Annotated in this window: 99 protein-coding genes and 1 pseudogene (2 of these 100 cut by a window edge); 63 read left to right on the top strand and 37 right to left on the bottom strand. The window is 66.7% G+C overall.

Annotated elements, in window-relative coordinates:
• The 3 genes in view from AC5Y49_RS01920 to AC5Y49_RS01910 are tightly spaced (at most 35 nt apart) and all read left to right on the top strand, a layout consistent with a single transcriptional unit that may run on beyond the window.
• Positions 1 to 909, top strand: the 3' portion of a protein-coding gene (locus AC5Y49_RS01920; RefSeq protein WP_499884129.1) for a M20/M25/M40 family metallo-hydrolase. It extends 438 nt beyond the left edge of the window; only the last 909 of its 1,347 coding nucleotides appear in the window; its start codon lies beyond the left edge, outside the window; it ends in the stop codon at positions 907 to 909.
• A 35-nt stretch (positions 910 to 944) separates the two neighbouring features.
• Positions 945 to 1,475, top strand: a complete 531-nt coding sequence (locus tag AC5Y49_RS01915) for a YbhB/YbcL family Raf kinase inhibitor-like protein (protein WP_499884128.1) — start codon at positions 945 to 947, stop codon at positions 1,473 to 1,475.
• 17 nt (positions 1,476 to 1,492) lie between these two features.
• Positions 1,493 to 2,098 carry an alpha/beta hydrolase family protein gene (locus AC5Y49_RS01910; protein ID WP_499884127.1) on the top strand — a complete coding sequence of 202 codons (606 nt, stop codon included), beginning with the start codon at positions 1,493 to 1,495 and terminating at the stop codon, positions 2,096 to 2,098.
• A 17-nt stretch (positions 2,099 to 2,115) separates the two neighbouring features.
• Here the strand turns inward: AC5Y49_RS01910 and AC5Y49_RS01905 are convergent, their stop codons facing one another.
• Genes AC5Y49_RS01905 through AC5Y49_RS01895 form a run of 3 tightly spaced genes read right to left on the bottom strand, consistent with a single transcriptional unit; the run spans position 2,116 to position 4,504 of the window.
• Positions 2,116 to 3,207 (bottom strand): quinone-dependent dihydroorotate dehydrogenase, encoded by a 1,092-nt coding sequence (locus AC5Y49_RS01905; protein ID WP_499884126.1) that lies wholly within the window; start codon positions 3,205 to 3,207, stop codon positions 2,116 to 2,118.
• Entirely contained in the window at positions 3,204 to 3,416 is a 213-nt protein-coding gene (locus AC5Y49_RS01900; protein WP_499884617.1) for a DUF5703 family protein, read from the bottom strand. Before AC5Y49_RS01900 ends, AC5Y49_RS01905 begins: the two co-directional genes overlap by 4 nt.
• A 44-nt stretch (positions 3,417 to 3,460) precedes the next feature.
• On the bottom strand, positions 3,461 to 4,504 hold the full coding sequence (locus AC5Y49_RS01895; protein ID WP_499884125.1) for an NHL repeat-containing protein: 1,044 nt from the start codon (positions 4,502 to 4,504) through the stop codon (positions 3,461 to 3,463).
• 130 nt (positions 4,505 to 4,634) lie between these two features.
• Between AC5Y49_RS01895 and AC5Y49_RS01890 the strand changes: the two genes are divergently transcribed.
• The 8 genes from AC5Y49_RS01890 (at position 4,635) to mshC (ending at position 10,665) form a co-directional block, all read left to right on the top strand.
• On the top strand, positions 4,635 to 4,952 hold the full coding sequence (locus tag AC5Y49_RS01890) for a hypothetical protein (protein WP_499884124.1): 318 nt from the start codon (positions 4,635 to 4,637) through the stop codon (positions 4,950 to 4,952).
• Positions 4,953 to 5,026: 74 nt separating this feature from the next.
• Positions 5,027 to 5,857 carry an undecaprenyl-diphosphate phosphatase gene (locus AC5Y49_RS01885; RefSeq protein WP_499884616.1) on the top strand — a complete coding sequence of 277 codons (831 nt, stop codon included), beginning with the start codon at positions 5,027 to 5,029 and terminating at the stop codon, positions 5,855 to 5,857.
• A complete protein-coding gene (locus AC5Y49_RS01880) occupies positions 5,854 to 6,546 on the top strand; it encodes a histidine phosphatase family protein (protein WP_499884123.1) in 693 nt (230 codons plus the stop codon). Before AC5Y49_RS01885 ends, AC5Y49_RS01880 begins: the two co-directional genes overlap by 4 nt.
• 68 nt (positions 6,547 to 6,614) lie before the next feature.
• A complete protein-coding gene (locus AC5Y49_RS01875) occupies positions 6,615 to 7,202 on the top strand; it encodes a DUF3090 domain-containing protein (protein ID WP_499884122.1) in 588 nt (195 codons plus the stop codon).
• Positions 7,186 to 8,001, top strand: coding sequence for an SCO1664 family protein (locus tag AC5Y49_RS01870; protein WP_499884121.1), 816 nt, complete (start codon positions 7,186 to 7,188; stop codon positions 7,999 to 8,001). The genes AC5Y49_RS01875 and AC5Y49_RS01870 overlap by 17 nt, the downstream gene beginning before the upstream one ends.
• 19 nt (positions 8,002 to 8,020) lie before the next feature.
• Positions 8,021 to 8,527, top strand: a complete 507-nt coding sequence (locus tag AC5Y49_RS01865; protein WP_499884120.1) for a DUF2505 domain-containing protein — start codon at positions 8,021 to 8,023, stop codon at positions 8,525 to 8,527.
• A gap of 20 nt (positions 8,528 to 8,547) precedes the next feature.
• Positions 8,548 to 9,315: a 3'(2'),5'-bisphosphate nucleotidase CysQ gene (locus tag AC5Y49_RS01860; RefSeq protein ID WP_499884119.1), complete on the top strand. Its 768-nt coding sequence runs from the start codon at positions 8,548 to 8,550 to the stop codon at positions 9,313 to 9,315.
• Positions 9,316 to 9,426: 111 nt separating this feature from the next.
• Positions 9,427 to 10,665 carry a cysteine--1-D-myo-inosityl 2-amino-2-deoxy-alpha-D-glucopyranoside ligase gene (gene mshC / locus AC5Y49_RS01855; RefSeq protein ID WP_499884118.1) on the top strand — a complete coding sequence of 413 codons (1,239 nt, stop codon included), beginning with the start codon at positions 9,427 to 9,429 and terminating at the stop codon, positions 10,663 to 10,665.
• 14 nt (positions 10,666 to 10,679) lie between these two features.
• Here mshC and AC5Y49_RS01850 read toward each other — a convergent pair whose 3' ends face one another.
• Positions 10,680 to 11,600, bottom strand: coding sequence for a PAC2 family protein (locus tag AC5Y49_RS01850; protein WP_499884117.1), 921 nt, complete (start codon positions 11,598 to 11,600; stop codon positions 10,680 to 10,682).
• A gap of 182 nt (positions 11,601 to 11,782) precedes the next feature.
• Here AC5Y49_RS01850 and metH point away from each other — a divergent pair, with 182 nt between their 5' ends.
• Positions 11,783 to 15,541: a methionine synthase gene (gene metH / locus AC5Y49_RS01845; RefSeq protein ID WP_499884116.1), complete on the top strand. Its 3,759-nt coding sequence runs from the start codon at positions 11,783 to 11,785 to the stop codon at positions 15,539 to 15,541.
• A gap of 99 nt (positions 15,542 to 15,640) precedes the next feature.
• On the opposite strand, the gene AC5Y49_RS01840 is transcribed toward metH, so the two are convergent.
• From AC5Y49_RS01840 to AC5Y49_RS01795, 10 genes are read right to left on the bottom strand one after another with little or no spacing between them, the layout of a single operon-like run.
• Entirely contained in the window at positions 15,641 to 16,405 is a 765-nt protein-coding gene (locus tag AC5Y49_RS01840) for a mannan-binding lectin (protein ID WP_499884115.1), read from the bottom strand.
• A complete protein-coding gene (locus AC5Y49_RS01835; protein WP_499884114.1) occupies positions 16,405 to 17,073 on the bottom strand; it encodes an Rv1363c family protein in 669 nt (222 codons plus the stop codon). The genes AC5Y49_RS01840 and AC5Y49_RS01835 overlap by 1 nt, the downstream gene beginning before the upstream one ends.
• Before the next feature lie 27 nt (positions 17,074 to 17,100).
• Positions 17,101 to 18,351, bottom strand: coding sequence for an MlaD family protein (locus AC5Y49_RS01830; protein ID WP_499884113.1), 1,251 nt, complete (start codon positions 18,349 to 18,351; stop codon positions 17,101 to 17,103).
• A complete protein-coding gene (locus AC5Y49_RS01825) occupies positions 18,348 to 19,562 on the bottom strand; it encodes an MlaD family protein (RefSeq protein WP_499884112.1) in 1,215 nt (404 codons plus the stop codon). The genes AC5Y49_RS01830 and AC5Y49_RS01825 overlap by 4 nt, the downstream gene beginning before the upstream one ends.
• 11 nt (positions 19,563 to 19,573) lie before the next feature.
• Positions 19,574 to 20,713, bottom strand: a complete 1,140-nt coding sequence (locus AC5Y49_RS01820; protein WP_499884111.1) for an MCE family protein — start codon at positions 20,711 to 20,713, stop codon at positions 19,574 to 19,576.
• Positions 20,710 to 21,765, bottom strand: a complete 1,056-nt coding sequence (locus AC5Y49_RS01815) for an MlaD family protein (protein ID WP_499884110.1) — start codon at positions 21,763 to 21,765, stop codon at positions 20,710 to 20,712. The genes AC5Y49_RS01820 and AC5Y49_RS01815 overlap by 4 nt, the downstream gene beginning before the upstream one ends.
• The gene (locus AC5Y49_RS01810; protein WP_499884109.1) at positions 21,758 to 22,813 is read right to left on the bottom strand and encodes an MlaD family protein; all 1,056 of its coding nucleotides are present in this window, start codon (positions 22,811 to 22,813) and stop codon (positions 21,758 to 21,760) included. Before AC5Y49_RS01810 ends, AC5Y49_RS01815 begins: the two co-directional genes overlap by 8 nt.
• Positions 22,810 to 24,381 carry an MlaD family protein gene (locus AC5Y49_RS01805; protein ID WP_499884108.1) on the bottom strand — a complete coding sequence of 524 codons (1,572 nt, stop codon included), beginning with the start codon at positions 24,379 to 24,381 and terminating at the stop codon, positions 22,810 to 22,812. Before AC5Y49_RS01805 ends, AC5Y49_RS01810 begins: the two co-directional genes overlap by 4 nt.
• 11 nt (positions 24,382 to 24,392) lie before the next feature.
• A complete protein-coding gene (locus tag AC5Y49_RS01800) occupies positions 24,393 to 25,256 on the bottom strand; it encodes an ABC transporter permease (protein ID WP_499884107.1) in 864 nt (287 codons plus the stop codon).
• 1 nt (position 25,257) lies between these two features.
• Positions 25,258 to 26,097 (bottom strand): MlaE family ABC transporter permease, encoded by an 840-nt coding sequence (locus tag AC5Y49_RS01795; protein WP_499884106.1) that lies wholly within the window; start codon positions 26,095 to 26,097, stop codon positions 25,258 to 25,260.
• A gap of 244 nt (positions 26,098 to 26,341) precedes the next feature.
• On the opposite strand from AC5Y49_RS01795, the gene AC5Y49_RS01790 reads away from it, so the two are divergent.
• From AC5Y49_RS01790 to AC5Y49_RS01765, 6 genes are all read left to right on the top strand, one after another.
• The gene (locus AC5Y49_RS01790) at positions 26,342 to 26,968 is read left to right on the top strand and encodes a TetR family transcriptional regulator (RefSeq protein WP_499884104.1); all 627 of its coding nucleotides are present in this window, start codon (positions 26,342 to 26,344) and stop codon (positions 26,966 to 26,968) included.
• 46 nt (positions 26,969 to 27,014) lie between these two features.
• The gene (locus AC5Y49_RS01785; RefSeq protein WP_499884103.1) at positions 27,015 to 28,493 is read left to right on the top strand and encodes a sugar porter family MFS transporter; all 1,479 of its coding nucleotides are present in this window, start codon (positions 27,015 to 27,017) and stop codon (positions 28,491 to 28,493) included.
• A gap of 16 nt (positions 28,494 to 28,509) precedes the next feature.
• On the top strand, positions 28,510 to 28,791 hold the full coding sequence (locus tag AC5Y49_RS01780; protein ID WP_499884102.1) for a phosphoribosyl-ATP diphosphatase: 282 nt from the start codon (positions 28,510 to 28,512) through the stop codon (positions 28,789 to 28,791).
• The gene (gene hisG, locus AC5Y49_RS01775) at positions 28,791 to 29,639 is read left to right on the top strand and encodes an ATP phosphoribosyltransferase (RefSeq protein ID WP_499884101.1); all 849 of its coding nucleotides are present in this window, start codon (positions 28,791 to 28,793) and stop codon (positions 29,637 to 29,639) included. Before AC5Y49_RS01780 ends, hisG begins: the two co-directional genes overlap by 1 nt.
• Before the next feature lie 68 nt (positions 29,640 to 29,707).
• On the top strand, positions 29,708 to 30,187 hold the full coding sequence (locus AC5Y49_RS01770; RefSeq protein ID WP_499884100.1) for a DUF4126 family protein: 480 nt from the start codon (positions 29,708 to 29,710) through the stop codon (positions 30,185 to 30,187).
• The gene (locus tag AC5Y49_RS01765) at positions 30,184 to 31,554 is read left to right on the top strand and encodes an FAD-containing oxidoreductase (protein WP_499884099.1); all 1,371 of its coding nucleotides are present in this window, start codon (positions 30,184 to 30,186) and stop codon (positions 31,552 to 31,554) included. The genes AC5Y49_RS01770 and AC5Y49_RS01765 overlap by 4 nt, the downstream gene beginning before the upstream one ends.
• Before the next feature lie 7 nt (positions 31,555 to 31,561).
• Here the strand turns inward: AC5Y49_RS01765 and AC5Y49_RS01760 are convergent, their stop codons facing one another.
• Positions 31,562 to 32,341 carry a thioesterase family protein gene (locus AC5Y49_RS01760; RefSeq protein WP_499884098.1) on the bottom strand — a complete coding sequence of 260 codons (780 nt, stop codon included), beginning with the start codon at positions 32,339 to 32,341 and terminating at the stop codon, positions 31,562 to 31,564.
• Positions 32,338 to 33,216: a RecB family exonuclease gene (locus AC5Y49_RS01755; RefSeq protein ID WP_499884097.1), complete on the bottom strand. Its 879-nt coding sequence runs from the start codon at positions 33,214 to 33,216 to the stop codon at positions 32,338 to 32,340. The genes AC5Y49_RS01760 and AC5Y49_RS01755 overlap by 4 nt, the downstream gene beginning before the upstream one ends.
• 74 nt (positions 33,217 to 33,290) lie before the next feature.
• Here AC5Y49_RS01755 and trmI point away from each other — a divergent pair, with 74 nt between their 5' ends.
• A complete protein-coding gene (gene trmI / locus AC5Y49_RS01750; RefSeq protein ID WP_499884096.1) occupies positions 33,291 to 34,118 on the top strand; it encodes a tRNA (adenine(58)-N(1))-methyltransferase TrmI in 828 nt (275 codons plus the stop codon).
• A gap of 6 nt (positions 34,119 to 34,124) precedes the next feature.
• Here the strand turns inward: trmI and AC5Y49_RS01745 are convergent, their stop codons facing one another.
• The 3 genes from AC5Y49_RS01745 to AC5Y49_RS01735 are packed head-to-tail and all read right to left on the bottom strand — an operon-like array spanning position 34,125 to position 35,499.
• The gene (locus AC5Y49_RS01745) at positions 34,125 to 34,418 is read right to left on the bottom strand and encodes a DUF503 domain-containing protein (RefSeq protein WP_499884095.1); all 294 of its coding nucleotides are present in this window, start codon (positions 34,416 to 34,418) and stop codon (positions 34,125 to 34,127) included.
• 7 nt (positions 34,419 to 34,425) lie between these two features.
• Positions 34,426 to 34,980 carry a lipoprotein LppK gene (lppK, locus tag AC5Y49_RS01740; protein ID WP_499884094.1) on the bottom strand — a complete coding sequence of 185 codons (555 nt, stop codon included), beginning with the start codon at positions 34,978 to 34,980 and terminating at the stop codon, positions 34,426 to 34,428.
• Positions 34,981 to 34,995: 15 nt separating this feature from the next.
• Positions 34,996 to 35,499, bottom strand: a complete 504-nt coding sequence (locus AC5Y49_RS01735; protein ID WP_499884615.1) for an MTB12 family secreted protein — start codon at positions 35,497 to 35,499, stop codon at positions 34,996 to 34,998.
• A gap of 143 nt (positions 35,500 to 35,642) precedes the next feature.
• Here AC5Y49_RS01735 and arc point away from each other — a divergent pair, with 143 nt between their 5' ends.
• From arc to AC5Y49_RS01675, 12 genes are all read left to right on the top strand, one after another.
• Positions 35,643 to 37,469 (top strand): proteasome ATPase, encoded by a 1,827-nt coding sequence (gene arc, locus AC5Y49_RS01730; RefSeq protein WP_499884093.1) that lies wholly within the window; start codon positions 35,643 to 35,645, stop codon positions 37,467 to 37,469.
• Positions 37,470 to 37,583: 114 nt separating this feature from the next.
• Positions 37,584 to 39,092, top strand: coding sequence for a pup deamidase/depupylase (gene dop / locus AC5Y49_RS01725; RefSeq protein ID WP_499884092.1), 1,509 nt, complete (start codon positions 37,584 to 37,586; stop codon positions 39,090 to 39,092).
• Between the two features lie 106 nt (positions 39,093 to 39,198).
• Positions 39,199 to 39,393, top strand: coding sequence for a ubiquitin-like protein Pup (locus tag AC5Y49_RS01720; RefSeq protein ID WP_062540654.1), 195 nt, complete (start codon positions 39,199 to 39,201; stop codon positions 39,391 to 39,393).
• Complete coding sequence (gene prcB, locus AC5Y49_RS01715) at positions 39,390 to 40,268, top strand: proteasome subunit beta (RefSeq protein WP_499884091.1); 879 nt, start codon at positions 39,390 to 39,392, stop codon at positions 40,266 to 40,268. The genes AC5Y49_RS01720 and prcB overlap by 4 nt, the downstream gene beginning before the upstream one ends.
• Positions 40,265 to 41,011, top strand: coding sequence for a proteasome subunit alpha (gene prcA, locus AC5Y49_RS01710; RefSeq protein WP_499884090.1), 747 nt, complete (start codon positions 40,265 to 40,267; stop codon positions 41,009 to 41,011). Before prcB ends, prcA begins: the two co-directional genes overlap by 4 nt.
• Before the next feature lie 197 nt (positions 41,012 to 41,208).
• Entirely contained in the window at positions 41,209 to 42,567 is a 1,359-nt protein-coding gene (pafA, locus tag AC5Y49_RS01705; protein WP_499884089.1) for a Pup--protein ligase, read from the top strand.
• Between the two features lie 18 nt (positions 42,568 to 42,585).
• Positions 42,586 to 43,563 (top strand): helix-turn-helix transcriptional regulator, encoded by a 978-nt coding sequence (locus AC5Y49_RS01700; protein WP_499884088.1) that lies wholly within the window; start codon positions 42,586 to 42,588, stop codon positions 43,561 to 43,563.
• Positions 43,560 to 44,522, top strand: a complete 963-nt coding sequence (locus AC5Y49_RS01695) for a helix-turn-helix transcriptional regulator (protein ID WP_499884087.1) — start codon at positions 43,560 to 43,562, stop codon at positions 44,520 to 44,522. The genes AC5Y49_RS01700 and AC5Y49_RS01695 overlap by 4 nt, the downstream gene beginning before the upstream one ends.
• 29 nt (positions 44,523 to 44,551) lie before the next feature.
• On the top strand, positions 44,552 to 44,791 hold the full coding sequence (tatA, locus tag AC5Y49_RS01690) for a Sec-independent protein translocase subunit TatA (RefSeq protein WP_499884086.1): 240 nt from the start codon (positions 44,552 to 44,554) through the stop codon (positions 44,789 to 44,791).
• Positions 44,792 to 44,836: 45 nt separating this feature from the next.
• On the top strand, positions 44,837 to 45,772 hold the full coding sequence (tatC, locus tag AC5Y49_RS01685) for a twin-arginine translocase subunit TatC (RefSeq protein WP_499884614.1): 936 nt from the start codon (positions 44,837 to 44,839) through the stop codon (positions 45,770 to 45,772).
• Positions 45,756 to 48,527 carry a DEAD/DEAH box helicase gene (locus tag AC5Y49_RS01680; protein WP_499884085.1) on the top strand — a complete coding sequence of 924 codons (2,772 nt, stop codon included), beginning with the start codon at positions 45,756 to 45,758 and terminating at the stop codon, positions 48,525 to 48,527. The genes tatC and AC5Y49_RS01680 overlap by 17 nt, the downstream gene beginning before the upstream one ends.
• Before the next feature lie 59 nt (positions 48,528 to 48,586).
• Positions 48,587 to 49,375 carry a DUF4333 domain-containing protein gene (locus tag AC5Y49_RS01675; RefSeq protein WP_499884084.1) on the top strand — a complete coding sequence of 263 codons (789 nt, stop codon included), beginning with the start codon at positions 48,587 to 48,589 and terminating at the stop codon, positions 49,373 to 49,375.
• A gap of 7 nt (positions 49,376 to 49,382) precedes the next feature.
• Here AC5Y49_RS01675 and AC5Y49_RS01670 read toward each other — a convergent pair whose 3' ends face one another.
• Positions 49,383 to 50,339, bottom strand: a complete 957-nt coding sequence (locus AC5Y49_RS01670) for a 5'-3' exonuclease (RefSeq protein WP_499884083.1) — start codon at positions 50,337 to 50,339, stop codon at positions 49,383 to 49,385.
• Between the two features lie 111 nt (positions 50,340 to 50,450).
• Between AC5Y49_RS01670 and AC5Y49_RS01665 the strand changes: the two genes are divergently transcribed.
• Together AC5Y49_RS01665 and AC5Y49_RS01660 are read left to right on the top strand one after the other, a co-directional pair.
• Positions 50,451 to 51,575, top strand: a complete 1,125-nt coding sequence (locus tag AC5Y49_RS01665; protein ID WP_499884082.1) for a M24 family metallopeptidase — start codon at positions 50,451 to 50,453, stop codon at positions 51,573 to 51,575.
• Between the two features lie 28 nt (positions 51,576 to 51,603).
• Complete coding sequence (locus AC5Y49_RS01660) at positions 51,604 to 52,278, top strand: GNAT family N-acetyltransferase (RefSeq protein ID WP_499884081.1); 675 nt, start codon at positions 51,604 to 51,606, stop codon at positions 52,276 to 52,278.
• Here AC5Y49_RS01660 and AC5Y49_RS01655 read toward each other — a convergent pair.
• On the bottom strand, positions 52,275 to 53,144 hold the full coding sequence (locus tag AC5Y49_RS01655) for an NYN domain-containing protein (RefSeq protein ID WP_499884080.1): 870 nt from the start codon (positions 53,142 to 53,144) through the stop codon (positions 52,275 to 52,277). The two genes, AC5Y49_RS01660 and AC5Y49_RS01655, sit on opposite strands and share 4 nt — an antisense overlap.
• A 1-nt stretch (position 53,145) precedes the next feature.
• Positions 53,146 to 53,559, bottom strand: a complete 414-nt coding sequence (locus tag AC5Y49_RS01650; RefSeq protein WP_499884079.1) for a F420-dependent biliverdin reductase — start codon at positions 53,557 to 53,559, stop codon at positions 53,146 to 53,148.
• 35 nt (positions 53,560 to 53,594) lie between these two features.
• On the opposite strand from AC5Y49_RS01650, the gene dprE2 reads away from it, so the two are divergent.
• From dprE2 to AC5Y49_RS01630, 4 genes are read left to right on the top strand one after another with little or no spacing between them, the layout of a single operon-like run.
• Positions 53,595 to 54,344 carry a decaprenylphospho-beta-D-erythro-pentofuranosid-2-ulose 2-reductase gene (gene dprE2 / locus AC5Y49_RS01645; protein ID WP_499884078.1) on the top strand — a complete coding sequence of 250 codons (750 nt, stop codon included), beginning with the start codon at positions 53,595 to 53,597 and terminating at the stop codon, positions 54,342 to 54,344.
• Positions 54,341 to 55,516, top strand: coding sequence for a precorrin-6y C5,15-methyltransferase (decarboxylating) subunit CbiE (gene cbiE / locus AC5Y49_RS01640; protein WP_499884077.1), 1,176 nt, complete (start codon positions 54,341 to 54,343; stop codon positions 55,514 to 55,516). The genes dprE2 and cbiE overlap by 4 nt, the downstream gene beginning before the upstream one ends.
• The gene (gene cobM / locus AC5Y49_RS01635; protein WP_499884076.1) at positions 55,513 to 56,268 is read left to right on the top strand and encodes a precorrin-4 C(11)-methyltransferase; all 756 of its coding nucleotides are present in this window, start codon (positions 55,513 to 55,515) and stop codon (positions 56,266 to 56,268) included. The genes cbiE and cobM overlap by 4 nt, the downstream gene beginning before the upstream one ends.
• Entirely contained in the window at positions 56,268 to 57,002 is a 735-nt protein-coding gene (locus AC5Y49_RS01630; RefSeq protein ID WP_499884075.1) for a cobalt-precorrin-6A reductase, read from the top strand. Before cobM ends, AC5Y49_RS01630 begins: the two co-directional genes overlap by 1 nt.
• Positions 57,003 to 57,061: 59 nt before the next feature.
• Here the strand turns inward: AC5Y49_RS01630 and AC5Y49_RS01625 are convergent, their stop codons facing one another.
• Entirely contained in the window at positions 57,062 to 58,453 is a 1,392-nt protein-coding gene (locus AC5Y49_RS01625; protein ID WP_499884074.1) for an FAD-dependent oxidoreductase, read from the bottom strand.
• A 163-nt stretch (positions 58,454 to 58,616) separates the two neighbouring features.
• On the opposite strand from AC5Y49_RS01625, the gene AC5Y49_RS01620 reads away from it, so the two are divergent.
• Complete coding sequence (locus AC5Y49_RS01620) at positions 58,617 to 61,235, top strand: helix-turn-helix transcriptional regulator (protein ID WP_499884073.1); 2,619 nt, start codon at positions 58,617 to 58,619, stop codon at positions 61,233 to 61,235.
• Positions 61,236 to 61,239: 4 nt separating this feature from the next.
• On the opposite strand, the gene AC5Y49_RS01615 is transcribed toward AC5Y49_RS01620, so the two are convergent.
• The 3 genes from AC5Y49_RS01615 to cobG are packed head-to-tail and all read right to left on the bottom strand — an operon-like array spanning position 61,240 to position 64,436.
• Entirely contained in the window at positions 61,240 to 62,700 is a 1,461-nt protein-coding gene (locus AC5Y49_RS01615) for a precorrin-2 C(20)-methyltransferase (RefSeq protein ID WP_499884072.1), read from the bottom strand.
• On the bottom strand, positions 62,697 to 63,320 hold the full coding sequence (locus AC5Y49_RS01610) for a precorrin-8X methylmutase (RefSeq protein ID WP_499884071.1): 624 nt from the start codon (positions 63,318 to 63,320) through the stop codon (positions 62,697 to 62,699). Before AC5Y49_RS01610 ends, AC5Y49_RS01615 begins: the two co-directional genes overlap by 4 nt.
• Positions 63,321 to 63,329: 9 nt before the next feature.
• Positions 63,330 to 64,436: a precorrin-3B synthase gene (gene cobG, locus AC5Y49_RS01605; protein ID WP_499884070.1), complete on the bottom strand. Its 1,107-nt coding sequence runs from the start codon at positions 64,434 to 64,436 to the stop codon at positions 63,330 to 63,332.
• A gap of 413 nt (positions 64,437 to 64,849) precedes the next feature.
• Here cobG and AC5Y49_RS01600 point away from each other — a divergent pair, with 413 nt between their 5' ends.
• The 3 genes from AC5Y49_RS01600 to AC5Y49_RS01590 all read left to right on the top strand — a co-directional run bounded on the left by AC5Y49_RS01600 (position 64,850) and on the right by AC5Y49_RS01590 (position 69,573).
• Positions 64,850 to 67,501, top strand: coding sequence for a LuxR C-terminal-related transcriptional regulator (locus tag AC5Y49_RS01600; RefSeq protein ID WP_499884613.1), 2,652 nt, complete (start codon positions 64,850 to 64,852; stop codon positions 67,499 to 67,501).
• Between the two features lie 154 nt (positions 67,502 to 67,655).
• On the top strand, positions 67,656 to 68,042 hold the full coding sequence (locus tag AC5Y49_RS01595) for a nuclear transport factor 2 family protein (protein WP_499884069.1): 387 nt from the start codon (positions 67,656 to 67,658) through the stop codon (positions 68,040 to 68,042).
• A 70-nt stretch (positions 68,043 to 68,112) separates the two neighbouring features.
• Positions 68,113 to 69,573 carry a flavin-containing monooxygenase gene (locus AC5Y49_RS01590; protein ID WP_499884068.1) on the top strand — a complete coding sequence of 487 codons (1,461 nt, stop codon included), beginning with the start codon at positions 68,113 to 68,115 and terminating at the stop codon, positions 69,571 to 69,573.
• A gap of 9 nt (positions 69,574 to 69,582) precedes the next feature.
• Here AC5Y49_RS01590 and AC5Y49_RS01585 read toward each other — a convergent pair whose 3' ends face one another.
• On the bottom strand, positions 69,583 to 70,680 hold the full coding sequence (locus tag AC5Y49_RS01585; protein WP_499884067.1) for a helix-turn-helix transcriptional regulator: 1,098 nt from the start codon (positions 70,678 to 70,680) through the stop codon (positions 69,583 to 69,585).
• A gap of 159 nt (positions 70,681 to 70,839) precedes the next feature.
• Here AC5Y49_RS01585 and AC5Y49_RS01580 point away from each other — a divergent pair, with 159 nt between their 5' ends.
• Complete coding sequence (locus AC5Y49_RS01580) at positions 70,840 to 71,142, top strand: hypothetical protein (protein ID WP_499884066.1); 303 nt, start codon at positions 70,840 to 70,842, stop codon at positions 71,140 to 71,142.
• Between the two features lie 128 nt (positions 71,143 to 71,270).
• Here the strand turns inward: AC5Y49_RS01580 and AC5Y49_RS01575 are convergent, their stop codons facing one another.
• A complete protein-coding gene (locus AC5Y49_RS01575; protein ID WP_499884065.1) occupies positions 71,271 to 72,092 on the bottom strand; it encodes an SDR family oxidoreductase in 822 nt (273 codons plus the stop codon).
• A gap of 64 nt (positions 72,093 to 72,156) precedes the next feature.
• Between AC5Y49_RS01575 and cobN the strand changes: the two genes are divergently transcribed.
• Together cobN and AC5Y49_RS01565 are read left to right on the top strand one after the other, a co-directional pair.
• A complete protein-coding gene (cobN, locus tag AC5Y49_RS01570; protein WP_499884064.1) occupies positions 72,157 to 75,729 on the top strand; it encodes a cobaltochelatase subunit CobN in 3,573 nt (1,190 codons plus the stop codon).
• A 116-nt stretch (positions 75,730 to 75,845) separates the two neighbouring features.
• A complete protein-coding gene (locus tag AC5Y49_RS01565) occupies positions 75,846 to 76,229 on the top strand; it encodes a PPOX class F420-dependent oxidoreductase (protein WP_499884063.1) in 384 nt (127 codons plus the stop codon).
• A 5-nt stretch (positions 76,230 to 76,234) separates the two neighbouring features.
• Here AC5Y49_RS01565 and AC5Y49_RS01560 read toward each other — a convergent pair whose 3' ends face one another.
• The gene (locus AC5Y49_RS01560) at positions 76,235 to 76,942 is read right to left on the bottom strand and encodes a dienelactone hydrolase family protein (protein ID WP_499884612.1); all 708 of its coding nucleotides are present in this window, start codon (positions 76,940 to 76,942) and stop codon (positions 76,235 to 76,237) included.
• Positions 76,943 to 77,009: 67 nt separating this feature from the next.
• Here AC5Y49_RS01560 and AC5Y49_RS01555 point away from each other — a divergent pair, with 67 nt between their 5' ends.
• The 3 genes and pseudogenes from AC5Y49_RS01555 (at position 77,010) to lnt (ending at position 81,853) form a co-directional block, all read left to right on the top strand.
• Entirely contained in the window at positions 77,010 to 77,483 is a 474-nt protein-coding gene (locus AC5Y49_RS01555; RefSeq protein WP_499884062.1) for an FxsA family protein, read from the top strand.
• Between the two features lie 80 nt (positions 77,484 to 77,563).
• Positions 77,564 to 79,096, top strand: coding sequence for an amidohydrolase (locus AC5Y49_RS01550; RefSeq protein WP_499884611.1), 1,533 nt, complete (start codon positions 77,564 to 77,566; stop codon positions 79,094 to 79,096).
• Positions 79,097 to 79,289: 193 nt separating this feature from the next.
• Positions 79,290 to 81,853: pseudogene (lnt, locus tag AC5Y49_RS01545) on the top strand (apolipoprotein N-acyltransferase).
• Between the two features lie 37 nt (positions 81,854 to 81,890).
• Here lnt and AC5Y49_RS01540 read toward each other — a convergent pair.
• Positions 81,891 to 82,229 carry an RNA polymerase-binding protein RbpA gene (locus tag AC5Y49_RS01540; RefSeq protein ID WP_065016459.1) on the bottom strand — a complete coding sequence of 113 codons (339 nt, stop codon included), beginning with the start codon at positions 82,227 to 82,229 and terminating at the stop codon, positions 81,891 to 81,893.
• Positions 82,230 to 82,389: 160 nt separating this feature from the next.
• Here AC5Y49_RS01540 and AC5Y49_RS01535 point away from each other — a divergent pair, with 160 nt between their 5' ends.
• From AC5Y49_RS01535 to AC5Y49_RS01525, 3 genes are all read left to right on the top strand, one after another.
• On the top strand, positions 82,390 to 82,728 hold the full coding sequence (locus AC5Y49_RS01535) for a hypothetical protein (protein ID WP_499884061.1): 339 nt from the start codon (positions 82,390 to 82,392) through the stop codon (positions 82,726 to 82,728).
• 171 nt (positions 82,729 to 82,899) lie between these two features.
• On the top strand, positions 82,900 to 95,298 hold the full coding sequence (locus AC5Y49_RS01530; protein ID WP_499884060.1) for a type I polyketide synthase: 12,399 nt from the start codon (positions 82,900 to 82,902) through the stop codon (positions 95,296 to 95,298).
• A 24-nt stretch (positions 95,299 to 95,322) separates the two neighbouring features.
• Positions 95,323 to 97,938: an NAD-dependent epimerase/dehydratase family protein gene (locus tag AC5Y49_RS01525; RefSeq protein ID WP_499884059.1), complete on the top strand. Its 2,616-nt coding sequence runs from the start codon at positions 95,323 to 95,325 to the stop codon at positions 97,936 to 97,938.
• A gap of 81 nt (positions 97,939 to 98,019) precedes the next feature.
• On the opposite strand, the gene AC5Y49_RS01520 is transcribed toward AC5Y49_RS01525, so the two are convergent.
• Positions 98,020 to 98,694 carry a hypothetical protein gene (locus AC5Y49_RS01520; protein ID WP_499884058.1) on the bottom strand — a complete coding sequence of 225 codons (675 nt, stop codon included), beginning with the start codon at positions 98,692 to 98,694 and terminating at the stop codon, positions 98,020 to 98,022.
• Between the two features lie 77 nt (positions 98,695 to 98,771).
• Between AC5Y49_RS01520 and AC5Y49_RS01515 the strand changes: the two genes are divergently transcribed.
• Genes AC5Y49_RS01515 through AC5Y49_RS01500 form a run of 4 tightly spaced genes read left to right on the top strand, consistent with a single transcriptional unit; the run spans position 98,772 to position 103,223 of the window.
• Positions 98,772 to 100,277, top strand: a complete 1,506-nt coding sequence (locus AC5Y49_RS01515) for a carboxylesterase/lipase family protein (RefSeq protein ID WP_499884057.1) — start codon at positions 98,772 to 98,774, stop codon at positions 100,275 to 100,277.
• 4 nt (positions 100,278 to 100,281) lie between these two features.
• Positions 100,282 to 102,303 (top strand): DUF7064 domain-containing protein, encoded by a 2,022-nt coding sequence (locus AC5Y49_RS01510; RefSeq protein WP_499884056.1) that lies wholly within the window; start codon positions 100,282 to 100,284, stop codon positions 102,301 to 102,303.
• Positions 102,304 to 102,329: 26 nt separating this feature from the next.
• A complete protein-coding gene (locus AC5Y49_RS01505) occupies positions 102,330 to 102,809 on the top strand; it encodes a gluconokinase (protein WP_499884610.1) in 480 nt (159 codons plus the stop codon).
• Between the two features lie 27 nt (positions 102,810 to 102,836).
• Positions 102,837 to 103,223, top strand: coding sequence for a DUF2784 domain-containing protein (locus tag AC5Y49_RS01500; protein WP_499884055.1), 387 nt, complete (start codon positions 102,837 to 102,839; stop codon positions 103,221 to 103,223).
• Here AC5Y49_RS01500 and AC5Y49_RS01495 read toward each other — a convergent pair.
• Entirely contained in the window at positions 103,220 to 104,203 is a 984-nt protein-coding gene (locus AC5Y49_RS01495; RefSeq protein ID WP_499884054.1) for a DoxX family protein, read from the bottom strand. The genes AC5Y49_RS01500 and AC5Y49_RS01495 overlap by 4 nt on opposite strands.
• A 148-nt stretch (positions 104,204 to 104,351) precedes the next feature.
• Positions 104,352 to 104,924, bottom strand: a complete 573-nt coding sequence (locus tag AC5Y49_RS01490) for a TetR/AcrR family transcriptional regulator (protein ID WP_499884609.1) — start codon at positions 104,922 to 104,924, stop codon at positions 104,352 to 104,354.
• A gap of 75 nt (positions 104,925 to 104,999) precedes the next feature.
• On the opposite strand from AC5Y49_RS01490, the gene AC5Y49_RS01485 reads away from it, so the two are divergent.
• Positions 105,000 to 105,656 carry a class I SAM-dependent methyltransferase gene (locus tag AC5Y49_RS01485; RefSeq protein WP_499884053.1) on the top strand — a complete coding sequence of 219 codons (657 nt, stop codon included), beginning with the start codon at positions 105,000 to 105,002 and terminating at the stop codon, positions 105,654 to 105,656.
• Here the strand turns inward: AC5Y49_RS01485 and mmpH are convergent.
• Genes mmpH through manT form a run of 3 tightly spaced genes read right to left on the bottom strand, consistent with a single transcriptional unit; the run spans position 105,653 to position 108,712 of the window.
• Positions 105,653 to 106,702: an MMP endo-(1,4)-3-O-methyl-alpha-D-mannosidase gene (gene mmpH, locus AC5Y49_RS01480; RefSeq protein WP_499884052.1), complete on the bottom strand. Its 1,050-nt coding sequence runs from the start codon at positions 106,700 to 106,702 to the stop codon at positions 105,653 to 105,655. The genes AC5Y49_RS01485 and mmpH overlap by 4 nt on opposite strands.
• 13 nt (positions 106,703 to 106,715) lie before the next feature.
• Positions 106,716 to 107,447, bottom strand: coding sequence for a class I SAM-dependent methyltransferase (locus AC5Y49_RS01475; RefSeq protein WP_499884051.1), 732 nt, complete (start codon positions 107,445 to 107,447; stop codon positions 106,716 to 106,718).
• Entirely contained in the window at positions 107,441 to 108,712 is a 1,272-nt protein-coding gene (manT, locus tag AC5Y49_RS01470) for an MMP alpha-(1->4)-mannosyltransferase (protein WP_499884050.1), read from the bottom strand. Before manT ends, AC5Y49_RS01475 begins: the two co-directional genes overlap by 7 nt.
• 262 nt (positions 108,713 to 108,974) lie before the next feature.
• On the opposite strand from manT, the gene AC5Y49_RS01465 reads away from it, so the two are divergent.
• From AC5Y49_RS01465 to AC5Y49_RS01455, 3 genes are all read left to right on the top strand, one after another.
• Complete coding sequence (locus AC5Y49_RS01465; protein WP_499884049.1) at positions 108,975 to 109,217, top strand: DUF6400 family protein; 243 nt, start codon at positions 108,975 to 108,977, stop codon at positions 109,215 to 109,217.
• A gap of 257 nt (positions 109,218 to 109,474) precedes the next feature.
• Positions 109,475 to 110,038 (top strand): pyrazinamidase PncA, encoded by a 564-nt coding sequence (gene pncA, locus AC5Y49_RS01460; protein ID WP_499884048.1) that lies wholly within the window; start codon positions 109,475 to 109,477, stop codon positions 110,036 to 110,038.
• Positions 110,035 to 110,829 (top strand): ketosteroid isomerase family protein, encoded by a 795-nt coding sequence (locus AC5Y49_RS01455; protein ID WP_499884047.1) that lies wholly within the window; start codon positions 110,035 to 110,037, stop codon positions 110,827 to 110,829. The genes pncA and AC5Y49_RS01455 overlap by 4 nt, the downstream gene beginning before the upstream one ends.
• Positions 110,830 to 110,842: 13 nt before the next feature.
• Here the strand turns inward: AC5Y49_RS01455 and AC5Y49_RS01450 are convergent, their stop codons facing one another.
• Complete coding sequence (locus tag AC5Y49_RS01450; protein WP_499884046.1) at positions 110,843 to 111,190, bottom strand: DoxX family protein; 348 nt, start codon at positions 111,188 to 111,190, stop codon at positions 110,843 to 110,845.
• Positions 111,191 to 111,268: 78 nt separating this feature from the next.
• Between AC5Y49_RS01450 and AC5Y49_RS01445 the strand changes: the two genes are divergently transcribed.
• The 5 genes in view from AC5Y49_RS01445 to AC5Y49_RS01425 are tightly spaced (at most 3 nt apart) and all read left to right on the top strand, a layout consistent with a single transcriptional unit that may run on beyond the window.
• Complete coding sequence (locus tag AC5Y49_RS01445; RefSeq protein WP_499884045.1) at positions 111,269 to 112,171, top strand: sigma-70 family RNA polymerase sigma factor; 903 nt, start codon at positions 111,269 to 111,271, stop codon at positions 112,169 to 112,171.
• The gene (locus AC5Y49_RS01440; RefSeq protein WP_499884044.1) at positions 112,161 to 113,480 is read left to right on the top strand and encodes an ABC transporter substrate-binding protein; all 1,320 of its coding nucleotides are present in this window, start codon (positions 112,161 to 112,163) and stop codon (positions 113,478 to 113,480) included. Before AC5Y49_RS01445 ends, AC5Y49_RS01440 begins: the two co-directional genes overlap by 11 nt.
• Positions 113,477 to 114,391 (top strand): carbohydrate ABC transporter permease, encoded by a 915-nt coding sequence (locus AC5Y49_RS01435; RefSeq protein ID WP_499884043.1) that lies wholly within the window; start codon positions 113,477 to 113,479, stop codon positions 114,389 to 114,391. Before AC5Y49_RS01440 ends, AC5Y49_RS01435 begins: the two co-directional genes overlap by 4 nt.
• A 2-nt stretch (positions 114,392 to 114,393) precedes the next feature.
• The gene (locus tag AC5Y49_RS01430) at positions 114,394 to 115,227 is read left to right on the top strand and encodes a carbohydrate ABC transporter permease (RefSeq protein ID WP_499884042.1); all 834 of its coding nucleotides are present in this window, start codon (positions 114,394 to 114,396) and stop codon (positions 115,225 to 115,227) included.
• Positions 115,228 to 115,230: 3 nt separating this feature from the next.
• Positions 115,231 to 115,343 carry the 5' portion of an ABC transporter ATP-binding protein gene (locus AC5Y49_RS01425; protein ID WP_499884041.1) on the top strand. It continues 967 nt past the right edge of the window, so 113 of the gene's 1,080 nt are visible here — the first part of the coding sequence; the start codon lies at positions 115,231 to 115,233; its stop codon lies off the right edge, out of view.

Raw genomic sequence — 115,343 nt, 5'->3', positions numbered from 1 at the left:
CTGGTGTTCGCGTTCGTCGCCGACGAGGAGCATGGCGGCAAATACGGCGCGCACTGGCTGGTTGACAACCGCCCGGATCTGTTCGACGGCGTCACCGAGGCGATCGGCGAGGTCGGCGGCTTCTCGTTGACGGTGCCGCGCCGCGACGGCGGGGAGCGCCGGCTCTACCTGATCGAGACAGCCGAAAAGGGCTTGCAGTGGATGCGATTGACGGCTCGGGGCCGGGCGGGTCACGGCTCGATGGTGCACGACCACAACGCGGTGACCATCCTCGCCGACGCGGTCGCGCGGCTGGGCCGTCACCAGTTCCCGCTGGTGCTGACTGATGCCGTCGTGCAGTTTTTGGACGCGGTCGGCGAGGAGACCGGGCACAGCTTCGACACCGATTCCCCCGACTTGGAGGGCGCGATCGACAAGTTGGGGCCGATTGCGCGCATCGTGAAGGCCACGCTGCGCGATACCGCCAACCCGACCATGCTCGACGCCGGCTACAAGGCCAACGTCGTGCCGGCGACGGCCGAAGCCGTCGTGGACTGCCGGGTACTGCCCGGGCGACAAGCGGCGTTCGAAGCCGAGGTCGACGAGCTGATCGGTCCGGACGTGGCCCGGGAATGGGTCGTTAGCCTGCCATCCTACGAAACCGGCTTCGACGGTGATCTGGTCGACGCGATGAATTCGGCGCTGCTGGCGGTGGATCCCGAAGCCCGGACCGTTCCCTACATGCTGTCCGGCGGAACGGACGCGAAAGCCTTCGCGCGGTTGGGGATTCGCTGTTTTGGCTTCGCTCCGCTGCGCTTGCCGCCGGAATTGGATTTCACCGCGCTGTTCCACGGCGTGGATGAACGGGTACCCATCGACGCGCTGAGGTTCGGTACCGACGTGATGTCGCGCTTTTTGACAAACTGCTAGCCGGAAATCAAGCCGAAGAGACGAGAGGACTGACCATGATCGCACCGCCCGACCCCTATGCCACGCTGCCCAAGCTGCCGTCATTTCACTTGCAATCGGCGTCGATCACCGACGGTCAACCGATGGCCAGCGCCCAAATCAGCGGCATCATGGGCGCCGGCGGCGAGGACGTCAGCCCCCAATTGAGCTGGTCGGGCTTCCCGGACGAGACTCGCAGTTTTGCGGTCACGGTGTATGACCCGGACGCGCCGACCCTGTCGGGGTTTTGGCACTGGGCGGTGGCCAACCTTCCCGCCGATGTCACCGAGTTGCCCGACGGCGTGGGGGACGGTCGTGAGTTGCCGGGAGGCGCGCTGACACTGGTCAACGATGCGGGCATGCGCCGCTATGTCGGTGCGGCCCCGCCGCCGGGGCATGGCCAGCACCGGTACTACGTCACGGTGCATGCGGTGAAGGTGGCGAAACTCGACCTCAACGAGGACGCCAGCCCGGCGTTTCTCGGGTTCAACCTCTTCCAGAACGCCATCGCGCGCGCCGTCATCTACGGCACCTACGAGCAGCGCTAGCCGCCGAAGCACCGCCAGTGGTCACCGACAACGCGATGCGCGCGTGCGTGTTGGTGCTGCCCGGCGGTGAGGTCCGCAGCGAGCGGGCGTTCAAGCCCTGGCGATTGGCCAGCCTGCGGATGATGTTCGTGACACGGGCATTACGGCGCCGGTTGGGGCGGCAGGTCGAGGTGCGCCAGGTGGCCTATCGCGTCTGCGGATGGAACAGCCCGCGCCTGGATCCGGTGCAGGATGCCAAGAAGGTGCTTGCCGACGTCCAGGCCCGGTTCCAGCCGCAACGAATTGCGCTGGTGGGCCACTCCATGGGCGGGCGGGTTGCGGCCCACTTGGCCGCCGGCGGGGGAGTCGGCGCAGTGGTGGCGCTTGCGCCGTGGTGGGCAGGGCAGGACGGTGACCTGATCCCGGCATCCACCCGGCTGCTGGTCGTGCACGGCACCGCCGACACCACGACCGACCCGGCCGATTCACACGCGCAAACCAGGCGGGCCTGCCGGCGCGGGCTGGATGCTCATTGGGTGGCTCTGGACGGAGTCGGCCACCACATGGTGCGCCGATGGCGCGAATGGCATCGGCTGACTACCGGGTTCGTCGCCGATCATTTGGCTGCCACAGCCAAGAGCTAGCAGATGAGGTGGTCGGGTTAGGGACGCGTCGCCGACCCGACCGCGTCGCTCAGCGACGCGAAGCCTTCGTGGTGGAGGCGGCGGGCGATGCCGTCGTGAATGTGTTTGGCCCACAGCCCGCCCCCGTAAATGAACCCGGTATAGCCCTGCAACAGCGAGGCACCGGCGGTGATCCGGTCCCAGGCGTCCTCGGCGGTTTCGATGCCGCCCACGCTGATGAGCACCAGACGGTCACCGACCCGGTGATGCAGCCGGCGCAGCACCTCGGTGGCCCGGCGTGCCAGCGGCGGCCCCGAAATGCCGCCGGGGCCGAGGCCGGCCACGCCGGGTGTGGCCAGGCCGTCGCGCGACACCGTGGTGTTGGTGGCGACGATGCCGGCCAGGCCGAGTTCGACGGCAAGGTCGGCGATGTCGTCGATGTCGGTGTCGGTCAGATCCGGCGCGATCTTCACCAGCACCGGGGCCGACGTCTCGGCGAGCACCGCGGCCAGAATCGGTCGCAGCGACTCGACCGCCTGCAAGTCGCGCAGCCCGGGCGTGTTCGGTGAGCTGACGTTGACCACCAGATACGACGACAGTGGGCCGACCAACCGTGCGCTGGCCCGGTAGTCCTCGACGGCATGCTCGGGCGGGGTGGTCTTGGTCTTGCCGATGTTGACACCGATCGGCACCTCGGCGCGGTGGCGCGCCAGCCGCGCGGCGAGTTCGGCAGCGCCGTGGTTGTTGAAACCCATCCGGTTGAGCAGCGCGCGGTCGGCGGGCAGCCGAAACATCCTCGGGGCGGCGTTGCCGGGTTGGGGGTGCGCGGTGACGGTGCCGATTTCGGCGTAGCCGAAACCCAGCGCCCCCCAGGTCTTCAGACCCGCGCCGTCCTTGTCGAAGCCGGCGGCCAGCCCGAGCGGTCCGGGGAAGCGCACGCCGAACACGGTGCTGGCCAGTACCGGGTCGGTCGGCCCCAGTGCCCGCCGAAGTCCTCGTCGCGCCCCCGCGCCGAGGGTGGCGGTCCGCAATGCGGCGAACGCCAACGTGTGAATGCGTTCGGGAGGCACCAGGAACAGGATTCGGCGAAGCGCACCGTAGAGCCGATGATCGTCGCCGCTTGCCGTCACAGTTCCGGCTGGCCCACGGTGTCAACTGTGGTGTCAACGCGAGATTTCTTGCGGCGCAACAACACTCGCCTACTGCCGTCGGTGTAGAGCCGTACCCGGGTCAGCTCCCAGCCGCGATATTCGGCCTCGATGGACAGCCGGGTGGATGCACTGACCCGGGTCACATCCGCAGGCAGCCGCAGCGGCGCCCACTCGTATTCGTCGGACATCTCGGCGTCCCAGCCCGCAGGCAACCGGCTGCGCTGTGCCGTGCTCAACGCGGGCCTGCCGCATGCTCGATGACCTGAACTCCGCCGCCAGACCCCGACACCACATACAACGTGCCTGAGGCGTCGGCGAAGGCGAGGGAGTTGGGCTGCTGCACGGTCGGGTAACGCACCTTTTCGACGGGTATTCCGGTGGACAGATCGTAACCAATAACCGTATTCGCCGCGGTCTGCGTCACCCAGGTCAATCCGCGCGATCCGGCCAGGCCGTACGGGGCTTGCCGCACCGGATAGGCCTGACGCAGGATCAGCGGGTCGACACCGAAGACCAGCAACTGGCCGCCGCGGGTATCGGCGACCAGTATCCGGCCCAGCGGATCAGCCGCGATGGTGGTGGCGCCCTGACCGGCCCGCAACGCCTGCCCAAGTGTGCCGTCGGCCTCGATCGTGGTGACCAAGGTCTGGGCTCGATCCAGAACCGCCACGGTATTGCCTTGCGCGGCAAGGGAATCGATTCGACCGACAATCTTGGTCCGGTTGCCGACGGCAGCTCTGGCCGTTTCGGGTTCCGCAGTGGCCAGCCGGTAGACGGCACCGTCGGCGGTTCCCAACACTAGCGCGCTGTCCGCGCGGCGGGCGATCGCCGTGAAGTCGGTGTCTTCCGCGTCGGCAACGGCCACCCGGGCAACCCGGCCGGCGGCCAGATCGACGACGAAGTAGCCGCCGCGGGTGGCCACATAGGCGTTGCCGGCGCGGTCGCCGGTCAATGCGCTCGCCGGCCCGGGCAAGTCGATGACTCGAGCAGGCTGGGGTCCGCTGTCGAATATCGCAATGGCCGGTGCCGCCGGTTGGCCGGCTGCGATCAATACCGCCAGCGCAGCGGTGCGGTCATCGAAGATCGCCGCCGCAGCACGGCCCGGCAGCGGCCGCACGACGCCGGCCGGTGCGGCAGTGACCGGCGGAGAGTCAGCCGGCGCCGCGGGCGAGATCGTCGGTGGTGAGGCGTCGAATGACTCCGCCGAGCACCCGGCCACCAGCGTCAGGAAAAACAGCAGGCCAGCGGCTCGCCGGTGAACCGCCGGTTTACACATTGAGGCCAAGGGGTAACTTTCAGGTTATGCAGCGGGACGTGCCATCCGGGTCAGAGTCTAAGGAAGATTGTCGGGTTCAACCCGGCCTCGTCGCCTCGGGCGGGCGGGTCCCGGAGGGTATGGTCGCCGGATGACTGTCGCCGAAGACCGTCAGTTCGCCGATTCCGAGTTCGGCATCGAAGACATGTGGACCGGGGTCTTTTCGACCAAAGTCTTGGCGAGTGGCTTCGGTCACGTCGGGGATGGACGCAGTTTCGCATTCCGTATCGAACGCCAGTCGCTGCTCGTCGAAATTTACCGGCCACGACTCAATGGCCCCGTCCCGCAGCCCGAGGACGTAGTGGCGACGGCGCGGCGGAGCGTGGTCGATATCGACGTCGCAGACGAACGCAGTTTGGCCGCGGCGGTGCGTGACACGGTTGCGGCGGCCGCACCGCTACCGCACTAGTCCGGCTTACGCGTCCCGCACGGTGAGCAGCGGGCATACCAGGTACGGTCGTCGTCGTGACTGCGGCCCCGGCGATGTCTTGGTGGCAAGTCGTGGATTTGGCCGTGGTGCAGGGTCTCACCGAATTCCTTCCGGTGTCGTCGTCGGGGCATTTGGCGATCGTGTCGCGGCTGTTGTTCGGCGGGGACGCGGGTGCCTCGTTCACGGCCGTCACCCAACTGGGCACGGAGGCAGCCGTGCTGGTCTACTTCGCCCGCGACATCGTGCGCATCATCAAAGCGTGGCTTAACGGCCTGGTCGTCACCGCACACCGCAACGCTGACTACCGGCTGGGCTGGTATGTGATCATCGGCACGATCCCAATCTGTGTGCTGGGCCTGGTGTTCACCGACCAGATCCGCTCGGGGGCGCGCAATCTCTGGGTGGTGGCGACGGCGCTGGTGGTGTTTTCGGCGGTGATCGCGGCCGCCGAGTATCTCGGCCGGCAGGTCCGCCACGTCGAACAGTTGACCTGGCGCGACGCGGTCGTGGTCGGTTGTGCGCAGACGCTGGCGCTGATTCCCGGGGTCTCGCGGTCCGGCGCGACCATCAGCGCAGGGCTGTTTATGGGACTCGACCGCGAGTTAGCCGCACGGTTCGGCTTCCTGCTGGCGATCCCGGCGGTCTTCGCCTCCGGGTTGTTCTCGCTGCCGGACGCCTTCCATCCGGTACACGAGGGGATGAGCGCCACCGGCGCGCAACTGTTGGTCGCCACCCTGATCGCGTTTGCCGTCGGGTTCGCCGCAGTGGCGTGGTTCCTCCGATTTTTGGTGCGGCACAGCATGTATTGGTTTGTCGGCTACCGGGTGATCGCCGGGAGCACTGTTCTGGCCCTGCTGGCGACGGGTGTGGTGAGTGCGATATGACCGTCATCCTGTTGCGGCACGGGCGGTCCACGTCCAACACCGCGCACATCCTGGCCGGCCGATCCGAGGGCGTCGACCTCGACGACAAGGGCCGCGAACAGTCTGCGGACCTGGTCGCGCGGATCGGCGACCTTCCGGTCCGGGCGGTGGTGTGCTCGCCGCTGCTGCGGTGCCTGCGCACCGTTGAACCACTTGCTGACGCACTGGATCTGGCGCCAGTCGTCGACGAACGGCTGTCCGAGGTCGACTACGGCGACTGGACCGGTCGCAAAATCGCCGACTTGACCAAAGAATCGCTGTGGACAGTGGTGCAGGCCCAGCCAAGCGCCGCGGTGTTTCCCGGTGGTGAGGGACTGGCGCAGGTCCAGGCGCGTGCGGTAGCCGCCATCCGCGGGTATGACCGGCAACTGGCCGATCAGCACGATGGCGATGCGCTGTGGCTGGCCTGCACTCACGGCGACGTCATCAAGGCGGTCGTCGCTGATGCGCTGGGCCTGCACTTGGACAGCTTCCAGCGGATCACCGCGGACCCGGCGTCGATGAGCGTGATCCGCTACACCGCGCTGCGCCCATTCGTGATACACGTCAACCACACCGGTCCGCGGCTGACGTCCGCGCTGGTGACGCCTGCATCCTCGGATGCGCAAACGCCGCACGGTGATGCGGTGGTGGGTGGCTCCACCGAGTGAATCTCGCCGCAGCGGGTACTGCTGAGGCATTACGACGGTGCGGCAACAGCCGCTATTTTGGAGATGCCATGTCTCGCGCAATCCACGTTTTCCGGACTCCCGACCGGTTCGTCGCCGGGACCGTCGGCCAGCCCGGAAACCGTACCTTCTACCTGCAAGCCGTTCATGACGCCCGGGTGGTCTCGGTAGTGCTCGAGAAGCAACAGGTCGCGGTGCTCGCCGAGCGCATTGGCGCGCTGCTGCTCGAGGTCAACCGCAGATTCGGGACACCGGTGCCGCCGGAGACCACCGACGTCGAGGACCTCAGCCCGCTGATCACGCCGGTCGACGCCGAGTTCCGAGTCGGCACCATGGGTTTGGGCTGGGACTCCGAAGCGCAGACCGTGGTGGTCGAATTGCTGGCGGTCACCGACACCGAGTTCGACGCGTCAGTGGTGCTCGATGACACCGATGAGGGCCCTGACGCGGTGCGGGTGTTCCTGACGCCGGAGTCGGCGCGCCAATTCGCGACCCGCTCCAACCGTGTCATCTCCGCGGGGCGTCCACCCTGCCCGCTGTGTGATGAACCGCTGGACCCTGAGGGACATATCTGTGCGCGCACCAACGGGTACCGGCGCAGCGCGTTGCTCGGGTCTGACGATGACGCCGAGGACTGATGACCGTGAGGTGTTGCGCCGCGGCGAGCTGACGGTCCTCGGACGCATTCGCTCGGCGAGCAACGCCACCTTTCTGTGCGAGTCGACACTGGGTGAGCGCAGCGTGCACTGCGTCTACAAGCCGGTCGCCGGTGAACAGCCGCTGTGGGACTTTCCGGACGGCACCCTGGCCGGCCGAGAAGTCGGCGCGTACCTGATTTCCGAGCAGCTGGGTTGGAACATCGTGCCCTACACCATCATCCGGCTCGGGCCGGCGGGTCGCGGCATGCTGCAACTTTGGGTGGACCAACCCGGTGACACACCAGACACCGACCGCGAGCCTCGACCGGATCTGGTCGACCTGTTTCCGGCCGGCAAGCCGCCGGCGGGCTATCTGCCGGTGCTGCGGGCCTACGACTACGCCGGTGACGAGGTGGTGTTGATGCATGCCGACGACATCCGGCTGTGGCGGATGGCGGTGTTCGACGTGCTCGTCAACAACGCCGACCGCAAAGGCGGCCACGTCCTGCGTGACGTCGACGGGTACGTGTACGGCGTTGACCACGGGGTCTGCCTGCACGTCGAGGACAAACTGCGCACGGTGCTGTGGGGCTGGGCCGGCAAGCCCGTCGACGACGACACCCTCGATGCGCTGACCGGGTTGGTCGACGCGCTGGACGACGGGCTTGGTGACGCGTTGGCCGCCCACATCACTGCTGCCGAAATCACCGCGCTACGCCGCCGCGCCCGAATGCTGCTGGACAACCCGGTGATGCCCAGTCCGGACCGGCACCGCCCGATTCCGTGGCCGGCTTTCTGAGCCAGTAGCGTGGTTCGACATGCCGCGTTCTTTCGAGTCGTCAGTAGATTTCCCCGACAGCGTCGACCAGATCTTTTCGACCTTCTGCGACGAGGAGTACTGGCAGGCGAGGATAGTCGCCACCGGCAACCCCAATGCCAAGCTCGACTCGCTGATCATCGACGCAGACAACACCGTCGCGGCGAACGTCAGTATCAGTTTCTTGGGCGACAAGCTGCCCAAGGCGATCACCAAGTTTTCGGGTGGGGAGCTCAAGTTTTCCCAAAGCCAGCGGTGGGCTCGGATCGACGGCGACCGGGTGCGCGGCGAGATCGACGTGGCCGTTTCCCGGGTACCGGCGTCTGGCCTCGGGAAGGCGTTGCTGGTGCCGGTGGGCAATGGCGCGCGGTTGGACGTCACGACCACCGTCGAGGTCAAGATTCCGCTCGTCGGCGGCAAGTTCGAACGCTACGTCGGGGGCCTGCTCGACGACGACCTCAAGAACTTTCAGCGCTTCACCACCGAGTGGATTGCGGAACACCGCTGACCCTCGGCGATACTGGCCGGGTGAGCCCAGAGCAGACTGATGCAGCGCTGGCCGCCGACTTGGCCGCCGACGCCGGACAGCTGTTGCTGGCGGTGCGCGAGCAGGTCGGGTTCGACTATCCGTGGATGCTTGGCGATGCCGGTGACACCGGTGCCAACGCCCTGCTGCTGCGGCGACTGCACGCCGAGCGCCCCGGCGACGCGGTGCTGTCCGAGGAAGCCCACGACGACCTGTCCCGGCTGCGCGCCGATCGGGTGTGGATCGTCGACCCGCTCGACGGCACCCGCGAGTTCTCTACGCCCGGCCGGGACGACTGGGCCGTGCATGTTGCGTTGTGGCGACGCGACGGCGGCCCGCATGGTGCGATCACCGACGCGGCGGTCGCGCTGCCCGCGATGGGCGAGCTGTATGGCAGCGACACGGTCAGCGTCGACACCTCGACACGGTCGGGCCCGATCCGGGTCACCGCCAGCTCCAACCGGCCACCGGCGGTGCTGTACCGGCTGGCCGAGCGGCTCGACATCGAACTGGTGCGGATCGGCTCGGCCGGCGCCAAAGCGATGTCGCTGGTGCGCGGCGACGCCGACGCCTACATCCATGCCGGCGGCCAGTGGGAGTGGGATTCGGCGGCACCGGCGGGCGTGGTGCTGGCGGCGGGCATGCACGCGTCGCGGCTCGACGGCTCCGAGCTGATCTACAACCGGCCCGATCCATACCTGCCGGACTTCCTGATGTGCCGGCCCGAGCTGGCCGACGTGCTGCTGGCGGCGATCGCAAGCGCGGCCTAGGGCGTCGGGGGTACCGCCCGCTTGCGGGGGACGGGTCGCTGCCATCCAACCTGGGCGCCATCCGGCTGGCCGGCCGACCCAACGCCGCAGTGTCGCTTTACAGTCGAGGGTATGCAGTCATGGTCCTGTCCACCGCCGCCGGCCTTGCCGGGCCGTGGTCCGGAACTGCGGCTGTATGACACCTCCGATCGGCAGGTGCGTCCGGTGGCAGCCGGGCGCACCGCCACCATGTACGTCTGCGGCATCACGCCATACGACGCCACCCATCTCGGGCATGCGGCCACCTACCTGACGTTCGACCTGATTTATCGGCTGTGGCTGGACCTTGGGCACGACGTCCATTACGTGCAGAACGTGACCGATGTCGACGATCCGCTGTTTGAACGGGCCAACCGCGACGGCGTGGACTGGCGCGCCCTGGCCGCGCGCGAGGTCGGCCTGTTCCGCGACGACATGGCGGCGCTGCGGGTGCTGCCGCCGCGCGAGTATGTCGCCGCCACGGAGACCATCGACGAAGTGGTCGAGCTGGTCGAAAAGATGTTGGCCGCCGGGGCGGCCTACATCGTCGATGACGCCGAGTATCCGGACGTCTACTTCCGCGCCGATGCCGCGCCGCAGTTCGGCTACGAATCTGGTTATGACCGCGGCACCATGCTGAGTCTGTTCGCCGAACGCGGCGGCGACCCGGACCGGCCCGGCAAGGTCGACCAGCTCGACGCGCTGCTGTGGCGTTCCGCGCGGGCCGGAGAGCCCAGTTGGCCCTCGCCGTTCGGCCCGGGCCGGCCGGGATGGCATGTGGAGTGTGCGGCGATCGCACTCAGCCGCATCGGCACCGGCCTGGACATCCAGGGTGGCGGCACCGACCTGATCTTTCCCCATCACGAATTCACCGCCGCGCACGCCGAATGTGTCAGCGGCGAGCGGCGATTCGCCCGCCACTACGTGCACGCGGGGATGATCGGCTGGGACGGGGAGAAGATGTCCAAGAGCCGCGGCAACCTGGTGCTGGTGTCGGTGCTGCGCAACCAAGGCGTCGATCCGTCGGCGATCCGGCTGGGTCTGCTGGCCGGTCACTACCGCGCCGACCGCTACTGGGACACGCAGGTGCTGGACGAGGCCATTGCACGGCTGCACCGGTGGCGCGCCGCTGCCACGTTGCCGGCCGGCCCGGACGCCGCCGACACCATTGCCCGGCTGCGCCGCTACGTGGCCGACGACCTCGACACGCCCAAAGCCCTTGCGGCCCTAGACGGTTGGGTTACCGACGCGCTCGAGTACGGCGGCCACGACGGCGCAGCACCGCGCGCAGTGTCCGCCGCGGTGGATGCGTTGCTGGGAGTGGCCCTCTAGCTTCGCGCCAGCAGTTAGCGCCCGAAGCCGGGCCGGCGGCGGCGCAGATAGCGCTCGAACTCCGCGGCCAGTGCGTCGCCGTCGATCTTGCCCAGCGCCTCGTGCATCTCCACGTCGGCGTCGCCACGCTCCTCCAGCGAGTGCACGTATTCGGCGATCTCTTCGTCCTCGGCGGTCATCTCGGTGACGGCTTGTTCCCACTCCTCGGCCTGCGCCGGCAGATCGCCCAGCGGCACCTCGATGTCGAGCACATCCTCGACGCGACGCAGCAACGCCACCGTGGCCTTCGGGTTGGGTGGCTGCGAGACGTAGTGCGGCACCGCGGCCCAGAACGTCACCGCGGGGATGCCGGCCGCGACGCAGGCATCCTGAAACACGCCCGCGATACCGGTCGGCCCCTCATAACGGGTTTCCTCCAGGCCGAAGTGTCGCGCCGAATCCGCGGAGTAGGCCGCACCCGACACCGGCACCGGCCGGGTGTGCGGGGTGTCGGCCAGCAGCGCCCCGAGGATCAGGACGGTGTCGACGTTGAGCTTGTCGGCGATGGCCAGCAGCTCGGCGCAGAACGTCCGCCAGCGCATATTCGGCTCGACCCCGTGCATCAACACGATGTCGCGGTCGCTGCCGGGCGGGCGGCAATGGGTGATCCGCATCGACGGCCACACCAGTTCCCGGGTGACACCGTCGACCTGGCGGATCACCGGCCGGTTGACCTGGTAGTCGTAGTAGGCCTCGTCGTCGATCTCGACGATGGGGTCGGCTTCCCAGATGGCGTCCAGATGTTCGAGCGCGTCGCTGGCCGCGTCCCCGGCGTCGTTCCAGCCCTCGAACGCCGCCACGACGATGGTGTTGTGCAGTTCGGGGAGCACAGCGCTGGTCACGCCAATCAGCGTAACGACCCGTGGGGGCTGACGCGGTGACGACGAACCGACCATTTTCCATAGTCCGGCTATGCTTGTGAGGATGACCTCCACCGGGTCGAGCTGGGCCGGGCGTCCAGACGTCGGGTGACGACGTAGACTTTTCTGGTCGAGAGGCGTTGCAACGGTTTTCTGGAGGGGGCCTGCCCCCCGTCCGGTATCCGCCACGCTCGGCAGAGTCAAGGACGCCTTCCGCTATGGAAGGGACGTACGTGAACGCCTTTACGCCGAACATCCGGGCTGACTGCACCGAGGAGCTGACGGCCGCGCTGCGCCGGCGGATCGTGGTGATCGACGGCGCGATGGGCACGGCGATTCAGCGAGACCGCCCGGACGAGGCCGGTTACCGCGGCGACCGGTTCACCGAGTGGCCGACCGCACTGCAGGGCAACAACGACCTGCTCACCCTGACGCAGCCGCACATCATCGAGAGCATCCACCACGAGTACCTCGAGGCGGGCGCCGACATCCTGGAGACCAACACGTTCAACGCGAACGCGATCTCGCTTTCCGACTACGACATGGCCGCTCTGGCCTACGAGCTGAACTACGCCGGCGCCGCGCTGGCCCGCAAGGCGGCCGACGAGTACAGCACGCCGGAGAAGCCCCGCTACGTGGCGGGCACCATCGGGCCGACGACGCGGACCGCGTCGATCTCGCCGGACGTCAACGATCCCGGTGCCCGCAACGTCTCCTACGACCAGCTGGTCGCCGCCTACCTCGAAGCCGCCAACGGCCTGGTCGACGGGGGCGCCGACATCATCCTCATCGAGACGATCTTCGACTCGCTGAACGCCAAGGCGGCGGTGTTCGCCGTCGAGACGCTGTTCGAGGACCGCGGACGCCGCTGGCCGGTCATCATCTCCGGCACCATCACCGACGCTTCCGGGCGCACGTTGTCGGGTCAGGTCACCGAGGCGTTCTGGAACTCGATCCGGCACGTGAAGCCGATCGCGGTGGGCCTCAACTGCGCCCTGGGCGCGCCGGAGATGCGGCCCTACATTGCCGAGATGGCGCGGATCGCGGACACCTTCATCTCCTGCTACCCGAACGCCGGCCTGCCCAACGCCTTCGGCGAGTACGACGAGTCCCCGGAGCGCCAGGCCAGCTACATCGCCGACTTCGCCGACGCCGGCTTGGTCAACATCGTCGGGGGTTGCTGCGGAACGGCTCCGCCGCACATCGCCGAGATCGCCAAGGTTATCGAGGGCAAGTCGCCGCGTGAGGTGCCGAAGATCCCGGTGGCGACCCGGCTGTCGGGCCTGGAACCGCTCAACATCACCGACGACTCCCTGTTCGTGAACATCGGTGAACGCACCAACATCACCGGCTCCGCGCGGTTCCGCAACTTGATCAAGGCCGAGGACTACGACACCGCGCTGTCGGTCGCGTTGCAACAGGTCGAGGTCGGTGCGCAGGTCATCGACATCAACATGGATGAGGGCATGATCGACGGCGTCGCAGCGATGGACCGGTTCACCAAACTGGTCGCCGCCGAGCCGGACATCAGCCGCGTCCCGGTGATGATCGACTCCTCCAAGTGGGAGGTCATCGAGGCGGGCCTGAAGAACGTGCAGGGCAAGCCGATCGTCAACTCGATCTCCATGAAGGAGGGCGAGGAGAAGTTCATCCGCGAGGGACAGCTGTGCCGCAAGTACGGCGCCGCCGTCGTCGTGATGGCCTTCGACGAGCAGGGCCAGGCCGACAACCTGGAACGCCGCAAACAGATCTGCGGGCGCGCCTACCGGATCCTGACCGAAGAGGTCGGCTTTCCGCCCGAGGACATCATTTTCGACCCGAACTGCTTCGCGCTGGCGACCGGCATCGAGGAGCACGCGACCTACGGCATTGACTTCATCGAGGCTTGCGCCTGGATCAAGGAGAACCTTCCCGGGGTGCACATCTCCGGCGGCATCTCGAACGTGTCGTTCTCGTTCCGGGGCAACAACCCGGTCCGCGAGGCGATTCACGCGGTGTTCCTGTACCACGCCATCAAGGCCGGCCTGGACATGGGCATCGTCAACGCCGGAGCACTGGTGCCCTACGACTCGATCGACCCCGAGCTGCGGGACCGGATCGAGGACGTCGTCCTGAACCGTCGCGAGGACGCCGCCGAGCGGCTGCTGGAGATCGCCGAGCGGTTCAACTCATCGGAGAAGGCTGAAGATCCCGCGGCGGCCGAGTGGCGCACCCTCCCGGTCCGCGAGCGGATCACGCACGCCCTGGTCAAGGGCATCGACGCCCACGTCGACGACGACACCGAGGAGCTGCGCGCCGAGATCGCCGCCGCGGCCGGTCGCCCGATCGAGGTGATCGAGGGCCCGCTGATGGACGGCATGAACGTCGTCGGTGACCTCTTCGGCTCCGGCAAGATGTTTTTGCCCCAGGTCGTGAAATCGGCTCGGGTGATGAAGAAGGCCGTCGCGTACCTGCTGCCGTTCATCGAGGCGGAGAAGGAGGAGAACGGCACGGCTGATTCCAAGGACACCAATGGCACCATCGTGATGGCGACGGTGAAGGGTGACGTCCACGACATCGGCAAGAATATCGTCGGAGTCGTCCTGCAGTGCAACAACTTCGAAGTGATCGACCTCGGTGTGATGGTGCCCGCCGAGAAGATCCTGGCCGCGGCGAACGAGCACGACGCCGACATCATCGGGCTGTCCGGCCTGATCACCCCGTCGCTGGATGAGATGTCCAACTTCGCCGTCGAGATGGAACGCGAAGGCCTGGAGATCCCCCTGCTGATCGGCGGCGCGACCACCTCGCGCGCCCACACGGCCGTGAAGATATCGCCGCGTCGCAGCGGGCCGGTGGTCTGGGTCAAGGACGCGTCCCGCTCGGTACCGGTCGCTGCCGCGCTGCTCGACGAGAAGCAGCGTCCCGCCCTGCTGGAGGCCACCGAGAAGGACTATGCGGCCCTGCGCGAACGGCACGCCCAGAAGAACGAGCGGCCGATGATGACGCTGGAGAATGCCCGCGCCAACCGGACCCCGATCGAGTGGGACGGCTACACACCGCCGGTGCCTGCTCAGGGCCTCGGCGTACGGGATTTTCATGACTACGACCTCGCCGAGCTGCGCGAATTCATCGACTGGCAGCCATTCTTCAATGCCTGGGAGATGAAGGGACGGTTCCCCGACATCCTCAACAACCCGACTTCGGGGGAGGCCGCCCGCAAGCTGTATGACGACGCCCAGCAGATGCTCGACACCGTGATCAAGGAGAAGTGGCTGAGGGCCAACGCGGTGATCGGCTTCTTTCCCGCTAACGCAGTGGGCTCGGGGGGCGAAGACGTCGAGGTTTACACCGACGAGACCCGCACCGAGGTGCTGACCACGTTGCACCACCTGCGCCAGCAGGGCGAGCACCGGGAAGGCATCCCGAACCGGTCGCTGGGTGACTACATCGCGCCCAAGGACACGGGCCTGGCCGACTACGTCGGCGCCTTCGCCGTCACCGCAGGGCTCGGCAGCCAGGAGAAGATCGCGGAGTTCAAGGCAGCCCTCGACGACTACAGCGCGATCCTGCTGGAGTCGATCGCCGACCGGCTGGCGGAGGCTTTCGCCGAACGGATGCACCAGCGGGTTCGCAAGGAGTTCTGGGGATTTCAGCCTGACGAGCAGTTGGACAACGAGGCCCTCATCGCGGAGAAGTACCAGGGAATCCGGCCTGCCCCGGGCTACCCGGCCTGCCCGGAGCACACCGAGAAGGCGACGCTGTGGAAGTTGATGGACGTCCACGAGCGGACCGGCATCGAGTTAACCGAGTCGATGGCGATGTGGCCCGGCGCCGCCGTCAGCGGCTGGTATTTCTCGCACCCGCAGTCGCAGTACTTCGTGGTCGGCCGGCTAGCCCAGGACCAGGTCGCCGACTACGCGAGGCGCAAGGGCTGGACCCTGCGCGAAGGTGAGCGCTGGCTGTCCTCCAACCTCGCCTACAACCCGGAGGACTGAGCCCGGGGGCGCCCTCCCCTCGCGAGCGTGCGTGTCTGTACGGCGACACGCCGCTTGGGGTGGCATTCTGCGCACCCTCGCGGGCAAGATGACCCGCGCCTAGATGCGTAGCACAGGACTCAAGGCCGACAGCGGGATATGCGCCTGTACCGTGCCGCCGTCCATGAACCACTGCATGACGCCGGGCGTGAAGTTGATCGGGCTGTCGTGACCTACCGGATAGTCCGGCATATAGAGGATCAGCTCGTCGGCCGTCACCGCCCAGGCCTTGTACGCCCCGGAATAGACCTTGTCGGGCGTCCAGCGGTCCACGGTGAACGGGTAGGTACCGGGGTCGTGCGGAGGCGGCGCCTGGTCGAGCGCGGTTTGGATAAACGGTTGAGCCAGTGGGGGAATGGCGGACAGCGGATCCGATGTCGTCAGGTCCGCCAGCTGCACCCGCCTTCCGCTTGCCATGTCGAACGTGAAGGTCCGGTAGGCGTTGTTGGGCTGGGGGCCGTCGGCGTGGTAATCCTCGTGGAACACCGCGCTGAGCAGGTTGGCGTGCCGGAAGACCTCGAAGTTCTCCTCGCCGTAGCTGTCGGCGGCCATGCTGGAGTTGGCGTTTCGCCAATTGTTGACCAAGGTGTGCAGGTAGTCGCGGATCACCGGGCCCGTGGTCGGATTGTCAACGAGGTCCTGGGGCACCGCGACCTTGATGTCACGCACGGCGTTGCGTTCCGAGGTCACCGAGGTGTGGCAATACTGGCCGTCCCAGTTCCCGCCGAGCTCGCCGCAGAACGACGGGGCCGAGGCGTGCGCACGGGCGGTGGTGGGAAGCGTTGCGGCGGCGATCAATACGGATGCCGCGATGAGCCGGCGCATCACAGTAGCTGAACTTTGCTGGCCCGCCAGCGGCCGTCGACCTTCTCCATGGTTATCTTGATCCTGCTGCGATCGATGCGCGTGTCGGGTGCGGCAGTGTTCGTGACGGTCTGGTCGATAAACATCAAGACGACAACGTGGTTCGTGGATTCGGACTGAATGGCCGAGTCCACCACCACCCCATGCGCGGTTGCCTTGTTGTCGATCAGCAGCTGCCGAAGTTTGACGCTGGACTGGGTGTACATGTCTTTGAACTCGCCGGTCGCGCCGTCGAGCACCTGCCTGAAGTTTTCGTCCACGTTGTTCGAGTCAATACTCGTCAGCACCTGTGCATAGGCGATGGCCGCCTGTTGGGCCTGTTCGCCGGCCAGCTTGACCTGATGCTCTTGCCACTGTCGCCATCCGAGTAATCCCGAAACGGCAAGTGAGGCAACGAGTAGCAGCGGCAAAACGCTGCGACGCAGATAGTGCTTCCAGGGCCGCTTGCGGCCCTCGGTTTCAGGACGTTTACGTGTGAGCAACCCACCGTCATCGTCGTCTTCGTCGGCTTGCTCATCGGTCTCGTCGGCGGTCACGTCGTCAACGACTTCCGGGGCTTCGGCGTCCGATTCCGTTTCGGCTTGCGCCTTGGCCTTCGGGTGCTTGTTGGTGCTCACGGTCACGATCATCTCCTAGGGATCGGCTTGGTTCAGGGCCTAGTGCGGCGGTTCGATCGGCAGCTGCGGGCCGCCGTAGGGGGTGGGAATGGTGTAACGGCCCTTGGGGGTCGGATCCGTTCTGCGGCCCAGGTCCGCTCCCATTGGCGGGCCGGCCGTGTCGTCTCCGCCCGGACGCGGCGCGTTCTTGGCTCCGCGAATCGAGACCGCGGGGTCGTCGTCGCGGCAGTAGGTGTACATGAACGGCTCGTAGTAGTCGGCGGCCGAGGGTGGGTGCGAGGGTGTCCCGTAGTCGCACACGTAGCGGGGGTAGAGGTCGGCAATCGCCCAGACTCCGTTGTCGTGAAACGCGCTCGTCACCGCGTCCAAGACCGACCCACGGTAGTCCGGAAACAGTGCGTTGAGTGCCGGGACCCGCAGATACAACAGCTGCGACACGGTGGCCATGCTGCCCAGCAATTGCACCATGGTGTCGGAGTTGTCGGTGAACAGATTGTCGACCGCCGACAGTGTGCGCGGCGTCTGCGCAGTCAATCGGCGATAGCCGGCCTGCATCCTCGCCGTGCCGGACAGCGTCTGGTTGAGTTCTGTTGCGGTGGCGGCTAAGCCGGTGTTCTTGTCACTCGCCAAGGTGAGCACGACTCGGCTGGTCTTGATGATGCTGGTGGTTTGGGGCAGCACCGAATCAAGCGTCGAAAGCAGGAACGTGCCGCCGTCGACGATCGCGGTCAGCTTGGCCGGGCCCTCCTTGCTCAGGCTCAGTTCCTGCTTGATCAGCTCGATCTTGTGGGGATCCACCTGGGCCAGCAGTCCATCGGCGTCGCTGAGCAACTGCGCGAGGCTGACCGGAACACTCGTGTGGTCCAGGTCGATGCGGCTGCCGTCGTGCAAGTATGGCCCGGCATCGGATGCAGCCTCGAAGTTGATGTATTGCTCGCCGGCCGGCGAGAGCGCCGACACGTGAGCGACGCTGTTCGCCGGGATCCGCACGTTGGAGGTGATGCTGGTGACGGCGTTCACCCCGTTGTCGGTGATCTGCAACGACTCGACCCGGCCAATGCGCACTCCCCGCAGCGCGACATCCTGATTGGGCAACAACCCGCCTGATTCGGGCAACTGCACGGTGACTCGGTAGGACGAGGTGAACGGTTTCACCCGCAATGCGCCGATGAGCAGATAGGTGGTGGCGACGACCAAGATAAGCACCAATCCGCCCAACGACAGCCAAACCTGCCGCCGATGGCCGGTACGGACCGCTCGGACAACGATGTTGGCGATGGCGCGGATCATGGTTGCGGCCCCGGCGGTGGTGGTTCGGGTGGGCCAGGTGCCGGTGGGGGAGCAGGGGCGACATCGATCTGGCCCGGGATCATCGGGTCCGGGATGACGGGGACCTGTGGCGAGCCCGGCCCCCGGCCGACCACGCGTTCCTGCAACCGCCACAGGGTGTACTTGAGGGTGCCGACGAGCAGGTTCATGTTGTAGTGGTGGGGCCCATGCAGCCCGATGTCACCCGGGTAGCCGATATCGGGCAGCGATCCGAGCAGGATCTTGTCCACGCTGACGTTTACCGAAATCGAGTTCCCTGCTGTCGATTTGACCAACGGGGGGATCAGCCGGTTCACCGACAGCCAGCTGGTGTCCGGGCTCACCGCGACGTCGTTGGCGGCCCCGGCGATCGTGTTCAGGTCGCGGATCAGGCTGCGGCCGCTGTTGTCGGTTCCGCCGATCGAGGGGAACCTGGCCAGCAATCGGGAGGTGTCGCCCACCTGCACGGCCAGATTCGAAAGCTGGGTGGTGTTGTCGGCCAGGGCCGACATGGCGGGACGCGCGGCCACCATCAGGTCGCTGACCGTGTGATTCTTGGTGTCGAGTTGGTCCGCCAGACGCGACAATTGGGTCAATGCGTCCTTGATCTGATCGGACCGCGAATTCAACGTCCCGAGCAACTGGTTGGACTTGCGGATCATGTCCCCCAACGCCTGGCCCTGCTCACCGGTCGCCTTGCCGAAACCGTTGATGAGGTTCGTGAAATTGCGTACCGCCCCACCGTTTACCAGAATCGCCGCTGAGCTCAGCACCGACTCGACGGTCGCGGCGGCCGCGGTGGAATCCAGGCCGATGGTGTCGCCATTGCGCAACAGTGGTCCGTCCGCATAACCCGTGGCCGGCGGCTTCAGCGCGACGAACACGTCGCCCAGTGGTGTCGCGGTGCGCAATTCGGCGGTGCTGCCCCGGGGCAGTTGCACGCCCTCCCTGATGCGCAGCTTGGTGACCGCGGTGTAGTCGCGCGCGATCATCGATTCGAGCTGCCCCACGTCGGCGCCGGCGAGCTTGACTTTGGCGTTCATCGGCAGGTTGAGTGCGTTGGAGAACACCGCATTCAGCGAGTAGCCGCCCGAACCCAGTCCCGGCGCCGGAAGGGGCAGGCTGGCAAGGCCGTTCGTGGCGCATCCCGCGGTTACCAGCGCCGCGGCCAGCGCCGCCGGCAGTCTCCGCATTACCGTGATCATCATTTCTGCCCCATCGCGGCCATGCCGTCGAGCACATAGGTCAGTCCGAAATCTGGGCCGAAGTCCTGGATGGTCCCGGTGCTGCAGCCCAGTTGCCGCAGGCCCATCAGGTTGCAGAGCTCTTTGGTGTATTGGCTGTCGAAGATCAACCGATCCGTAAGGAAGCGTGCCCGCACGGCGCCGTTGGCCCGGTCGATCATGTTGTAGGCGTTGTCCGCCAGCAGCGGAGCCACATCCAGAAGTTCCGCCAAATCGCGACGCTGGTCGCTCACCGTCTTCAGCGTGGTATTGCCGTTCAGCACGGCCTGCTTGACGTTGTCGCGGTTGGCATCGAGCAGGTCGCCGGCCCGCTGGATCAGGTGGTCGAGTTTGCGTCCGGTGCTGCCACTGCCGAAGTCCTCGTCCGCCATGATCTGGCTGACTTGGTGGATGGTGGAGGCGAATTCGCGCAATTTCGCGTCGTTGGCGTTGACGGCGTCGAACAGTGTGCTGATGTTTTTGACGATCGTAGTGATCTGCTCGCGGGTGGCCGCCCCGCCGTCGCTGGACAGGCGCAGCGCCTTGGACAGCTCACCCAGCGCCGCTTTGATGTTGTCACCGTTCCCGCGGACCACCTCGGTGCCACCGCCCAGCACGTCGGCGATCGGCCCGCTACCGTGGCCGTCGCCCTCGAGCGACTTGGTCACCTTGTCCAGAACGTTGAGGACGCTGCTGAATTCGACGGGCGTCTTGGTCCGGGGCAATCCGATGGTGTCGTGGTTCTGCAGGGTCGGCCCGTCGTGATAGGGCGGCGTGAGTTCGATGTGTCGGTCGGTGAGGATGGAGGTCGACACCGTGACCGCTTGCGCGGTGGCGGGAACTTTGACCTGGCGGTCGACGGTGAAGTCGACTTCGACGTAGCCGCCCTTGGCGTTGATCTTGGTGACCTTGCCCACCGGCATGCCCAGCACCGCCACCACATTGCCCTCGTAAAGACCTGAGGCGCTGTCGAATTGGGCGGTCACGGTGATCGTATCCTCGTCGGAGCGCAGGTACCACCAAGCGGCGCCGGCCATCCCGGCGAGGGCCGCGACGGCGGCTACGACGGCCACCACCTTGACAGCGAGCGAGGCATCGGACTTGTTCGAGTGGGTCTTCACTTGCAGTCCTTGAAGTACTGGATCATGCCGAACTGCTTGGCGCGGCCACTTATCGCGCACATCCACGAGTCGATCAACGGAACGTTGGGGGCGTTGAAGTTGAGGGCGTTGCCCTCGCCCGTGAGGTTGGCCGCCTCGCGGAAGAAGATCGGGCTGATTTGCAGCATGCTGTGCAGCAGGTCGTCGTGCGCAGACATCAAGCTGGTGAAGTCCCGCATGTCGTGGATGAGCGAGTCCAGACCCGCCCGGTCATTGACCACCACCTGGCTCATGGTGTCGACAAGACTTGACAGGGATTGCATCATCGCGTGGAAAACGGCGCGCCGCGCGACGAACTGGCCCAGCAGGTCCTGGCCCTGGTTGACCAGATTGCCGATGCCGGCCTGCTGGCGCCGCAGCGTGTTCGTGACCTGCTCGGTGTCGCGCAGCAGCTCTCCCAGTTGGTCGCGTCGCACCGCGATGATCGACGACAGTGTGTTGATGTTCGTCATCGCCTGCGGTACAACCGCCGGCAGGCCCTCGAGTTGCTGGCCCAGGACCGCCAGCGACTGTGCGAACCGGTCAGAGTCGACCTGCTCGAAAGTGGTGGTGGCGTCCTGAAGCGCGGCCTGCAGGTCGTAGGGCACCTCGGTGTGTGCCAAGTCGAAGGTGTTATTGGGCAGGTGTGCCGGTCCGTTGGGTTCCAGCGCGAGGTAGCGCGAACCCAGGATGGTGGTGACCTTGATCCTGGCACGGGAGTCCTTACCCAGCACGATGTTGTCCCGAACCTTCAGCCCCGCCTCGACATGGTCGCCGACGAGTTTCATGCTCGTGACGTTGCCCACCGGGATGCCCGCGACCACGATCGGGTTGCCGGCCCGCAACGAGGCGGCTTGCAGGAACTCCGCGGTGTAGTGCCGGTATCCGGCGCCGAGCGCATGCACCAGCAGCATGACGCCGATCATCGCCGCGACTACCGTGACCGCGATGAAGCCGAGCCACGTCGTGTTGTAGCTTTCCAGTGGGCGTTGCTTGATTACCGAAAGCCGCTGCCGCACGGTCTTGTCAGCCATCGACGGTGCTCCTGCATCTGGGGGTGTGCCACGCCCGGTTCCCCGGGGTAGCCGCGTTGATGATGATCGGCACGACGTCGTTGAGCCCGGGGAAAAAGCCCAAGAAGTTCACGTCACACACGTAGGCGTTGCCGTAGGCGCCCTGATTGCCGACCCGGATGAGTCCCTTCAGCAGCAGCGGGATGTTGTCGCCGAAGAAGGCGACCTGCGGTTCGACGTCCATGATGTGTCGGGTCACGCCGGGCTGACGATCGATGAATTCGCGCAGCGCGGGGTACACGTCGGAGGCCGAGGTCGACAGTCGGCCGGTCACCCGCGCCAGCGAACCCACCGAGGCGACCAGGTCGGGGCGGCGCCGGTCGAGTTCGCCGACGACGCTGCGGGTCTGTGTGATAACACCGTCGAGATTGTCATTTTGCTCCGCGAGGTTGCCCACCACCTTGTTGAGGTTGGTGATCACACTGCCGAGGGCCTGGTCCCTACCCGCGAAGGTGTCTGTCAGAGTGGAAGTTTGGCCGACAAGCATCGCCAGCGACGACGTGTCGCCTTGCAACGACGCGATGATGCCCTTGGTGAGGTTGTCGGCGTCGTGGGGGTTCAGCAGGCTGAACAACGGTTCGTAGCCGTTGAGTAGCGTGGTGACGTCGAATGAGGGTTCGGTGCGTTCCACCGGGATAGTGCTGCCCGGTGCAAGCAGCGCAGGACTACCCTCCTTGCCCAAAGACAGTCCAAGGTAACGCTGGCCGACGATGTTCTGGTAGGTCACCGAAGCGAGGGTGTTTCCGAACAACCGCTGTTCTTGCTGTACCACGAACGAGACTTTGGCCAGTTTACCGTCGAGCTCGATCTTTTCGACTCGGCCTACGCGTACTCCGGCCATGCGGACGTCGTCACCTTCGCGAAGCCCGTACACGTCGGTGAATACCGCCGAATACCTGGCGGTGTCGCCGGCGACGTCACGCCGCAGGCTCACATATACCAGCCAGGTCAGCGTCAGCGAGACGACCATGAACAGGGTCAACGCGACGAGTGAGCCTCGAAACTTCATTTGGCCTCCCCGGGCGGATGAGCTAACGACACCGTGCTTCCACGGGCGACCGGGCCGAGCAGCAGTTCGGTGGACGGCGTGGCGGGCGCTCCGGTGATCACGCCTAACATGTTTCGTTCGTACTGGCTCCCAACGGGTCCCACGTTCCCTCCGAAAGAAGAGCCACCGAACGAGGCCTGCGGAATCCACGGCGCTTTGGGTGCCACCGGCGCGACCCACGGTTGGTGCGGTTGTGGTGTCGCGGGCGCCCCCGGCGACGGGTTGTCAGGATTCGCGCTCCCGGGCACCGGCGGCGACGGCGTAATCCCGGGCGCCAGTGGGGGATTGGGGTCGGTCAAATTGGGATTCGGGTTGATCAGCGGCGGACCGACGGCGACGAGGTTTCCGTCCGGACCGATCACGGTGCCCGGCGGCGGCGCCAGATCCTTGGGCGGATGATAGTTCTGCGGCAGCAGCACCTCGGGCAGATCGGGCCGCACCGGAATCAGCGGCGCGGTGAAGCAGCTGGGACCCTTCAGCTCGCCGTAATGAGGACAGTCAGCGCGCGTGTAGGTGGAACTCGGCGTGAATGTCAGCATCGCGTGCATGTTGCCCAGATTTTTCTCCGGGTTCCAGACCTGCTCCATGAATTGATTGGCCAGGTTGTCCAATTTCGTCACCGCGGGCACGAAGTTGTTCGACTTCTGCGCCAAGACACCGAGCACCGGCGTGAAATCGGTAGTGATCCGGATGAGTTGGTCGATGTGGTTGTCGAACGACTGGCGCGTCGTGCCGACCGTGTAGTCGGCGCCCGACAGCAGCGAGGCCAGCTGCCCGCGCGTCTCGGCGAAGGTCCGCATCGGCTCGACGGCCTGGTGCAATGCGTCCAGAAGATCGGGGGCCGTCTGCGCAAGCCCACTGGTCGCATCGAGCAGTGCCGACACGGTCGAGGGGCCGGCGTCGGTGCTGACAATCGAATTGAGTTGGTCGAGAAGGCGATTCAATTGTGCGCCGGCGTTCAGCAGGCTGCCTCGGCGGTGGTCGGTGGCGGCACCAAGGGCAGCCAAGATCCCCACGGACCTGTCATCACGGCCGCGCCCCGCGGCGGCGAGCAGGTCGCGCAACTTGCTGACGGTCGTTTGGAACAAAACGGTGGGCAGCCGCCGGTCCTCCACGACATGGGCGCCATCACGGATTGTCGGGCCAGGTCCGTTGCCCACCAGTTGGACCGACGACACAGCGAACACGTTGCTGGGCACAACGCGCGCGGTCACGCTGGCCGGAATCGACGTGGCGTATTCCCGTTTCAGGTCGATGTGGACATAGTTGGGTTTGCCATGCGCTGCGGGGACAACATCGTTGACCATTCCGACGAGTACGCCGTGATATTTGACATCCGATTTCTGCGGAAGGCCATCGCCCACATTGACTAGATCGGCGACTACCCGCACGTAATCGTTGAGCCGGCCAGTAGATTTGACCACCATCGCGGCGGCGACGAGGGCGCTGATCACCACGACCGCAATGCCGATGCCGAACAGCTGCCGGTCGGAGGGGCCGCGTCCGTCCAGCTCAAAGGAATTGGGCATCTTCCACCGACCTAGCCACCAAACCTTGCGCCGGAGTCGACGCCCCACAACGCCATGGTGAGCAGCATGTTCATGATGATCACGGCGGTGATGCTGGCCCGCATGCCGTGCCCCGCGGCGACACCGACGCCCTCGGGCCCACCACTCGCGTAGTAGCCGTAGTAGCACTGGATCGTGGATGCGATCCAGACGAAGATGACGGCCTTGATCAACGAATAGACGATGTCCTGGCCGGCCAGCATGAGCGTGAAATAGTGCAGGTAAGAACCGGTCGAGCCGTCACTGCTGATCCTCACGACCAGTTGCGTGCTCAGGTAGCCGATCGCGAGGCACGCGGCATACAGCGGGATGATCGCCACCACCGAAGCGATTAGCCGGGTGGTGACCAGGTAGGGGATCGGGCGGATCGCGATCGATTCCATCGCATCGATCTCCTCGGCGATACGCATGGATCCCAGCTGCGCGGTGAAGCGGCAGCCGCCTTGCATGGCGAAGGCGAGCGATGCCATCAGCGGAGCCAACTCGCGGGTGTTGACCAACGACGAGACGAACCCGGTGGCGGGCCCAAGACCGAGCAGATCCAGGAAGTTGTAGCCTTCGATACCCACCAGTGCGCCGACCGTCATGCCGAGCACAAGGGCCACACCGGCGGTGCCGCCGCCCACCACGATCGAGCCGTTGCCCCAGGTGATGTTCGACAGCAGCCGCAAAAATTCGTTGCTGTACTGACGCAGGGCGATCGGCACGGCGACCAGGGCCCGAACGAAGAAGACCAGTAGATGGCCGAGCCGACTGATCGGGACTTTGCCGCTGCGGTAGAGCCGGACAAGTGGGTCCGACATTGGTGCGAAAGGCCGGTAAGCAGAGGCGGTCACGTCACAGCCCCGTCCGGGGCGACAACATCACGTAGAGCTGACTGATCGCGACGTTGACGATCATAAGCAGCAGGATCGCTTCGACGACAGCGGCGTTCACCGAGTTCGCGACGCCCGTCGGCCCGCCCTTGGTGGACAAGCCTTTATGACTTGACACGATCGCCACAATGGCGCCGAATACGATCGCCTTCACCAGCGCCAAGATCATGTCGCCAGTCGTTGCGAACGACGCGAACGTCGACACGAAGCTGCCCGGCGCGCCGTTCTGGAAGTACACGTTGAACATGTAGCTCGCGAAAAAACCGGCGAAGCACACAACGCCGGTCAGCGCCACACCGATCGTCACCGCCGCGGCGAAACGGGGCACGATCAGACGGCGGATCACCGAGACGCCCATCACCTCCATCGCGTCGGTCTCTTCGCGCATCGTTCGCGAACCCATGTCGGCGGTGATGGCCGATCCGACAGCCGATGCCATGAGCACCGCTGCCACCAGTGACGCCCCCTGCCGGATGACCGCCAGCCCGCTGGCCGCCCCGGCCAGCGACGTGGCCCCGACCTGGCCGGCCAGCAACGCGAACTGGATGGACAAGGTGACGCTGATCGGCAGTGCCACCAGGATTGTTGGCAACACCGCGGTACCGGCCATGAACGCACCTTGGCGGACGAACTCCTGCCATTGGAATCGCCCGGTCATCAGGTCGAAGAAGAAATATTGCGTGGTGCGCACGCCCAGCACGAACTGTTCGCCAACCGTGGTCAGCGAGGCGACGGGGTGACGTTTGACGTAGCCGACCGACCAGTTCCGAATCGCGGTGACGCCATCGAGTTCTGCTGTCATAGCGACGTGACCTGCAGTCCGCCCAGCCAAACCGTGGCACAGGTCATCGCGTACCAGCTACCCCATTCATCGGCCTCTTGCCACCCCTACATCCTGAGTGCCGAGCAGAAGGACTAGAGCTCATCAGTGCGCTGCATCACACTAGCCGACGTGATAGGGACTTTCAATATTGTAGAGTCACTCATCTCAGTTCGTCGCTGGACGGCGCCGTGGGTTGGAATCTCGGATTGACGAAGGTGATGGCATGGCCTCAGCAAACACCGGCTCGTTGCGGGACCGTCGCCGGGCCGCGTTGCTCTCGCAGATCCAGGAGGCCGCGAACCAGCTATTCGCCGACCGCGGCTTCGAGGCGGTGACAACCGACGACATCGCCGCCGCCGCCGGGATTTCCATCAGTACTTATTTCCGGTACGCGCCCACCAAGGAGGGGCTGCTGGTCGCTCCCGCCCGGGAGGCGGCCGCCGAGGTCGTGGGTTCCTACAGCGCGAGACCGCCACATGAGTCGCCGGTCGAAGCATTGATTCAGCTGTTCGTCACGCACGCCCGGGATGCCGGCGAGGCTGACAACTTCGATACCTGGCGCCATGCCCTGGCAACCGCGCCCCATTTATTGAGCAAAGCCATGCTGATCGGCGAAGCCGATCGCCGCACCCTGATCGAGCAAGTCGCTCACCGGATGGGTGTCGACGGGCTAGACGACATTCGACCCGCGTTGTTGGTCCACACGAGTATGGCCACAGTGCAATTCGTTCTCGATCGGTGGCTGACCTCGGATATCGCCGAGGTCCCGCCCTTTCACGAGCAGCTGGAAGACGCGCTGCGGCTTACCCTCGCCGGATTCGACCAGCCGGCCGGTGAAACGATCGCGTGACTAACCTGGACGCCACTGTCGAGCGACTGCGGGCGAGGGAGGTCTTGTGGCTGATGATGATGGGCTCCTGAATGCGCCGCCGGTGACAGCAAGAAGCCCGTCGAACCGTGCCGCCATTCGTTTTGCCTCAGTCGCCGCGCTGGGCGGGCTGATTTTCGGCTACGACGTCTCGGTGACCAACGGTGCGGTTGGCGCACTGCAGGACACCTTCCAGATCGGCAACGCGCTGCTGGGCTTCGCGTCCGGTGCCGGGTTACTGGGTGCCGCGGTAGGAGCGATCTTCGCCGGACGAACCGCCGACCGGTTGGGCCGGGTGACGATGATGAAGCTGTCCGCGGCGCTGTTTTTCCTCTGTGGCCTCGGCACCGGCCTGGCGACCGATATTTGGCAATTCATCGCCTTCCATATGGCAGGCGGCGTCGGTATCGGTATCGCGTCCGCCGTCGTCCCGGCGTATATCGCCGAGATATCGCCACCGGGTATCCGCGGCCGGCTCGGCTCACTGCAACAACTGGCCATCGTGTTGGGCATCTTCGGAGCCCTGGCGGTGAACTGGCTGCCGTTTCACATCGCAGGCGGTCCGCAGCAAGAACTGTGGCTCGGCCTTGCCGCGTGGCGCTGGACGTTCCTGGCCGAGATGGTCCCTGCGACAATTTACGGCGCGCTGGCCTTCACCCTCCCACCCTCACCGCGCTACCTTGTTGCAGAACAACGTATTCCGGAGGCACGGCGGGTGCTCTCGATGGTGCTGGACGAGCGCGACGTCGACCTCACGGTGGCGCGGATCGCCGAAACGCTGCGTGTCGAAAAGCCGCCGTCGTGGCGCGACCTGCGCGCACCGACCGGCGGCTTGCACGGCATTGTCTGGGTGGGGCTGGGGCTGGCCGTCTTTCAGCAGTTCATCGGTATCACGGTGATCTTCTTCTACGGAAGCGTGCTGTGGCAGGCGGTCGGCTTCGGCGAGCAGTCGTCGTTCACCATCGCCTTGATCACGTCGGTGGTCAACGTGCTCATCACCTTGGTGGCCATCGCACTGATCGACAAGGTGGGCCGCAGGCCGCTGTTGCTGACCGGGTCGGCCGGCATGGCGTTGATGCTGTTGACGCTGACCGTCGTATTCGCCAGCGGCCCAGTCGTCGACGGCACACCACACCTGTCGGCGACGTCGGGACTGGTCGCGCTGATCGCGGCCAACGTCTTCGTGATCGCATTCGGGGTGTCCTGGGGACCGATCCTGTGGGTGGCGCTGGGGGAGATCTTCCCCAACCGTATCCGGGCCGCCGCGGCCGGACTGGCCGCTGCCGGCCAGTGGGTGGCCAACTTCACCATCGCATTCAGCTTCCCCGCGCTGCGGCACGTGCTCGGTCTCGCCTACGGCTTCTACACCCTGTGCGCGGTGCTGTCATTCCTGTTCGTGTGGCGTTGGGTGCGCGAGACCAAAGGTGTGTCCCTGGAAGACATGCACGCCGACCTGTCTTCCGAGCCGGCGGAGCATAACGAGCAGGCCGACGAGAAACTGCCGTGACTTTGCTGGCCCGCACGTGAAACAATCGCTGCCCGTGAAGAGTTTCGAGGATCTGTTCGCCGAGCTCGGTGAGCGTGCCCGAACCCGGCCGCCCGGCAGTGCGACGGTGGCGGCACTGGACGGTGGGGTGCACGCGCTGGGGAAGAAGATCCTGGAAGAGGCCGGCGAAGTCTGGTTGGCCGCGGAACACGAACCCGACGACGCACTCGCCGAGGAGATCAGCCAGTTGCTGTATTGGACGCAGGTGTTGATGATCTCCCGCGGGCTGACGCTGCACGACGTGTACCGGAAGTTGTGATGCTGCGCGTCGCGGTTCCCAACAAGGGAGCATTGAGTGAGCCGGCCACTGAGATCCTCGCCGAGGCCGGATATCGGCGTCGCACCGATCCCAAGGACCTGACGGTCCTCGACCCGGTGAACAACGTGGAGTTCTTTTTCCTGCGGCCCAAAGACATTGCCATCTACGTGGGTTCTGGCGAGCTTGACTTCGGGATCACCGGCCGCGATTTGGCAAACGAATCCCAGGCTCCGGTGCGCGAGCGGCTGGCACTGGGTTTCGGCTCCTCGAGCTTCCGCTACGCGGCCCCGGCCGGCCGGGACTGGACCATCGCCGACCTTGCCGGCCGGCGCATCGCCACCGCCTACCCGAATCTGGTACGAAAGGACTTGGCCGGCAGGGGCATTGATGCCACCGTGATCCGGCTCGATGGGGCGGTGGAGATCTCGGTGCAACTCGGCGTCGCAGACGCCATCGCCGATGTGGTGGGATCAGGGCGGACGCTGAGCTTGCATGATTTGGCGGCCTTCGGTGAACCGCTGTGTGATTCGGAGGCGGTGCTCATCGAGCGAGCCGACGCCGAGGACGACGGCAATGCCCGTGATCAACTGGTGGCGCGCGTGCAGGGGGTCGTTTTCGGACAGCAATATCTGATGCTGGACTACGACTGCCCGCGTTCTGTTCTGGACGACGCCACGGTGATCACGCCGGGACTGGAATCACCGACGATCGCCCCGCTGGCCGACCCGGATTGGGTGGCGGTGCGCGCGCTGGTTCCGCGCCGGGACGTCAACGCCACCATGGACCGGCTGGCCGCCATCGGAGCCAAGGCCATTCTGGCCTCCGACATCAGGTTCTGCCGATTCTGAGGTAGACCGCCGTCGGCGCCGTTGCTGTGTTAGCGTCCGGCTAACTAATCCCGCCCAGGAGGGCTGCCGTGACGCATTCCCTTGTCCTGTTGCTTGCCCTGTTGATCGGAGTCGTCGCCGGTTTGCGTGCCCTGACGGCGCCCGTCGTGGTCGCGTGGGCCGCCGTATTCCAATGGATCAACTTGGACGGCACCTGGGTGTCGTGGCTGGCCCATCCGATCACCGTTGCCGTGCTGACGATTCTCGCACTCATCGAACTGGTCACCGACAAGCTTCCCTCGACACCGAGTCGCACCGCGGTGATGTCGTTTGCTGCCCGAATTATCCTGGGCGCCTTCGCCGGCGCCGTGATCGGCACGGCCTGGGGCTACCGCTGGGGCGGGCTGGGCGCCGGCATCATCGGCGCGGTGCTGGGCACCCTGGGCGGTTATCAGGCACGCACCAGGCTGGCAGCGGCGCACGGCCATGATCTCTCGGTCGCCTTGCTAGAGGACGCGGTAGCGGTGCTGGGTGGATTCGCGATTGCGGCGATGACGGCCGTTCTGTGACAACGCGTTTCGACGCCATAGTGGTAGGTGCGGGTCAGGCCGGCCCGCCGCTGGCCGGGCGGTTGACCGCCGCCGGCCAACGCGTTGCGGTGGTGGAGCGCAAGCTGATCGGCGGCACCTGCGTCAACACCGGCTGCATACCCACCAAGACGTTGGTGGCCAGCGCGCACGCGGCGCAGCTGGCTCGCCGTGGTGGCGACTACGGTTTCGGTGCCGGCACCGTCACGGTGGACATGGCGAAAGTCAAGGCGCGCAAAGACCACATCATGCTCGCCGACCGCCAGGGCGTCGAGGACTGGCTGGACGGGATGGACGGCTGCACCGTTGTCCGCGGCCATGCCCGGTTCGAGGATCCACACACGCTGCGCGTCGATGACGACACCTTGCAGGCCGACCGGATCTTCCTCAACGTCGGCGGTAGGGCGGTGGTGCCGAACATCCCCGGGCTTTCGGATGTCGAGTTCCTCACCAACACGTCGATCCTCGATCTCGACACGCTGCCGGAGCATCTGGTGATCATTGGCGGTGGCTACATTGCACTGGAGTTCGCGCAGATGTACCGCCGCTTCGGCGCCCGGGTGACCGTCGCCTGTAGGGGGCCCCGGGTGGCGTCACGCGAAGACGAAGACATCTCTGCGGCGATTCGGACAATCCTGGAAGCCGACGGAATCGACATCGTCGTCAACGCCGACGATATCCACGTGGTCAAGCGCGGCAACGGTTTCGAGCTGACACCCTACGAGGGTGCGGCACCGATCGCCGGCAGTCATCTGCTGGTGGCGGTGGGCCGGCGACCCAACACCAACGACCTCGGCCTGGAGCATGCCGGTGTGCGCACCGATGACGCCGGATACATCACGGTCGACGATCAGCTGAAAACCAACGTCGAGCACATCTGGGCGATGGGGGACTGTAACGGCAAGGGCGCGTTCACCCACACCTCCTACAACGACTTCGAGATCGTTGCGGCCAACCTGCTCGACGGCGACCCACGCCGGGTCAGCGATCGCATCACCACCTATGCGCTCTATATCGACCCGCCACTGGGACGGGCCGGCATGACCGCCGAGCAAGCGCGCACGTCGGGCCGGCGAGTCCTGGCCGGCCGGCGGCCGATGACCCGCGTCGGACGTGCCGTGGAAAAGGGTGAGACACAAGGGTTTATGAAGGTTGTCGTCGACGCAGACACCGATGAAATCCTGGGCGCCGCCATCCTCGGCGTCGGTGGGGATGAATGCATCCACGCGATCCTGGACGTGATGTCGGCCAAAGCGCCCTACACCACGCTGTCGCGTACGATGCACATCCACCCCACAGTCAGCGAGTTGATACCCACGATGCTGCAGGAGATGTCGCCGCTGCAATAGCTCGGCGTCAGCGTCGCTGCACCAGCAGGGTTTGGGCAGAGGTACCGATGAACCCGCTGCGGTCGAAGATCTCGGCGGTGGTGACCCCGATGCCGTCGGGCCCGATCGAACCGCGGGCGCGCAGCCCGAAGTCCGCTCCGCGCGGGGCCCGGTGCAGATGCACGACGGTGTCGGTGTTCATGAAGACGAACCGCTGCGGGTCCAGGGCCGCGCCGACACCGTTGGCCGAATCGACGACCATGGCGAGGTTCTGCAACGGGGTGGTGTCTTCGGCGTCGACGACATGCACCAGCGGGCGCAGCCACCACACCGCCGCTCCGGCCGCATCGTCGGGTTGTCGGCGCCAGTCCACCGACTTCAGGTAGCCCGCGACGTTCCACCAGTGCGCTGGCAGCGGTTCGGCCGGCCCCTCGGCCAGCGGCGGGTAGCGGTCACGGGCCACGTCGGCGGTGTCACTGGGGGCCAGTGCCCACGCGCTCACTCGTGCCACCGGCCGGTCGCCACCGTCACGCATTTCGGCCGCCACCAAGGAGATTCGCTTTCCCGGCCGATCGATCCAGGCGCGCACCGACACCGGTGCCACTGGGATGGCGCCGAGAATGTCAAGGTTGAGCCGGCCGATCCGCAACGGCGTGTCGACAACTAGCTCTTCGATGGCCTTGGTCAGCAGCGCCAGTGGCGGTGACCCGTGTTGCAGGTCGGGCGCCCAGTTACTGCGGGTGAAGTCGGTGGATTCAAACGTACCGTCGGCTTCGGTTGGGAGCCGACGGTAGTGGCAGCCGATCACGCGGCTGGGTCTGCCCGGTGCAGCACAGCGTCCGCATCACCTTCGTGGGGATGCTCTGGCCAGCCGGGGTAGGGCGGCGGTGTGCCGCCGTAGACCGGGCAGTGCGAGCGGTGTGCACACCAGTCGCACAGCCGCGACGGCCGGGGCCGGAAATCGCCTGTCGCCCCTGCTGATTGGATCGCCCGCCAAATCGCAATCAACGTCTTCTCGAAGCGCAGCAGTTCGTCCTCGTCGGGCGTGTAGTCCAGCAGCTGGCCATCTGCCAGGTAGATCAGTCGCAGCCGGGTGGGCAGCACGCCCCGTGAACGCAGCAGCGCGACCGCGTAGAACTTCATCTGGAACAGTGCCTTGAACTCGGCGAGGGCCCGCGCTTCCGGCGGCGCTTTTCCGGTTTTGTAGTCGACTACCCGCAGCTCGCCCGTAGGCGCGACGTCGATCCGGTCGATGAATCCGCGCAGCAGCGTGCCGTCGGCCAATTCGACCTCGACGCGCTGCTCGCAGCTTTGCGGGTCGAACCGGGTCGGGTCTTCGAGCCGGTAGTAGCCCAACAACAAGGCGCGCGCCTCGTCGAGAAGCTGGCTGCGTTGCTCCGGCTCCACGGTGTCGATCAGGCCGGGCTCCTCGGCGATCACCTGGTCCCAGGCCGGGCCCACCAGCGACTGGGCGGTCTCCGGAACGCGCTGCGGCGCCGGCAGCGCATACAACTGCTCCAGCGCGGCGTGCACGACCGACCCCCGCAGCTGCGCCGAGGACGGCGGCTCGGGCAACCGGTCGATCGCCCGGAACCGATACAGCAGCGGGCACTGTTTGAAATCGGCCGCGCGCGACGGGGACAACGCGGGTCGCGATCGAGGCGCATCCGGATGGCCGGTCATGGCAGCAGCTTAGGAGCCTGCGCCGACAACCCCCGCCACCAAAGACGGCGCGTCTGCTGGCAGGCTAGGCGATTATGTCCGCAACCGGCCCGTTCACCGTCGGTGACCGCGTCCAGCTCACCGACGCCAAGGGCCGGCACTACACGATGGTGCTCAGCCCGGGCAGCGAATTCCACACACACCGCGGGGCGATCGCGCACGACGCGGTGATCGGGCAGCCGGAAGGCAGCGTGGTCAAATCCGCCAATGGCGACCAATTCCTGGTGTTGCGCCCGCTGCTGGTCGACTACGTGATGTCGATGCCCCGCGGGGCGCAGGTGGTCTACCCCAAAGACGCCGCCCAGATCGTGCACGAGGGTGACATCTTTCCGGGCGCCCGAGTGCTCGAGGCCGGTGCCGGGTCGGGCGCACTGACGTGTTCGCTGCTGCGCGCGGTCGGCCCGGGCGGGGAGCTGATCTCCTACGAGGTGCGTGCCGACCACGCCGAACACGCCCGCCGCAATGTGGAGACATTTGCCGGCAGCCCGCCGCACAACTGGCAGCTGATCGTCGACGACCTGGTGGACTGTGATCTGGCGGACGGTTCGATCGACCGGGTGGTCCTCGACATGCTGGCGCCGTGGGATGTGCTCGAGACGGTGTCGCGGGTACTGGTCGCCGGCGGTGTGCTGATGATCTATGTCGCCACCGTCACCCAGCTGTCCAAGACCGTGGAGGCGCTGCGCGAGCAGCAGTGCTGGACCGAACCGCGGGCCTGGGAAACGATGCAGCGCGGCTGGAACGTCGTCGGCCTGGCGGTGCGGCCGCAGCACAACATGCGCGGCCATACCGCGTTCCTGGTTTCGGCCCGCCGGCTGGCGCCCGGGACCGTGACTCCAACACCACTGCGCCGCAAGCGTTAAGCCCGGTTAGTCGTCACTGCGCGAGAAGCCGCGGCGCACCGACAGCAGCTCGAACTCGGAATGGGCGGCCACCAGGCGTTCGGCCGAATCGAGCACCTCGGTGACATGGCTCCGGTCGGCGCCCACCACGGCGACGCCGAGACCCGCCCGCCGGTACAGGTCGTGGGACGCCGTCTCGGCGGCCGACACGCTGAACTTGCGACGCAACTCCGCCACCACCGGACGGATCACCGAGCGCTTCTGCTTGAGTGACCGCACATCACCGAGCAGCAGATCGAACTCGAGCCAGCCGATCCACATTGCCGGCTCAGGGAGTTGGCGGCGACGACGGGGCGGGCGCAGATCCGCTGAAGGTCAACAACATCTGCGCGGTTCGCTGCGACAACTGCCAGCCCCCCTGATAGGGCTTGAACTCCATCGGGAACGAGAATCCGGCCGCACCGGGATTCGGCGTGCCGACATCGACGGTGGCCACCACGTCGGCTGGGTTCCGGTCCGACCACGCGATATCCCTGGCTTCGAACGTCATCGGGGCGTATCCACCGTCCAGTAGCGCGGTGGCGAATTTGTCCAGCGCCGCAGCATCGTCGGGGGTGGCGCCCTCGACCAGGTTCAGCTTGTCCGTACCGGCGACCCCGGGATCTGCAAGGCGGTACAGCACATCGGTGAGGGCCTCCGGCGGCGGCACGGGAGCAACCGCCTTGGCCTCCGAGGTCAGCAGAGCCGACGCCGGCGTCGAGGCAGCCGACGAGGAACTGGACGGACCAGCGTCAGGTTCAGCGCCCGAACACCCCGACAGCCCGAACGCCGCCACAATCGCGGCGGCGCTCAAAGCTGCGACGAAGTACCTGGAGACTGGCAAAGCATCCAGCAGCGGTCAGCCCGCCGCCTGGAATTGCTGCACCAGCGACATGGCGGACGCGCGGGACAGTTTCCAGCCGCCCTGGTTGACGAAGGTGATGTTCTGAGTGGTCGGCGCCAGGTTCGGGCCGGTGGCCGTGACCTCAGCCGAGGCGGCACCCGGACCGGCCGGTGCGATATTCGCCACATTGAATGACAGCGGCAGGGAGCCACGCTGGGCGGCCTTCTGCAATTGGCGGTCAGCGAGACGGCCCTCGACCCCGCCGACGCCGCCCTCGACCAGGTTGCCCTTGCCGGCGAACGGAACACTGGGGTTTTGCAGCTCGTTGAGGACGGTGATCAACTCGCCGGCAGTCGGCACGTCAGCCGCGGGATCCAGCGGGAGCGGCGCGCCGAACACGACCGGTTGCACCTGGGGCGCAGCCTCGGTAAAGGCTGCACTGAAAGTCATACCGGCGGCTGCCGCACCGATTGCGGCGACTGCGGCAACACCCGTGGCTAGGGATTTCACGGTGACGATTGTCCTCTCGATCAGACTGACTCGAACTAAATGTTAACTCCGGCGCCAGTGTGCCCTATTTCGAGATCCCGCATGATTCCGAAATCGCCGGTAGCGTTGAAGTATCCGCCGCGCCTCCTTCCGGGGCGAGAAAGGAGCGCAACATGGGTGAGTCAGAGCGCGAAGCGTTCGAAGCCTCCCGCGAACCCGACTTGTCCAGCGAGGATGCGGCCGAGCTGGAGGAGTTGCGGCGGGAGGCGGCTATTTTGCGCGAACAGTTGGACAACGCTGTCGGGCCGCAAAGCGCCGCGCGCAGCGCCCGCGATGTGCATCAACTCGAGGCGCGCATCGACTCGCTTGCGGCGCGCAATTCCAAATTGATGGAAACCCTCAAGGAAGCTCGCCAACAACTGCTTGCGCTGCGTGAAGAAGTCGACCGGCTGGGGCAGCCGCCCAGCGGCTACGGCGTGCTGTTGGCCACCCACGACGACGAGACCGTCGACGTGTTCACCTCGGGCCGCAAGATGCGCCTGACATGCTCGCCCAACATCGATGTCAAATTGCTGAAGAAGGGCCAGACACTTCGCCTCAATGAAGCGCTGACCGTGGTCGAGGCCGGGACTTATGAATCGGTCGGCGAGATCTCGACCTTGCGGGAAATCCTGGGTGACGGTCACCGGGCCCTGGTCGTCGGCCACGCCGACGAGGAACGCATTGTCTGGCTAGCCGAACCGTTGGTCGCCTCGGATTTGCCGGATGGCGTCCCCGACGCGCTCAACGACGACACCCGTCCGCGCAAATTGCGCCCCGGCGACTCACTGCTGGTCGATACCAAGGCGGGGTATGCGTTCGAACGCATCCCCAAGGCTGAGGTCGAGGACTTGGTGCTCGAAGAGGTGCCCGACGTCAGCTACGAGGACATCGGTGGTCTGACTCGTCAGATCGAGCAGATCCGCGACGCGGTGGAGTTGCCGTTCCTGCACAAAGAGCTCTACAAGGAGTACGCGTTGCGCCCGCCCAAAGGCGTGCTGCTCTACGGCCCGCCCGGTTGCGGTAAAACGCTGATCGCCAAAGCCGTCGCCAATTCGCTGGCCAAGAAGATGGCCGAGGTCCGCGGCGACGACGCGCGCGAAGCCAAGTCCTACTTCCTCAACATCAAGGGTCCCGAACTGCTGAACAAGTTCGTCGGCGAGACCGAGCGTCACATCCGGCTGATCTTCCAGCGGGCCCGGGAGAAGGCGTCCGAAGGCACGCCGGTGATCGTGTTCTTCGACGAGATGGACTCGATCTTCCGTACCCGCGGCACCGGCGTTTCCTCCGATGTCGAAACGACGGTTGTCCCGCAGCTGCTGAGTGAGATCGACGGCGTGGAGGGGCTGGAGAACGTCATCGTGATCGGCGCCTCCAACCGCGAGGACATGATCGACCCGGCGATCCTGCGACCGGGACGCCTTGATGTGAAGATCAAGATCGAGCGCCCGGACGCCGAAGCGGCACAGGACATTTTCTCCAAGTACCTCACCGAGGAACTGCCGGTGCACGCCGACGATCTGGCCGAATTCGGCGGCGACCGCTCGCTGTGCATCAAGGCGATGATCGAGAAGGTGGTCGACCGGATGTACGCCGAGATCGACGACAACCGGTTCTTGGAGGTCACCTACGCCAACGGCGACAAAGAAGTCATGTACTTCAAGGACTTCAACTCCGGAGCGATGATCCAGAACGTCGTCGACCGGGCCAAGAAGAACGCGATCAAGTCGGTGCTGGAGACGGGCCAACCGGGCCTGCGCATCCAGCATCTGCTTGACTCGATCGTCGACGAGTTCGCCGAGAACGAGGACCTGCCCAACACCACCAATCCCGATGACTGGGCACGGATCTCGGGCAAGAAGGGCGAGCGGATCGTCTACATCCGCACCCTGGTCACCGGCAAGAGTTCGAGCGCCAGCCGCGCTATCGACACCGAGTCCAACCTCGGCCAGTACCTGTAGTCACCATTCGCGTCAGCGTGCGTGTCCCCGGTCGACACGCCGCGCGAAAGCCGTAGTTTGCGCACGTTCGCGGCGAAGTCAGCGCCCGCTGAGCCGTCGCCTAGTCTTTAGGGCATGCAACGAATCATCGGGACCGAGGTCGAGTACGGCATATCGTCGCCGTCGGACCCGACTGCGAACCCGATCCTGACCTCCACGCAGGCGGTGCTGGCCTATGCCGCCGCCGCAGGTATCCAGCGGGCCAAACGGACCCGCTGGGATTACGAGGTGGAGTCGCCGCTGCGGGATGCCCGCGGCTTCGATCTGAGTCGCTCGGCCGGGCCGCCGCCGGTCGTCGATGCCGACGAGGTCGGCGCCGCCAACATGATCCTGACCAACGGTGCGCGGCTCTACGTCGACCACGCGCACCCGGAATACTCCGCCCCCGAATGCACCGACCCGCTCGACGCGGTGATCTGGGACAAGGCCGGCGAGCGGGTGATGGAGGCCGCCGCCCGACACGTCGCCAGTGTGCCCGGGGCGGCCAAGCTGCAGCTGTACAAGAACAACGTCGACGGCAAGGGCGCCTCGTACGGATCGCACGAGAACTACCTGATGAGCCGGCAGACACCGTTCTCCGCCGTCATCGCCGGACTGACCCCGTTTCTGGTGTCGCGCCAGGTGGTCACCGGCTCCGGGCGGGTCGGCATCGGGCCCGCCGGCGACGAGCCCGGCTTCCAGCTGTCCCAGCGGGCCGACTACATCGAGGTCGAAGTCGGGCTGGAGACCACGCTCAAACGCGGCATCATCAACACCCGCGACGAGCCGCACGCCGACGCCGACCGCTACCGCCGGCTGCACGTGATCATCGGTGACGCCAACCTCGCCGAGACGTCGACCTACCTGAAGCTGGGTACCACGGCGCTGGTGCTCGACCTCATCGAAGAGGGCCCCCAGCACGGCATCGACCTGACTGACCTGGCGTTGGCGCGGCCGGTACATGCCGTGCACGCCATCAGCCGGGACCCGTCGCTGCGCACCGCGGTGGCCTTGGCCGACGGACGTGAACTGACCGCGCTTGCGCTGCAACGGATTTACTTGGATCGGGTCGCAAAGCTGGTCGATTCCCGTGACCCGGATCCGCGCGCCGCCGACGTCGTGCAAACCTGGGCGGGAGTCCTCGACCAGCTCGAGCGCGACCCGATGGATTGTGCGGACCTGCTCGACTGGCCGGCCAAGCTGCGGTTGCTCGAGGGATTCCGGCACCGGGAAAATCTGAGCTGGTCGGCGCCGCGGTTGCATCTGGTCGATCTGCAGTACTCCGATGTCCGGCTGGACAAGGGGCTGTACAACCGGTTGGTGGCACGCGGCTCGATGCGCCGGCTGGTCACCGAACAGCAGGTGCTGGGCGCGGTGGACAATCCGCCGACCGATACCCGGGCCTACTTCCGCGGTGAGTGTCTGCGGCGGTTCGGGGCCGATATCGCCGCGGCCAGTTGGGACTCGGTGATTTTCGACCTGGGTGGTGACTCGCTGGTGCGTATCCCGACGCTGGAGCCGCTGCGCGGCAGCAAGGCCCACGTCGGTGCGTTGTTGGACTCGGTGGACAGCGCGGCGGAGCTGGTGGAGCAACTGACGACGTGAGCCCGACAGTGAGCATGGTTAGCCGCGGCAAGACCGGGGTCGACCGGTAGGCTGGAGAAACCGGCCGCCGTGTACTGCGCGGCCGATAACGATGCAGGAGGCAGCGATGGCTCAAGAGCAGACCAAGCGCGGTGGTGGCGGCGGAGACGACGACGATCTGACTGCCAGCACGGCCGCGGGCCAAGAGCGTCGCGAGAAGCTGACCGAGGAAACCGACGATCTGCTCGACGAAATCGACGACGTTCTGGAAGAGAACGCCGAAGACTTCGTGCGCGCATACGTCCAAAAGGGCGGCCAGTGACCTGGCCGTTTCGTGATCGCTTGGCCACCAACTCAGCAATTTCCGGAGTCCCCGCTAGCCCTATAGAGCTGTCGTCTTTCGCTGATTTTCTGCGTCGTCAGGCGCCGGAGTTGTTGCCGATGGGCGCTGGTGGGGCTGAGCCCAGCGGGCAATTGCCGCACGGGACGACCATCGTCGCGCTGAAATATCCCGGCGGTGTGCTCATCGCCGGTGACCGGCGCTCGACGCAGGGCAACATGATCGCCGGGCGGGATGTACAAAAGGTCTACATCACCGACGAATACACCGCGACCGGCATCGCCGGCACGGCGGCCATCGCCGTCGAATTCGCCCGGCTCTACGCGGTCGAACTCGAGCACTACGAGAAGCTGGAAGGCGTCCCGCTGACGTTTGCGGGCAAGGTCAACCGGCTCGCGACCATGGTGCGCGGCAACCTGGGGGCCGCCTTGCAGGGTCTGGTGGCGCTGCCGCTGCTGGCCGGCTACGACATCGACGACCCGGCCCCGGAGAAGGCGGGCCGCATCGTGTCCTTCGACGCCGCGGGCGGCTGGAACCTCGAAGAAGAGGGCTACCAGTCAGTGGGTTCCGGATCGATTTTCGCCAAGTCGTCGATGAAGAAGCTCTACTCACAGGTGAGCGACGCCGACTCCGCGTTGCGGGTAGCCGTCGAGGCGCTCTACGACGCCGCCGACGACGATTCGGCGACCGGCGGCCCGGACCTGGTCCGCGGGATCTACCCGACCGCGGTCACCATCGACGCTGACGGAGCGGTCGACGTAGCTGAGCCGCGCATCGCCGAGCTGGCCCGACAGGTTATCGAAAGCCGTTCCCGCGCAGATACTTTCGGTCCTGACGCGCAGCGGGGTGAAGCGTGAGTTTTCCCTACTTCATCTCGCCCGAGCAGGCGATGCGCGAGCGCAGCGAACTCGCCCGCAAGGGCATCGCCCGAGGCCGTAGCGTGGTGGCGCTGGCGTACTCCGGTGGTGTGCTGTTCGTCGCCGAGAACCCGTCGCGGTCACTGCAGAAGATCAGCGAACTCTATGACCGGGTCGCCTTCGCGGCGGCGGGAAAGTTCAACGAATTCGACAACCTGCGCCGCGGTGGAATCCAGTTCGCCGACACCCGCGGCTATGCCTACGATCGCCGCGACGTCACCGGCCGGCAGTTGGCCAATGTCTACGCCCAGACGCTGGGCACGATCTTCACCGAGCAGGCCAAGCCGTACGAGGTCGAGTTGTGTGTGGCCGAGGTCGCGCACTACGGCGAGACCAAAGCGCCCGAGCTGTACCGGATCACCTACGACGGCTCGATCAATGACGAACCGCATTACGTGGTGATGGGCGGCACGACGGAGCCGATCACCACCGCGCTCAAGGACTCCTATGCCGAAAACGCCGACCTGGCCGACGCGGTCCGGATAGCCGTCGACGCGCTGCGGGCCGGCAGCGCCAACGGCGACCAACCCACCCTCGGGGTGTCGACGCTGGAGGTTGCCATCCTCGACGCCAGTCGGCCGCGTCGCGCGTTTCGGCGGATCACCGGCCCGGCGCTGGAACGGCTGCTGCCGAAAGAGGATTCGGCGTCGGACAAGTCGCCGGAGGAGCCGAACGGCGGCTAGCGTGATATCGCAGGTGATATCGCTTTAAAACCTAGGGCATATGGTTTGCGGCCGGTATAGCTGTGGCCCGTGTGGCGCCTGGGTCTTACGGCGCCCCGGCGACGGCATGTCCCACCCACGGCATTCAGACACATATCCACAGCTCCACAGGCGAGGCTTCCCACCGTCCCCGTACGGCAACAAGTACGCTCGATCACGTGCAGCGACGGATTATGGGCATCGAGACCGAATTCGGTGTTACCTGCACATTTCACGGCCACCGCCGCTTGAGTCCCGACGAGGTAGCCCGCTACCTGTTTCGCCGGGTGGTGTCGTGGGGTCGCAGCTCGAACGTGTTCCTGCGCAACGGCGCACGGCTGTATCTGGACGTGGGCAGCCACCCCGAGTACGCCACCGCCGAATGCGACAGCCTGGTGCAACTGGTCACCCATGACCGGGCCGGGGAGCGGGTGCTGGAAGATCTGCTCGTCGACGCCGAACAGCGGCTGGCCGACGAAGGCATCGGTGGCGACATCTACCTGTTCAAGAACAACACCGACTCGGCGGGTAACTCCTACGGCTGCCATGAGAACTACCTGATCGTGCGGGCGGGCGAGTTCTCCCGTATCTCCGATGTGCTGCTGCCGTTCCTGGTGACCCGCCAGCTGATCTGCGGGGCGGGCAAGGTGCTGCAAACGCCCAAGGCCGCCACCTTCTGCCTGTCCCAACGTGCCGAACACATCTGGGAGGGCGTATCGAGCGCAACGACGCGATCACGGCCCATCATCAATACCCGCGATGAGCCGCACGCCGACGCCGAAAAATACCGGCGCCTGCACGTCATCGTCGGCGACTCCAACATGTGCGAGACCACCACCATGCTCAAGATCGGCACGGCCGCGCTGGTGCTGGAGATGATCGAAGCCGGGGTGGCGTTCCGGGACTTTTCACTGGACAACCCCATCCGCGCGATCCGCGAAGTCAGCCACGACGTGACGGGCCGACGCCCGGTGCGACTCGCCGGCGGGCGTCAGGCGAGCGCGCTGGATATCCAACGGGAGTACTACGCGCGGGCCGTCGAGCACTTGCAGACTCGGGAGCCCAATGCCCAGATCGAGCAGGTCGTCGACCTCTGGGGACGCCAGCTCGATGCGGTCGAAACCCAAGACTTCGCCAAGGTCGACACCGAAATCGACTGGGTCATCAAACGCAAGCTGTTCCAGCGTTATCAGGACCGCTACAGCATGGAGCTGGCCGACCCCAAGATCGCCCAACTCGACCTGGCCTACCACGACATCAAACGCGGCCGCGGGGTGTTCGATCTGTTGCAGCGCAAGGGCCTGGCGTCGCGGATCACCACCGATGAGGAAATCGAAGAGGCCGTCGACCAGCCGCCGCAGACCACCCGCGCCCGGTTGCGCGGCGAATTCATCAGCGCTGCGCAGGCCGCCGGCCGCGACTTCACCGTCGACTGGGTGCACCTCAAACTCAACGACCAAGCCCAGCGCACCGTGCTGTGCAAAGACCCATTCCGATCAGTCGACGAGCGGGTCAAGCGGCTGATCGCGAGCATGTAGCCCTCTACCCTGGTGCCCGTGACGACGTCGAAAATCGAACGGCTGATGAACCTCGTCATCGCGCTGTTGTCTACCCGCGGCTACCTGACCGCCGAGAAGATCCGGTCCACCGTCAAGGGCTACGACGACAGCCCCAATGCCGAGGCGTTCTCCCGGATGTTCGAGCGCGACAAGAACGAGTTACGCGACCTCGGCATCCCGTTGGAAACCGGCAAGGTGTCCTCGTTCGATCCGGTCGAGGGCTACCGCATCAACCGCGACGCCTACGCGCTGCCCGATATCAAGCTGACCGGCGACGAGGCAGCCGCCGTGGCGATCGCCACCCAGTTGTGGGAATCGCCCGAACTGATCACCACCACCCAGGGCGCGCTGCTCAAGCTGCGGGCCGCCGGAATCGACCTCGACCCCGACGCGCCGGTCGCCATCGCGTCACCGGCCGGTGCGGCCGGCTTGCGCGGCTCGGAGGGCAGCCTCGGCCCCCTGCTGGCGGCCATCGAGGCCGGACAGGCCGTGCGGTTTCCACACCGGCCGTCTCCGACGGAGGCGTACACGATGCGCACCGTCGAACCGTGGGGGGTGATCACCGAGAAGGGCCGCCCGTATCTGGTCGGGCACGATCGCGACCGCGACGCGACCAGGGTGTTCCGGCTGTCGCGGATCGGCGCGGCCGTCACCGCGATCGGCCCCGCCGGCGCGGTGACTCAGCCAGCGGATGTGGACCCGCGCGCGATTGTCGCTGAGGCGGTGACTGACGCGCCGACTGGCGTGCACGCCCGAGTATGGGTGGCCGAAGGGCGGGCCACCGCGCTGCGGCGCGCCGGAAACTCTGTCGAGACGCGGCAATTGGGCGGTCGCGACGGCGAGGTGATCGAACTCGACATCGGGACCACCGACCGGTTGGCGCAGGAGATCACCGGCTACGGCGCCGACGCCGTCGTGCTGGAACCGGAGTCGCTGCGTGAGGACGTGCTGGGCCGGCTGCGAGCCTACGCATGACGGCGCTGACCACCCGCCTGGTGCGGCTACTCAACATGGTGCCGTACTTTCAGGCCAACCCGCGGGTTACCCGCGCCGAGGCCGCCGAAGACCTGGATGTGTCGCTCGAGCAGTTGGATGCCGACCTCAATCAGTTGTGGGTCTGCGGTCTTCCCGGTGGCTTCGGCGGTGACCTGATCGAGTTCGATTTCTCCGGTGACACCATCGAGGTGATCTTCTCCGCCGGCGTGGACAAACCGCTGCGGCTGACCTCACCGGAAGCCACGGTCATGCTGATCGCGTTGCGGGCACTGGCGGACATCCCGGGCGTTGTCGACCCGGAGGCAGCGCGCAGCGCGATCGCCAAGATCGAAACCGCTGCCGGTATCGCCGCGCGGGGATCCGGAGCGGCCGTCGACGAGCCGGCTCCGGCCGAGAGCCAGGCCACGGCCGCGGTGCGTTCCGCAGTGCGCGACAACCGTGCTGTGGCGATCGACTACTACGCCGCCTCGCACGACACCCTGTCGCACCGAGTCGTCGACCCGATCCGGATCGTGGTGATCAACGACCACAGTTACCTCGAGGCGTGGTCACGTGAGGCCGAAGGCGTGCGGCTGTTCCGGTTCGACCGGATCGTCGATGCGCAGGTGCTCGACGAGCGGGCCGCGCCGCCGGAAGCCGCCTTGTCCGCGCCGCCGGATACCTCGCTGTTCGATGCCGATCCCGAGCTTCCCTCGGCCACCCTGGAGTTGGCCCCGGCGGCGGCGTGGATGTTCGAGTACTACCCGATGCGCCTGCTGCGCGAGCTGCCTGACGGTTACTGCGAGGCGGCCATGACCTATGCCTCCGATGACTGGATGACGCGCGTGGTGCTGGGCCTCGGACCGGCGGTGCGGGTGCTGGCCCCCGAGGCGCTGGCCCAGCGGGTACGGGACGCCGCGGCGGCGGCGCTGGCGATGTACGAGGCGGCGCTGCGGTAGCATCGGTTGGACGTCTGGAGGTAACCAAAGTGGGCAGTTTCAGTCCGTGGCACTGGGCGATCCTCGCCGTCGTAGTGGTCATATTGTTCGGTGCCAAGCGGCTCCCTGACGCCGCACGCGCACTGGGCAAGTCGTTGCGAATCTTCAAATCCGAGGTCCGTGAACTACAGAGTGAGGGCAAGCCGGACGCGCCGGCCGCCCCGACAACCGTGCAGGCCGAACGGGTCGACCCGCCGGCACCTGCACCCGGACAGGATCGGCAGGCTTAGTCTGCGATCGCTGTCAGGGTGTCTGAGCGTCACCCACTGACCGTCGTGCGCACCACCGGTTTATTCAGGCGACTCGATCCGCGCCTGCGTCGCAGCCGCACCAATCCAGACGGGACGATGTCGCTCGTCGACCACCTCACCGAGCTGCGTACCCGGCTGCTGATCTCGCTGGCCACGATCGTGCTGACCACCGCGCTGGGGTTCGTCTGGTACTCGCACTCGCTGTTCGGGGTGGAAAGCCTGGGGGAGTGGCTGCGCCATCCGTACTGCGCGTTGCCGCCGTCGGCGCGCGCGGAGATCAGCGCCGACGGGCAATGCCGCTTGCTGGCCACCGCGCCGTTCGACCAGTTCATGCTGCGGCTCAAAGTCGGGCTGACCGCCGGCATCGTGCTGGCCTGCCCGATGTGGCTCTACCAACTGTGGGCGTTCATCACGCCGGGGCTCTACAAGAAGGAGCGGCGCTTCGCGGCGGCATTCGTCATTCCCGCCGCGGTGCTGTTCGTCGTCGGTGCTCTGCTGGCCTACCTGGTGTTGTCGAAGGCATTGCACTTCCTGCTGACCGTCGGCAGCGACGTCCAGGTCACCGCATTGTCCGGCGACCGGTACTTCGGATTCCTGATCAACCTGCTGATGGTTTTCGGCATCAGCTTCGAATTCCCGTTGCTGATCGTCATGCTCAACTTGGCCGGTGTGCTGAGCTATGCGCGGCTGCGGTCCTGGCGGCGCGGCCTGATCTTCGCGGTGTTCTGCTTTGCGGCGATCTTCACCCCGGGATCGGATCCGTTCTCGATGCTCGCGCTCGGGCTGGCGTTGACCCTGCTGCTCGAACTGGCCATCCAGATCACCCGCCTGCACGACAAACGGAAAGCCAAACGCGAAGCGCTGACCGAGATTCCCGACGAGGAGGCGTCGACCATCGAACCGCCGTCGGCGGTGGCGACGCCGTCGGGCAGCGCCGGATCCCATGACGACGTCACCTGACGGCCACTCGGGCGAGCTGGCGCGGTTCACCGCGGAACTGGCCTTCGGGCTCGACGGTTTCCAGCAGCAGGCGTGTGCGGCGCTCGAGCGCGGCCACGGGGTCTTGGTCTGCGCGCCCACCGGGGCCGGCAAGACCGTGGTCGGCGAGTTCGCGGTCCATTTGGCGCTTGCTGCGGGAGGTAAATGCTTCTACACCACCCCGTTGAAAGCACTGAGCAATCAGAAGCACACCGACTTCGTTGCCCGCTACGGCAAAGACCGGATCGGGTTGCTCACCGGCGACCTGTCGGTCAACGCCAATGCACCGGTGGTGGTGATGACTACCGAGGTGTTGCGCAACATGCTGTATGCCGGTTCGCCTGCGCTGCAAGGGCTTTCCCATGTGGTCATGGACGAGGTGCACTTCCTGGCCGACCGGATGCGGGGCGCGGTGTGGGAAGAGGTGATCTTGCATCTGCCCGACGAGGTGCGGCTGGTCAGCCTCTCGGCGACGGTGAGCAACGCCGAGGAGTTCGGCGGCTGGATCCAGACCGTGCGCGGCGACACCGCGGTGGTGGTCGACGAGCACCGGCCGGTGCCGTTGTGGCAGCACATGCTGGTCGGTAAACGCCTCTTCGACCTGTTCGACTACGACGGCGACGGGGCCAAGCATCAGCCCCATGTCGACCCGAACCTGGTGCGCCACATCGCCCATCGCCGGGAGGCCGATCGGCTCGCCGACTGGCGTCCGCGCCACCGTGGCCCGGGGCGGCCCGGCCGGCCCAGCATGTACCGGCCGCCGCCGCGCCCGGACGTGATCACCGCGCTGGACCGCGAAGGCCTGCTGCCCGCGATCACGTTCGTGTTCTCCCGCGCCGGATGTGACGCGGCGGTCGCCCAATGTCTGCGCTCGTCGTTGCGGCTGACCACCGAGGAGGACCGGGCGCGGATCGCCGAGGTGATCGACCATCGCTGTGGCGATCTGGCTGACGCCGACCTCGACGTGCTCGGCTACTACGAGTGGCGCGAGGGCCTGCTGCGCGGTTTGGCCGCTCACCATGCCGGGCTGTTACCGGTATTCCGGCACACCGTCGAAGAGCTGTTCACCGCCGGGTTGGTCAAGGCGGTATTCGCCACCGAGACCCTGGCGCTGGGCATCAACATGCCGGCCCGCACGGTCGTGCTGGAACGGCTGGTCAAGTTCAACGGCGAGCAACACGTTCCGCTGACGCCGGGCGAGTACACCCAGCTGACCGGCCGGGCCGGTAGACGCGGCATCGACGTGGAAGGCCACGCGGTGGTGATCTGGCATCCCGATATCGAACCGGCCGAAGTCGCCGGCCTGGCCTCCACCCGCACCTTCCCGCTGCGCAGCTCGTTCGCCCCGTCGTACAACATGACGATCAATCTCGTGCACCACATGGGCCCCGAGCAGGCGCACCGGCTGCTGGAGCAGTCATTCGCCCAGTACCAGGCCGACCGTTCGGTCGTCGGGCTGGTCCGCGGTGTCGAGCGGGGCGAGCGGATGCTCGAGGAGATCGCGGGCGGGCTGGGCGGCCCGGACGGACCGATCCTCGACTACGCCCGGCTGCGCGAACAGATTTCGCAACGGGAACGCGCGCAGGCCCGCGCCTCGCGGTTACAGCGGCGGCAGGCCGCCAACGACGCACTGGCCGCGCTGCGCCGCGGCGACATCATCACGATCCCGCACGGCCGCCGCGGCGGCCTGGCGGTGGTGCTGGAATCCGCCCGGGACAGCTCCGATCCCCGGCCGTTGGTGCTCACCGAACACCGCTGGGCCGGCCGGATTTCGTCGGCGGACTACTCCGGGGCGGCGTCGCCGGTCGGGTCGATGAGCTTGCCCAAGCGGGTTGAACACCGCCAGCCGCGGGTCCGCCGGGATCTGGCGTCGGCGCTGCGCTCGGCGGCGGCCGGACTGGTCACCCCGGCGACTTGGGGCCGGCGACGAGGCCAGGCATCTGATGGCCCCGATGTGGATCCCGAGCTGGCGTCGCTGCGCGAGCAGATGCGCCGTCATCCCGCCCATCAGGCAGCCGACCGTGAAACCCAGATGCGGGTCGCTGAGCGATATCTGCGGATTGAACGCGATAACGAGCAGCTGCAGAAGAAGGTGGCCGCGGCCACCAACTCATTGGCGCGCACTTTCGACCGCATCGTCGGGTTGCTCACCGAGCGCGGGTTCATCCGGCACCGCACAGCCGACGACGATGATCCGCAGGTCACTGACGACGGCCGGCTGTTGGCCCGGATCTACAGCGAAAGCGACCTGTTGGTCGCCGAATGCCTGCGCACCGGGGCGTGGGCCGGCCTGCGGCCAGCAGAACTGGCCGCGGTGCTCTCGACGGTGCTCTACGAGACCCGCGGCTCTGACGGTCCGGGGCCGCCGCTGCAACACGGGGAAGCGCTGCCCGCGCAGTTGCGCCAGGCGCTGCACCGGACACGACGGCTTTCGGCCGAGTTGCGTGCCGACGAGCAGCGGCACCGCATCACACCGAGCCGCGAGCCCGACGACGGGTTTGTCGCCGCGATCTATCGCTGGGCCAGCAGCGGCGACTTGGCGTCGGCGCTGGCGGCCGCCGACAGTGAGGGTGGCGGTTCGCCGTTGTCCGCCGGGGACTTCGTGCGCTGGTGCCGGCAGGTGCTCGACCTGTTGGACCAGGTGCGCAACGCCGCGCCGCAACCGGACCTGCGGGTCAGCGCGAAACGCGCGATCGACGCCATTCGGCGCGGCGTCGTCGCAGTTGATGCCGGGTAGGCTGAGCTCCGGCTACGGTTACAGACGGCAGTGTCAGTACTGAGAGGACCGAGAACACGATGAGTGGACCGCAGGGATCCGACCCGACGCAGCCGTGGCAGCCGCCGCAGGGCGAGGATCAGCAATCCACCGATCAGCCGACCGCACAGGCCTCGCCCTGGCAGCAGGCATCCGGCGCTGAGCAGCAGGGTTGGCAGCAGCCATCCGCCGACCAGCAGACCTGGCAGGCGCCGGCGTACACGCCTACCGAGTATCCGCAGTACCAGCAGACCGGCCAGTTCTATCCGCCGTCGCAGCCGTACGCGCAACCACCGGCCTACCCGCAGTCCGAGCAGTATGGCGCGCAAACCGAGCAATACGGTGGCCAGCCGGGCCAGTACGGTCAACCGGGCCAGTACGGCCAGCCCACCCAGTACGGCCAGCCGGGCCAGTACGGCCAGTATCCCCCCGGCCAATACGGTCAATACCCGCCACCACCGGGGCAGTACGGTCCACCGCCGGCGGGCCCGCAGCGTTCGCGAGCAGTGATCGGCACGGTCATCGGAGTGTTCGCCGCTGTGGTCGTCGCGGTGATTCTGGTGCTGGGCTTCTGGGCGCCCGGGTTTTTCGTGACCACCAAGCTGGACATCAACAAGGCGCAGACCGGTGTGCAGCAAATCCTTTCCGACGAGACCAACGGCTACGGCGCCAAGAACGTCAAAGACGTCAAGTGCAACGACGGTCAGAACCCGGTCGTCAAAAAGGGCGGAACCTTCGACTGCAACGTCAGCATCGACGGCTCCAAACGGCAGGTGACCGTGACTTTCCAGGACAACAAGGGCACCTACGAGGTCGGCCGGCCCAAGTAAGCCACCGTCAGCCGGGTAGCGAGTCCAGCGCTTTCTGCAGCCGGGCGATCGACGAGCCGACACCGAACTGGTGTGCCAGCTCTGCGACGGCGTTGGGGTCGGCGGCCGCCAGCGGCAGCGCATCGCTCGGCGTCGACAACGTGACCGGCGCATCGGTGGCCACCCGCACCACCGGCCCGGCGGCTTCGACGTAGTCGGCGGCCTCCTGAAGCTTCCGCCGAAGTCCTTTGGACAGCGATGATTTCGGGTCATCGACGGCAGCCAGGATGCCCGCCAGTGAGCCATGCTGCGCCAGCAGCGTCGCCGCGGTCTTCTCGCCGATACCGGGGACACCGGGCAGCCCGTCGGACGGATCGCCGCGCAGCAACGCCAGCTCGGCATAGCCGGCGCCGGCCCGATCGGCGGGCACACCGTAGCGGTCGGCCACCTCGGCCGGCCCCATCAGCGTCGCGTTGGTCAAGCCGCGGCCCAGGTAGAGCACCCGAACCGGCACCGGATCGTCGCCGACCACCTGTAGCAGGTCGCGGTCGCCGCTGACGACGACGACGGGGTCGCGGCGTTCGGCGGCGGCCAGTGTGCCGATCACGTCGTCGGCCTCGAAGCCGGGCGCGCCGCCGGCGGCAATGCCGAACGCGTCCAGGATCGCCTCGATCATCTCCACCTGCGGCGACAACTCGTCGGGCACTTCCTCGACATCCGGCTGGCCGTCGGGGTTTTCCTGCTCGACGCGGTGCGCTTTGTACGACGGGATGGCGTCCACCCGAAACTGCGGGCGCCAGTCCAGATCCAGGCACACCACCAACCGGCCGGGCCGCTGCTTGGTGATCACCAGCGCTACCGAGTCCAGGAAACCGCGGACCGCGTTCACCGGCCGGCCGTCGGGTGACGTGATCGACGACGGCACCCCGTAGTAGGAGCGGAACCACATGCTGGCACCGTCAAGCAGCAGCAGAGGCGCAGACATGCTCGCCATCGTCTCACGACGGCGAGCGTCGACTTGTCGTCGTCCGTTGCCCGAAATCGCCCCGACAACTCGACGTTCGGTCCGGGGTGGGTGATCGCTAACCTTGCTGAGGTGAACTCCCGATTCGACACCGACGTATACGCCCGCCGCCTGGCCGCAGCGGCCGCCGCCACCGCCGGCGCGGGCCTGGCGGGTTTGGTAATCACCCCCGGCTACGACCTGCGGTATTTGATCGGTTCGCGCGCACAGACCTTCGAACGGCTCACCGCATTGGTGTTGCCGGCCTCCGGTGACCCCACCGTGGTGGTGCCGCGGCTGGAGCTGGCCGCGCTCAAGGAATCGGCGGCCGCGGATCTGGGCTTGGCGGTGGCCGATTGGGTCGACGGCGACAACCCCTATCAGCTGGTTGCCGCGGCACTCGGCGGCGCCCCAGTGGCGACGGCGGTCACCGATGCGATGCCGGCGCTGCATTTGTTGCCGCTGGCCGATGTCCTCGGCATACTGCCGGTCCTGGCCACCGGGGTGCTGCGCCAGCTGCGGATGGTCAAGGACGCCGCCGAGGTCGACGCGCTGCGCAAGGCGGGTGCGGCGATCGACCGGGTGCATGCCCGGGTGCCGGAATTTCTGGTGCCGGGCCGAACCGAGGCCGACGTCGCCGCAGATATCTCCGAAGCGATTGTCGCCGAGGGTCATTCGGACGTCGCGTTCATCATCGTCGGCTCCGGTCCGCACGGCGCCGACCCGCATCACGAATGCTCCGACCGCGAACTTCACGCCGGGGACATCGTCGTCGTCGACATCGGTGGCTCCTACGAGCCGGGATATCACTCCGACTCGACGCGGACCTACAGCATCGGTGAGCCCAGCGCTGAAGTAGCGCAACAGTATTCGGTGCTGCAGCATGCGCAGCGCACGGCTGTGGCTGCGGTTCGCCCGGGTGTGACGGCGCAGCAGGTGGACGCGGCCGCCCGTGACGTGCTGAGGCAGGCCGGCCTCGGCGAGTACTTCGTGCACCGCACCGGGCACGGCATCGGGCTGTCCGTGCACGAAGAGCCCTACATCGTCGCGGGCAACGACGTCCCGCTGACAGCGGGCATGGCATTTTCCGTCGAGCCGGGCATCTACTTTCCCGGCCAGTGGGGGGCCCGCATCGAGGACATCGTCGTGGTGACCGAAACCGGCGCCGAGCCGGTGAACCAGCAACCACATGAACTGATCGTCGTTCCGATCGACTGACCCGCGGCGCAGCGACTACGCTCGGGCGATGAGCAACCACGACCGTGCCGCTGCCCGTCGGGAAATCGCCGACGCTTTGCTCCTCGCCCTGGAACGTCGCCACGAGGTATTGGACGTGATCGTGGAGGCGGACGACCGACCTGCCGCGGTTGAGGCGATCGTCGCGTCGCTGGGGATTTCGCACCGGGGCAGCGAGGCGGTGATGGGAATGTCGTTCGACCAACTCACCAAGGACTCCCGTAAACGGATCGCTGCCGAACTCGACGATCTGAACACCCAACTGAGCTTTACGCTGCAGGAGCGGCCCGCGAGCTCGGGCGAGAGTCTGGCGCTGCGGCCCTTCGCGGGCGAGGCCGACCGCGACATCTTCGGTGTGCGCACCGAGGAGATCGGCGGTGCGGGCGACGGGTCGGGCGGGCCCGCCGGCACCCTCGACGACGAGATCCGCGCGGCGCTGGCCCGGATCGACGCCGAGGATGCCGCCTGGTTCGTCGCGGTCGACGGCGCGCAGAAGGTCGGCATGGTCTTCGGCGAGCTCATCGGCCACGAGGTGCACGTCCGGATCTGGATCCGTCCCGACTGCCGCCACCGGGGCTATGGCACTGCCGCCCTGGGTAAGTCGCGACCGGAGATGGCGGCCTATTTCCCCGCGGTACCGCTGGTCATCCGAGCGCCGGGCGCCCGCGACGCTCACACCGGCTAGGCATCTGCGCGCAGCCGGACCATCCGCGTCGTGCTGCTCTCGTCCAGCTCTACCAGTTCGCTGCGCGACCGCAGAAAGTCACTGAAGGACCGGAATCCCAGTGACTTTTCACTGAACGACGGGTCCATCCGCTTCATTTGCGCCTTGACTGCCGAGTTGTGCAGCCATTCCGCGTCGTCCTTCTCGTGACCGATCCGCAGCGCCCGTGCCAGCAAGCCGGTGGCCGCGGCCTGCGCGTCGGGCGGTTGCGGCTCCTCGGCGGCCTCTTGGGCCTTCGTGCGTCGGGCCCGTTTCTTGGGCGCGGCGTCCTCGGGGCTGGAAACGCCGGGCAGAGCGTCGTAGCTGACAAAATCGTCGCAGGCTGCGGTGAGCGACCGACTGGTCGAACCGGCCACGCCGATACCGACGACATAGCGACCCAGCCGCTTACACCGTTGGGCCAGCGCGATGTAGTCGGAGTCGCCGGCCACGATGACGACGTGGGTCAGGTCGGGCAACCGGAACATGTCTTCGACCGCGTCGACCGCAAGCCGGATGTCGGCCCCGTTCTTGCCGTACGCCGCTGCGGGAAACAGTTGCACCAAATCGACTGCGCGGCCGACCAATTGGTCACGATAACCGGCGTTGACGTCGGCTGACCAGTCGGCATAGGCCCTGGTTAGCACCAGCGTCCCGAACGACGAGGCGAAATCGATGATGGCGCCGACGTCGACGGCGGCGTTCACCAACCGCTCCGGCTCTTTGTCGAAGCCGCGTGCCTTGTCCCGCTGGAACGAGTTGCGACCGTAAACCTGGTCATACCGCGACATCACGATGTTGTCGAAGTCGAGGTACACCGCGACGCGGTCCGCAGCGGGTTCCGTCAAATCAGCCCTTGCCGCGGTCGAGCAGATCCGACGATCCCAGCACCCGCTCCACTTGTACCTCGATGACCACCCGTCGCGGGTTTTCGCGCGGGGTGCGGTAGCGCTGCGCATAGCGCAGTTCGGCGTCGCGCACGGCGTCGACCCCGCTGTTCACACTGGCGCGCCCTTCCAGGGACAGCCAGCGGGCGCCGTCGACCTGGCTGAGCACAGCGACTCCGCCGCGCTCCGCGTTGACCGCCTTTTGCGAGCCGCCGCTGGTGATGACTCGTGCGATGTGGGTCTTGGGGTCGAAGGTGAAGCCGACGGCCACCACATGCGGCGAATTGTCCGCGCGCAGGGTGGTCAACATGGCCAAATGGCGCTCGGTGAGGAACGCCAGCGCGTCGGTGGTGAGCCGGGTGGTGGTATTCGCCATCACCGCTCACGTTATCGCAGGCGATAATCGCAGCCGTGGATGACACGGATGCCGGGACGGTGCTGATTCTGGGCGGTCGCAGCGAGATCGGCACCGAACTTGCGCTGCGGCTGGCTCCCGGGGCCACGGTGCTGCTGGCGGCGCGCCACGCCGACCGGCTCGGCGCGCAGGTGTCGATGATCCGGGCGGCCGGGGCGGTGGCCGTGCACACCTGCGAGTTCGACGCCGACGATCTGGCGTCGCACGGCGCGTTGGTGGAGTCGATCATCGCTGATCACGGACCGATCGAGACCGCGGTGCTGGCGTTCGGGATCCTTGGCGATCAAGCCCGCGCCGAGACCGACGCCGCGCATGCGGTAGCCGTCGTGCACACCGACTTCGTCGCGCAGGTCAGCCTGCTCACCCATGTGGCGGCGGCCATGCGCACCGCTGGGCGGGGCTCGCTGGTGGTGTTCTCCTCGATCGCGGGGGTGCGGGTGCGTCGCGCCAACTACGTCTACGGCTCGGCCAAGGCCGGTCTGGACGGCTTCGCCAGCGGACTGGCCGATGCGCTGCACGGCACCGGGGTGCGGGTGCTGATCGTGCGGCCGGGATTCGTCGTCGGCCGGATGACCGAAGGAATGTCGCCGGCGCCGCTGCCCAGCACTCCCGCGCAAGTGGCCGCCGCGACGGCGCGAGCGCTGGCCAAGGGGCGGCGCACCGTGTGGATTCCGCGGGCCTTGCGGCCGGCGTCGGTGGTGATGCGACTGCTACCGCAGTTCGCCTGGCGAAGGATGCCGCGGTGATCGTCATAGTGGGGATCGGCGCCGACGGGATGGCCGGCCTGTCGGAGCGGTCGTCGACTGAATTACGCAGCGCCGCAGTCATTTACGGCTCACGCAGGCAACTGGACATGCTCGACGCCTCGGTGCCCGCGCACAAGCGCGAATGGCCGTCGCCGTTGCTGCCGGCGCTGCAAAGCCTGCGCGACGAGTCGACCGACGTGCACGTGCTGGCCAGCGGCGACCCGATGCTGCACGGTATCGGCGGCACCCTGATCCGACTGCTGGGTCCGGACCAGGTCGTCGTGTTGCCGCATGTCTCGGCGGTGACGCTGGCGTGCGCCCGGATGGGCTGGATCGTCCAGGACACCGAAGTGATCAGCCTGGTGACCGCGGGGCCGCACACTGCGGTACGCCGCGGCGGGCGCGCGGTCGTGTTGTCGCGCGACGCCGGTACCCCGTTGGCGCTGGCCGGGTTGCTCACCGAATACGGCCGCGGCGATTCGCTGTTCAGTGTGCTCGAGCAGCTCGGCGGTCCAGGGGAGCGGTGTCGGCACAGCACCGCCCGCGACTGGGCCGTCGCCCCGCCCGACGATGTCGACGGCCTGAATGTGATCGCGGTGCGGTATCTGCCCGACGACCGGGTGTCGGCGGTGCTGCCCGAGGACGCGTTCGCCCACGACGGTCAGATCACCAAGCAGAGCATCCGCGCGGTGACGCTGGCGGCGTTGGCGCCGCGCCCCGGCGCGCGGTTGTGGGATGTGGGGTCGGGTTCGGGGAGCATCGCGGTGGAGTGGGCGCGCACCGGCCGGGGTTGCACCGCGGTGGCTTTCGAACGCGACGACATGCGTCGCGACAGCATTGCCCGCAATGCCACCGCGTTCGGCGTCGACGTCGAGGTGCGCGGCGCGGCGCCGCAGGCCTTCGATGGTGCTGCCACGCCGTCGGCGGTGTTCCTCGGCGGGGGGCTGACCCAGCCGGGGATGTTCGAGGCGTGCTTCGACCACCTGCCCGCCGGCGGACGGCTGGTGGCCAACGCAGTCACCGTTGAGTCGGAAGCCGTTCTGACGCAGCTGTATTCACGTTTAGGCGGAAGCCTGCAACGCTTTCAGCACTATCGTGGCGAGCCGCTGGGCGGCTTCACCGGGTGGCGACCGCAGCTGCCGGTCACCCAGTGGGCGATGACCAAATCATGACCGTGTACTTCATCGGCGCGGGGCCCGGCGCGGCCGATCTGATCACCGTGCGGGGGCAGGAGATGCTGCGTCGCTGCCCGGTGTGCCTGTACGCCGGCTCGATCATGCCCGACGACCTGCTGGCCCTGTGCCCGCCCGACGCGCGGGTCGTCGACACCGGACCGCTGACCCTGGAGCAGATCGTTGCCGAGATCGTCGAAGCCCACGCCGCCGGCCGCGACGTAGCCCGGCTGCACTCCGGTGACCCGTCGCTCTACAGCGCGTTGGCCGAGCAGTGCCGACAGCTCGACACACGGGGCATCGAATACGAAATCGTGCCCGGCGTTCCGGCCTTCGCCGCGGCCGCGGCCGCGCTGGGGCGTGAGCTCACCGTCCCGGGCGTCGCGCAGACAGTCACGCTGACCCGGGTAGCGACCTTGTCGACGGCCATGCCGCCCGGTGAAGACCTTGGCACGCTGGCCCGATCCGGTGGGACCCTCGTGTTGCACCTGGCTGCCGCGCAGATCGACGCCATCGTCCCGCAATTGGTGGACGGCGGCTATCGACCCGAAACACCCACGGCGGTAGTGGCTTTCGCCACCTGGCCGCAACAGAGTGTATTGCGCGGCACACTGTCCGACATCGCGGGGCAGATGCACCAGGCCGGGATTACCAAGACCGCGGTCATCATCGTGGGCGACGTGCTGGCGGCGGAGGGTTTCACCGACAGCTACCTGTATTCGGCAGGGCGTGCCCGGGGGAGCGGGCACTGATGCGGGTGCTGCTACTCGGCGGCACCGGCGAGGCGCGCGCGCTGGCCGCCCGGTTGTACCCAGATGTCGACATCATCAGTTCGCTGGCCGGCCGGGTGCCCGACCCGGCGCTGCCGGTCGGCGCGGTGCGCATCGGCGGGTTCGGTGGTGCAGCCGGACTGCGGCAGTGGCTGCGCGACGAACACATCGACACCGTCGTCGATGCCACCCATCCATTCGCGGCCACCATCACCGCACACGCCGCACAGGTATGCGGCGAGATGGCACTGCCGTATCTGGTGCTGGCCCGCCCGGCCTGGGATCCGGGCGACGCCACCTTGGTTGCCTCAGATACTGAAGCGGCTGAAGCTGTTTCGCATCGGGGATTTTCGCGGGTGTTCCTCACCACCGGCAGATCCGGTGCGGCGGCTTTCGCTGACAGCGAGGCCTGGTTTTTGATCCGCGCGGTCACGTCGCCGGACACCGAGGTCTTGCCCCGCCGCCACCACCTGCTGTTGTCCCGCGGTCCGTATTACTACGACGGCGAATACGCGCTGCTGCGCGAACACCGCATCGACGCGCTGGTCACCAAAAACAGCGGCGGGCAACTGACGCGGGCCAAACTGGACGCCGCTGCCGCGCTGGACATCCCCGTGGTGATGGTGGCCCGCCCGCCGCTGCCGCCCGGTGTGATGACAGTGGGCACGGTCGATGAGGCGGTGGCCTGGCTCCACTCGTCCAATGGCCACTTATGACACGCCGGATAGCAAAAAGCGTGCTCTAAATGGCCACTCGGCGGCGTGCCGCTGGAGCGCTAAACGGCCACCTTGTCGACCGGAGCCGTCGGTGCACCGACCAGCCCGTCGCGCCGCCGCTGACGATAGTTGGCCGAGGCCGCGCGCCACAGCATGTTGGGCCGCAGCAGCCGGTTCGGCGGATCGATGAGCGACGTTACCTTGACGAACTGATTCAGCGCGGCAGTGTCGAATTCCGCAGCGGTCAGCACGCGATCCACGTATCCGTTGAACATTCGCGTCGCCCAAGGTGGTTCGCCGTCGATCTCGGGCAACGCGAGGTCGCCACCGGCGGCCAGTTGCCACGCGTGGCGGATCGGCTTCGCCGAAGCCCGGAAGAACCGCCAAGCCAGATCGCTTGTCCCCGTGCATAAACAGCGCCGCAATACCAAGGCTTCCAGCGCGGCCACCGTCATACCTTGGCCGTAGATCGGGTTGAAGCTGCAGATTGCGTCCCCGATGACCAACAGCCCTTTGGGAAATCGCCGCATCTTGTCATACCGGCGCCACTGGCTCGACGGGACACGGTGCCGTACTACGTCCCCGATAGGATGGGCATCGCGTACTGCATCCAGCACATGTTGGGGTGCGAATCCTTCGGCGAATGCACACATCGCGGAGAGCTCGCAGGGCGGCTGCTGGCCCGCCATTCCCATCACGGTCAGCACCCAGGCGTCGTTCTCACAACTGATAAGCCCCAGCCCGGCGGGCCGGCCGGGCACCACGCCGACCAAGACACCCAGTTCGTGCAAAGCGCCGGGCCGCATCGTGAGCCGCTGACTGGAATAGGCGAGGTGGACCACGACGCGGTCTTCGATCGGGCGGGCGTAGCCCAGGCTTTCCAGCCACAGCGGCGTGCGCGATGCGCGTCCCGTCGCGTCGACGACTAGATCGGCCGGCAGGATCGACTCTTGCCGGCTGTGCCGGTCGACGGTGAGGACGCCGGTGACGCGGGTGCAGTCCGGTCTCGACATCAACTCGACGACATCGTGATCGTCGAGCAGCCTGACATTGGCGATGGCGCGGACCCGCTGCCGGACGTGGTGCTCCAGGAACGGCCTGCTGGTCAGATATAGGGCAGTCGCCTCGGCCGAACCGGCATTGACGACTCGGTGACCGCCTAGGTTGTAGTGAAACTTCGACAGGTCGCAGCCATCGAAGTACGGCGCACCGTCAGTGATCAGCTCGTCGAGAATCTCAGGAAACAGCTCATCCAATACCTGCGCACCCCTCGCCAACAGCGCATGTAGGTGGCGTCCCTGTGGTACCCCACGACGGTCGGCGGCCTCGTAGGGCAGGGTGTCGCGCTCGACTATCGTGACCGTCTCGTAGAACTCGGCCACTGCCCGTGCGGCCAGCAGACCGGCCATGCTCGCGCCCAAGATAACTGCATGATCACCGATCTTGGCCATTGCGCACCCACTCTCGACGAGCTGTCACTGACGCAAACCATGTTCAACGCCGGCGTAAGGAGCCGGACAGCGTAGTCAACTACTCGACTTTCTGGGTACGGTCCGCGCGGGAATAGCTGCCAAATTGCCTCGTGAGCTGGGCGGGCGCGGTTATAGTCGCCGCGTGATCAGCGGTGATCCGTTGGCCGGCCGCGACGGTGAACTAGGGGCTATTCGTCGCGCGCTGAGCGGGTTTGGCAACTACTCCGGCGTGATGATCGCCGGAGCTGCCGGGGTGGGCAAGACCCGGCTCGCTCGCGAAGTGTTGACCCGCGCGGCGGCGGGCGGTGACCGCACCAACTGGATCGTCGGCACCGAATCGGCGCGATCACTTCCGTTGGGTGCATTCACCGCGCTACTCACCGACTCGGTCGCCGAGCCGTTGCCGAACGTGCGGCGGCTCATCAATAGCTTTGTCGCGCAGCAGCGCCAGGGCCGGGTGTTGGTGGGTGTCGACGACGCGCACCTTCTCGACGGGTTATCCGCACATGTCGTGCATCAACTGGCCCAGACCCGGGGCGCGCGGTTGGTGGTGACCGTGCGAACCGGCGCAGACGAGCCCGACGCGGTGACGGCGTTGTGGAAGGACGGCCTGCTCACCCGCCTGGATCTGGAGCCGCTGTCCGCGGAGGCAACTCGCACGCTGATAGAGGCCACCGTCGGTGGGTCGGTCGATGCCCGCAGCGCCGACCGGTTTTGGAGGCTGACGGGCGGCAACGCGTTGTTCTTGCGGCAGTTGATCGCCGACCAAATCGCCGCGGGCCGGATGCGGCAACTGGCCGGAGTGTGGATGTGGGACGGCGATGTCGCGGTGTCACAGAATCTCAGCGACATGCTGGCCCGGCAGTTGGGCCGGATGACCGCGGGGGTAGCACGCGTCATCGATACCCTCTCGCAGTGTGAACCGCTGAGTGTGCCGGTGCTCTGTGATCTGGTGCGCCGGGGAGACCTCGAGTCGGCCGAACAGATGCGTCTGGTGGCCGTGGAGCGAGTGGGTGACGAGCGGCTGGCCCGATTGGCGCATCCGCTGATCGGCGAGCTTCGCCGCGCGACGGCAGGAGAGATGCATCTGTCCAAGGTCCGCGGCCGGTTGGCGCAACGGCTGGGCCAGGAGGCCGATCGCGACATGCACGCGACGGTGCGGCGCGCTCTGCTCACCCTCGACTCCGATCTCGATCCCGACCCGGACTTGTATCTGGAGGCAGCACGCTTTGCGATGATGCTGCTGGATCCCGATTCGGCCGAGCGGTTCGCCGCGGCGGCAGCCTCCTGCGGCGCGCCCGACGCAGCGACCATGCGTGCGATGACCCTCGTTCTGCTCGGGCGCGGCGAGCAGGCCGAGGAAGTCCTGCGGGGCGTCTGTGACAGCGGTCGTGCGGACAGCCATCGATGGTCGACCATTCGGGCTGCCAACCTGGTGTGGATGCTTGGCCGGCCGGCGGAGGCGGCGGACATCCTCGAACGCCTCGCCGCAGCAGCGGAGTCGGCGGCCGACCGCGATGCACGCATGGCGGTCCAGGCGTGCGTCGACGTGGTGTTGGCACGCTGCGCGGCCGCGGACGAAAAGGCCAGGGCAGCATTGTCTTCCGGGACATTGTCGGACTTTCACGCGATGATGGCATCGGTTGCGCAGATCATGGCAATGGGCGCTCTCGGCACGGTGGACGAGCTGACCGTCGTCGCCGAACAGGCCATCGACCGGGTGATCACCGCGTTCGAATCATCGCCGATGCGGTTCTGGTTCGGCGGGGTGTACGCCCGCGCCTGCCGATTGACCGGCCGGATTGACGAGAGCCTGCAAGCCGCTAAGCGGATCGCCGACTCGGCTCGAGACGTGCCCGGCCTTGCCTACGCCAACCTCGCGTTCCTGTTGGGCCATGCCGACTTGATGCGCGGTGACTTCCACAACGCCGTCCGGCTGCTGCGCGAAGCACGTGCAGGAGTCGAACGACATGGTGCGACAACGGGTTTACGTCCAGCGAGTTGCTTCGGCTTGGCCGAAGCGTACGCCAAACTGGGCCAACCGGGGGCTGCCGAGGAAGCGCTCGACGAAGCCCGACGTTGCGTGCCGGCCGACTACCTTTTCATGCACACCGCACTGGCGCTCGCCACCGGGTGGACGCTGGCGGCCAAAGGCTATCTGGTCGAAGCCATCGCCGCGGTACGCGCGGCAGCCGATGAGGCGCGGGACCGGGGGCAACCAACCCACGAACTGGCCTGCCTTCAGGCGATGGCTCAGTGGGGTGATGCATCGGCGGCGGGCCGAGCCCGTGAATTGGCTGATACATTGTCGCTTCGCCTTGCCGATACCGTTGCGCTGCACGCTGAATCGCTGCTCACAGTAAACGGGGAAGGCTTGCTCACCGCTTCGTCGGAATACCGGGCGATCGGCGACCGGGCCGCGGCGGCCGACGCGGCCGCACAGGCGGCGGCCGTCTTCACCGGGAGCCGGCAGCGCCAGCGCGGACTGTACGCGGCCGCGGTAGCACGCGAGCTGTCCGATGAATGCGGTGGGCTCTGCACACCGGCGTTGCGCAGCTCGGCGGGTCTTCCGTTGAGCGGGCGCCAGCGCGAGGTGATCGAATTGGTGCTCGCAGGTTTGTCCAACCGCGAAATCGCCGAGCGGCTGATGATGTCGGTGCGCACCGTCGAGGGACATGTCTATCGGGCCTGTCAGCGCGTCGGCGTGACGACCCGCGACGAGTTGGGGAGCGTCATCCGTGGCGGGTTGGCCAAGTCCTGAGCAGCTATGCCCGGTACGTCCGCGGGGTGAAGACCCGATCGCCGTACCACTGCGTCTGCGACGAGCCGACGATCAGCAGGCAACGCATATCGACACCGGCGGGATCGAGGTCAGCCAACCGCACCACCCGCACTGCTTCGTCCGGGCCGGACACGTCGCGACCGATCACCACCGGTGTGCCCGGTTCGCGATGTGCGAGCAACAGATCTCGCATCGCCTCGACTTGCCAGGTCCGGGTCTTCGACGCCGGGTTGTACACGGCCAGCACGAGATCGGCCGCGGCTGCTGCCGAGAGTCGCGCTGCGATCACATCCCACGGCTTGAGCCGATCGGATAGCGAGATCACCGCGTAGTCGTGGCCCAGTGGGGCGCCGACCCGGCTGGCGACGGCTTGCGCTGCCGTCATCGCGGGAATCACTCGCACCGGCACCGTCGGCCACTGTTTGGCCTCTTCGAGCACTGCTGTCGCCATCGCGAACACCCCGGGGTCACCCGACGACACCACCGCCACCGCGCGCCCCTGCTCGGCCAGCGCGCACGCCAACTGCGCCCGCGCCGGTTCGTCGGTGTTGTCGCTGGGATGACGGCGCTGACCGTTACGGACCGGGATGCGCTGCAGATACGGGCCGTAACCGATCAGATCCGATGCGGCGGCCAGCTCGCGACGAGTTTCCGGCGTCATCCAGTCCGTGTGCCCGGGGCCCAGCCCGACCACAGCGACCCCACCCGGGCGCGAACGGCGCTGCCGCGCACCGGGAACCATCGCCAGCGAGAAGTAGGGCACGGTGGACTCTTCGACGTCGGCGGCCGGCAGCACCCGCTGCTCGACGGTGCTCGCGCGCTCTACGTAGAGGGCATCGTCGAGCTGGCCGGCTAACGAAAGAGCCTCTCGCACAGCAGGATACGATCGGCCCAGCTTCAACACCACGGCGGCGTCGGCGTCGGAAAGCCGACGCGCCAGCTCGGCGACCGGCAGCGTGCCGGGTAGCACCGACAGCACCTCGTCGCCGGCGACCAACGGCGTTGCGATCGCCGCCGCGGCCGCGCTGACCGACGTCACCCCCGGCACGATTACCGCGGAGAACTGCCGCGTCAGCCGGGTGTGCAGATGCATGTAGGAGCTGTAGAACAGCGGATCACCCTCGGCCAGCAGCGCCACGTCGCGCCCGGCGTCCAGATGCGTGGCGATGCGTTCGGTGGCTGCAGTGTAAAAGTCCTCCAGCGCCCCGGCGTAGCCGCCGGGATGGTCGGTGGTCTCGGTGGTGACCGGATAAACCAAGTGCTCCTCGATCTGACCCGGCCGCAGATAGGGTTCGGCGATACCGCGGGCGATGCTGTGACCGTGCCGGGCACTGTGATAGGCCACCACGTCCGCGTCACCGATCACCCGGGCGGCTTTGACTGTCACCAGCTCCGGGTCGCCCGGCCCCAGACCGACGCCGAATAGCGTGCCGCGGGCCGTCATTGCGCGCCGGCGATCGCGTTAACGGCGGCGGCGGCCATCGCGCTGCCGCCGCGGCGGCCCTGCACCAGCAGGTACGACATGCCGCGCGGCCGGTCGATGAGTTCCTGCTTGGACTGCGCCGATCCAACGAATCCCACCGGCCCACCGAGCACCGCGGCCGGCGTCGGCGCCCCGTCGTCGAGGAGTTCGAGCAGGCGGAACAACGCGGTGGGCGCGTTGCCGATCGCCAGCACCGCCCCGGACAGCTGATCCGCCCACAGCTCGACCCCGGCCGCCGAGCGGGTGGTGTTTTGGCGCGCAGCCAGCTCCGCGGCGCGCGGGTCCGCCACCAGCGACACCACCTCGTTGTCCGCCGGGAGCCGGGCGCGGGTGACGCCGGCGGCCACCATCGACGAATCGCAGAGCACCGGAGCACCGCCGGCCAGGGCGGCGCCGGCCCTGGCGACGACGTCGTCGGTGTAGGCGACATGCTCGGGAAGGTCGACCTGGCCGCAGGTGTGAATCAGCCGCACCACCACGTCCTCGACGTCGGCCGGGAAGCGGGCCAGATCCGCCTCGGCGCGGATGGTCGCAAACGACCGCCGGTAGATTTCGGCGGCGTCGCGAAGGTAGTCGAGCACGCGCTCACCCTACGGGCGTGCCCGCAGCGTTCGGTACCCGTCTTCGGTGGCGACCAGCACTTCACCCACCGGCGGGCTGCCGCAGGCCCGCTCGCAGCCGACAAAGTGGCGGCGGACGTGCGGATCGGCCGTCTGCGCCGCGAAAGCCGCGGCATCGGCCCGTACATCGGCGGCCGAATATGCGCATCCCGGGCTGCCGACGCAGGCGCTGATCGACAGCCAGGGCGAGTTCTCGTCGAAAACCAGGCCCAGTGGCGCCAGCACCCGCAGCGCCGCGTCGGCGACCGCGTCGTCGAGATCGCAGACCAGCACCGACCGCCACGGCGTGATGACCAGTGGCGCCTCGATCGCAGCCAGATAGTCGGCGGTACGGGACGGCACAATGCCCAGGGGCGCCGCGGCGCCCAGCGCTATGCGGCCGTCATCCTGTGAGATCCACCCAACCGGCGGAGCGGCGACCCGGCGCATCCGGACGCCAACGCGAGCGCCGGGCACCAACAGATTTGGATCGGCCAATTCGCAAATGCGCCAGGCGTTTCCACGTGTCTCGACGAACCGTTTCGCGACCCCAACCAGCGCGTCCACCGCCTCGTCGGCTGCCAGCCGCACGCCGGTGTCCCGGCCGGCCAAGAGCAGCGCGATGCCGTTGTCGAGCCGATGTAGGCCGGCATCAGCGCCCAACCCCGACACGTCGCCGCGACCGTCGTCGATGCTGAACCAGAATCGGCCGGGCAGCAAAGTCAACGCGGCCTCGGCTTGAATCGCCGTGTCGAGCTCACCAACCCACCTGCGCACATCGACGCTGCCACCCACCCGACCCGACAACGGGGAGGCGACGATGTTGCGGACCCGCTCATGTGTTGCCGACGGCAACAGACCCGCGCTGCTCAGCAGATCGGCGACGCGCACCGGGTCGGTGATCGCGCGGATCTGCACGTTGCCGCGCGCCGTCAACTCGAGCGTTCCCGAGCCGAACTGGCGCGAAGCCTGCGCCAGGGTGGCCAACTGGGCCGCGGCGACCATTCCTCCGGGCAGCCGCACTCGAACCAACGGTCCGTCGGCGGCCTGATGCAGCTGCAGGGCGCCGGGGCAGGCGTCCTGGTCGCGGGTGCGCATTACCGCTAACGCTACGGCCTATCGCAACCGGGACGTCAAAAACAGGTAGTCCACTACTCGTGCGTGCCACGCGTTGCCGGTCGTACGTTGCTGGCATAGCCACCAACTCAGCGCGCGACACGCTCCTAGGTAGGAAGAACGACCCGCTATGACCGGTCTACTGGAGGTTTTCACAGGTGTTTTGCTGGCGCTGATTCTGTTCGGTCTCTACCGGCTGCAGCCCTGGCTCGAACAATGGGACACCGAGCGGCACTTCGAGGACTGAGCGCCGCTGTCTCACGGCCCGGCGGTCGGGTAGAACCGTTTTGCACTCTGGCCTCGAATACAGGCAGTAAAGTCGCACCAGCACGCGCGTTAGCAGCCGGGAGGTTCCACGGCCGGTGCACATCGAGGACAGATCGAAGTGGCCCATCGTGGCCCGCGACGAGGAGTTCCGCCAAGCATTGGCGGCACTCGATGACGGCGCGGAATTCGAAGGCGTGGCGTTGGTCGGCGCCAGCGGGGTGGGCAAATCGACGCTTGCTCGCGCCCTCGCCCAAAGCCTCGAGTCGAGTGGGCGGACCGTGCGATTTGTGCTCGGCACCGAAACCGGTTGCGCCGTGCCATTGGGGGCGTTCTCCCGGGCGATCACGGTTGCTGCCGCACAAGAACCGGCCACCATGCTGGCCGCGGCCCAAGAGACCCTGGAGCAGGAAGAAAACCTGGTAGTCGTCGTCGACGACGCGCAGCTGCTCGACCCACTTTCGGCCACCTTGGTCTATCAGCTTGCGGCTTCCCGCAGTGCCCGGTTGATCGTGACGATCCGGTCGGGGGAAGCGGTGCTCGACGCGGTGACAGCGCTGTTGAAAGAGCGGTTGCTGCTGAATCTGCACGTCGATGCATTCACCGCCGAGCAGACCGGCGAACTCGCCCGTCGCGTGCTCGGCGGCGCCGTCGAGTCTCAACTGGTCGGCGAACTCCACGGCCGCAGCGGGGGGAACTTGCTGCTGCTGCGGGGCTTGCTCGGCGCCGGCCGGGAAAACGGTGTCCTGGTCCGCAGTGACGACGGCTGGCAACTGAAGGGTCCGCTGCGTGCGGACCGCGAACTCTACGACCTGCTGGAGTTCCGGCTGAGATCCCTTACTCCAGGCGAGCTGGAAGCAGTCGAGATTTTGGCCATCGGCGAGCTGCTGGACTGGGAGATTGTGCGCGAGCTTTGCGATGCCGGGGCGTTGGCGAGTCTGGAGCGCCGAGGCCTCATTCAATTGCTTGCCGACGGGCGGGAAACAGTAGCGCAGTTGAACCACCCCGTCATCGGTGACGCCGCGATTCGACTCGGCGGAGTGGTGCGTTCACGACAGCTCAATGGCCTGCTGGCCCAAGCGCTGCAAAAGCACCTGCGAGCCGGAGGGCGCCGCTCGAGGCTGCCCGACCTGCGCGGCCAGATCCGACTCGCTCAATTCATGATGCGAAGCGATTTGGAGCCGGATCTGGAGGTGATCATCACCGCGGCTGCGAGCGCGGTCGCGATGTCGAACCACGGCTACGGCGAAGAGCTGGCCCGATACGCGTTCGACTACGGCGGCGGTCTGCCGGCCGCGCTCGTACTCGCCGATGCGCTGAGCTGGCAGGGCCAAGGCGAGGCAGCCGAGGCGGTGCTCGCCGAAGTCGATCCCGATGGAGCGGCTGAATTGCTGACCATTCGATGGGGATGTCTGCGCGCGGCCAATCTGTTCTGGGTCTGTGGTCGCGCCGATGCGGCGCGGCAGGCACTCGCCGACGTCAGATATCGGGTGGATTCTGCGTTGGGCCTCGACCTGGTTGCGGCCCTGGAGCTGTCGTTTGCCTTCTTCTCCGGCGACGTCGCAACGGCAGCCAAGGCCGGCCCGGCGCTGTGCGCACCGGAGGTGCTGCCGTTGGCGACGGTGTGGGCGGCGGTACCGACGATTTGTGCGCAGGCGCTTGTCGGCCGGCATGGCCAGGTTCACCGCCTCGCGGAGGCCGGGTTGCGAGCCGCGGCGCTCAGCGAGTCGGGACCGCAGCGGTTCGCCATCGGCGTCGCTGAGGTCATGGCGTTGACGGCCGTCGGTGATCACCGGGGGGCTGAGCGGGCTGCCGAACGCTATGCCGAGATGGCTGCCGGTGTGCCTGCAGCAGACGCCATGGTGGGTGCAATATCCGGGTTCGTGCACCTTACCGGCGGTGCGCTGCAGGCCGCGTGTTCGGAGTTCTGCACGGCGATATCGGGGTTGTCGCAAGGCTTTCCGTCGCCCTGGGTGATGTTGGTGAGCGCCTGGCACGCGCAGGCAGAAGGCGCCCGGGGAAACGCTGACGCTGCGGCCGCTGCGTTGCAAAGCTCAGAATCCGCCTATGGCCCGCAGGTGACGGTGTTTTTGCCGGAGCTCGAGCTTGCTCGGGCCTGGGAGAGGGCAGCCGCCGGTCAGACATCGGCCGCCCAGACGCATGCAGTGCATGCCGCGCAGCACGCGCAGCGGTCCGGAATGTCAGCGGTAGAGATGCGTGCACTGCACACCGCTGCCCGGTTCGGTGACCGTGCGCACACCGCGAGGCTGGCGGAGCTTGCCAAGAAATTGCGAACTCCGATGGCAGAAGCGGTCGCCGCGCATGCTGCCGGCCTGGTCAACCACGACGGTGATGCGCTGGATAGCGCGGCAGGTCGGTTCGCAGAGCTGGGCGCAGTGGCGCTTGCCGCCGATGCGGCCGCCCAGGCGGCACGCGAGCATGCCCGCAGCGGTCATCACGGCAGGGAATTGGAGTCGTCAACCCACGCATACTGGCTCGCCAGCCAAGGCGGCATCCGCACACCGGCAGTCAATGCTGCCGCGCAGCCGCTGCCGATCACCGATCGCGAGCGCGAGATTGCGATGCTGGTGGCAGCGGGCTTGTCGAACCGCCAGATCGCCGACCGACTGTGCGTATCGGTGCGCACTATCGATGGACACCTCTACCGCATCTACGTGAAACTTCACATCGAGCGCCGTGACCAACTGGTGGACTTGATCAGTGGTTCGAGGGCCACCCGTAATCGCCGCTCGAGAGGATATCCGGCCGCGAACTCAGACTGAGGCCGCCCGCCGTCCAACAATGCCCACTGCCGAATGGGGTAGCCGCCTACTCTAGGCGCCCACCCTGGTCGTCCCGCACACTCCAGTTGAGATATCGGTGCGATCCACGGCCTCCCCGCCGGGGTGTAACGACAAGGTAGAGAAGGGGTTCGGAATGTCCAATCAGAATATTGAGACGACCAAAAAGGGCTACGCCGCGTTCAGCGCCGGCGATCTCGAGTCGGCCCTGGGCATTTTCGATGACGCCGCGGAGTGGACGCTCACCGGCGAAAGCGCGATCAGCGGGACCTACCGCGGCAAAGACGAACTCACCGAATTGTTCAGGCAACTAGGGGAGAAGTCCACCACAGTTGAAATCAAGAATATTGTTGCCGACGGCGACGTCGTGGTGGTGCTGACCGAGGTTACGGTGGGCGGAGCGCCCTACCAGGAAGCCGACGTTTACACATTCCGCGAGGGCGCCATCATCAAGGCCCAATCATTCGGCGACACTGCCGCACAAGAACGGATCTTCGGTTCCAAGCGGGTGGTCGCCGGTTAGCCGGCGGAATCCCGCAATCGGTCGACTTGGCCGGCGTAGGTTGAGGCCTACGCCGGCAACGGGAGGTTGCATGTACCAGAAGCGCCCACTGAAGATCGCGATCATCGGCGCCGGGATGTCGGGGCTGTGCATGGCCGTCAAGCTGCAACAGGCGGGCATCGACTCGTACACCATCTTCGAGAAGGCCGATGAGGTCGGCGGTACTTGGCGCGACAACACCTATCCGGGTCTGACCTGTGACGTCCCGTCGCGGTACTACTCGTATTCGTTTCGGCCCAACCCGAACTGGTCGCATCTGCTGCCGCCCGGTCCGGAAATCCAGGCATATTTCCGGCAGGTGGCCGACGAACGAGCCATTCGGCCGCACATCCGGTTCGGCACCGACGTCACGTCGGCCCGTTACGACGACGGGCGCTGGTGGCTGACCACCGCCGGGGGCGAGGAATCTTTCGACGTGCTGATCACCGCAACCGGTGTCTTGCGCGTACCCCGGTACCCGGAGATATCCGGACTGGAGACCTTCGCGGGCCCGGCGTTTCATTCCTCGCGGTGGGATCATTCGATTACGTTGCCCGACAAACGCATTGGGTTGATCGGCACCGGTTCCACCGGCGTGCAGATCACCGCGGAACTCGGCGGGCACGTCCGCCAATTGACGGTCTTCCAGCGCACCGCGCAGTGGGTCTGCCCAATGCCCAACTTGCGCTACTCACCGCTGACGCGGGCGGCGCTGGGCCGGTGGCCGAAGCTGAATGAGGTCGGCTACCGCTTCTGGGGCTGGTACACGCGGTTTATGTTCGGCCGGGCGCCGATCCGTCCCGGCTTCCAGCGCCGGCTGTTTACGGCTCAGTGCCGGTGGAATTTGCGACTCTCGGTACGCGACCGGCATTTGCGAGCGAAGCTCACGCCCCGAGACCAGCCAATGTGCAAGCGGCTGATCTTCGCGGGTCATTTCTACCGCTCCGTGCAGAAGCCGGGCGTCGACGTCGTGACCGACTCGATCGACCACATCGAGCCGCGTGGCGTCGTCACCTCCGATGGCACATTGCACGAGCTTGATCTGCTGGTCTACGCAACGGGTTTCGACGCCCGCGCCTACGTGCGCCCGCTCCTTGTCATCGGCGAGGGCGGGCTGACCCTCGACGAGGCCTGGGCCGACGGCCCCAGGGCCTATCGATCGGTCGCGGTACCGGGTTTTCCCAACCTGTTCATGCTGATGGGGCCGCATTCGCCCATCGGCAACCAATCGTTGATACCGATCGCCGAGGATCAAGCCGACTACGCAATGTGGTGGATCAACCAGATCCGCGATGGCCGTGTCGTAGCTGCCGCACCGACCGAAGTGGCCACCAAGGAATACAACGAGGACATGAAACAGGCGATGCCACAGACCATCTGGGTTACCGGATGCAACAGTTGGTACCTTGGTAAAGACGGCCTGCCCGAATTGTTCCCGTGGACACCAGAGCGGCACCGCGAACTGCTGCGGCAGCCGCCCGAGCTCGCCGACTTCGACATCCGCACTGCCTGACCGACCATGTCAAGGACTCAGCGCAAGCAGCAGCCGCACGAGTTCAGCTTGACGGTGGGTGTCGGTTTTGTCGAAGACGTGTTGCAGATGCGTGCGAACTGTGGTCATGGAGACCGATAGCTCTTCGGAGATCTGCTTCAGGTCCGCGCCGCGCGTCATGCGCACCGCCACTTCGGCTTCGGCTTCCGTGAGCTGGTAAAGCCGCCGTAACAGTGCGGCGGTGGGTTCAGGTTCGTCCTCGGGGTCGACGATTAAGACCAGGGCCATTGGCTGCCTGAGTGGCTCATCGGCGTCCCGGCGGTGCGAGGGCAGCACGTGAATGATGTAGGGCCGCCGACCGGAGGGCCGCACGCAGACGAGTGACCGGCTCCCGCGAACGGCGGAGGTTCCGCCGGCCAGGGCTTCGTGTACGGCGCGTTGCAGCCCGTGCTCGGCGTGCCTATTGGTCGCGACGATACGTCCTGACCGCGTGCAAAGGCCATCCTCGGCGCGGAAGATCCGCTCTGCCGCGGAATTGAGGTTGATCACCAGTTGGTCACGGGCGACGATGATCATTCCGTGCCGGACAACCTCAAGCGCTCCGGCCAGCTCAATTGCGCTGTCGGCCAACGCAGCCAGCTTGTCCTGGGTGCGCACCGCCTGCTGCAGGTGTTCGACGAGCCCATTCATCAACTGCACCCGTTCGGGGGTGTCGAAGGACTGTCGCGCTGACGTCACAAGGAAGGTCGTGGGGCGGTCGCTGCCGCCGGTCAACCTGACGAATAGCCCGTCTTCGAATTGGTTGGTGCGCATCCAGTCGGCGTAAAACTCATCGTTCCGATTGGGAACCAGAATTTCTGGGCCCGTCCGCACAGCCCCGACCGGTCCTTTCTTTACGGCGGCGACCACATAGTCCAGTCGGTGGTAGTAGTTCGCATAACTTTCAAGTGCCGCGACGGGGATGGTCGAATTGCGGAAAGACCAGGAGTCATCGCCCAGCAGAAGCGAGCCGCCTGTGGCGCCGAGCGCGCGATGAATGTCGCGTATCGCCGGCTCCCAATGTTGCGGAGTGACCGCTGCCGCGTAGATGCCCGAAACTAGGCGCGAGAAGTCCTCGACCGTGACCATCGCCTGGTCTCCGAGCCGCCGGTCAGCATCTGCATGTGCGGTCCCCTGGATGGAAGCCTGCCGCGAAAAGACGCTGAATCTCCGTCATTTGAATGAGGTATCGGACCTCCCATGGTGGTTGTCTTGCGATGTACTGATTGAGCATGAAGGGATCCGCACATGCTGCACGTATTACCGCGATCCCCGGGGAGACCCGATGTCGGGGCGCTGCGTCCCGCGGAAAGCTCCCGGAAGCGTTCTCCTACAACGGTCGTCGTTACCGAACAGGAAGTTGTCTTCAGCAGCGCGGCAGCACTGTCGTTGCCGCCGACGGTAACTGGCCGTCGCCGGCTCAACGAAAGGCTGATTGCTGCGATTGGCCGCATGCTCACCCCGCTGCCCGAGCCACGACTGCACTACCCGCCGCGTGAGCCGAATTATTTCGAGGCCGCGCGGATGTCTCGCGAGATGGACCGCCTGTAGAGCCGGGCCAGCGCGGGCTGGCACCACCGCCTCGCAACTTCTCGTACCGCGTCTGTGTTAATCACTCGACTATTCCGCTGCCGCGCCAAGGTGGATAGGGTAATTGGCTACCCCAATCGAGTGACCAGTCAGGACGTCCCGGTCCGGTCGGCATACGATTTGCGCTTCGTGACGTCGACGTCCGAGCTGAAGACACGCTCGGTGCCCAGCGCACGGCCGAGTGCCTCGGATACCCGCTGCGGCACGAATCGCTGAGACTGCAGCACGACGGCCATCGACCGCGGAACCACCACGCGGCGTTTTGGTTTGCCGATCAGCCCCGCGACCGCGTTGGCAACCTCCTCGGGCTCGGCGTTCCTGAGTCCCTTGGCGTGCCCGATGCCGGCGATCATCTCGGTGTTGGTCAACGTCGGTAGAACCGCCGAGAAATGAACGCCGCTACCACGGTTCTCCATGCGGACCGTGTCGGTGAATCCGAGCACCGCGTGTTTGGTCGCGCAATAGGTCGCGATGCCCGCCGTCGGTTGCAGGCCGCCCACCGACGCGATGTTGATGATGTGACCGTGGCCGCGGGGCACCATGCGTTCGGTGGCCAGTTTGGTGCCCAGGATCACGCCGTAGATGTTCACATCGAGCAGCCTCTTGGTGACGGCGTCGGCCTCGTCGACCGCGTTGCCCACCGCGATGACCCCGGCGTTATTGACCAACACGTCGATAGGACCGAGTTGTTCTTCCACGGTGTCGAGAAAATTGCTGAAGGAACGGCGTTGCGTCACGTCCAATCTGCCGTGAATCTCGAGGCCCAACCGGCTGGCGGCCTCCTTGGCAGCGGGTTTGTCGACGTCGCCGATGGCGACCTTGGCGCCGAGGCCGTGCAGTACGCCGGCGGTTGCCAAGCCGATCCCGCGAGCCCCGCCGGTGATGACAACGATCTTTCCCGCGACAGACATAGGTCGCATCCTGTCATGCGCACCGTGCGCCGACACCCGAGTCGTGCTGCGGTAGGAATGACGGGTGTCCGATCCGACCGTGCTGTTGCTCTCGACGTCCGACACCGACCTGATCACCGCCCGTGCCAGCGGGGCGAACTATCGGTGGGCCAACCCCGCGCGACTGCTGCCCGATGAATTGCCTGAGTTGCTCGACGGCGCCGACATCGCCGTGGTCCGCATCCTTGGCGGCTACCGCGCCTGGCAGGACGGCATCGACGCGGTGCTGGCCAGCGGCGTCCCCGCCGTCGTGGTCAGCGGCGAGCAGGCACCGGACGCCGATTTGACCGAGCGGTCCACCGCACCGGCTGGTATCGCCCTGCAAGCGCATCTCTACCTGGCCCAGGGTGGGATGGCCAATCTGCGCCAACTGCACGCCTTTTTGTCCGACACGCTGTTGATGACCGGCTTCGGATTCAACCCGCCGGCGAGCACGCCGACCTGGGGCTTACTGGAACGCACGCAGGCAGAAACCGACGGCCCGACCATTGCGGTGCTGTACTACCGCGCGCAGCAGCTCGCCGGCAACACCGCGTATGTCGAAGCGCTGTGCGGGGCGATCGAGGCCGCCGGTGGACAGGCGCTGCCGGTCTACTGCGCGTCGCTGCGCACCGCCGAATCCGACATGCTGCAAATCCTCCGTAGGGCCGACGCGATGGTGGTCACCGTGCTGGCCGCCGGGGGAGCCACACCCGCGAAGGCGGCCGCCGGCGGGATGGATGACAGCTGGAACGTCGAACACCTCGCCGCGCTGGACGTCCCGATCCTGCAGGGTCTGTGCCTGACCAGTTCCCGCCAGCAGTGGCACGACAACGACGACGGGCTCAGCCCACTGGATGTGGCCAGCCAGGTCGCCGTCCCCGAGTTCGACGGGCGCATCATCACAGTCCCGTTCTCGTTCAAGGAGATCGACGACGAGGGGCTGATCTCTTACGTCGCCGACCCTGAACGTTGCGCACGGGTGGCCGGCCTGGCAGTCCGCCACGCACGGCTGCGGCACTTGCCGCCCGGCGAAAAGCGGGTGGCCGTCGTGTTCTCCGCCTACCCGACCAAACATGCCCGCATCGGCAATGCGGTCGGCTTGGACACACCGGCCAGCGCCGTGAAGTTGTTACAGGCCATGCGCGAGCACGGGTATCACATCGGCGAGCTGCCCGGCGTCGATGCGCAAGACGGTGACGCGCTGGTGCATGCGCTGATCGAACGCGGCGGTCAGGACCCCGATTGGCTCACCGAGGGCCAGCTGGCGGGTAACCCGATCCGGGTGTCTGCCAACGATTACCGCGCCTGGTTCGCGACTCTGCCCGCCGACTTCACCGATGCGGTGCAAAAGCATTGGGGGCCACCGCCGGGTGAGATGTTCGTCGACCGGGCTAACGACCCGGACGGCGAAATCGTCATCGCCGCAATGCAAGCCGGCAACGTCGTGCTGATGGTGCAGCCACCGCGCGGATTCGGCGAGAACCCGGTGGCGATCTACCATGACCCCGACCTGCCGCCCAGCCACCACTATCTGGCCGCCTATCGCTGGCTCAACACCGGGTTCGGCGCCGACGCCGTCGTGCATTTGGGCAAGCATGGCAACCTGGAGTGGCTGCCGGGCAAGACATTGGGGATGTCGGCCGGCTGTGCATCCGATGCCGCTTTGGCCGATCTGCCGCTCGTGTACCCGTTTCTGGTGAACGACCCGGGTGAGGGCACCCAGGCCAAGCGCCGGGCGCACGCCGTGCTAATCGACCACCTGATCCCGCCAATGGCCCGTGCCGAAACCTACGGCGACATCGCCCGGTTGGAGCAGTTGCTCGACGAGCACGCCACCATCGCCGCGCTGGATCCCGGCAAGCTGCCCGCGATCCGTCAGCAGATCTGGACGCTGATCCGCGCGGCCAAGATGGACCACGACCTGGGGTTGGCCGAGCGCCCCGAAGATGACTCGTTCGACGACATGTTGCTGGATGTCGACGGTTGGCTCTGCGAGATCAAAGACGTCCAAATCCGCGACGGATTGCACATTCTCGGCCAACCACCGCAGGGCGAGGCCGAACTCGACCTGGTGCTGGTGATCCTGCGGGCCCGCCAGCTGTTCGGCGGTGAGCACTCGGTGCCCGGGCTGCGCCAGGCGCTGGGCCTCGCCGAGGACGGCACCGACGAGCGGTTGTCCGTGGACGAAGCCGAAGCGCAAGCTCGGCAGCTGGTCCAAGCGCTGCAGGACACCGGGTGGGACCACGACGCCGTGCAGCACCTCACCGACGACGCCGACGTCGCGGCGGTGTTGCGATTCGCCGCCACCGAGGTGGTTCCGCGACTAGCCGAGACCGGGGGCGAGATCGGCCAGGTGTTGAAGGCGCTGGACGGCCGGTTCATCCCGGCCGGGCCGTCGGGCTCGCCGCTGCGCGGGCTGGTCAACGTGCTGCCCACCGGTCGCAACTTCTACTCGGTTGACCCCAAAGCGGTGCCATCGCGGTTGGCCTGGGAAACCGGTGTGGCCATGGCGGATTCGCTGCTGGCCCGCTATCGCGACGACCACGGGCAGTGGCCGCGGTCGGTCGGCCTGTCGGTGTGGGGCACCTCGGCGATGCGCACGGCCGGCGACGATATCGCCGAAGTGCTTGCGCTGCTGGGGGTTCGGCCGGTCTGGGACGACGCGTCGCGGCGAGTCGTCGGACTCACCCCGATCCCGCTGGCCGAGCTGGGACGGCCACGGATCGACGTGACGGTGCGGATCTCCGGGTTCTTTCGGGACGCCTTCCCGCATGTGGTGACGATGCTCGACGACGCGGTGCGCTTGGTTGCCGACCTCGATGAGCCCGACGACGAGAACTATGTGCGCGCCCACGCAGAGGTCGACTTGGCGCAGCACGGTGACCAACGCCGGGCCACCATACGCATTTTCGGGTCGAAACCGGGAACCTATGGCGCCGGCCTGCTGCAGCTGATCGACAGCCGCAACTGGCGTGACGACGCCGACCTGGCGCAGGTGTACACCGCATGGGGCGGATTCGCCTACGGCCGCGAGTTGGATGGCCGCGCCGCCACCGACGACATGAACCGGGCCTACCGGCGGATCACCGTGGCCGCCAAGAACACCGACACCCGCGAGCACGACATCGCCGATTCCGACGACTATTTCCAGTATCACGGCGGCATGGTGGCCACCGTGCGGGCGCTGACCGGTCAGGCGCCGGCCGCCTACATCGGCGACAACACCCGACCCGACGCGGTTCGCACCCGCACTCTCTCGGAGGAAACCACCCGGGTGTTCCGCGCCCGCGTCGTCAACCCGCGCTGGATGACCGCGATGCGACGGCACGGCTACAAGGGCGCTTTCGAGATGGCGGCGACCGTCGACTACCTGTTCGGCTATGACGCCACCGCGGGCGTTATGGCCGACTGGATGTACGAGCAGCTCACCGAGGCCTACGTGTTGGACAGCCAGAACCGCAAATTCATGGCCGAGTCCAACCCGTGGGCGCTGCACGGAATGGCCGAACGACTACTGGAGGCGGTCAGCCGCGGAATGTGGGCGGACCCGCAATCCGACACCCTCGACAGCCTGCGCCAGGTGCTGTTGGAATCCGAAGGCGACCTGGAGGGCTGACCGCCCGCCCCCTTGGCGCGAGCGTGCGTGTTCCCGGCCGACACGCCGGGCGTGCGGCCGGGAACACGCACCCTCGCGGCAGTTAAGGCGCCGGACGCGCCGGTAGGTTCAAGGCCATGGCCCTCACCTTTGCCGACCTTGCCAAGTCGCAGTACGTCTTGTTGACCACCTTCACCAAGGACGGCCGGCCCAAGCCGACCCCGGTCTGGGCCGCCCCGGACGGTGACCGGCTGCTGGTCATCAGCCAAGAGGCGTCCTGGAAGGTCAAACGGATCCGCAACACGCCGCGGGTGACGCTGGCGATCTGCGATATGCGCGGCCGCCCGAAAAGCGAGGCCATCGACGCGACGGCAACCATTCTCGAGAAGACCTACAACGGCGCCGTCTACGAGGCCATCGGCAAGCGGTACGGCCTGGTCGGGGCGGTGTTCAACTTCTTCAGCAAAATGCGCGGCGGCATGGAGAACAACGTCGGTCTCGAGCTGAGAGCAGCCAGCTAACGCTGTTATCCGGACGCTTCTGTTTGAAGGTGTTCGCCGAAGAAGGCGAAGACACGGGCCCAGGCGTCTTCGGTGGCCGCCTCGTTGTAGCCGAATCCGGTGATACGCAGCAACGGCTGGGCGGGAAGTTTGTTCGCGAAGCTGTGGCCGGCCCGCGGATACACCTTGACGTCGTTGGTGATGGCTTTCCGCTCAAGGACGCGTTGCAGCTTTTTGGGTGCTCCGATGCCCAGCGGATCGCGCGCGCCGAAGCTGGCCACGATCGGGCACGCGCCCTCGAGCGCTTCGCTGAGGTCTCGCGGCAGCGGCGTGCCATAGAACGGTGCAGAGGCGCCAAAGCCCTTGGGCGACATCACTAATGCAAACTGCCCACCCATGCAGAAGCCGGCAATACCGACCCGGCCTGAGCATTGCGGCAAGGACTGCAGATGATCACGGGCGGCCAGGACATCGTCGAGCGAACGGCCCCGCTTGGTCAGCAGCTCCCGCATAACGCGGGTGATGCAGCGCGCCCGGCCACCGCGAGCGAACAGATTCGGCGTCAGCGCGATGTATCCAGCTGCGGCGATGTGCGCTGAAATCAATTCTTTATCGGGTCCGTAGCCAATCGCGTCGTGGACCACCACAACGCCGGGAAACGGAGCTTGCCCGTCGGGAATGTCCAGCAGCGCATCGATCGGCCCGGCAGGAGTGTCCATCTGGATGGTCGTCACATCAAGCATCTAACCGCGCACCGCACGCCGACGGAACTCCCGCGCCGGATGGAAACGTTGGCATGACATGGTGTCGCGACTGTTTCTGGTCTATGCCGTCGTCGAGCTTGCGGTGGTGGTGGCGTTGGCGTCCACGATCGGGCTCGGCTGGACGCTGCTGGTGCTGTTGGGCACCTTCGTCATCGGCACGGCATTGGCCGGCAGGCAGGTGAAGCGCCAACTCACCCGGTTGCGATCCGCCCCGGGCGGGGCCGTCACCGACAGCGCAGTGATTGCCCTGGGCACGATGCTGGTCGTGGTACCGGGCCTGGTCACGACCGTGGCGGGGGTCCTGCTCCTCCTGCCGCCGACGCGGGCCGCCGCCCGGCCGCTCTTGACCGCGCTGGCCGCCCGCCGCATCGGCCGGCCGCTGATCACCGTCACCACTCTCGGCGGCGAACGATTCGCACCCGACCGGAGCGCCCGCGACGACGTCATCGACGGTGAGGTCATCGACGTCACCGATGTGCAGCCGCCCGCCTTCCCGTCCCGCCCCGACTGACGGCCCCATAGGTTTGCAGTGTGACGACGCTGCTGTTCAACGGGCGCATCCACAGCCCGAGCCATCCCGATGCCACGGCCATGGCGGTTCGCGACGGCGTCGTCGCCTGGCTGGGCAGCGACGACGTCGGCCGCGACCAGTTCGCCGATGCTGACGTCGTCGATCTTGACGGCGCCTTCGTCGCCCCGGCGTTCGTGGACAGCCACATCCACCTCACCGCCACCGGACTGACGCTCAGCGGACTGGACCTGCGCGCGGCCACCTCCCGGCAGCACTGCCTGCAGCTCATCGCCGACCATGCCGCCGCCCGCCCCGACCACATGGTGTGGGGCGACGGCTGGGACGAATCCACCTGGCCCGATAGCACCCCGCCGACCACGGCCGACCTCGATGAGCTGCTCGGCGACCGGCCCGCCTACCTGGCCCGGGTCGACGTGCACTCGGCGCTGGCTTCGACCGCCCTGCGCCGCCAGGTCCCCGATCTGCGAGAGGCAGCCGGGTTCGCCGAACAGCTGCCGCTGTCGGGCGAGGCTCACAACCTGGCCCGCGCCGTGGCCCGTGACCAGCTGGCCGGCACCCAGCGGACCGAGGCTCGCGCCGCGGCCCTGGATGCCGCCGCCGCAGCCGGCATCGTCGCGGTACACGAATGTGCCGGTCCCGACATCGGTGGCCTGGCCGACTGGCAGGAGTTGCGCGCCACCGAGCACGGTGTCGACGTGATCGGCTACTGGGGCGAAGCCGTGACCAGTGCCACGCGGGCCCGCGAACTGCTGGCCGAGACCGGCGCCCATGGCCTGGCCGGCGACTTGTTCATCGACGGCTCGGTGGGCTCGCGCACTGCCTGGCTGCACCGGCCCTATACCGACGCCCCGCACACCGTCGGCGACTGCCATCTCGAGCCGGACGCCGTCGCCGCGCACCTCCGCGCCTGCACCCAGGCAGGCGTGACGGCGGGTTTTCATGTCATCGGCGACGCCGCCGTGGCAACAGCGGTCGACGCCTTCGAGCAGGTGGTCGATGAGGTCGGCGTCGTCGCCGTCGCGCGGTGCGGGCACCGGCTGGAGCATCTGGAGATGGTGACAGCCGACCAGGCGGCGAAATTGGGCGCCTGGGGCGTGATCGCGAGCATGCAGCCCAACTTCGACGCGCTGTGGGGCGGCGACGAGGGCATGTACGCTCGTCGGCTCGGCGCCGACCGAGGTAGACAGCTCAATCAATTCGCGCTGTTAGCATCCCAAGGCGTGCCCCTGGCGTTTGGATCCGACGCACCGGTAACGGGCCTCGATCCGTGGGCAACCGTGCGCGCGGCCGCCCAGCACCACAACCCGGACAGCGCGGTGTCCATCCGCGCTGCGTTCGCCGCTGCCACCCGCGGTGGTTGGCGAGCCGCCGGAGTGCGCGACGGGCTGACCGGGACCTTGACACCGGGCGCGCCCGCCTCGTACGCCGTCTGGGACGTCGGCGAACTCGAGGTCACCGCGCCACCCAACGCCGTCCAGCGCTGGTCGACCGATCCGAGGTCCCGAGTGCCCGCCTTGCCGCGGCTGAGCCACACCGAGGCGTTGCCGCGCTGCCGGCAAACCGTGCATCGGGGCGCGGTCCTTTATGGCTAGGGGAAAGCGGCGCCGCCATGACACCACCGAAGTCATCCCGGCGATCGGTGACGACTACGACGACGACCCCGGCGACGCCGACGAGACCACGGTCGCTGAGGCGGACGATCCCGAACCGTCGAACCGGGCCAGCCGTTTCAACGCGGTATTGCAGCAACGCCTCCCGGCGTTGAGCATCGCGGCGCGGACGCGATTGGCCGGCGCGGGTGCGGCGCTGCTGGCCCGGCTGCCTGGCGTCGGCCGTGCGCTCAAGCCGCGGCTCACCCGGCTGGCCGCCACGATCGCCGCCGCTCTGCTGCTCTACGCCAGCTTTCCGCCGATCAATTGGTGGTGGGCCGCGGTCGTCGCATTTGCGCTGCTGGCCTGGGTACTGACACGGCCCGCCACCACACCGGTGGGCGGATTCGGTTACGGGTTTCTGTTCGGGCTGACGTTCTACCTGCCGCTGCTGCCATGGATCAGCACGCTCGTCGGCGTGACGCCGTGGATAGCGCTGGCGACGGTGTCCGCCCTGTTTCCGGGCCTCTTCGGCCTGCTGGCCGTCGTGGTGCGTGGTTTGCCCGGCTGGCCGATCTGGTTCGCGACGGTGTGGGCGGCGCAGGAGTGGCTGAAATCGACCGTCCCGTTCGGCGGATTTCCCTTCGGTGTGGTCGCCTTCGGTCAGACCGAGGGACCATTCCTGCCGTTGGTCCGGCTCGGAGGGCCTCCGCTGCTGTCGCTGGCGATCGTGCTGATCGGTTGCAGCTTGACTGCGATCGTCCGGGAAATCGCGTTGTGGTGGCAAAGCACTAGGGCGGCCGGCCCGGAAGCCAGTGCCGTCGAAAGACCGCCGGCGGTGGTGCTGCCGGCGGTCTGCATCTGCCTGGTGTTCTTCGCGACCGTCGTCATCTGGCCGCAAGTCCGGCACTCCGGAACCGGGTCGGGCAACGAGCCCGCCGTGACGGTCGCGGCGGTGCAGGGCAATGTGCCCAGACTCGGCCTCGACTTCAACGCGCAACGCCGGGCGGTGCTCGACAACCATGTCCGGGAGACCCTGCTGCTGGCCGGCGATGTGCGCGCCGGTCGCGCGCCGCAGCCACAATTCGTCATCTGGCCCGAGAATGCGTCGGACATCGATCCGCTGGCCAATCCCGACGCGGCGCAGCAAATCACAGTGGCAGCGGACGCGATCGGGGCGCCGATCCTGGTCGGCACCGTGCTCGATGTCCCGAATCGGCCGCCGGGTGATTCGGCGTACACCAACACCGTGATCGTCTGGAATCCGGCCACTGGACCCGCCGAACGCCACGACAAACAGATCGTTCAGCCGTTCGGTGAGTACCTGCCCTGGCCGTGGCTGTTCCGGCATCTGTCGGGATACGCCGCGTGGGCCGGCCACATGGTGGCGGGCCACGGCACCGGGGTCGTACACGCCGCCGGCATTCCGATCGGGGTGGCCACCTGCTGGGAAGTGATCTTCGACCGCGCCACCCGTGAATCAGTACGCAACGGCGCGCAGCTACTGGCGATCCCCAGCAACAACGCCACGTTCAACCAGGCCATGAGCGAGCAGCAACTGGCCTTCAACAAGGTGCGCGCGGTGGAACACGACCGCTACGTCGTCGTCGCGGGCACCGTCGGGATCAGCGCCGTTATCGCTCCGGATGGCCGCGAACTGGCCCGAACCGACTTTTTCGAGCCGGCCTACCTCGACACCCAGGTGCGCCTCAAGACGGCGCTGGCTCCGGCCACCCGCTGGGAGCCGATCGTGCAGTGGATTCTGGTGCTGGCAGGCGTCGGGGCGGTTCTGGGCGCAATACTGCACAATGGATGGTTCCCGCGTCCGGGTCGTCGCCGATTCCGGCCGGCGAAGTCGGACGTGTCTACGGAAGACGCCGACGACAGTCCGTCCGACCACCGCGACGAGGATCCGCTCGAAGACGACGACCCGCTCGACCAGGGCGGCCGACATTCCGCCCGGTGAGGGCCAGACAGAGGAGCCATATGACGGGCGACCGTCCCACCCAGCACACGCTGGTGATCATTCCCACGTTCAACGAGCGAGAGAACCTTCCGCTGATCCTGCAACGGCTGCACCAAGCACGTCCCGATGTCCACGTACTTGTCGTCGACGACAGCAGTCCCGATGGCACCGGAGAGCTTGCCGACGAGCTGGCGTCAGCCGATTCCGAGCACATCCACGTGATGCATCGCACCACCAAGGACGGTCTGGGCGCCGCCTACCTGGCAGGTTTCGCCTGGGGTCTGAGCCGCGGCTACTCGACACTGGTCGAGATGGACGCTGACGGCAGCCACGCGCCCGAGCAGCTGCACCGGCTGCTGGAGGCCGTGGACGCCGGAGCCGATCTGGCCATCGGTTCGCGCTACGTCGACGGCGGAACCGTCCGCAACTGGCCGTGGCGGCGCATCGTGCTGTCCAAGGTGGCCAACACCTACTCGCGGCTGCTGCTTGGGATCGGCGTGCACGACATCACCGCCGGCTACCGCGCCTACCGGCGCGAGGTGCTGGAGAAAATCGACTTGAACGCCGTCGACTCCAAGGGCTACTGCTTCCAGATCGATCTGACGTGGCGCACGGTCCGCAACGGCTTCTCGGTCGTCGAAGTGCCCATCACCTTCACCGAGCGTGAACTGGGCGTGTCGAAGATGAGCGGATCCAACATCCGCGAAGCGCTGGTCAAGGTTGCCCAGTGGGGGATCAGCGGCCGGCTCCACCGGCCGCGAGCGGGCGTGTCCCCGGTCGACACGCCGCACTAATTCCCGGGTTTGTGCACGTTCGCGGCGCAGGAGGCGATCAGCTGCCGCGACGGCGCGTCTTGATCAAATCGAGGCGCTCCTTGAGCAGCTCCTCGAGTTCCTCCACCGAACGGCGCTCTAGCAGCATGTCCCAGTGAGTGCGAGGCGGCTTGACCTTCTTGGGCTCGGGCAGATCACCCTCGATCAGGGTGCCTTCCATACCGTTGCGGCACAGCCAGGTGCCGGGAATCTCCGCGTCGTCGGCGAACGGGACGTCGAACTCTTCACCGTTTTCGGTGCGGTACCGCGCGACCCGCCGCGGCGCGAGGTCGTGGTTGCGGTCGGTCTCGTAGCTCACGGCTCCGAGGCGACTACCCCTCAGGACACGATCAGCCATGGACCCACTCCTTAAATCTCTGCGCTAAATCTCTTCGGGCTGAGAACGCTACGACGAACTATGTAGTTCCCAGGTGCGATTGCCCATTATCGACGGGCGATCGCGACGCGACCTTCCATGATACCGGGAGGGCTACGTCGACCGGGCTAAAGTCGGGCGCGTGACCCGTCGTACGCGACCGCAACCGTGCCGCTGGTGCGGTCGTGACGTCACCGACACCGGGATGGGCCGACGCAGGCAGTACTGTCGCCAGTCCTGTCGACAACGCGCCTACGAGCAGCGGGCCTCGATAAATGGCGGGCCGGGCTCGGCGCTGCCGCTCGATTCCGTGGTGTTGTCCGCGGACGAGGCCGCCGACCTGTCCGACCGCGTCTACCAGGTGCGATGCGCAGCCGAAGATGTCGCGACAGCGCTCGACGAAGGAGCTGGCGCTACCGAGTTGCGTGGACTCTGCGACACGCTGATGCGAGCGGCCAGGGCAGCCGACGGCTGGCGCTGACCGCGATAGTCCGAGACCAACCGCAGAACAGGTACAGTCGCGCCATGGATCGCTGGGCTAGGCCGGAATAGGGGAGGACCGAGCCCGCGGAACTGTCGTGACGTGGCTCGTCACGTCAGAGGTCGCGTCCCGCGTTCGGCGGCGACCGGCGTTAAGCGAGAGGTAAACAATATGGCTGACCAACTCCAGCATGCGACCGAGGCGCTGCGCAAAGCGCTGGTCCAGGTGGAGCGGCTGAAGCGCAAGAACCGCGCACTGCTGGAACGGTCCGGCGAACCGATCGCGATCGTCGGGATGTCCTGCCGCTTTCCCGGCGGAGTTCAAAGCCCTGACGACTTATGGGACATGGTGGCCGACGGCCGCGACGTGATGTCCGAGTTTCCCACCGACCGCGGCTGGGATCTGGCCGGTCTGTTTGATCCCGATCCCGATGCGCCGCACAAGTCGTACGCGCGAGCCGGGGGATTCGTCGACGATGTCGCCGGTTTCGACGCCGGCTTCTTCGGAGTGTCGCCCAGTGAGGCGCTGGCGACCGACCCCCAGCATCGAATGCTGCTGGAGTTGTCGTGGGAGGCGTTGGAGCGGGCCGGGATTGACCCGACCGGGCTGCGGGGCAGCGCCACCGGTGTGTTCGCCGGGATCATCGTGCAGGGCTACGGCATGCTCGCCGAAGAGATCGAGGGCTACCGGCTGACCGGCATGACATCCAGTGTCGCCACCGGGCGGGTGGCCTATGTGCTGGGGCTGGAAGGGCCGGCGGTGTCGGTGGATACCGCGTGCTCGTCATCGTTGGTGGCGTTGCACATGGCGGTGCAGTCGCTGCGCTCGGGGGAGTGCGACCTGGCGCTGGCCGGCGGAGCGACGGTCAACGCAACGCCGACGGTGTTCGTCGAGTTCTCCCGACATCGGGGACTGTCGCCCGATGGCCGCTGCAAGCCCTACGCGGGCGCCGCCGACGGGGTCGGCTGGTCCGAGGGTGGCGGCATGTTGGTGGTGGAGCGGCTCTCGGATGCGGTGCGGTTGGGGCATCCGGTGTTGGCGGTGGTGCGGGGTTCGGCGGTCAACCAGGACGGTGCTTCTAATGGGTTGACGGCGCCCAATGGTCCGTCGCAGCAGCGGGTGGTGCGTGCGGCGTTGGCCAATGCCGGGTTGAGTGCGGCCGAGGTGGATGTGGTGGAGGGCCATGGCACCGGTACCACGTTGGGTGATCCGATTGAGGCGCAGGCGCTTTTGGCGACTTATGGTCAGGATCGCAGTGAGCCGTTGTGGTTGGGGTCGATCAAGTCGAATATGGGTCACACTCAGGCGGCGGCCGGGGTGGCGGGTGTGATCAAGATGGTGCAGGCGATGCGCCACGAAATGCTTCCCGCGACGTTGCATGTGGATGCGCCGAGTCCGCATGTGGATTGGTCGGCGGGTGCGGTGGAGTTGTTGGCCCACGCGCGCCCGTGGCCGGTTGATGGGAGGGTGCGTCGTGCCGGGGTCTCGTCGTTTGGGATTTCGGGGACCAATGCGCATGTGATTGTGGAGGCGGCTCCGGTGGTGGCGGCGCCGGTGCAGCAGCCGCGGTCGATGCCGCCGGTGGTGCCGTGGGTGATCTCGGCCAAAAGCGCTGTGGCGCTGGAGAAGCAGGCCGCACGGCTGGCGGGATACGTTGAGGACCGCGGTGAGCTGGACGCGGTTGATGTGGGGTGGTCGCTGGCGGGACGGTCGACCTTTGAGCATCGGGCGGTGGTCCTCGGCTCTGATCGCGAGCAGTTGCTTTCCGGGCTGGGCGAGTTGGTCGATGGCCTACCGGGTGGCGGTGTGGTGTCGGGGCGGGCGACCCCGGCGGGCAAGACCGTGTTCGTTTTCCCCGGCCAAGGCTCCCAATGGCTCGGCATGGGAATCGAGTTGCTGGACACCGCACCGGTTTTCGCTCAACACATACACGCTTGCTCGGAGGCCTTCGCCGAGTTCGTCGACTGGTCACTGATCGACGTCCTGCGCGGTGCGCCGGACGCCCCCGGGCTGGACCGAGTCGACGTCGTCCAGCCGGCCCTGTTCGCGGTCATGGTGTCGCTGGCAGAGCTGTGGCGGTCCATCGGCGTTCGGCCCGATGCGGTGATCGGCCATTCCCAGGGTGAAATCGCCGCCGCCTACGTCGCGGGCGCGTTGTCGCTACGCGACGCCGCACAGGTAGTGACGCTGCGCAGCAAGGCGTTACTGGCACTGTCCGGCCGCGGCGGCATGGTATCGCTGGCATGCGATATCGAGCACGCGCGAGAGTTGCTGTCGCCCTTCGGCAGTCGGATCGGCATCGCGGCCATCAACGGCCGAACCGCTGTGGTCGTTTCCGGTGACGCCGAGGCACTGGACGAGCTCATTGCCCACTGCACCGAGCGGGAGCTGCGAGCACGTCGCATCGACGTCGACTACGCGTCGCATTCCGTCGACGTCGAAGCGATCCGTGACGAGTTGGCCGAGGTCTTGGCCGGCATCGAACCGCAGTCGTCGCGCACCGCGTTCTTCTCCACGGTCACCGGCAGCCTTTACGACACCGCCGGCCTGGACGCCGACTACTGGTATCGAAACATCCGGCAGACCGTCGAATTCGACCAGGCAGTACGCAGTGCGTGCCAACAGGGCTACCGAACTTTTATCGAATCAAGCCCGCATCCGGCGTTGATCGCCGGCATCGAAGACACCGTGACCGATCACGGTGCCGCCGAACCGATCGTCCTGCCCACCCTCGGCCGTGAGGAAGGCGGGTTGGGGCGGTTCCTGGCCTCGGCCGCGCAGGCCTTCGTATCGGGTGTCGGGGTGGACTGGCGCGCGCTGTTGCCGGGCGGTGAATTCGTCGAGTTGCCGACATATGCCTTTGAGCGACGCCGGTTTTGGCTCTCCGGTGACGGCGCCGCAGTCGATGCCGCCGGGTTGGGGCTGGGTTCCAGCGAGCATCCGCTGCTGGGTGCGGTGGTTGAACTGCCGGACTCCGGTGGGGTGGTGCTGACCGGCCGGCTGTCGCCGGCATCGCAGTCCTGGCTCGTCGACCATGCGGTATCCGGGATGGTGGTGTTCCCCGGCGCCGGATTTGTCGAGCTTGCCATCCGCGCCGGCGACGAAGCCGGCTGTTCGGTTGTCGACGAATTGACGTTGCAGGCACCGCTGATGTTGCCGCCGTCGGGGTCGGTGGCGGTCCAGGTCGTTGTGGGAGCCGCCGAGCAGGCCGGCCAGCGCAATGTGTCGGTGTTTTCCAGGGCGACCGCGGACTCGGACTGGGTGTGCCACGCCGAGGGCGTCCTGAGTGCGGAATCGACTCAACCGACAGCGGACTTGTCGGTATGGCCGCCGGCAGGGGCTACCGCGGTGGACGTCGCCGACGGCTACCAGCGGCTGGCGGCTCACGGCTATGGATACGGTCCGGCGTTTCGCGGGCTGACTGCGATGTGGCGCCGCGGCGACGAGATCTTCGCCGAAGTAACGGTGCCGGAAGCCGCCGGAGGCGTCGCCGGGTTCGGTGTTCATCCGGTGCTGTTAGATGGCGCGCTGCACGGGGCGGCGATGGCCGCCGATGCCGAGGACGTGGCGTTGCCGTTTTCCTGGCAGGGCGTCTCGCTGCACGCCGCCGGCGCCTCGTCGGTGCGGGCCCGGATCGCCCCAGCGGGCCCGTCGGCGGTGTCGGTCGAACTCGCCGATGGGCTGGGCCTGCCCGTGTTGTCGGTGGCTTCGATGGCGGTCCGTCCAGTCTCGCAGCAGCAGTTGACGGCGGCCGCGTCGAGTTCGGCAGCGGAACGACTCTTCGAGGTGGCGTGGTCGCCGGCCTCGCCGGGCACCGGCGCTGTTCCCTCGCATGAGGTGTTCGAATTCCGTTCCGCCGGCGACGACCCCGTCGCGGAAGTCTACGAGCGCACGCACGCGGCGTTGGGCGCGGTGCAGTCCTGGCTTGCCGACCACGACTCGGGTGTGTTGGTCGTCATCACCGGCGGTGCGATGGCGCTACCCGGAAACGACGTCACCGATCTGGCCGGCGCTGCGGTGTGGGGGCTGGTGCGGTCGGCGCAAACCGAGCACCCGGGCCGATTGGTGTTGGCCGACGTCGATACCCCGGTCGGGGAAGCCGACGTTCCCGCGATCCTTGCGACCGGCGAACCGCAGGTGTTGGTGCGCGACGGGGTGGCCTACACCGCCCGGGTGCACGCCAGCCGGTCCGTCGACGGCTTGTTGACCCCGCCGGATGGAGATGGGCCGTGGCGGCTGGGTCTTTCGGCTGCCGGCACGTTCGAGAATTTGCAGCTCGAACCGGTGCCCAACGCAGACGCGCCACTGGAACCCGGCCAGGTCAGGGTTGCCATTCGCGCCATCGCGACCAACTTCCGCGACGTGATGATCACTCTGGGCATGTTCACCCACGACGCGCTGCTAGGCGGCGAAGCCGCCGGTGTGGTGGTCGAAACCGGACCGGGAGTCACCGAATTCAACGTCGGCGATGCCGTGATGGGGTTCTTCCCGGACAGCAGCGGAACCCTGGTCGCCGGCGATGTCCGGCTGCTGCTGCCCATGCCCACGGACTGGTCATACGCTGAAGCTGCCGGTGTCTCAGCAGTTTTCACCACCGCCTACTACGCCTTCCTGTACCTGGCCGATGTACAGCCAGGGCAGCGAGTGTTGGTGCACGCCGCCACGGGCGGGGTGGGGATGGCCGCCGTCCAACTGGCACGGCATCTGGGCTTGGAGGTATTTGCCACCGCCAGCCGCGGCAAGTGGGACACGTTGCGGTCCATGGGCTTTGACGAAGACCACATCTCCGATTCGCGCACTTTGGAATTCGAGGACAAGTTCCGGGCGGTCACCGACGGCCGCGGGATGGATGTCGTACTGGATTCGCTGGCCGGTGAGTTCGTCGACGCCTCACTGCGACTGGTGACTCCGGGCGGGGTTTTCCTGGAGATGGGCAAGACCGACATCCGTGACCCGGGCGTGGTCGCCGACAACCATCCCGGCGTGCGCTACCGCGCCTTCGACCTCTTCGAACCCGGCCGGGTACGCATGCACGAATACATGCTCGAACTGGCCAAGCTGTTCGATGCCGGCGTACTGAATCCGTTGCCGGTGACCACCTTCGACATCCGGCGGGCACCGGCGGCGCTGCGCTATCTGAGTCAGGCCCGCCACACCGGCAAGGTCGTGCTGACAATGCCCGATGCCTGGACGTCTGGCACGGTGATGATCACCGGTGGCACCGGAATGGCCGGGTCGACGCTGGCCCGGCATGTGGTGACGCAACACGGGGTGCGCCATCTGGTGCTGCTCAGCCGGCGGGGCATCGAAGCCCCGGACGCCGCCGAGTTGGCCGGAGAATTGACCGCCGCCGGCGCCGAGGTCCAGGTGGTGGCCTGCGACGCGGCCGATCGCGCCGCGTTGGCCAAAGTGATTTCCGACATCCCGCGACAGCACCCACTTTCGGCCGTGATTCACGCGGCGGGAGTCCTCGACGACGCGGTGGTGACGTCGCTGACGCCGGACCGCATCGATGCGGTGTTGCGTGCCAAAGTGGACGCCGCCTGGAATCTGCATGAGCTGACTCGAGACCTGAATCTCTCAGTGTTTGTGATGTTCTCGTCGATGGCCGGTCTGGTCGGCTCGTCGGGCCAGGCTAACTACGCAGCGGCCAACTCGTTCCTGGATGCGCTGGCAGCGCACCGGCGGGCCCACGATTTGCCGGCGATGTCATTGGCTTGGGGCTTGTGGGAGCAGGCCAGCGACATGACCGGCTCGCTCGACGCGGCGGACCGGGCCCGACTGGGCCGCAGCGGCGTCGTCGGCCTTTCCTCGGCCGAAGCCGTGCAACTGTTCGACACGGCGTTGGCCATCGACGAGCCGTATCTGGCACCGGCGCGTATCGACACCGCAGCGCTGCGTAGCCACGCCGCCGTGGTGCCGCCGATGTTCACCGACCTGATCAACGCGCCGACTCGCCGTCGGGTCGACGACTCGCTTGCCGCTGCCAAGTCGAAATCAGCGCTGGCACAACGGCTACACGGACTCAACGATGACGATCAGCACACCTTGTTGCTGAATTTGGTGCGGTCACACATTGCGACAGTCCTGGGCAACACCACACCGGAGGCGGTCGATGCCGACAAGGCCTTCCAGGACCTCGGGTTCGACTCGCTGACCGCGGTCGAGATGCGTAACCGGCTCAAAGCCGCCACCGGGTTGGCGCTTTCGCCCACGCTGATCTTCGACTACCCGACGCCCAACGCCCTTGCCACCTATATCCGCACCGAGCTTGCCGGTGTCCCGCAAGAAACCAAGCACATCCCAGCGGTTCGTGCGACCGGCGACGATCCGATCGCGATTGTCGGCATGTCCTGCCGCTTTCCCGGCGGAGTCAATTCGCCAGAAGACCTGTGGGACATGGTGCTCCAGGGTCGCGATGTGCTTACCGAGTTCCCACCCGACCGTGGCTGGGATCTGGCCGGGCTGTTCAACCCCGATCCCGACGTATCCGGTGCCTGCTACACCCGCACCGGCGGCTTCGTCGACGGCGTCGCGGACTTCGACCCCGGGTTCTTCGGGGTGGCGCCCAGTGAGGCGCTGGCGATGGACCCTCAACAACGCATGTTCCTCGAGTTGTCGTGGGAGGCGTTGGAGCGGGCCGGGATTGACCCAACCGGGCTGCGGGGCAGCGCCACCGGCGTGTTCGCCGGGGTGATGACGCAGGGCTACGGCATGTTCGCCGCCGAACCGGTCGAGGGCTTCCGGTTGACCGGCCAGTTGTCGAGCGTGGCTTCCGGCCGGGTGGCTTATGTGCTGGGGCTGGAAGGGCCGGCGCTGTCGGTGGATACCGCGTGCTCGTCATCGTTGGTGACGTTGCACATGGCGGTGCAGTCGCTGCGCTCGGGAGAGTGCGACCTGGCGCTGGCCGGCGGCGTCACCATCAACGCCACACCCGACATTTTCGTGGAATTCAGCCGCTGGCGCGGACTCTCACCGGACGGCCGCTGCAAAGCCTTCGCCGGTGCCGCCGACGGCACCGGATTCTCCGAGGGTGGCGGCATGTTGGTGGTGGAGCGGCTCTCGGATGCGGTGCGGTTGGGGCATCCGGTGTTGGCGGTGGTGCGGGGTTCGGCGGTCAACCAGGACGGTGCTTCTAATGGGTTGACGGCGCCCAATGGTCCGTCGCAGCAGCGGGTGGTGCGTGCGGCGTTGGCTAATGCTGGGTTGAGTGCGGCCGAGGTGGATGTGGTGGAGGGCCATGGCACCGGTACCACGTTGGGTGATCCGATTGAGGCGCAGGCGCTTTTGGCGACTTATGGCCAGGGCCGCAGTGAGCCGTTGTGGTTGGGGTCGATCAAGTCGAATATGGGTCACACTCAGGCGGCGGCCGGGGTGGCGGGTGTGATCAAGATGGTGCAGGCGATGCGCCACGAAATTCTTCCCGCGACGTTGCATGTGGATGCGCCGAGTCCGCATGTGGATTGGTCGGCGGGTGCGGTGGAGTTGTTGGCCCACGCGCGCCCGTGGCCGGTTGATGGGAGGGTGCGTCGTGCCGGGGTCTCGTCGTTTGGGATTTCGGGGACCAATGCGCATGTGATTGTGGAGGCGGCTCCGCCGGTAGAGGCGCCAACCGAGGAATCGGCCAAGCCGCCGGTAATGGCGTGGGTGCTTTCGGCGAAAACCGCTGGCGCACTAGGTAAGCAAACTTCCCAGTTGGCCGGGTACCTCCAAGACCACAGCGAGCTGGACGCGGTTGATGTGGGGTGGTCGCTGGCGGGACGGTCGACCTTTGAGCATCGGGCGGTGGTCCTCGGCTCTGATCGCGAGCAGTTGCTTTCCGGGCTGGGCGAGTTGGTCGATGGCCTACCGGGTGGCCGTGTGGTGTCGGGGCGGGCGACCCCGGCGGGCAAGACCGTGTTCGTTTTCCCCGGCCAAGGCTCCCAATGGCTCGGTATGGGCATGGGACTGCACGCCGCATACCCGGTATTCGCCGAAGCGTTCAACACCGTCGTCGGCGAATTGGACCGGCATCTGTTGCGACCACTGCGCGAGGTGATGTGGGGTCACGACGAAGAACTCTTGAACACAACCGAGTTCGCCCAACCCGCGTTGTTCGCCGTGGAAGTGGCCATGTTCCGGCTGCTGGAGTCGTGGGGCATGCGGCCCGATTACCTGATGGGGCACTCGGTCGGCGAGCTGACCGCCGCGCACGTCGCCGGTGTCCTCTCGCTGGAGAACGCTGCCGTTCTGGTGGCCGCACGCGGCCGATTCATGCAGGCGCTGCCCGCCGGCGGCGCCATGTTCGCGGTGCAGGCGACCGAAGAGGAAGTGCGGCCGATGCTCGGCGACGACGCCGGCATCGCGGCAGTGAACGGTCCGTCTTCGGTCGTAATCTCCGGGGGCGGGGACGCGGTGACCACGATCGCCGAACAACTGCGCGCCCAGGGCCGCAGAACGCACAAGCTCGCGGTGTCGCATGCCTTCCACTCGCCATTGATGGAACCAATGATCACCGAGTTCGCCACGGTGGCAGCCGGACTCACCGTTGCGCAGCCCACCATCCCGATCATCTCCAACGTCACCGGCCAGCTGGCCGGCGACGACTTCGGCTCCGCGCAGTACTGGACTCAGCATGTCCGGGCAGCGGTGCGATTTGCCGACAGCATTCGCTTCGCCCAATCCGCCGGAGCCACCCGCTTCCTGGAAGTCGGGCCCAGCGGCGGCCTGACGGCATCGATCGACGAGTCGCTGCCCGACGCTGACGTGGTGTCGGTGCCCATGCTGCGCAAAGACCGCCCCGAGCCGGTCACGCTGGCCAATGCGACCGCCCAGGGTTTCGTGTCGGGCGCCGCAGTCGATTGGCGTGCTGTGCTGTCCGGCGGGCGATTCGTCGAGCTCCCGACCTATGCCTTCGAACGTCGCCGGTTTTGGCTCTCCGGTGACGGCGCCGCGGTCGATGCCGCAGGTTTGGGCTTGGCCCCCAGTGAACATCCGCTGCTGGGCGCCGTGGTCGAACTGCCCACCTCCGGCGGGGTGGTGCTGACTGGCCGGCTGTCGCCGGCGTCGCAGCGGTGGTTGGCCGACCACGCCGTCGGCGGGGTGGTCTTGTTCCCCGGGGCCGGGTTCGTCGAATTGGTGATCCGGGCCGGCGACGAAGTCGGTTGCGGCGTCATCGAGGAATTGATGCTGGCCGCGCCGCTGGTGCTGCCGGCCTCCGGTTCGGTCGCCGTGCAGGTCGTGGTGGGCGCCGCCGACGAGGCGGGTTCCCGTGCCGTGTCGGTGTTTTCCCGCGCCGAGGCCGGCTCCGGCTGGGTGCTGCACGCCGAGGGAACGGTGGCCGCCGGCGCTGTCGAGCCGAGCGCGAATTTGTCGGCCTGGCCGCCAATCGGCGCCGACGCAGTGGACGTGGCCGGAATTTACGACCAGCTGGCCGCACGCGGATACGGATATGGTCCGGCGTTCCAGGGCCTGACTGCGATGTGGCGCCGCGGCGACGAGGTGTTCGTCGAGGTGTCGCTGCCGGCCGATGCGGGTACGTCGCCCGCCGGGTTCGGTGTGCATCCGGCGGTCCTGGATGCGGCGCTGCACGCGGTGATCGTTGCCACCAACGGCACGGATTCCGATGGTGGTGTGCTGGTGCCGTTCTCGTGGCAGCGGGTGTGCCTGCATGCGGCCGGCGCATCGGCGCTGCGGGCCCGGATCGCGCCGACAGGACCGTCCGCGGTGTCAATCGAGCTGGCGGACGCGTTGGGTCTGCCGGTGTTGTCGGTGGCGGCGATGGTGGCCCGGCCGGTGTCCCAGCAGCAGTTGATGGCGGCGGTATCGGGCTCGGGCCCGGATCGACTGTTCGAGGTGATCTGGTCACCGCAGCCGTCGGTGGTCAACGCCGATGCCATTGCCTCCCACGAGGTGTTCGAATCTCTGCCGGTGGCCGGCAATCCCGTCACCGAAGCACACCAACGCACGCATGCGGCGTTGAGTGCAGTGCAGTCCTGGCTTACCGAACACGATTCGGGAATGTTGGTGGTGACGACCCGCGGTGCGGTGGCGTTGCCGGGGGAGGCCATCACGGATCTGGCCGGTGCGGCGGTGTGGGGGCTGGTGCGCTCGGCGCAGACCGAGCATCCCGGCCGGCTGGTGCTTGCCGACGTCGACGCGCCGGTCGACGATTCCACCGCGGCCGCGATATTGGCGGTCGGTGAGCCGCAGGTGGTGCTGCGCGACGGCGTCCTCCATATCGCGCGGGTGCACGGCAGCCGGGCGGTAGACGGGCTGTTGGTCCCTCCGTCCGGCGAAACTCCTTGGCGGGTCGGGCTTTCGGCGGCAGGAACTTTTGAGAACCTGCTGCTGGAGCCGCTGCCCGACGCCGATGCGCCGCTTGAGTCCGGGCATGTCCGTATTGCCGTGGACGCCATGGCGGCCAACTTCCGCGATGTGATGATCACGCTGGGTCTGTACCCCGACGACGCAGCGGCGATGGGCGTCGAAGCGTCCGGCGTCGTCGTCGAGACCGGGCCCGCAGTTACCCAATTCGCGGTCGGCGACCGGGTAACCGGGTTGTTCCCGGAAGGCACCGGCACGATCGCGACCACCGACCAGCGCCTGCTGATCGAAATCCCGCCAGGGTGGTCGCACACCGAGGCCGCCACGGTGCCAGTGGTCTTCGCGACCGCGTATTACGCCCTGTCGGCGCTGGCCGAAGTCAAGCCGGGCCAGCGGATCCTCATCCATGCCGCCGCCGGCGGTGTCGGGATGGCCGCCGTGCAGTTGGCGCGGCACTGGGGCCTGGAGGTGTTCGCCACGGCCAGTCGCGGCAAGTGGGACACCCTGCGGTCGATGGGCTTCGACGACGACCACATCGCCGATTCGCGCAGCCTGGACTTCGAGGACAAGTTCCGGGCGGCCACCGATGGCCGCGGGGTAGATGTCGTACTTGACTCGCTGTCCGGTGACTTCGTCGATGCCTCGCTACGACTGGTGGCTCCCGGCGGGATCTTCCTGGAAATGGGCAAGACCGATATGCGCGATCCCGCGGTCGTCGCCGACGGCCATCCCGGGGTGCGTTACCGTGCCTTCGACCTTTTCGAGGCCGGGCCAGATCACATCCGGCGGATCCTCAGTGATTTGGCGGCGATGTTCGCGGACAAGGTTTTACGCCCGCTGCCGGTCACCACGTTCGACATTCGGCGGGCGCCGGCGGCGTTGCGGTATTTGAGTCAGGCGCGCCACGTCGGCAAGGTTGTGATGACGATGCCTGACGCGTGGACGGCGGGCACGGTGATGATCACCGGTGCTACCGGAATGGCGGGCTCTGCCCTGGCCCGGCATGTGGTGGCCCGACACGGTGTGCACCACCTGATCCTGGTCAGCCGCCGCGGACTCGATGCGCCGGGCGCCGGCGAGTTGGCTGCCGAACTCACCGCAGCCGGTGCCGACGTGCGCGTGGTGGCTTGCGACGCGGCGGATCGGGATGCATTGGCCGCGGTGATTTCCGATGTCCCCGCTCAGCAACCGCTGTCGGCGGTGTTTCAGGCTGCGGGGGTCCTCGATGACGCGGTGATCACGTCGTTGACACCTGAGCGCATCGACACGGTGATGCGGGCCAAGGTGGACGCGGCCTGGAATTTGCACGAGTTGACTCGCGATCTGAGTCTGTCGGCGTTTGTGATGTTCTCGTCGATGGCCGCTCTGGTGGGATCGTCGGGTCAGGCCAACTACGCGGCGGCCAACTCGTTCCTCGATGCGCTGGCAGTGCACCGGCGTGCGGCGGGCCTGCCGGCGACCTCGCTGGGCTGGGGTTTGTGGGATCAGGCCAGCGACATGACCGGGGGACTCGAGGCAGTCGATTTCGCCCGGTTCGCCCGCGACGGCATTGTGGCGATGTCCGCCCACGAGGCGCTCGGATTGCTCGACACCGCAATGATTGTCGACGAGCCGTTCCTGCTGCCGGCCCGCATCGACCTCACGGCGTTGCGCGCCAAGTTCGACGGTGGCACGCTGCCGCCGATGTTCGTCGATCTGATCAGTGCGCCGGCGCGGCGTCAGGTAGACGACTCGCTGGCCGCCGCCAAGTCGAAAACCGCTCTGCTGCAGCGTTTGGAAGGGTTGCCCGAGGACGAGCAGCACGCCGTACTGCTGGATCTGGTTCGTTCGCACATCGCGACTGTGCTGGGCAACACGACGACGGAGGCTATCGACCCGGACAAGGCCTTCCAGGAGCTGGGATTCGACTCGCTGACCGCGGTCGAGATGCGCAACCGGCTCAAAGCGGCCACTGGATTGGCCCTTTCACCCACACTCATCTTCGACTATCCGAACTCGGCTGCGCTGGCCGGGTACTTCCACCAAGAACTGCTCGGCGCCGCCGATCAGCCTGCGCCAAAGGCCGCGCCCGGGGAAGCGGAGATTCAGCGGGTGGTCGCGTCGATTCCAGTCAAGCGCCTGCGGCAGGCCGGGGTGTTGGACCTGCTGCTCGGTTTGGCCAATGAAGTCGACGGCGGCGGCGCCGGGGAGACCAGAGAAAAAGACCTCGCCGACATGGATCTCGATGATCTGGTCAATGCGGCGCTGCTCGATGACGACGAGTAGCGAGTTGAAATTCCGGGTCGTTCAGTGAAGATCGCCGTCACCGGAGCCAGCGGCGTGATCGGTCGCGGCGTCGTGGGACGACTGCTCTCTGCGGGGCACGAGGTTGTCGGGCTGGCACGCCATCGCCCCGAAAGCTGGCCCAGCGCAGCCACCTTCGTCGAAGGCGACATTCGCGATGCAGCGGCGGTCCGGCACGCCATCACCGGGGCCGATGTCGTCGCGCACTGCGCGTGGGTGGCCGACCCCGGCGCCGATGAACAGCTCGCGCACGACATCAACCTCGGCGGGACCGCCAACGTGCTGGACGCGATCACCCGGGCCGGCACCCGGCGGACGGTGTTCGCGTCCTCGGCATACGCATACGGTGCGCGCGAGCGCGGAACGCCGCCGTGCAGCGAAGACCATCAACTCAGCCCGGTAACCGCCGAAGCCCGCGCCGAAGAAATGCTGGCGGCCGCCGGCACGGAATGGGTGGCGGTCCGCTCCGCGGTCATCCTCGGCCGAAACGTCGACAACTGGGTGCTCCGGTTCTGGGCGTCGCTGTTCTTTCCGGACATCGACAGGTCCACGAACCAGGCGCTGCAGGTTGTGCATGCCGACGACGCACATCGGGTGTTCGTTCGAGCGATTCTCGACACCGGCATCGACAGCGGGCCGGTCAACCTTGCTGCGGCGGGGGAGCCGACGTTCGCTGAGATCGCCGACGCGGTGGGGCGCCCGACAGCGCGGGTGGGAAAGCGGCTGGGCGTACTGCTTCGGCGGATGAGTGCAGCCGCCGAGCTCGATCACCTACTAACTGCCCCCTTGATGGAAACCGCACGGCTGCACGACACCTGGAAGTTCACCCCGGCCTGGAGCGCCGCTGAAAGCGTCGCGGATTTCGCGTTGGCGGTACGCGGGCGGGTGAGCCTGGGCCCGCGGGTGATGTCGCTGCCGTGGCAGCTGACCAATGTCCAGGACATCCCGGCGGTTGACGCGCCGGCCGCTGACGGCACGGTTCCCGCCTTGGCCGGCCCGGACGGCTGCAACGGGGAGTTCGACACTCCGATCGACGGGCGCTTCCCGACCTTTTTGGCCACCAATCTGTCGGAGGCGCTGCCCGGACCGTTTTCGCCGTCGTCGGTCTCGGTCGCCGTGCGCGGCCTGCGGGCCGGCGGTGTCGGCATCGCCGAGCGGCTGCGGCCGGGCGGGTTGATCCAGCGCGAAATCGCCATGCGCACTGTCGCGGTGTTCGCCCACCGGCTGTATGGCGCCATAACCGCCGCGCATTTCATGGCCGAAACCGTGCCGTTCGTCAAACCGGCGACGGTCGTCAGTAACAGCGGATTCTTCGGCCCCAGCGCCGGCAGCCTGCCGATCTTCGGTGAGCAGCGTTTGCCGAGCCAATCCGGCCGCGCCGCAAAACAATTGCGGACCCTTCGCAATATCGGGGTATTCGGGGTCAATCTGGTCGGCCTCAGCGCCGGATCGGGGCGGGATACCCGCGACTACATCGCCGATATCGACCGGTTGGAGCGTCTGGTGGGCGACGACCCCACCCAACTGGACGACCATCGCCTGCTCAGCGTGATCTTGCTGGCACGCGATCACGTCGTGCATGGTTGGGTGCTGGCATCGGGGTCTTTCATGCTCTCGGCAGCGTTCAGTGTGATCCTGCGGGGGCTGGGCGGACGTAACATCGCGCCGTCGGCCGGGCCGGACTTGGCCAGTGCGCGATTGCTGGGCGCGCTGCACCGGCTGGTGGCCGCGGCGCAGAACGATCCGGATGCGGCTGGGGTGCTTGCCGGTCCGGGCAACCGGCTCGCGGCGCTGGCCGAGAAGGCGCCGCAATTCCACGCCGCGGTTCTCGACGAGCTGGCGCAGATCGGTCACCGCGGCCCGGCCGAAGTCGAGATGTTGTCGACCACCTATGCCGACGATCCCGAACTGCTGCTCCGGATGGTGGCGAAATCGTTGGATGCCCCGGCGCCGGCACAACCCCGTCATCCGCGAATCCCGGTCCAGGCTCGACCGGTCGCGCAATTGGCCGTGCACCAGATTCGCGACCGCGAGGTACGGCGCGACAAAATGGTGCGAGCCATCTGGATCTTGCGAAAGCTATTACGGGAGCATGGACGTCGGCTTACCGACGGCGGAGTTCTCGACACTCCCGACGACGTGTTCTATTTGTTGGTTGATGAGCTCGACGCGCTGCCCGCCGACGCGGCGGAAATTGTGGCGCGCCGCCGCGCCGAACAGCGCGACCTCGCAGACGTCATTCCACCGGCAGTGTTCAGCGGCGGCTGGCAGCCGGCCCCTGCGCCGAAAAGCGTCCTCACCGCCGGACAGACCCTGCATGGCCTCGGTGTCTGCGGTGGACGGGTCAGCGGCCGCGTTCGAATCGTCCGGCCGGAAACCATCGATGACCTGGAACCCGGTGAGATCCTAGTCGCGGAGGTCACCGATGTCGGCTACACCGCCGCGTTCTCCTATGCCGCCGCCGTCGTGACCGAACTGGGTGGCCCGATGTCGCATGCCGCGGTAGTGGCGCGCGAGTTCGGGTTTCCCTGCGTGGTTGACGTCGAGGGCGCCACTCGACGCCTCACACCCGGGGCGCTCATCGAGGTCGACGGCAGTACCGGAGAGATCCGCGTCCTCTAACTTGCCCGCCGAGTGGCCAGTTATCACACGCCGTTTCGCGAAAAGCGTGCAATAACTGGACGTTCGGCAACGGCTCGGCCCTCAGCAGCTGAACTTCTGCCCGCCCTCAGGCGCCGGAGCGGGCTGCAGACACCCGAACGGCTCGATACCGGTGGCGGCGAGCGCAGCCGCCGACCGGTGCGCATAGTTCACGCAATACACGCCGACTTGATCTGCGCGACAACGATAGTCACCGAACGCCAACGATTTCCCCACTGGCAGATCGGCCCCATCGCCGCGGGCGAACGGCCCGGGATCGGCATGGGCCGACCCCACCTGCAGGCTGGCGCCGTCGAAGTCGACCCAACCGCCCTGCCACTGCCCATAGGCGGTCGCCGGTCGCGGCGGCGGATGGGCCAAGCTGACCAGGCAGGCCAGCGCGCCGCCGGTGTGTTGGGTGTCGGTCATGCAGCGGACTTTGGCAACGGTGAACGCAATGTCAGTACCGAGGTCGGCGGCCGCCCCGTCGCGCGTTGCGCGGTGATACCGGTCGGCGTTCGCCGGGGCGCCGGCTTCCACCCACGCGATGACATCGGAGATCGGCGCGCCAGCACTCGGCGCGACGGCCGCGGCCGGCGGCGGGCGGTTCGAGGGCGCGGTGGAGGTTGCGCGCGAAGGTGTGGATGCAGAGGTCGTGGGCTGCGTGCCGCGGCTATCGGTCGCGTGCGAGCACCCGACGACCAGCAACGACGCTGCGACCAGCGCGGCAATCCGCATTGTGCCAGGCTAACTGTCGTCGCCCGATTCTGCGGACCTGCCCCACCCGCCATGGGCGCATTCGCTAACGTCGGCTTATGCACGAGCACACCGTCCGCGCAACCACCGCCACCGGCATGGTCGAAGGGTTCACCCGCGACGGTGTGCACCGGTGGCGATCCATTCCCTATGCCCGCCCGCCGGTCGGGCCGCTGCGGTTTCGCGCACCGCAACCGGCGCAGCCCTGGTCCGGTGTGCGGCATTGCCACGGGTTTACCAACTGCGCTCCGCAGCAGCGTCGCTACACCATGCTGGGTATCGGAAAGTACCAGCCGAGGGGCGAAGACTGCCTGACGCTCAACGTCGTGGCGCCCGCAGCGGCGCCCGTCCAGCCGCTGCCTGTGATGGTTTTCGTCCACGGCGGCGGATACCTGCTCGGCAGTTCGGCCACCCCACTGTACGACGGCGCCGCACTGGCGAGGCGCGGCTGTGTGTACGTGTCGGTCAACTACCGGCTCGGCGCGCTGGGCTGCCTGGACCTGTCGTCGCTCTCGACTGCCGATATCACCATCGACAGCAACCTGTTCCTGCGTGACCTGGTGATGGCGCTGCGGTGGGTGCGGGACAACATCGCCGAGTTCGGCGGCGATCCCGACAAGGTCACGTTGTTCGGGGAAAGCGCCGGCGCGCATGCGGTCGCCACTATGTTGGCGGTGCCGGCGGCCGACGGGTTGTTCGCCCAGGTGATTTCGGAAAGCCCGGCATCCGGGATGGTGCGCTCCAGTGCGATGGCAGCCGACTTCGCAACCCGGTTCGCCGCACTACTCGGCATGCGCAAACACGACGCCGCTCATGCGCTGATGCAGGCTTCGCCTGCCGAGTTGGTCGCAGCCCAGGACCGTCTGATCGACGAAGGAGTGCGAGACATTCTGGGCGCCTTCCCGCTCGGGCCGGCCTGCGGCGACGACGTGCTGCCGCTGGATCCCATCGATGCGATGCGACAGGGCAAGGCCCACCGGGTGCCGCTGATCGTGGGCACCAACGCCGACGAGGGCCGGTTGTTCACCCGATTCCTGCGGCTGCTGCCCACCACCGAGCCGATGATCGAAGCGCTGCTGGCGGAAACGGAACCGGCTGCGCGGGAACGCATTACCAGCGCCTATCCTGACTACCCCGATTCGGCGGCGTGTATCCGGCTCGGCGGGGATTTCGCCTTCGGCTCGGCCGCGTGGGAGATCGCCGAGGCGCACGGCGGTCACGCGCCGGCCTATCTCTATCGATATGACTACTCGCCGCGCACGTTGCGCTGGTCGGGGCTGGGCGCCACTCACGCCACCGAACTGCTCGCGGTGTTCGATGTCTATCGCAGCAGGTTCGGCGCCCTGCTCAGCGCGGCCGGCGACCGCCGCTCTGCGCTGCGGGTCAGCAACGAGATACAGGGGCGTTGGCGCGCATTCAGCCGCACCGGCGTGCCGGGCGATGACTGGCCCGCCTACACCGACGCAGACCGCGCGGTGATGGTGTTCGACCGCAAGTCGCACGTCGAATTCGATCCGCACCCCGAGCGGCGGATCGCGTGGCAGGGCTTCTCGATGGCACGCTGAGCCGGTGAACCCAACAGTGCCTCCGCAGACCGACACCGTCATCGAACGACCGGACGACCTCACCGCCGGTTGGCTCGCCACGGTGCTGGGGTCGGGAACCGTCAGCGATTTCACCGTCGAGCGCATCGGTACCGGACAGATGAGCGAGTGCTACCGCGTCGAGCTCAGCTACGCCGACACGGAAGACGCTCAGCCGGGCCTGGATTCGGTGGTGCTCAAGGTCGCCGCCAGCGACCCGGTGAGCCGGCAGACCGGATTGAGCCTGGGCCTCTATGAACGTGAAGTGCGCTTCTACCGTGAGGTCGCGCCACACCTGACCGGACCGGTTGCGCCGTGCTACCACGCCGCGTTCGACGCGTCGACCGGAGTCTTCGACCTGCTGCTCGGCGATGCGACTCCGGCCGTGGTCGGCGATGAAATCCGCGGCGCCACAGTCGCACAGGCCCGGCTCGCCGTCACCGAACTGGCCCGGCTGCAAGGCCCGTTGCTGGGCGATACCGCACTCGCGGATGCGCCGTGGCTCAACCGCGACGCACCGATCAACCAAGCGCTGATCAGCCAGCTCTACGCCGCCTTCGTCGACCGCTACCGCGACCAGATCGAACCGTCGTACCGCGCGGTGTGCGAACGGCTGGTGGCGGGATTCGACGCTTACCTGGCCGAAGAGGCGGCGGCCGGCCGCATTCAGGGGCTGGTGCATGGCGACTACCGACTGGACAACATGTTGTTCGGCGCGGTCGGCGCCGACCGGCTGCTGACCGTCGTCGATTGGCAGACCGTCACCCGGGGCCCGGCCATGACCGACCTGGCCTATTGCCTGGGATGTGCGCTGTCGGTTGCCGATCGGCGCGCGAATTATGACGAGCTGCTGCACGCCTACCACGAGGCGCTCGGGCCCGACACGCCCATCAGCCTGACCGACGTCCGCGACGGTGTGCGGCGGCAGAGCTTCTTCGGGGTGATGATGGCCATTGTCTCGTCGATGCTCGTCGAGCGCACCGATCGCGGCGACGCAATGTTCATGACGATGCTGCAGCGCCATTGTGAGCATGTCCTCGACACCGATGCGCTCGCGACGCTGCCGGCGCCGGCGCCGGTCGAGCCGTTGGTTCCGGCCGGCGACGACGAGTGGGCGCACACCCCGACCAACGAACCGCTGTGGAATGAGAGCTGGTACGCCGATTTCACCGACCCCACACAGGAATTCGGCGGCTGGATACGGCTTGGCCTGATGCCCAACGAGCACACGGCGTGGCTGAACGCTGTACTGTGCGGGCCCGGTATGCCCACTGTCGCAGTCGTCGACTTCGACGTCCCGCTACCCGATGATCCGTGGCAGGTGTGCACCGACGCCATCGAATTCAACCACTCCGTCGCCGAACCGCTGCGCAGCTATCGTGTTGTCCTGCATGGCCGCGGTCAGTCCTACGCCGACCCGGCCGCGCTGCTGCGAGGCGAAGACGGAGTGCCGGTCGAGGTGGCGATGGACTTGGTGTGGGCCACCGATGGCACGCCGTACCAGTACCGGCTCACCACTCGCTACGAGATCCCGTGCACCGTTTCAGGCAGTGTCACCATCGGCGGCACCGAATACAACGTCGACTCGGTGCCCGGTCAGCGTGATCACTCCTGGGGGGTGCGGGATTGGTGGGGCATGGACTGGGTTTGGAGCGCACTGCATTTCGATGACGGCAGCCACCTGCACGCGGTGGACATCCGGATTCCCGGCGCCCCGGCGATCGGCGTGGGCTACCTCCAAGACCGCGACGGTGCATTGACCGAGGTGTGTACCGTTGCGGCCCGGGAAGTGTTCGACGCCAACGGCTTACCGACCGAAGCGACGCTGGCCGTTGATCCCGGCGGCATCACCGCAACGGTTGAGGTCCGCGGCCATGCACCGCTGCGTCTGGTGGCCCCGGACGGACGGGTAAGCCAGTTTCCGCGAATCTGGGCTGCGGTGAACACCGCCGACGGCCGGCGAGGCCTGGGCTGGCTGGAATGGAACCGCAACCGATTAAGCCCGTGACTGACCAGTTTCCGCCGATCGTGGTCATGGGAGTCTCGGGCTCGGGCAAATCAACGGTGGGCGCGGCGCTGGCGCAACGGCTGCGGGTGCCGTTCGCCGACGCCGACGCCTTCCACCCGAGCGCCAACATCGCCAAAATGGCTGCGGGGGACCCACTCAACGATGACGACCGCTATCCGTGGCTAGAAGCCGTCGGGGCCTGGCTGGGCGACCACCGCAACGGCGGTGTGATGGGTTGCTCAGCGCTCAAACGCAAATACCGCGACCAATTGCGCGCACGCTGTCCCGATATCGAGTTCCTGCACCTGAGCGGGTCGCCGGAATTGATCGGCCGGCGACAATCCGGCAGGCACGGGCATTTCATGCCGCTGGCGCTGCTGCAATCGCAATTCGACACGTTGGAGCCACTGGGATCCGACGAAAATGGTGTCGCCATCGACGTCGGCCAAACCGCCGATGAGATCGTCGAGGACTTTCTGGCGCAACGTGTCCGGCGGTCCCGGTAGCATAGTTAGCCGTTAGGACGGGCGACAATGTATGAAATCGTGGTCGCGTTCGCGGTGGCGTTCCATTTCGCCTTCATCGCGTATCTGATGGTCGGTGGGTTTCTCGCACTGCGCTGGTCCCGCACGATCTGGCTGCACGCGGTAGCGGTGTTCTGGGGAGTGGCCAGCGCAGCCGGACACGTCGGGTGTCCACTGACCGGGTTGGAGCGTTGGGCGCGCGCCGAGGCCGGGATGGCGCCGTTACCGTCGGAGGGATTCATCGCCCACTACATCACCGGAGCGCTCTACCCGGCGAGTTGGTTGGGCGCAATGGAACTCGCCCTGTTCGCGGTGGTGATGACATCCTGGACTCTGTACTTCTGGCGCACGCGAAACCGTGACCTCGCTCGCGCCGGACGTCGACCACCCAGTTAACGCATACGACGGATTTTCGTCCGCCCGCGGTCAGCCAGATCACCGCCACGGTCGCGGGCGGTTTCGGCGAGTTCAGCGCCGCGTTCGCGGGCAGATTCCGCGAGCTCAGGGCCGCGTTCGCGGGCCACATCCGCGAGTTTGGCGCCGCGTTCGCGGGCAGTTTCGGCGAGTTCAGGGCCGCGTTCGCGGGCCACATCCGCGAGTTTGGCGCCGCGCTCGCGGGCGGCCTCGGCCAGTTCGGCGCCGTGCTCACGTGCGCTGGCCGCGAGCTGTGCGCGACGCTTGCGTGCCTTCTTGCGGGCGGCTTTGACCAGCGGAGCACTCTTTTCCTCCGCGGTACTGGCCAGTTCGCTTCCGCGTTTGCGCGCCGACTCGATCAACGGTCCGCTTTTCTCAGCCGCGGTACTGGCCAGCTCGCGACCGCGCTCGACGCTCACCTGCAAGCCATGTTCGATTCGTTCACCCAGCTCAGAGTCGAGAAGCGCGCCGTTGGAGGCTCCGGCCGGCAGCGCTGCGGTGACCGCCGCCGAGACCCGCCCCGCGGCCCGCCGGCCACGCCATCCCAACGACGGCTTTCCTTCGGTGTCGGCCGAGGCGATGATCAGCCCGCCCAGCAGGCTCAGGTCGGTCAGGAATTCGCGGCGTTTCTGCGCCTTGCGTTCGGGATCGGATTCATTCCAAAACAGGTGTCCGGCAAGGCTACCGGGGACCACAGTGCACGCCAGCGCCACCGAGGCGACCCGGGGCATTTTGCCGATGGCAAGCATGAGGCCGCCGCCGATTTGTACTGCCGCGTTGATCCGCGCTGCGGTCTCGGGGTCGGCCGGAACCTTCGTTCCGACGGGATCCGGCAGGGTCCGCAATGCCGCCACGGTGGGTTCGGCAGCATCGACGCTGGTCTTGGGGTTGCGCAGGGTCTCGACGCCTTGGCCGATGAACACCGCTGACAACAGGGGCCGGGCGATTCTACGAAGCAACATGGCCGGTGTGTTCCCGGGCTGACCGGTCCGCAAACCGGTCGGATCATCGCTCAGCGGGCCCGGTCCCAACCCTGGTCGCGTTCGGGATGGTCGATGTCCATATGCGGTGATCATGCCAGCCCTGAGCGCCGCCCGGCCGCAACCGCAGCTATGTCAACAGCAGACGCGCCGAGGACTCGAGCCGGTCGGCGATCTGCGCATACGACGCGTATCCCATGCCGGCGCGGACCAGCGCGCCCGCATACAGCAACTCCAACGATTCGACCACGTCCGGGTTGCAGTCGGGCCCCAGCGCGGTGACCAGACGGTGGTGGATCTCCCGGCCGATACACAACCGCAGATGCTTGACTTCCGGGTCCCTGCCCAGCAAAGCGTTGGTGACCGCGCCGGCCAGCTCTGGTTCGTCGGCAATCAGCAGCGCGATGTGGCGCAGCACCGCGATGACGCGGGCAGCGGGGTCGGGGGAGTCGTTTGGCGGAACCGGGCTGGAGGCCAACCGCCGCCAGAAAACCTCGGCGACGAGGTGCTCCTTGGACGCGAAATATGTGTAGGCCGTGGCCGCGCCGACACCAGCCTCAGCGGCAACCATACGAATCGTCAACCCGGCGAAGCCTTCTCGGCTCAGGACCCCGATCGCGGCGTGACCCAGCCGGTCAACTGTGTCGGCTTGCTTGGCGGTCAGTCGGCGTCTGGTCGACTCCCGAGCTACCGGGTCGGACACGTGTCTGGACACTACTACACCGTAATATGGGCGGCAACCATCGGCCGTTGCCGATTCGATAGTTAGGTTCTGGTGATGACAACCCCCGCCGAGCGCACCCGCCAGCTGTTTGACCTCGCCGATCAGGTGACCGGATTCATGCCTGCCGACGAGGGGCGGGCGCTCTACGACGCCGCATTGCGCTACTTCGATCACGGTGTGGGAGTAGAGATCGGGACCTACTGCGGCAAATCAACGGTGCTGCTGGGCGCGGCGGCGGTCGCAGGCGACAGCGTGCTGTACACCATCGATCACCACCACGGCTCCGAAGAGCACCAGCCGGGCTGGGAGTACCACGACACGTCGATGGTCAACGACTCCGGACGCTTCGACACCCTGCCGGCTTTCCGCCGCACCCTCGATGACGCCGATCTCGGCGACAATGTCGTCGCGGTCGTAGGCAAATCCGCCGTCGTAGCACGGGCCTGGCGCACGCCGCTGCAGCTACTGTTCATCGACGGCGGGCACAGTGAAGCCGCTGCTCACCAGGACTACGACGGCTGGGCACGATGGGTCAGCCTCGGCGGCGCCCTGATCATTCACGACGTGTTTCCCGATCCGCGCGACGGCGGCCAAGCGCCGTACCAGATCTATTGCCGTGCAGTGCAAAGCGGCGAGTTCACCGAGAGATCCGTCACCGGAACACTGCGCGTTCTGGAGCGGACAGCGGAACAGGCCGCCGATCGGGTCTAGCGATCCGTTGGACTGATCGCGCACTCGCAGTCGTAATCGCCCTCCAGACCGCGGGGCAGGTCGGCGCCGCGGAAGATGCCGTTTCCCGGCGTGGTGGCCGACAGCGCGTCGGCCGCCAGGATGACCGCAGCGCCCGTCCACGTGGTCCGCTCGACCGGCCAGCGCTTGCCGTCGCTGAACACCAAGCCGGTCCAATAGGATCCGTCGCTTTCGCGCAGATGCTGCATGGCTGCGAACTGGCGCAGCGCTACGTTGCGGCTGCCCATCGCGTCAAGCGCCAAGACCAGCTCGCAGGTTTCGGCGCCGGTGACCCACGGCCGGTCATCCACACAGCGAACCCCAAGTCCGTCCACCACGAAATCGCCCCACCGCTCGGCGATTCGGGCGGTCGCGGCTGGACCGCGCAGCGCGCCGCCCAGGATGGGGTAGTACCAGTCCATCGAGTGATGCGGCTTCTCGGTGAACACCGAGGGGTGTGCGGCGATGGCATGGCCTAATCGGCCGAGTGCGATCTCCCACTCCGGTTGTGGCTCGTCGAGGTAATTCGCCAAGGCCAGGGCGCAGCGCAGGCTATGGAATATGCTCGCGCATCCGGTTAACAGTGCCTCGGTAACCGGACCCGAAGAGCTGCGGGCCCAGCAGATTTCGCCGCGTTCGAGTTGCAGTCCGAGTACGAATTCGATGGCCGCACGTACCGTCGGCCACATCTCGCTGGCGAAAGCGCTGTCACCGGTGACCAGCACGTGGTGCCAGACCCCGACCGCAATGTAGGCGCAGAAGTTGCTGTCGCTGTTGGCATCCTCGACGACACCGGCCCGAAATTGGATGGGCCAGGAACCATCCGCGCGCTGTTGGCGCCGGCTCCAGTCGAACGCGTGGCGGGCCGGGTCGATCAGTCCCGCTACGGTGAGTGCCATCGCGCATTCCACGTGGTCCCACGGATCGGTATGACCGTCCTCCGACCATGGGATCGCGCCTGACGACTCCTGAACCGCAGCAATCGATTCCGCAGTTTGTCGGCATTGCTCGGGGGTCAGCACGTCCATAACACCCGGCGCGTCATACCAATTCAACAGCAGGCACCGGTTTCTCGAAGTACAACGCGACGCTCTTGCCGACAAACGGGTTGAGCGTCGATTCGGCCAGTCGGGTGATCCATGGCCGGCGCATCATGTCCCACACCAGCATTCGGTGATACGCGGCAACAGCAGGGTGATCGGAGTTAGAAACTCCGACGAGGCATTTCAACCACCAGAAGGGCGCATGCAGAGCATGAGCATGGTGAGTATGAGTGAAGTTCAGGCCGCCGGCGGCGATTTTGTCACGCAGCTGGCTTGCCCGGTAGATCCGGATGTGACCGCCGTCGTTGTTGTGGTAGTCGTCGGACAGGAGCCAACACACCTGTTCGGGCAACCATCGGGGCACGGTGACCACCAGGGCGCCGCCGACTTTGAGGACGCGAACCAGCTCGGCGATTACCGTGTCGTCGGCCGGGACATGCTCGAGAATCTCCGATGCGATGACGCAGTCGAAGGTGGCATCGGGATAGGGCAGTCGCAGCGCGTCGCCGACGACCGTCTCGGCGGTGGCCGACGCCGGTGCTTCACCGGCCTCCGCCATCGCACGCAAGATAGTGCCGACGTTCGCCAATTCATCGGAATCCTGATCGAAAGCGACCACGTCTGCACCGCGGCGGTAAGCCTCGAAGCTGTGCCGGCCCGCTCCGCACCCAACATCGATGAGCTTGGTTCCGGGCCCGACGCCGAGCCGGTCGAAGTCCACCGTCAGCACGGCTCACCCACCGGCTCGGTGGCATCGCCAATCTGGGTGTTGCGTTCGATCGCCCGTTCGTAGACGCGAACGGTCTGCGCGGCCACCGATTCCCAGCTGTAGACGTCAAGTGCGCGGCGGCGTCCGGCCACGCCGAGTTGACGGCACTGTTCGGGAGAGCTCAGCAGCTCACCCACGACCCGGATCAACTCGGCGGTGTCGCCGGGCCGCACCAGTCGGGCGCAGGTGCCGTCCGGCCCGAGCACTTCGGGTAAGGCGCCGGCGCGGCTGGCCACAATCGGTGTGCCGCTGGCCATCGCTTCCACCGCCGGCAACGAGAAGCCCTCGTAAAGCGATGGGATACAGGCAATTTCAGCAGAAGCAAATAAACCGGCAAGCTCCGCGTCGGACACGCCGCTGGAGGTGTGAACGATATCGGAGATGCCGAGCTCGGCGATCAGTTTCTCCGTGGGCCCGTTCGGCTCGAGCTTGGCAACCAGTTGCAGTTCCAGATCGTGGTCGGTGCGCAGCTTGGCCACCGCCTGCAATAAATGCGCGACGCCCTTAAGGGGAGTGTCTGCGCTGGCGATCGCGATGATGCGCCCGGGAATTCGCGGTCGCGTCGACGGGGCGAACACCCTGGTGTCGACTCCCAGCGGCACCACGTGCAGTTGGTCTGGATTGACTCCGAAGTCAGTGGTGATGTCGGTGGCCGACGATGACGAGACCGTCAGCAGGTCCGGAATGTTGCGCGCGACGCGCTCCTGCATCCCCAAGAAGCCATACCAGCGGCGGACCAACGGTTTACGCCACCATTGCGCTGCCGCCAGGTCCAGTAGCCGGTCGCGGGTGATCGGGTGGTGAACCGTCGCCACGACCGGCAGTCCAGTTGCCGCGATCTCGAGCAGTCCGTCTCCCAGGCTCTGGTTGTCGTGCACCACATCGAAGTCATTGCGCCGCCCGGCCAGCAGCCGCGCTGCCCGCAGGCTGAAAGTGCGCGGTTCGGGGAAGCCCGCCGTCCACACGGTGGCAAGCTCCAGCAAGTCGATCCGGTCGCGGATCTCGCGGGGATGCGGAATGCGGAATGGATCGGGTTCCCGGTACATGTCTAGGCTGGACACCTCGCGCAGCACCACCCGCGGATCGAGACCCTCGGGATACGGCTGCCCGGAAAACACCTCGACGTGATGTCCCAACTCGACGAGGCCGCGGCTAAGGTAACGAACGTAGACGCCTTGCCCTCCGCAATGGGTCTTGCTGCGGTAGGACAGCAGAGCAATCCGCATGCTCACACCGGTCCCGCTATGGCGGCGCGGCCATAGGTCACGGTTGGGGGATCGGCGAGGAAGTCAGCGAACTGTCTGGACACGTGTCTGGACTATAATTTGACAAGCTACATGATGCAACGCGCAGCCTTCCCCGTGGCGCGACCGGTGCGTTCGATAAGTGTGACCGAGGTCAACACCGCTCTGTGACGCAGCTCATTGCCCGAGCCGCTTATTTTAGGGCAGCCTAACCTGCATTTGCCCCGAATGCTGGGAGTGGCTGATGCCAACCAACTCAACCGCGCTGGAATTCGCCTACGACCTCACCCTTGACGAGGTCCGGCGTCGCAGTGCTGTCCTCGAAGCGATCGGCCCCGATTGGGATCCGGTCCGGGCGCTCGCCGAAGAGGAGCGGGCCTACGCCATGCTCTACTCGAACCTCGACCCCGAGCAGCAGCGCCATTACGACGCGCTGGTAGCGGCCGGGGTGTTGCCGGACCGGGCGGTGGACCGTGCTGCCGATTGATCCGGACGCCGACAAGAGCCGACGCGCCTGGCTGGCCTGCCCGAACTGTGACCACGGCGCCGCTTGCCAGGTGTGCCGAGACGGGCGCAATTGCCACATGCATTGGCAGTACCTGATCAGCAATCGCGCCGCGGTGGTCCACCTGCAGTGCCCGACTTGTGCTCATCTGTGGTCGCTGGACACCGGTGCGCACCGCCGCGGCCGGCGCCGCCCCGCAGCCTGACCTGACGCGGGACCGCCAGCGATACGGTGGGTGTATGCGAGCGTTGATCATCGTCGACGTCCAAAACGACTTTTGTGAAGGCGGCTCGCTGGAAGTGACCGGCGGCGCCGCCGTGGCCCGCGCCATCACCGACTACCTGGCCGATGCCGGCGGCTACCAGCATGTGGTGGCCACCCAGGACTTCCACATCGATCCCGGTGACCATTTCTCCGACCATCCCGACTACTCGTCGAGCTGGCCGTCGCACTGCCTCGCCGGTAGCCCCGGGGCGGATTTCTGTCCCGACCTCGACACCACACGCATCGAGGCGGTGTTCCGCAAAGGCGCGTACAGCGCCGGATACAGCGGCTTCGACGGAGCCGACGATTCGGGCACCAGCCTGGCGGATTGGCTGCGCGACCGCGGCGTCGACGAGGTCGACGTGGTCGGCTTGGCCACCGACCAGTGCGTCCGCGCGACCGCCCACGATGCCGTCCAGGCGGGCTTTGCGACGCGCGTGTTGCTGGATCTGACCGCGGGAGTGGCGGAGGAGTCGAGCGCACAAGCCGTCGAGGCACTGCGAACCGCCGGAGTCGCCGTGCAGCAGAGCAGCTCATGAGCACCGCGCAGTCGGATCTGCTGACGGCGGTGGAGCAGTCGCCGCGAGCCGCCGCGGCCCACGACCGTGCTCGCTGGGTCGGGCTGTTCACCGCTGACGGCCGCGTCGAAGATCCCGTCGGTTCTTGGCCGCACGTGGGCCACGCGCAGATCGGCCGCTTCTACGACACCTTCATCGGGCCGCGCGACATCACCTTCCACCGCGACCTCGACATCGTGACCGGCTCGGCCGTCGTCCGCGATCTCGAGCTCGAGGTGGCGATGAGTTCGTCGGTGACGATGCGGATTCCCGCCTACCTCTGCTACGACCTGCGCGAGGTCGACGGCGAGTGGAAGATCGCGGTGTTGCAGGCCTACTGGGAACTGCCGGGCATGATGGTGCAGTTCCTGCGCAACGGCACGCCGGCGCTGCCGGCTACCGTCCAGCTGACGCGCGGGTTGTTACGCAACCAGAGGTTGCGCGGCACAGTGGGTTTCGGAGTCGGTTTCCGCCGCGTCGGTTCGCGGCATAAGCGGCTGGTGGACACTTTCCTCAATGCTGTCGCCCGCGGGGACAGGTTCACGGCGCTGCGAACACTGTCGTCCACTGCCACAGTGGCTGTCGGCGAAGACGACCGCGCGGACGTCGCCGATCTGATCCAGCGACTCGACGGCGCCACCTGGACGAAGGTGCTCGGCGCGGGCCCCACAGTCGCGGTCTCGATCACGTCGGGACACCGGCGCGGCGTCATGTTCGCCGACGTGGCCCGGCGTGGCAACGAAATCCGCCGGATCCGTTACTTTTCCGACTGACCGGGCGCAGTTGTCACTGCGCGGCCAGCAGCGCCAACGACGCCGCCGACAACACCAGATAACCGCCCGGAAAGGCGATGTTGTACAACACGCCGGCCCGAATATGGGTGATGATCGCACCGGTGAAGAACAGCACCAGCCCGGTCGCCGCCGCAATCCCGATAGCAGGCAGCACCAGGCCGGCGACCAGCCCGATGGCTCCGGCAAGCTTGAGCGTGCCCAGCATGGGGAGCCATGACGATGGCACGCCAACCTGAGCCGAGTTCGCCAGTACGAATTTGGCGGGGACGTAGTCGGCCACGGCGATTGCCGCGGTGACGGCCACGGTGACTGCGGTGACGACAAAATATGCGATGCTCATGAGATTGGTCTCCTTCACACAAGGACGTTGAGCGGATTTCGTCACCTGCTTGACGGCTCCCATACCGGAAAGGTGACCATGACGACGCTCGACGATCTCGCCCACCGGTTTGACGCAGACCGGCGGCACCTGCGCTCAGTCGCGTTTCATCTGTTGGGCTCGGCGGCCGACGCCGAGGATGCGGTGCAGTCCGCCTGGCTCAAGGCCAGCCGCGCAGACTTCGGCGCCGTCGAGAACCCGACCGGGTGGTTCACCACGATCACCGCACGCGAGGCGATCGACCAATTGCGCACCCGCAAACGGCGCGCCGAACTGCCGCTGGACGGTGTCGACCGTGTTCCGGCCAACCCGGCGCCGCCGGCGGACGAGGACGCTCTGCTCGCCGACTCGGTCAGCCGGGCCCTGCTGGTGGTCATCGACCGGCTCTCACCGACGCAGCGTGTCGCCTTCGTGCTGCACGACGTGTTCGCGGTGCCATTCGAGACGATCGGCGAGCTGTTGGGCCGCTCGCCCGACGCGGCCAAGAAGCTGGCCAGCCGTGCCCGAGCGCAACTTTCCGGCGCACCGTCTGGGGCAACCCGCCGCACCGGCGAACACGTCAAGATCGTGGACGCCTTCCTGACGGCATCCCGCGGCGGCGATATCGCCGCCCTCATGAATCTGTTGGCTCCGGACGTGGTGCGCCGAGTGGATCCCCGGCTGGTGCCAGCCGATGTGCCGAGCGAAATCCGCGGTGCCGAGCAGGTCGCCGAGGAAACCCGACGGTTCACTCAACGCTCCCGGGCCGGCGTCGTGGTGCTTGTCAACGGAGCGCCGGGCATTGCGGTCGCGCCGGGCGGCCATCTCCAGGCGCTGCTGGTCATCGGCATCGAGGATGATCGCATTCACACCATCGACATCATCGGCGATGACGATCGGTTGAGCAACGCCGTCCTGACACTTGCCGCGGCCGACGACAACCTGGATGGCAATGGCCGATAAGCCATTTGGACGGCGGGCACTGTTGCGCGGTGCCGGTGTGCTCGGCGCGACGTCGCTGACGTGGTGGCAATCGGGATGCGCATCCGACGACGACGCACTCACCTTTTTCTTCGCGGCCAATCCCGAAGAAGCGGACGCGCGGATGCGGATCGTCGACGCCTTCCAACATCGGCATCCCGACATCAAAGTGCGGGCGTTGCTGTCGGGTCCAGACCCCATGCAGCAGATGTCGACGTTTTGCGCAGGCGGCAAATGCCCGGACGTGCTGATGGCGTGGGAATTCAGCTATGCCGGCTTGGCCGACCGGGGGGTGCTGCTGGACCTGAATACCATGTTGGCCCAAGACCGGGCATTCGCCGCCGAACTGAAGGCCGACAGTATCGGCGTGTTGTACGACACCTTCACGTTCAACGGGGGCCAGTACGCCTTTCCGGAGCAGTGGTCCGGCAACTTTCTGTTCTACAACAAGCAGCTGTTCGCCGCGGCCGGCGTTCCGGCGCCGCCGACACAATGGGACCGGCCCTGGAGCTTCGCCGAGTTCCTTGCCACGGCCAGCGCTCTCACCAAGCGCGACCGCTCCGGACGCGTGACCCAGTGGGGGTTCGTCGACACCTGGGTGGCCGCCTACTCGGCGGGGCTGTTCGGCATGAATAACGGCGTCGCGTGGTCTGATCCGCGAATGAACCCCTCGCACCTCAATTTTGGCAACGAGGCATTCATCGAGGGTGTGCAGTTCTACGCTGACCTGGCCAATAAACACAACGTCGCACCTACCGCGTCTGAGCAGCAGTCGATGTCCACCATGGATCTATTCACTTCGGGCAAGGCCGCGATGGCCTTGGGCGGGCACTGGCGCTACCAGACATTCGACCGGGCCCGCGGCCTGGATTTCGATGTCACCGTGTTGCCCACCGGTCCGCGATCCCGCGCGGCCCAGTCGAATATCGGTACGACGGGTCTCGCGATCGCAGCCGACAGCGGCCGTAAACACCAAGCATGGGAGTTCGTGAAGTTCGCCGCCGGGCCCGTCGGGCAAGCCTTGATCGGCGAAACGGGGCTTTTCGTGCCGGTACTGAAGCCTGCGATCAATTCCGTCGGGTTCGCTCAAGCCCATCGCAGAGTCGGCAATCTCGCGGTGCTGACCGGCGGCCCCGCGCACTCCGAGGGTTTGCCGATCACCCCTGGGTGGGAAAAGATCAACGCGTTGATGGACCGCAATTTCGGGCCGGTTCTGCGTGGCACTCGGCCGGCGACATCGTTGGCAGGCGCACTGACGCAGGAGGTCGACGAGGTGCTACGCAACCCATGACATCGATCGATCCGCGAGTTGGGCGACGCAGAATTTCCCAGCGGCGCGCCTGGGCCGGACGCCTTTTCGTCGCACCAAACCTGGCGGCGGTAGCCGTGTTCATGCTGTTTCCGCTCGGTTTTTCGTTGTACATGAGCGTGCAGGAGTGGGATCTGTTCAGGCCCGCCAAGCCCGTCGGACTGGCGAATTTTCGTCAGTTGTTCACCGCCGACCCGCTCTTTCTCATCGCGATGCGCAATACGGTGATATTCACCGTTGGAACCATCGTGCCGACCGTCCTGATCAGCCTGGCCGTGGCGGGTCTTTTGAACCGAAAAATCAAGGGCATCGGTATCTTTCGGACCGTTGTCTTTCTACCGTTGGCGATGTCGTCAGTGGTGATGGCGGTGGTGTGGCAGTTCGTGTTCAACACCGACAATGGCTTGCTCAACATCATGCTCGGCTGGATCGGGATCGGGCCGGTCCCGTGGTTGGTCGATCCCAACTGGGCCATGGTGTCGCTGTGTTTGGTCAGCGTATGGAAGAGCGTACCGTTTGCCACCGTCATCCTGCTGGCATCGATGCAGGGCGTTCCCGAAACGGTCTACGAGGCCGCCCGAATCGACGGCGCCGGCGAGATACGCCAGTTTGTCTCCATCACCGTCCCGTTGATCCGCGGCGCACTGTCATTCGTGGTGGTCATCTCGATCATTCACGCGTTCCAGGCATTTGACCTCGTCTATGTGCTCACCGGCCGCAACGGTGGTCCGGAGACTGGTACATATGTGTTGGGCATCATGCTGTTTCAGCATGCCTTCGCCTTCCTGGAGTTCGGGTACGCATCCGCACTGGCCTGGGTGATGTTCGCCATTCTGCTGGTGTTGACGGTGCTACAGCTACGGTTGGCGCGTCGGCGCACTTGGGAAGACTGACCATGGGCCACCTGACCAAACACAGCATCGTGCGCGGCCTGGTGCTCTATACGGCGCTGATCGGCGTCGCGTGGTGTGCCCTGTTTCCGATTCTGTGGGCGGTGTCGGGCTCGTTGAAAAGCGAAGGCGAGGTGAGCCAGCCGACGTTGTTTCCGTCGCGCCCGCAGTGGTCGAACTATGCCGAAGTGTTTGTGTTGATGCCGTTTTGGCGGATGTTCGTCAACACGGTGCTCTACGCCGGATGTATCACGGCCGGTCAGGTGTTCTTCTGCTCGCTGGCCGGCTACGCCTTCGCCAGGCTGCCGTTCCGGGGCCGAGAGATCGTCTTCGTCCTGTACCTGGGCACGCTGATGGTGCCGCTGACCGTGACCGTCATCCCGCAATTCATTCTGATGCGCGTCGCCGGTTGGACGGACACGCCGTGGGCGATGATCGTCCCGGGCTTGTTCGGTACGGCATTCGGCACCTATCTGATGCGGCAGTTCTTCCGTACGCTGCCGGACGAACTCGAGGAGGCCGCCATCCTCGACGGCTGCTCGCCGTGGCAGGTCTATTGGCGGATCCTGCTGCCGCACGCCAAGCCTGCGGTCATGGTGCTTGCGGTGCTCACTTGGGTCAACGTGTGGAATGACTTCCTGTGGCCGTTGTTGATGCTGCAACGCAAGAGCATCGCCACACTCACGCTCGGGCTGGTTCGGATGCAGGGCGAATACGTGTCGCGGTGGCCGGTGCTGATGGCTGCGTCCATGCTCATCCTGCTGCCGTTGGTCCTCGTCTATGCGGTGGCACAACGAGCCTTCGTCCGCGGTATCGCCATGTCCGGATTCGGTGGCTAGCCAATGGCATCGGTGAGCTTCGAACAGGCGACACGGCGCTATGCCGGAGCGCAGCGCCCCGCGTTGGACAAGTTGGATCTGGCGGTCGACGACGGCGAATTCGTCGTGCTGGTCGG

The sequence above is a fragment of the Mycobacterium sp. NGS62 genome (assembly GCF_059812285.1).
This window is presented reverse-complemented; position numbering and strand designations above follow the sequence as displayed.

What these genes read in the sequence shown, in the direction of transcription:
- AC5Y49_RS01915 (WP_499884128.1), top strand. Translation starts at nt 945, where the DNA reads ATGATCGCACCGCCCGACCCCTATGCCACGCTGCCCAAGCTGCCGTCA.
- AC5Y49_RS01900 (WP_499884617.1), bottom strand. Translation starts at nt 3,416, where the DNA reads ATGTCCGACGAATACGAGTGGGCGCCGCTGCGGCTGCCTGCGGATGTG.
- AC5Y49_RS01895 (WP_499884125.1), bottom strand. Translation starts at nt 4,504, where the DNA reads ATGTGTAAACCGGCGGTTCACCGGCGAGCCGCTGGCCTGCTGTTTTTC.
- AC5Y49_RS01890 (WP_499884124.1), top strand. Translation starts at nt 4,635, where the DNA reads ATGACTGTCGCCGAAGACCGTCAGTTCGCCGATTCCGAGTTCGGCATC.
- AC5Y49_RS01885 (WP_499884616.1), top strand. Translation starts at nt 5,027, where the DNA reads ATGTCTTGGTGGCAAGTCGTGGATTTGGCCGTGGTGCAGGGTCTCACC.
- AC5Y49_RS01880 (WP_499884123.1), top strand. Translation starts at nt 5,854, where the DNA reads ATGACCGTCATCCTGTTGCGGCACGGGCGGTCCACGTCCAACACCGCG.
- AC5Y49_RS01875 (WP_499884122.1), top strand. Translation starts at nt 6,615, where the DNA reads ATGTCTCGCGCAATCCACGTTTTCCGGACTCCCGACCGGTTCGTCGCC.
- AC5Y49_RS01870 (WP_499884121.1), top strand. Translation starts at nt 7,186, where the DNA reads ATGACGCCGAGGACTGATGACCGTGAGGTGTTGCGCCGCGGCGAGCTG.
- AC5Y49_RS01865 (WP_499884120.1), top strand. Translation starts at nt 8,021, where the DNA reads ATGCCGCGTTCTTTCGAGTCGTCAGTAGATTTCCCCGACAGCGTCGAC.
- mshC (WP_499884118.1), top strand. Translation starts at nt 9,427, where the DNA reads ATGCAGTCATGGTCCTGTCCACCGCCGCCGGCCTTGCCGGGCCGTGGT.
- AC5Y49_RS01850 (WP_499884117.1), bottom strand. Translation starts at nt 11,600, where the DNA reads ATGGTCGGTTCGTCGTCACCGCGTCAGCCCCCACGGGTCGTTACGCTG.
- metH (WP_499884116.1), top strand. Translation starts at nt 11,783, where the DNA reads ATGGAAGGGACGTACGTGAACGCCTTTACGCCGAACATCCGGGCTGAC.
- AC5Y49_RS01840 (WP_499884115.1), bottom strand. Translation starts at nt 16,405, where the DNA reads ATGCGCCGGCTCATCGCGGCATCCGTATTGATCGCCGCCGCAACGCTT.
- AC5Y49_RS01835 (WP_499884114.1), bottom strand. Translation starts at nt 17,073, where the DNA reads ATGATCGTGACCGTGAGCACCAACAAGCACCCGAAGGCCAAGGCGCAA.
- AC5Y49_RS01830 (WP_499884113.1), bottom strand. Translation starts at nt 18,351, where the DNA reads ATGATCCGCGCCATCGCCAACATCGTTGTCCGAGCGGTCCGTACCGGC.
- AC5Y49_RS01825 (WP_499884112.1), bottom strand. Translation starts at nt 19,562, where the DNA reads ATGCGGAGACTGCCGGCGGCGCTGGCCGCGGCGCTGGTAACCGCGGGA.
- AC5Y49_RS01815 (WP_499884110.1), bottom strand. Translation starts at nt 21,765, where the DNA reads ATGGCTGACAAGACCGTGCGGCAGCGGCTTTCGGTAATCAAGCAACGC.
- AC5Y49_RS01810 (WP_499884109.1), bottom strand. Translation starts at nt 22,813, where the DNA reads ATGAAGTTTCGAGGCTCACTCGTCGCGTTGACCCTGTTCATGGTCGTC.
- AC5Y49_RS01805 (WP_499884108.1), bottom strand. Translation starts at nt 24,381, where the DNA reads ATGCCCAATTCCTTTGAGCTGGACGGACGCGGCCCCTCCGACCGGCAG.
- AC5Y49_RS01795 (WP_499884106.1), bottom strand. Translation starts at nt 26,097, where the DNA reads ATGACAGCAGAACTCGATGGCGTCACCGCGATTCGGAACTGGTCGGTC.
- AC5Y49_RS01790 (WP_499884104.1), top strand. Translation starts at nt 26,342, where the DNA reads ATGGCCTCAGCAAACACCGGCTCGTTGCGGGACCGTCGCCGGGCCGCG.
- hisG (WP_499884101.1), top strand. Translation starts at nt 28,791, where the DNA reads ATGCTGCGCGTCGCGGTTCCCAACAAGGGAGCATTGAGTGAGCCGGCC.
- AC5Y49_RS01755 (WP_499884097.1), bottom strand. Translation starts at nt 33,216, where the DNA reads ATGACCGGCCATCCGGATGCGCCTCGATCGCGACCCGCGTTGTCCCCG.
- trmI (WP_499884096.1), top strand. Translation starts at nt 33,291, where the DNA reads ATGTCCGCAACCGGCCCGTTCACCGTCGGTGACCGCGTCCAGCTCACC.
- AC5Y49_RS01745 (WP_499884095.1), bottom strand. Translation starts at nt 34,418, where the DNA reads ATGTGGATCGGCTGGCTCGAGTTCGATCTGCTGCTCGGTGATGTGCGG.
- arc (WP_499884093.1), top strand. Translation starts at nt 35,643, where the DNA reads ATGGGTGAGTCAGAGCGCGAAGCGTTCGAAGCCTCCCGCGAACCCGAC.
- dop (WP_499884092.1), top strand. Translation starts at nt 37,584, where the DNA reads ATGCAACGAATCATCGGGACCGAGGTCGAGTACGGCATATCGTCGCCG.
- AC5Y49_RS01720 (WP_062540654.1), top strand. Translation starts at nt 39,199, where the DNA reads ATGGCTCAAGAGCAGACCAAGCGCGGTGGTGGCGGCGGAGACGACGAC.
- AC5Y49_RS01695 (WP_499884087.1), top strand. Translation starts at nt 43,560, where the DNA reads ATGACGGCGCTGACCACCCGCCTGGTGCGGCTACTCAACATGGTGCCG.
- AC5Y49_RS01680 (WP_499884085.1), top strand. Translation starts at nt 45,756, where the DNA reads ATGACGACGTCACCTGACGGCCACTCGGGCGAGCTGGCGCGGTTCACC.
- AC5Y49_RS01675 (WP_499884084.1), top strand. Translation starts at nt 48,587, where the DNA reads ATGAGTGGACCGCAGGGATCCGACCCGACGCAGCCGTGGCAGCCGCCG.
- AC5Y49_RS01670 (WP_499884083.1), bottom strand. Translation starts at nt 50,339, where the DNA reads ATGTCTGCGCCTCTGCTGCTGCTTGACGGTGCCAGCATGTGGTTCCGC.
- AC5Y49_RS01660 (WP_499884081.1), top strand. Translation starts at nt 51,604, where the DNA reads ATGAGCAACCACGACCGTGCCGCTGCCCGTCGGGAAATCGCCGACGCT.
- AC5Y49_RS01650 (WP_499884079.1), bottom strand. Translation starts at nt 53,559, where the DNA reads ATGGCGAATACCACCACCCGGCTCACCACCGACGCGCTGGCGTTCCTC.
- cobM (WP_499884076.1), top strand. Translation starts at nt 55,513, where the DNA reads ATGACCGTGTACTTCATCGGCGCGGGGCCCGGCGCGGCCGATCTGATC.
- AC5Y49_RS01630 (WP_499884075.1), top strand. Translation starts at nt 56,268, where the DNA reads ATGCGGGTGCTGCTACTCGGCGGCACCGGCGAGGCGCGCGCGCTGGCC.
- AC5Y49_RS01625 (WP_499884074.1), bottom strand. Translation starts at nt 58,453, where the DNA reads ATGGCCAAGATCGGTGATCATGCAGTTATCTTGGGCGCGAGCATGGCC.
- AC5Y49_RS01615 (WP_499884072.1), bottom strand. Translation starts at nt 62,700, where the DNA reads ATGACGGCCCGCGGCACGCTATTCGGCGTCGGTCTGGGGCCGGGCGAC.
- cobG (WP_499884070.1), bottom strand. Translation starts at nt 64,436, where the DNA reads ATGCGCACCCGCGACCAGGACGCCTGCCCCGGCGCCCTGCAGCTGCAT.
- AC5Y49_RS01595 (WP_499884069.1), top strand. Translation starts at nt 67,656, where the DNA reads ATGTCCAATCAGAATATTGAGACGACCAAAAAGGGCTACGCCGCGTTC.
- AC5Y49_RS01590 (WP_499884068.1), top strand. Translation starts at nt 68,113, where the DNA reads ATGTACCAGAAGCGCCCACTGAAGATCGCGATCATCGGCGCCGGGATG.
- AC5Y49_RS01585 (WP_499884067.1), bottom strand. Translation starts at nt 70,680, where the DNA reads ATGGTCACGGTCGAGGACTTCTCGCGCCTAGTTTCGGGCATCTACGCG.
- AC5Y49_RS01580 (WP_499884066.1), top strand. Translation starts at nt 70,840, where the DNA reads ATGCTGCACGTATTACCGCGATCCCCGGGGAGACCCGATGTCGGGGCG.
- AC5Y49_RS01575 (WP_499884065.1), bottom strand. Translation starts at nt 72,092, where the DNA reads ATGTCTGTCGCGGGAAAGATCGTTGTCATCACCGGCGGGGCTCGCGGG.
- AC5Y49_RS01565 (WP_499884063.1), top strand. Translation starts at nt 75,846, where the DNA reads ATGGCCCTCACCTTTGCCGACCTTGCCAAGTCGCAGTACGTCTTGTTG.
- AC5Y49_RS01555 (WP_499884062.1), top strand. Translation starts at nt 77,010, where the DNA reads ATGGTGTCGCGACTGTTTCTGGTCTATGCCGTCGTCGAGCTTGCGGTG.
- AC5Y49_RS01550 (WP_499884611.1), top strand. Translation starts at nt 77,564, where the DNA reads ATGGCGGTTCGCGACGGCGTCGTCGCCTGGCTGGGCAGCGACGACGTC.
- AC5Y49_RS01540 (WP_065016459.1), bottom strand. Translation starts at nt 82,229, where the DNA reads ATGGCTGATCGTGTCCTGAGGGGTAGTCGCCTCGGAGCCGTGAGCTAC.
- AC5Y49_RS01530 (WP_499884060.1), top strand. Translation starts at nt 82,900, where the DNA reads ATGGCTGACCAACTCCAGCATGCGACCGAGGCGCTGCGCAAAGCGCTG.
- AC5Y49_RS01520 (WP_499884058.1), bottom strand. Translation starts at nt 98,694, where the DNA reads ATGCGGATTGCCGCGCTGGTCGCAGCGTCGTTGCTGGTCGTCGGGTGC.
- AC5Y49_RS01515 (WP_499884057.1), top strand. Translation starts at nt 98,772, where the DNA reads ATGCACGAGCACACCGTCCGCGCAACCACCGCCACCGGCATGGTCGAA.
- AC5Y49_RS01505 (WP_499884610.1), top strand. Translation starts at nt 102,330, where the DNA reads ATGGGAGTCTCGGGCTCGGGCAAATCAACGGTGGGCGCGGCGCTGGCG.
- AC5Y49_RS01500 (WP_499884055.1), top strand. Translation starts at nt 102,837, where the DNA reads ATGTATGAAATCGTGGTCGCGTTCGCGGTGGCGTTCCATTTCGCCTTC.
- AC5Y49_RS01495 (WP_499884054.1), bottom strand. Translation starts at nt 104,203, where the DNA reads ATGTTGCTTCGTAGAATCGCCCGGCCCCTGTTGTCAGCGGTGTTCATC.
- AC5Y49_RS01485 (WP_499884053.1), top strand. Translation starts at nt 105,000, where the DNA reads ATGACAACCCCCGCCGAGCGCACCCGCCAGCTGTTTGACCTCGCCGAT.
- mmpH (WP_499884052.1), bottom strand. Translation starts at nt 106,702, where the DNA reads ATGGACGTGCTGACCCCCGAGCAATGCCGACAAACTGCGGAATCGATT.
- manT (WP_499884050.1), bottom strand. Translation starts at nt 108,712, where the DNA reads ATGCGGATTGCTCTGCTGTCCTACCGCAGCAAGACCCATTGCGGAGGG.
- AC5Y49_RS01465 (WP_499884049.1), top strand. Translation starts at nt 108,975, where the DNA reads ATGCCAACCAACTCAACCGCGCTGGAATTCGCCTACGACCTCACCCTT.
- pncA (WP_499884048.1), top strand. Translation starts at nt 109,475, where the DNA reads ATGCGAGCGTTGATCATCGTCGACGTCCAAAACGACTTTTGTGAAGGC.
- AC5Y49_RS01455 (WP_499884047.1), top strand. Translation starts at nt 110,035, where the DNA reads ATGAGCACCGCGCAGTCGGATCTGCTGACGGCGGTGGAGCAGTCGCCG.
- AC5Y49_RS01450 (WP_499884046.1), bottom strand. Translation starts at nt 111,190, where the DNA reads ATGAGCATCGCATATTTTGTCGTCACCGCAGTCACCGTGGCCGTCACC.
- AC5Y49_RS01445 (WP_499884045.1), top strand. Translation starts at nt 111,269, where the DNA reads ATGACGACGCTCGACGATCTCGCCCACCGGTTTGACGCAGACCGGCGG.
- AC5Y49_RS01440 (WP_499884044.1), top strand. Translation starts at nt 112,161, where the DNA reads ATGGCCGATAAGCCATTTGGACGGCGGGCACTGTTGCGCGGTGCCGGT.
- AC5Y49_RS01435 (WP_499884043.1), top strand. Translation starts at nt 113,477, where the DNA reads ATGACATCGATCGATCCGCGAGTTGGGCGACGCAGAATTTCCCAGCGG.
- AC5Y49_RS01430 (WP_499884042.1), top strand. Translation starts at nt 114,394, where the DNA reads ATGGGCCACCTGACCAAACACAGCATCGTGCGCGGCCTGGTGCTCTAT.